Source organism: Sinorhizobium mexicanum (genome assembly GCF_013488225.1).
Classification (GTDB): Bacteria; Pseudomonadota; Alphaproteobacteria; order Rhizobiales; family Rhizobiaceae; genus Sinorhizobium; species Sinorhizobium mexicanum.
Window position 1 is genome coordinate 2858914 of record NZ_CP041238.1, and the last position, 114166, is coordinate 2973079.

Annotated in this window: 107 protein-coding genes, 2 other RNA genes and 2 pseudogenes (2 of these 111 running past the window's edge); 41 read left to right on the top strand and 70 right to left on the bottom strand. The window is 62.8% G+C overall.

Annotation, left to right across the window (positions count from 1 at the left end):
- The 3 genes from FKV68_RS13595 to FKV68_RS13605 form a co-directional block, all read right to left on the bottom strand.
- Positions 1-232, bottom strand: the beginning of a protein-coding gene (locus tag FKV68_RS13595; protein ID WP_245181299.1) for a YcaO-like family protein. 1007 nt of this gene lie to the left of the window's left edge; 232 of the gene's 1239 nt are visible here — the first part of the coding sequence; the start codon lies at positions 230-232; its stop codon lies beyond the left edge, outside the window.
- Positions 216-3311 carry an ATP-binding protein gene (locus FKV68_RS13600; RefSeq protein ID WP_180938336.1) on the bottom strand — a complete coding sequence of 1032 codons (3096 nt, stop codon included), beginning with the start codon at positions 3309-3311 and terminating at the stop codon, positions 216-218. The genes FKV68_RS13595 and FKV68_RS13600 overlap by 17 nt, the downstream gene beginning before the upstream one ends.
- A gap of 318 nt (positions 3312-3629) precedes the next feature.
- Complete coding sequence (locus FKV68_RS13605) at positions 3630-4757, bottom strand: ATP-dependent DNA helicase (RefSeq protein ID WP_180941510.1); 1128 nt, start codon at positions 4755-4757, stop codon at positions 3630-3632.
- A 314-nt stretch (positions 4758-5071) separates the two neighbouring features.
- Here FKV68_RS13605 and FKV68_RS13610 point away from each other — a divergent pair, with 314 nt between their 5' ends.
- The 4 genes from FKV68_RS13610 (at position 5072) to FKV68_RS13625 (ending at position 8092) form a co-directional block, all read left to right on the top strand.
- Positions 5072-6160 carry an AbrB family transcriptional regulator gene (locus tag FKV68_RS13610; protein WP_180938337.1) on the top strand — a complete coding sequence of 363 codons (1089 nt, stop codon included), beginning with the start codon at positions 5072-5074 and terminating at the stop codon, positions 6158-6160.
- A 210-nt stretch (positions 6161-6370) separates the two neighbouring features.
- Positions 6371-6745 (top strand): COG4315 family predicted lipoprotein, encoded by a 375-nt coding sequence (locus FKV68_RS13615; protein WP_180938338.1) that lies wholly within the window; start codon positions 6371-6373, stop codon positions 6743-6745.
- Positions 6729-7283 (top strand): RNA polymerase sigma factor, encoded by a 555-nt coding sequence (locus FKV68_RS13620; RefSeq protein WP_180938339.1) that lies wholly within the window; start codon positions 6729-6731, stop codon positions 7281-7283. The genes FKV68_RS13615 and FKV68_RS13620 overlap by 17 nt, the downstream gene beginning before the upstream one ends.
- Positions 7280-8092 carry an anti-sigma factor family protein gene (locus FKV68_RS13625; protein WP_180938340.1) on the top strand — a complete coding sequence of 271 codons (813 nt, stop codon included), beginning with the start codon at positions 7280-7282 and terminating at the stop codon, positions 8090-8092. Before FKV68_RS13620 ends, FKV68_RS13625 begins: the two co-directional genes overlap by 4 nt.
- On the opposite strand, the gene FKV68_RS13630 is transcribed toward FKV68_RS13625, so the two are convergent.
- The gene (locus FKV68_RS13630) at positions 8059-8370 is read right to left on the bottom strand and encodes a GNAT family N-acetyltransferase (protein WP_342454796.1); all 312 of its coding nucleotides are present in this window, start codon (positions 8368-8370) and stop codon (positions 8059-8061) included. The genes FKV68_RS13625 and FKV68_RS13630 overlap by 34 nt on opposite strands.
- The gene (locus FKV68_RS33645) at positions 8298-8639 is read right to left on the bottom strand and encodes a GNAT family N-acetyltransferase (protein WP_342454800.1); all 342 of its coding nucleotides are present in this window, start codon (positions 8637-8639) and stop codon (positions 8298-8300) included. The genes FKV68_RS13630 and FKV68_RS33645 overlap by 73 nt, the downstream gene beginning before the upstream one ends.
- 178 nt (positions 8640-8817) lie before the next feature.
- Between FKV68_RS33645 and FKV68_RS33750 the strand changes: the two genes are divergently transcribed.
- Both FKV68_RS33750 and FKV68_RS13640 read left to right on the top strand, forming a co-directional pair.
- Entirely contained in the window at positions 8818-9738 is a 921-nt protein-coding gene (locus FKV68_RS33750; RefSeq protein ID WP_180938341.1) for an NAD-dependent epimerase/dehydratase family protein, read from the top strand.
- Between the two features lie 284 nt (positions 9739-10022).
- Entirely contained in the window at positions 10023-10544 is a 522-nt protein-coding gene (locus FKV68_RS13640; RefSeq protein ID WP_180938342.1) for a hypothetical protein, read from the top strand.
- Between the two features lie 91 nt (positions 10545-10635).
- Here FKV68_RS13640 and FKV68_RS13645 read toward each other — a convergent pair whose 3' ends face one another.
- Positions 10636-11013, bottom strand: a complete 378-nt coding sequence (locus FKV68_RS13645; protein WP_245181300.1) for a helix-turn-helix domain-containing protein — start codon at positions 11011-11013, stop codon at positions 10636-10638.
- Between the two features lie 248 nt (positions 11014-11261).
- On the bottom strand, positions 11262-11861 hold the full coding sequence (locus FKV68_RS13650) for a LysE family translocator (protein ID WP_180938343.1): 600 nt from the start codon (positions 11859-11861) through the stop codon (positions 11262-11264).
- A 370-nt stretch (positions 11862-12231) separates the two neighbouring features.
- On the opposite strand from FKV68_RS13650, the gene FKV68_RS13655 reads away from it, so the two are divergent.
- Positions 12232-12960: a class I SAM-dependent methyltransferase gene (locus FKV68_RS13655; RefSeq protein ID WP_180938344.1), complete on the top strand. Its 729-nt coding sequence runs from the start codon at positions 12232-12234 to the stop codon at positions 12958-12960.
- Positions 12961-12985: 25 nt separating this feature from the next.
- On the opposite strand, the gene FKV68_RS13660 is transcribed toward FKV68_RS13655, so the two are convergent.
- A complete protein-coding gene (locus FKV68_RS13660; RefSeq protein ID WP_180938345.1) occupies positions 12986-13216 on the bottom strand; it encodes a hypothetical protein in 231 nt (76 codons plus the stop codon).
- Between the two features lie 257 nt (positions 13217-13473).
- Positions 13474-13683 carry a cold-shock protein gene (locus FKV68_RS13665; protein ID WP_180938346.1) on the bottom strand — a complete coding sequence of 70 codons (210 nt, stop codon included), beginning with the start codon at positions 13681-13683 and terminating at the stop codon, positions 13474-13476.
- A 394-nt stretch (positions 13684-14077) separates the two neighbouring features.
- Here FKV68_RS13665 and FKV68_RS13670 point away from each other — a divergent pair, with 394 nt between their 5' ends.
- The gene (locus FKV68_RS13670; RefSeq protein WP_180938347.1) at positions 14078-14923 is read left to right on the top strand and encodes an aldo/keto reductase; all 846 of its coding nucleotides are present in this window, start codon (positions 14078-14080) and stop codon (positions 14921-14923) included.
- A 204-nt stretch (positions 14924-15127) separates the two neighbouring features.
- Here FKV68_RS13670 and ilvN read toward each other — a convergent pair whose 3' ends face one another.
- Together ilvN and FKV68_RS13680 are read right to left on the bottom strand one after the other, a co-directional pair.
- On the bottom strand, positions 15128-15700 hold the full coding sequence (gene ilvN / locus FKV68_RS13675; RefSeq protein ID WP_180938348.1) for an acetolactate synthase small subunit: 573 nt from the start codon (positions 15698-15700) through the stop codon (positions 15128-15130).
- Between the two features lie 22 nt (positions 15701-15722).
- On the bottom strand, positions 15723-17501 hold the full coding sequence (locus FKV68_RS13680) for an acetolactate synthase 3 large subunit (RefSeq protein WP_180938349.1): 1779 nt from the start codon (positions 17499-17501) through the stop codon (positions 15723-15725).
- Between the two features lie 327 nt (positions 17502-17828).
- Here FKV68_RS13680 and FKV68_RS13685 point away from each other — a divergent pair, with 327 nt between their 5' ends.
- The 5 genes from FKV68_RS13685 to FKV68_RS13705 all read left to right on the top strand — a co-directional run bounded on the left by FKV68_RS13685 (position 17829) and on the right by FKV68_RS13705 (position 24690).
- Entirely contained in the window at positions 17829-19865 is a 2037-nt protein-coding gene (locus FKV68_RS13685) for an ATP-binding protein (protein WP_180938350.1), read from the top strand.
- A 171-nt stretch (positions 19866-20036) separates the two neighbouring features.
- Positions 20037-22172 carry a gluzincin family metallopeptidase gene (locus tag FKV68_RS13690; protein ID WP_180938351.1) on the top strand — a complete coding sequence of 712 codons (2136 nt, stop codon included), beginning with the start codon at positions 20037-20039 and terminating at the stop codon, positions 22170-22172.
- Positions 22173-22181: 9 nt separating this feature from the next.
- The gene (locus tag FKV68_RS13695) at positions 22182-23726 is read left to right on the top strand and encodes an MBL fold metallo-hydrolase (RefSeq protein WP_180938352.1); all 1545 of its coding nucleotides are present in this window, start codon (positions 22182-22184) and stop codon (positions 23724-23726) included.
- A gap of 93 nt (positions 23727-23819) precedes the next feature.
- On the top strand, positions 23820-24167 hold the full coding sequence (locus tag FKV68_RS13700; protein ID WP_180938353.1) for a hypothetical protein: 348 nt from the start codon (positions 23820-23822) through the stop codon (positions 24165-24167).
- A 91-nt stretch (positions 24168-24258) separates the two neighbouring features.
- Complete coding sequence (locus FKV68_RS13705; protein WP_180938354.1) at positions 24259-24690, top strand: nuclear transport factor 2 family protein; 432 nt, start codon at positions 24259-24261, stop codon at positions 24688-24690.
- 8 nt (positions 24691-24698) lie between these two features.
- Here the strand turns inward: FKV68_RS13705 and miaA are convergent, their stop codons facing one another.
- Entirely contained in the window at positions 24699-25610 is a 912-nt protein-coding gene (miaA, locus tag FKV68_RS13710) for a tRNA (adenosine(37)-N6)-dimethylallyltransferase MiaA (RefSeq protein WP_180938355.1), read from the bottom strand.
- On the opposite strand from miaA, the gene serB reads away from it, so the two are divergent.
- Together serB and FKV68_RS13720 are read left to right on the top strand one after the other, a co-directional pair.
- Complete coding sequence (gene serB, locus FKV68_RS13715) at positions 25609-26496, top strand: phosphoserine phosphatase SerB (RefSeq protein WP_180938356.1); 888 nt, start codon at positions 25609-25611, stop codon at positions 26494-26496. The two genes, miaA and serB, sit on opposite strands and share 2 nt — an antisense overlap.
- Entirely contained in the window at positions 26493-27065 is a 573-nt protein-coding gene (locus tag FKV68_RS13720; RefSeq protein WP_180938357.1) for a GNAT family N-acetyltransferase, read from the top strand. The genes serB and FKV68_RS13720 overlap by 4 nt, the downstream gene beginning before the upstream one ends.
- Here FKV68_RS13720 and FKV68_RS13725 read toward each other — a convergent pair.
- The 9 genes from FKV68_RS13725 to FKV68_RS13765 form a co-directional block, all read right to left on the bottom strand.
- A complete protein-coding gene (locus FKV68_RS13725) occupies positions 27062-27955 on the bottom strand; it encodes a LysR substrate-binding domain-containing protein (RefSeq protein WP_180938358.1) in 894 nt (297 codons plus the stop codon). The two genes, FKV68_RS13720 and FKV68_RS13725, sit on opposite strands and share 4 nt — an antisense overlap.
- A gap of 327 nt (positions 27956-28282) precedes the next feature.
- Entirely contained in the window at positions 28283-29785 is a 1503-nt protein-coding gene (locus FKV68_RS13730; protein WP_180938359.1) for a Do family serine endopeptidase, read from the bottom strand.
- 247 nt (positions 29786-30032) lie between these two features.
- A complete protein-coding gene (locus tag FKV68_RS13735; RefSeq protein WP_180938360.1) occupies positions 30033-30419 on the bottom strand; it encodes an ACT domain-containing protein in 387 nt (128 codons plus the stop codon).
- A 6-nt stretch (positions 30420-30425) separates the two neighbouring features.
- The gene (locus FKV68_RS13740; RefSeq protein WP_180938361.1) at positions 30426-30611 is read right to left on the bottom strand and encodes a DUF2065 domain-containing protein; all 186 of its coding nucleotides are present in this window, start codon (positions 30609-30611) and stop codon (positions 30426-30428) included.
- 7 nt (positions 30612-30618) lie between these two features.
- Complete coding sequence (gene hflC / locus FKV68_RS13745; RefSeq protein WP_180938362.1) at positions 30619-31551, bottom strand: protease modulator HflC; 933 nt, start codon at positions 31549-31551, stop codon at positions 30619-30621.
- The gene (gene hflK, locus FKV68_RS13750) at positions 31548-32636 is read right to left on the bottom strand and encodes an FtsH protease activity modulator HflK (RefSeq protein ID WP_180938363.1); all 1089 of its coding nucleotides are present in this window, start codon (positions 32634-32636) and stop codon (positions 31548-31550) included. The genes hflC and hflK overlap by 4 nt, the downstream gene beginning before the upstream one ends.
- Before the next feature lie 438 nt (positions 32637-33074).
- Positions 33075-33623, bottom strand: coding sequence for a dihydrofolate reductase (locus FKV68_RS13755; RefSeq protein WP_180938364.1), 549 nt, complete (start codon positions 33621-33623; stop codon positions 33075-33077).
- Positions 33616-34221 (bottom strand): glutathione S-transferase family protein, encoded by a 606-nt coding sequence (locus FKV68_RS13760; RefSeq protein ID WP_180938365.1) that lies wholly within the window; start codon positions 34219-34221, stop codon positions 33616-33618. Before FKV68_RS13760 ends, FKV68_RS13755 begins: the two co-directional genes overlap by 8 nt.
- Positions 34222-34409: 188 nt before the next feature.
- The gene (locus FKV68_RS13765) at positions 34410-35204 is read right to left on the bottom strand and encodes a thymidylate synthase (RefSeq protein WP_180938366.1); all 795 of its coding nucleotides are present in this window, start codon (positions 35202-35204) and stop codon (positions 34410-34412) included.
- 188 nt (positions 35205-35392) lie between these two features.
- Here FKV68_RS13765 and FKV68_RS13770 point away from each other — a divergent pair, with 188 nt between their 5' ends.
- Entirely contained in the window at positions 35393-35809 is a 417-nt protein-coding gene (locus FKV68_RS13770; protein ID WP_180938367.1) for a gamma-glutamylcyclotransferase family protein, read from the top strand.
- Between the two features lie 33 nt (positions 35810-35842).
- Here the strand turns inward: FKV68_RS13770 and FKV68_RS13775 are convergent, their stop codons facing one another.
- From FKV68_RS13775 to FKV68_RS33110, 3 genes and pseudogenes are all read right to left on the bottom strand, one after another.
- The gene (locus FKV68_RS13775; protein WP_180938368.1) at positions 35843-36061 is read right to left on the bottom strand and encodes a hypothetical protein; all 219 of its coding nucleotides are present in this window, start codon (positions 36059-36061) and stop codon (positions 35843-35845) included.
- Positions 36062-36107: 46 nt separating this feature from the next.
- Positions 36108-36350: a hypothetical protein gene (locus FKV68_RS13780; RefSeq protein WP_180938369.1), complete on the bottom strand. Its 243-nt coding sequence runs from the start codon at positions 36348-36350 to the stop codon at positions 36108-36110.
- Between the two features lie 9 nt (positions 36351-36359).
- Positions 36360-36565, bottom strand: a pseudogene (locus tag FKV68_RS33110) (hypothetical protein).
- Between the two features lie 219 nt (positions 36566-36784).
- On the opposite strand from FKV68_RS33110, the gene FKV68_RS13785 reads away from it, so the two are divergent.
- Positions 36785-37237, top strand: a complete 453-nt coding sequence (locus FKV68_RS13785; RefSeq protein ID WP_180938370.1) for a DUF2267 domain-containing protein — start codon at positions 36785-36787, stop codon at positions 37235-37237.
- A 152-nt stretch (positions 37238-37389) separates the two neighbouring features.
- On the opposite strand, the gene FKV68_RS13790 is transcribed toward FKV68_RS13785, so the two are convergent.
- The gene (locus FKV68_RS13790) at positions 37390-37698 is read right to left on the bottom strand and encodes a DUF2853 family protein (protein WP_180938371.1); all 309 of its coding nucleotides are present in this window, start codon (positions 37696-37698) and stop codon (positions 37390-37392) included.
- Between the two features lie 150 nt (positions 37699-37848).
- Here FKV68_RS13790 and ssrA point away from each other — a divergent pair.
- From ssrA to FKV68_RS13810, 4 genes are all read left to right on the top strand, one after another.
- Positions 37849-38211: a transfer-messenger RNA gene (ssrA, locus tag FKV68_RS13795) on the top strand.
- A 162-nt stretch (positions 38212-38373) separates the two neighbouring features.
- A complete protein-coding gene (locus FKV68_RS13800) occupies positions 38374-38886 on the top strand; it encodes an SspB family protein (RefSeq protein ID WP_180941512.1) in 513 nt (170 codons plus the stop codon).
- Positions 38887-38903: 17 nt separating this feature from the next.
- Complete coding sequence (locus FKV68_RS13805) at positions 38904-39131, top strand: DUF4169 family protein (protein WP_180938372.1); 228 nt, start codon at positions 38904-38906, stop codon at positions 39129-39131.
- 100 nt (positions 39132-39231) lie between these two features.
- Positions 39232-39465 (top strand): ribbon-helix-helix domain-containing protein, encoded by a 234-nt coding sequence (locus FKV68_RS13810; RefSeq protein ID WP_180938373.1) that lies wholly within the window; start codon positions 39232-39234, stop codon positions 39463-39465.
- A gap of 152 nt (positions 39466-39617) precedes the next feature.
- On the opposite strand, the gene FKV68_RS13815 is transcribed toward FKV68_RS13810, so the two are convergent.
- From FKV68_RS13815 to FKV68_RS13825, 3 genes are all read right to left on the bottom strand, one after another.
- A complete protein-coding gene (locus FKV68_RS13815; protein ID WP_180938374.1) occupies positions 39618-40493 on the bottom strand; it encodes a GGDEF domain-containing protein in 876 nt (291 codons plus the stop codon).
- A gap of 254 nt (positions 40494-40747) precedes the next feature.
- A complete protein-coding gene (locus FKV68_RS13820) occupies positions 40748-44497 on the bottom strand; it encodes an AsmA family protein (protein WP_180938375.1) in 3750 nt (1249 codons plus the stop codon).
- A 68-nt stretch (positions 44498-44565) separates the two neighbouring features.
- Positions 44566-45972, bottom strand: coding sequence for an FAD-binding oxidoreductase (locus FKV68_RS13825; RefSeq protein WP_180938376.1), 1407 nt, complete (start codon positions 45970-45972; stop codon positions 44566-44568).
- Positions 45973-46556: 584 nt separating this feature from the next.
- On the opposite strand from FKV68_RS13825, the gene FKV68_RS13830 reads away from it, so the two are divergent.
- The 5 genes from FKV68_RS13830 to arsC all read left to right on the top strand — a co-directional run bounded on the left by FKV68_RS13830 (position 46557) and on the right by arsC (position 49042).
- Positions 46557-46991: an anthrone oxygenase family protein gene (locus tag FKV68_RS13830; RefSeq protein ID WP_180938377.1), complete on the top strand. Its 435-nt coding sequence runs from the start codon at positions 46557-46559 to the stop codon at positions 46989-46991.
- 62 nt (positions 46992-47053) lie between these two features.
- Entirely contained in the window at positions 47054-47386 is a 333-nt protein-coding gene (locus FKV68_RS13835; protein WP_180938378.1) for an ArsR/SmtB family transcription factor, read from the top strand.
- An 11-nt stretch (positions 47387-47397) separates the two neighbouring features.
- The gene (locus tag FKV68_RS13840) at positions 47398-47910 is read left to right on the top strand and encodes an arsenate reductase ArsC (protein WP_180938379.1); all 513 of its coding nucleotides are present in this window, start codon (positions 47398-47400) and stop codon (positions 47908-47910) included.
- Between the two features lie 5 nt (positions 47911-47915).
- Positions 47916-48617 carry an aquaporin gene (locus FKV68_RS13845; protein ID WP_180938380.1) on the top strand — a complete coding sequence of 234 codons (702 nt, stop codon included), beginning with the start codon at positions 47916-47918 and terminating at the stop codon, positions 48615-48617.
- Positions 48614-49042, top strand: a complete 429-nt coding sequence (gene arsC, locus FKV68_RS13850) for an arsenate reductase (glutaredoxin) (RefSeq protein WP_245181302.1) — start codon at positions 48614-48616, stop codon at positions 49040-49042. Before FKV68_RS13845 ends, arsC begins: the two co-directional genes overlap by 4 nt.
- A 223-nt stretch (positions 49043-49265) precedes the next feature.
- On the opposite strand, the gene FKV68_RS13855 is transcribed toward arsC, so the two are convergent.
- Together FKV68_RS13855 and FKV68_RS13860 are read right to left on the bottom strand one after the other, a co-directional pair.
- Positions 49266-52409, bottom strand: a complete 3144-nt coding sequence (locus tag FKV68_RS13855) for an efflux RND transporter permease subunit (protein ID WP_180938381.1) — start codon at positions 52407-52409, stop codon at positions 49266-49268.
- Positions 52406-53596 carry an efflux RND transporter periplasmic adaptor subunit gene (locus tag FKV68_RS13860; protein WP_180938382.1) on the bottom strand — a complete coding sequence of 397 codons (1191 nt, stop codon included), beginning with the start codon at positions 53594-53596 and terminating at the stop codon, positions 52406-52408. The genes FKV68_RS13855 and FKV68_RS13860 overlap by 4 nt, the downstream gene beginning before the upstream one ends.
- A gap of 391 nt (positions 53597-53987) precedes the next feature.
- On the opposite strand from FKV68_RS13860, the gene FKV68_RS13865 reads away from it, so the two are divergent.
- The 3 genes from FKV68_RS13865 (at position 53988) to FKV68_RS13875 (ending at position 58144) form a co-directional block, all read left to right on the top strand.
- Positions 53988-54809: a cyclase family protein gene (locus FKV68_RS13865; protein ID WP_180938383.1), complete on the top strand. Its 822-nt coding sequence runs from the start codon at positions 53988-53990 to the stop codon at positions 54807-54809.
- 53 nt (positions 54810-54862) lie between these two features.
- Positions 54863-55276, top strand: a complete 414-nt coding sequence (locus tag FKV68_RS13870) for a carboxymuconolactone decarboxylase family protein (protein WP_180938384.1) — start codon at positions 54863-54865, stop codon at positions 55274-55276.
- A 201-nt stretch (positions 55277-55477) separates the two neighbouring features.
- Complete coding sequence (locus FKV68_RS13875; RefSeq protein WP_180938385.1) at positions 55478-58144, top strand: ATP-dependent helicase; 2667 nt, start codon at positions 55478-55480, stop codon at positions 58142-58144.
- A gap of 111 nt (positions 58145-58255) precedes the next feature.
- Here FKV68_RS13875 and FKV68_RS13880 read toward each other — a convergent pair whose 3' ends face one another.
- Positions 58256-58717, bottom strand: a complete 462-nt coding sequence (locus FKV68_RS13880; RefSeq protein ID WP_180938386.1) for a GNAT family N-acetyltransferase — start codon at positions 58715-58717, stop codon at positions 58256-58258.
- Between the two features lie 179 nt (positions 58718-58896).
- Positions 58897-59562 carry a phosphoribosyltransferase gene (locus FKV68_RS13885; protein WP_180938387.1) on the bottom strand — a complete coding sequence of 222 codons (666 nt, stop codon included), beginning with the start codon at positions 59560-59562 and terminating at the stop codon, positions 58897-58899.
- A 181-nt stretch (positions 59563-59743) separates the two neighbouring features.
- On the opposite strand from FKV68_RS13885, the gene FKV68_RS13890 reads away from it, so the two are divergent.
- Together FKV68_RS13890 and FKV68_RS13895 are read left to right on the top strand one after the other, a co-directional pair.
- Positions 59744-60988 carry a GGDEF domain-containing protein gene (locus tag FKV68_RS13890; protein ID WP_180938388.1) on the top strand — a complete coding sequence of 415 codons (1245 nt, stop codon included), beginning with the start codon at positions 59744-59746 and terminating at the stop codon, positions 60986-60988.
- A 115-nt stretch (positions 60989-61103) separates the two neighbouring features.
- Positions 61104-61598, top strand: a complete 495-nt coding sequence (locus FKV68_RS13895) for a CreA family protein (protein WP_180938389.1) — start codon at positions 61104-61106, stop codon at positions 61596-61598.
- A gap of 117 nt (positions 61599-61715) precedes the next feature.
- Here the strand turns inward: FKV68_RS13895 and FKV68_RS13900 are convergent, their stop codons facing one another.
- The 4 genes from FKV68_RS13900 to FKV68_RS13915 all read right to left on the bottom strand — a co-directional run bounded on the left by FKV68_RS13900 (position 61716) and on the right by FKV68_RS13915 (position 65475).
- Complete coding sequence (locus FKV68_RS13900) at positions 61716-62018, bottom strand: hypothetical protein (protein ID WP_180938390.1); 303 nt, start codon at positions 62016-62018, stop codon at positions 61716-61718.
- 299 nt (positions 62019-62317) lie between these two features.
- Positions 62318-62653, bottom strand: coding sequence for a hypothetical protein (locus tag FKV68_RS13905; protein ID WP_180938391.1), 336 nt, complete (start codon positions 62651-62653; stop codon positions 62318-62320).
- 255 nt (positions 62654-62908) lie between these two features.
- Positions 62909-63373 carry a chemotaxis protein CheW gene (locus FKV68_RS13910; protein WP_136509137.1) on the bottom strand — a complete coding sequence of 155 codons (465 nt, stop codon included), beginning with the start codon at positions 63371-63373 and terminating at the stop codon, positions 62909-62911.
- A gap of 2 nt (positions 63374-63375) precedes the next feature.
- On the bottom strand, positions 63376-65475 hold the full coding sequence (locus tag FKV68_RS13915) for a methyl-accepting chemotaxis protein (RefSeq protein WP_180938392.1): 2100 nt from the start codon (positions 65473-65475) through the stop codon (positions 63376-63378).
- A gap of 242 nt (positions 65476-65717) precedes the next feature.
- Here FKV68_RS13915 and FKV68_RS13920 point away from each other — a divergent pair, with 242 nt between their 5' ends.
- The 4 genes from FKV68_RS13920 (at position 65718) to FKV68_RS13935 (ending at position 70106) form a co-directional block, all read left to right on the top strand.
- Positions 65718-65876, top strand: coding sequence for a hypothetical protein (locus FKV68_RS13920; protein WP_180938393.1), 159 nt, complete (start codon positions 65718-65720; stop codon positions 65874-65876).
- Between the two features lie 142 nt (positions 65877-66018).
- The gene (locus tag FKV68_RS13925; RefSeq protein WP_180938394.1) at positions 66019-66618 is read left to right on the top strand and encodes an SCO family protein; all 600 of its coding nucleotides are present in this window, start codon (positions 66019-66021) and stop codon (positions 66616-66618) included.
- Between the two features lie 209 nt (positions 66619-66827).
- Complete coding sequence (locus tag FKV68_RS13930) at positions 66828-67703, top strand: 50S ribosomal protein L11 methyltransferase (RefSeq protein WP_180938395.1); 876 nt, start codon at positions 66828-66830, stop codon at positions 67701-67703.
- Positions 67704-68270: 567 nt separating this feature from the next.
- Entirely contained in the window at positions 68271-70106 is a 1836-nt protein-coding gene (locus tag FKV68_RS13935; RefSeq protein WP_180938396.1) for an aminopeptidase P family protein, read from the top strand.
- A 555-nt stretch (positions 70107-70661) separates the two neighbouring features.
- Here the strand turns inward: FKV68_RS13935 and FKV68_RS13940 are convergent.
- From FKV68_RS13940 to FKV68_RS13970, 7 genes and pseudogenes are all read right to left on the bottom strand, one after another.
- Complete coding sequence (locus tag FKV68_RS13940) at positions 70662-70901, bottom strand: hypothetical protein (protein ID WP_153437342.1); 240 nt, start codon at positions 70899-70901, stop codon at positions 70662-70664.
- Between the two features lie 130 nt (positions 70902-71031).
- Entirely contained in the window at positions 71032-71340 is a 309-nt protein-coding gene (locus tag FKV68_RS13945; protein WP_180938397.1) for an AzlD family protein, read from the bottom strand.
- Between the two features lie 3 nt (positions 71341-71343).
- The gene (locus FKV68_RS13950; protein ID WP_180938398.1) at positions 71344-72063 is read right to left on the bottom strand and encodes an AzlC family ABC transporter permease; all 720 of its coding nucleotides are present in this window, start codon (positions 72061-72063) and stop codon (positions 71344-71346) included.
- A 411-nt stretch (positions 72064-72474) separates the two neighbouring features.
- Positions 72475-73296: a 3-methyl-2-oxobutanoate hydroxymethyltransferase gene (gene panB, locus FKV68_RS13955; protein WP_180938399.1), complete on the bottom strand. Its 822-nt coding sequence runs from the start codon at positions 73294-73296 to the stop codon at positions 72475-72477.
- Between the two features lie 2 nt (positions 73297-73298).
- Positions 73299-74174 carry a pantoate--beta-alanine ligase gene (panC, locus tag FKV68_RS13960; protein ID WP_180938400.1) on the bottom strand — a complete coding sequence of 292 codons (876 nt, stop codon included), beginning with the start codon at positions 74172-74174 and terminating at the stop codon, positions 73299-73301.
- Positions 74175-74379: 205 nt separating this feature from the next.
- Positions 74380-74985 (bottom strand): annotated as a pseudogene (locus tag FKV68_RS13965) (NADPH-dependent F420 reductase); the annotation flags it as partial.
- 30 nt (positions 74986-75015) lie between these two features.
- Positions 75016-75762, bottom strand: a complete 747-nt coding sequence (locus FKV68_RS13970; RefSeq protein ID WP_180938402.1) for an SDR family oxidoreductase — start codon at positions 75760-75762, stop codon at positions 75016-75018.
- A gap of 105 nt (positions 75763-75867) precedes the next feature.
- On the opposite strand from FKV68_RS13970, the gene FKV68_RS13975 reads away from it, so the two are divergent.
- A complete protein-coding gene (locus FKV68_RS13975; RefSeq protein ID WP_180938403.1) occupies positions 75868-76797 on the top strand; it encodes a LysR family transcriptional regulator in 930 nt (309 codons plus the stop codon).
- Positions 76798-76916: 119 nt separating this feature from the next.
- Positions 76917-77321: a VOC family protein gene (locus FKV68_RS13980; RefSeq protein WP_180938404.1), complete on the top strand. Its 405-nt coding sequence runs from the start codon at positions 76917-76919 to the stop codon at positions 77319-77321.
- A gap of 291 nt (positions 77322-77612) precedes the next feature.
- Here FKV68_RS13980 and ligA read toward each other — a convergent pair whose 3' ends face one another.
- The 9 genes from ligA to FKV68_RS14025 form a co-directional block, all read right to left on the bottom strand.
- The gene (gene ligA / locus FKV68_RS13985; RefSeq protein ID WP_180938405.1) at positions 77613-79766 is read right to left on the bottom strand and encodes an NAD-dependent DNA ligase LigA; all 2154 of its coding nucleotides are present in this window, start codon (positions 79764-79766) and stop codon (positions 77613-77615) included.
- 119 nt (positions 79767-79885) lie between these two features.
- Positions 79886-80224, bottom strand: coding sequence for a barstar family protein (locus tag FKV68_RS13990; protein WP_180938406.1), 339 nt, complete (start codon positions 80222-80224; stop codon positions 79886-79888).
- A 74-nt stretch (positions 80225-80298) separates the two neighbouring features.
- Positions 80299-81972, bottom strand: coding sequence for a DNA repair protein RecN (gene recN / locus FKV68_RS13995; protein WP_180938407.1), 1674 nt, complete (start codon positions 81970-81972; stop codon positions 80299-80301).
- Positions 81973-82008: 36 nt separating this feature from the next.
- On the bottom strand, positions 82009-82875 hold the full coding sequence (locus FKV68_RS14000; RefSeq protein ID WP_180938408.1) for an outer membrane protein assembly factor BamD: 867 nt from the start codon (positions 82873-82875) through the stop codon (positions 82009-82011).
- A 267-nt stretch (positions 82876-83142) separates the two neighbouring features.
- Positions 83143-84096: a UDP-3-O-acyl-N-acetylglucosamine deacetylase gene (gene lpxC / locus FKV68_RS14005; RefSeq protein WP_180938409.1), complete on the bottom strand. Its 954-nt coding sequence runs from the start codon at positions 84094-84096 to the stop codon at positions 83143-83145.
- Between the two features lie 354 nt (positions 84097-84450).
- Complete coding sequence (gene ftsZ, locus FKV68_RS14010; protein WP_180938410.1) at positions 84451-86235, bottom strand: cell division protein FtsZ; 1785 nt, start codon at positions 86233-86235, stop codon at positions 84451-84453.
- Positions 86236-86337: 102 nt separating this feature from the next.
- Positions 86338-87669: a cell division protein FtsA gene (gene ftsA, locus FKV68_RS14015; RefSeq protein ID WP_180938411.1), complete on the bottom strand. Its 1332-nt coding sequence runs from the start codon at positions 87667-87669 to the stop codon at positions 86338-86340.
- Positions 87666-88595, bottom strand: coding sequence for a cell division protein FtsQ (gene ftsQ / locus FKV68_RS14020; RefSeq protein WP_180938412.1), 930 nt, complete (start codon positions 88593-88595; stop codon positions 87666-87668). Before ftsQ ends, ftsA begins: the two co-directional genes overlap by 4 nt.
- Positions 88583-89509, bottom strand: coding sequence for a D-alanine--D-alanine ligase (locus tag FKV68_RS14025; RefSeq protein ID WP_180938413.1), 927 nt, complete (start codon positions 89507-89509; stop codon positions 88583-88585). Before FKV68_RS14025 ends, ftsQ begins: the two co-directional genes overlap by 13 nt.
- 425 nt (positions 89510-89934) lie before the next feature.
- Here FKV68_RS14025 and FKV68_RS14030 point away from each other — a divergent pair, with 425 nt between their 5' ends.
- Entirely contained in the window at positions 89935-91245 is a 1311-nt protein-coding gene (locus FKV68_RS14030) for an MFS transporter (protein WP_180938414.1), read from the top strand.
- 74 nt (positions 91246-91319) lie between these two features.
- On the opposite strand, the gene murB is transcribed toward FKV68_RS14030, so the two are convergent.
- The 17 genes from murB to FKV68_RS14115 all read right to left on the bottom strand — a co-directional run bounded on the left by murB (position 91320) and on the right by FKV68_RS14115 (position 109866).
- Entirely contained in the window at positions 91320-92294 is a 975-nt protein-coding gene (gene murB, locus FKV68_RS14035) for a UDP-N-acetylmuramate dehydrogenase (protein ID WP_180938415.1), read from the bottom strand.
- Between the two features lie 2 nt (positions 92295-92296).
- On the bottom strand, positions 92297-93706 hold the full coding sequence (murC, locus tag FKV68_RS14040) for a UDP-N-acetylmuramate--L-alanine ligase (RefSeq protein ID WP_180938416.1): 1410 nt from the start codon (positions 93704-93706) through the stop codon (positions 92297-92299).
- Positions 93703-94827 (bottom strand): undecaprenyldiphospho-muramoylpentapeptide beta-N-acetylglucosaminyltransferase, encoded by a 1125-nt coding sequence (gene murG, locus FKV68_RS14045; RefSeq protein ID WP_180938417.1) that lies wholly within the window; start codon positions 94825-94827, stop codon positions 93703-93705. The genes murC and murG overlap by 4 nt, the downstream gene beginning before the upstream one ends.
- Before the next feature lie 3 nt (positions 94828-94830).
- Positions 94831-95985 (bottom strand): putative lipid II flippase FtsW, encoded by a 1155-nt coding sequence (gene ftsW / locus FKV68_RS14050; RefSeq protein ID WP_180938418.1) that lies wholly within the window; start codon positions 95983-95985, stop codon positions 94831-94833.
- A 65-nt stretch (positions 95986-96050) separates the two neighbouring features.
- Complete coding sequence (gene murD / locus FKV68_RS14055; RefSeq protein WP_180938419.1) at positions 96051-97442, bottom strand: UDP-N-acetylmuramoyl-L-alanine--D-glutamate ligase; 1392 nt, start codon at positions 97440-97442, stop codon at positions 96051-96053.
- A gap of 7 nt (positions 97443-97449) precedes the next feature.
- Positions 97450-98550: a phospho-N-acetylmuramoyl-pentapeptide-transferase gene (gene mraY, locus FKV68_RS14060; RefSeq protein WP_180938420.1), complete on the bottom strand. Its 1101-nt coding sequence runs from the start codon at positions 98548-98550 to the stop codon at positions 97450-97452.
- A 242-nt stretch (positions 98551-98792) separates the two neighbouring features.
- Positions 98793-100226 (bottom strand): UDP-N-acetylmuramoylalanyl-D-glutamyl-2,6-diaminopimelate--D-alanyl-D-alanine ligase, encoded by a 1434-nt coding sequence (locus FKV68_RS14065; RefSeq protein WP_180938421.1) that lies wholly within the window; start codon positions 100224-100226, stop codon positions 98793-98795.
- Between the two features lies 1 nt (position 100227).
- Positions 100228-101688, bottom strand: a complete 1461-nt coding sequence (locus FKV68_RS14070) for a UDP-N-acetylmuramoyl-L-alanyl-D-glutamate--2,6-diaminopimelate ligase (RefSeq protein WP_180938422.1) — start codon at positions 101686-101688, stop codon at positions 100228-100230.
- A 66-nt stretch (positions 101689-101754) separates the two neighbouring features.
- Complete coding sequence (locus FKV68_RS14075) at positions 101755-103500, bottom strand: peptidoglycan D,D-transpeptidase FtsI family protein (RefSeq protein ID WP_180938423.1); 1746 nt, start codon at positions 103498-103500, stop codon at positions 101755-101757.
- Entirely contained in the window at positions 103500-103883 is a 384-nt protein-coding gene (gene ftsL / locus FKV68_RS14080; RefSeq protein WP_180938424.1) for a cell division protein FtsL, read from the bottom strand. Before ftsL ends, FKV68_RS14075 begins: the two co-directional genes overlap by 1 nt.
- A 6-nt stretch (positions 103884-103889) precedes the next feature.
- Positions 103890-104915, bottom strand: a complete 1026-nt coding sequence (gene rsmH, locus FKV68_RS14085; protein ID WP_180938425.1) for a 16S rRNA (cytosine(1402)-N(4))-methyltransferase RsmH — start codon at positions 104913-104915, stop codon at positions 103890-103892.
- 14 nt (positions 104916-104929) lie between these two features.
- Positions 104930-105370, bottom strand: a complete 441-nt coding sequence (gene mraZ / locus FKV68_RS14090) for a division/cell wall cluster transcriptional repressor MraZ (RefSeq protein ID WP_180938426.1) — start codon at positions 105368-105370, stop codon at positions 104930-104932.
- A gap of 415 nt (positions 105371-105785) precedes the next feature.
- Positions 105786-106183: RNase P RNA component class A (rnpB, locus tag FKV68_RS14095), an RNA gene on the bottom strand.
- A 72-nt stretch (positions 106184-106255) separates the two neighbouring features.
- Positions 106256-107443 carry an NAD(P)/FAD-dependent oxidoreductase gene (locus FKV68_RS14100; RefSeq protein WP_180938427.1) on the bottom strand — a complete coding sequence of 396 codons (1188 nt, stop codon included), beginning with the start codon at positions 107441-107443 and terminating at the stop codon, positions 106256-106258.
- A 192-nt stretch (positions 107444-107635) separates the two neighbouring features.
- Positions 107636-108169, bottom strand: a complete 534-nt coding sequence (locus tag FKV68_RS14105) for a lytic transglycosylase domain-containing protein (protein WP_180938428.1) — start codon at positions 108167-108169, stop codon at positions 107636-107638.
- Between the two features lie 228 nt (positions 108170-108397).
- On the bottom strand, positions 108398-109162 hold the full coding sequence (locus FKV68_RS14110) for an N-acetylmuramoyl-L-alanine amidase (protein WP_180938429.1): 765 nt from the start codon (positions 109160-109162) through the stop codon (positions 108398-108400).
- Positions 109159-109866, bottom strand: coding sequence for a J domain-containing protein (locus FKV68_RS14115; protein WP_180938430.1), 708 nt, complete (start codon positions 109864-109866; stop codon positions 109159-109161). The genes FKV68_RS14110 and FKV68_RS14115 overlap by 4 nt, the downstream gene beginning before the upstream one ends.
- 324 nt (positions 109867-110190) lie before the next feature.
- Between FKV68_RS14115 and FKV68_RS14120 the strand changes: the two genes are divergently transcribed.
- The 3 genes from FKV68_RS14120 (at position 110191) to FKV68_RS14130 (ending at position 113388) form a co-directional block, all read left to right on the top strand.
- Positions 110191-111405 (top strand): pyrophosphate--fructose-6-phosphate 1-phosphotransferase, encoded by a 1215-nt coding sequence (locus FKV68_RS14120; RefSeq protein ID WP_180938431.1) that lies wholly within the window; start codon positions 110191-110193, stop codon positions 111403-111405.
- Positions 111406-111595: 190 nt separating this feature from the next.
- Complete coding sequence (locus FKV68_RS14125; protein WP_180938432.1) at positions 111596-112225, top strand: LysE family translocator; 630 nt, start codon at positions 111596-111598, stop codon at positions 112223-112225.
- Between the two features lie 116 nt (positions 112226-112341).
- Complete coding sequence (locus FKV68_RS14130; RefSeq protein WP_180938433.1) at positions 112342-113388, top strand: lytic transglycosylase domain-containing protein; 1047 nt, start codon at positions 112342-112344, stop codon at positions 113386-113388.
- A gap of 48 nt (positions 113389-113436) precedes the next feature.
- Here the strand turns inward: FKV68_RS14130 and FKV68_RS14135 are convergent, their stop codons facing one another.
- Positions 113437-114166 carry the 3' portion of a serine hydrolase domain-containing protein gene (locus FKV68_RS14135; protein ID WP_180938434.1) on the bottom strand. Its footprint extends 632 nt past the window's final position, so only the last 730 of its 1362 coding nucleotides appear in the window; its start codon lies off the right edge, out of view; the stop codon is at positions 113437-113439.

The following is a 114166-nucleotide window of genomic DNA, read 5'->3' on the forward strand; positions in this document are numbered from 1 at the left end:
CCGGAAGGCCGATCCGGTCGAGCCCGGTCAGATCCGCGACCCGCGTTATCCGCGCCTGGCGACAGAGTGGCAGGATCCTCCGAAGGCGCTGTTCGGCCTCTTGCGGCCCTGCGTGGGCCGCAAAAGAACTTCGCAGGTCTGCAAGGATCGCATCGCGAAATCCGGGTAGCGCGCCATCGGAGCCCTGCCGGCCCCTCACCCGCATATGTTCGGCTTCAACGCCCGATGGCAACGCCAAGCTCCCGGATCGATTGCCTGGCCCGCTCGGCAAGCGCCTCGGCGCCTTGAGCCTCCGCGATTTTCATGGCAGCGCGCAAATCCGCGGCAACAATATCGTGGGGCGCGTGGGCCTGCGCGTGGAGAACGGCTCGGCACCGGTGGAGTTCGGGAAGCCAATAGGCGTGGTGTGTTTCCTTGGCCTTCTCTATCGCTTCGTTGGCGACGTCGATCGCCGGCTCATGTTTCCCCGCCAGGCCCAGCATCGTCGCGTGCATGTAGAGATAAATCGGGAGGTCTATGACCGTGCCGAGCTGCTTCAAAAGCGAAAGGCCGCTTTGAAACGTCTCGTGTCCGCCGGCGAGATCTTGGAGATGCGCCTCGGCCCAGCCGCCGAAAAGAAGCGACAGGCCGGAAAGCGACTGCATCTCGTGCCTCCTCGCAAACTCGGCCATCCGTCCGGCAACGTCCGTGAGTCGCTGAAAGTCGTTGCGGTAAAAGGCGGACACCGCTTCCGTGTCCAGCGAGTGCGCCTTGCTCGGCGCATGCGCGATCCCGTCGACAAAGGCGATCATTTGCGAAAGCGCCGCGTCCGATGCCTTTGGTCGGCCCGTCAGCCACAACGAAAGCGCCAGTTGTCCGAGGCCGCAAACCTTGGCGTCGTGGCCGCCATAGAGCGTGCGGCTCGTCTTGGCCGATTGCTCGTCATAAAGCGCCAGACCCGCTTCGATCGCTTCCTGAGTCTCGCGATGGTGGCCGAGATTGAAATCGATGGCCCAGATGCAATGGTTGACCTGCAGCCTGACCTCCGGATCTTCCACGCCGGCCAGCATGGTCTGCACCTCCAGGGCGCGGTCGTGCATGGCAGGAAAATCCGCGCCCGTCAGCCACCAGCCCCAATAGATCGGAAACCATTTAGACTGGTCCTCCATCGGTTGCCGGCGGGTGATTGCCACGCCTTTTTCATAGAGCTGACGCGCCGGCTGCGAACTCATTCCCACCATTCCGATAAGGATCGGCCCGAGTGCGACCAGCGCAGAAAGCTGCAGCGGCTCGACCCTGTGCCCGTCACCCATCTGGTCCGCAAGCGTCAGGGCATGTTCGAGATACTGCCGCGCCTCGACCATCGCCGAGCGGCTCGATCTCTCCTTCCCCGCCGCGATGAACAGCTCGATCGCGTTTTCGAGAAGACCTGCCCGTTCCGCATGCTCGGCGAGCTCGCCGGTGTCGATCCAGGCTGCGACCTGGTGGTCCTGGCTGACGGCGCCGAAAAGGCGGCGGTGCAATGTCTGCCGCTGCTTGCGCAACAATGCGTTGTAGATCGTCTCCTGGATCAGCACATGCCGGAAGCCGTAGGCGATGCGCCCTGGCGCCCTGATCCGGATCAGAAATCCCGTCTCGCAGAGGGTATCGGCGGCACTTGCCAGCGACTTCTTGCTGAAATCCGGCAACAGCGCGTGCAGCAGCGGCAGCGTGAACTGAGAGCCCGCAATCGCGCCGGCCCGCGCCACGTCCCGGGCGGGCCCTAAATGCTGGAGGCGCGCGTCAAGAATGTTCTCGAAGGCCGAAACGTGACTGGGCTTGACGCTTTCCGGGAGGTTGATCGTGTCGGCACCCACATTCTGCGACGCCCATTGGCAGATCTCTTCGATGAACAGCGGAACGCCGCCCGATATCCTCTCCGTCACATCGAAAAGTTCGGGAAGCATGGTGAGCCTGTGCTCCGGCCATCTCGCCCTGATCGCCAGCCGCGTCTCGTCGCGATCGAGCGCGCGCAGGGAAATACGGGTCGGATTTGCCGCATCGAGCCAGTGCACCGGGCTACCAGCCGGCTGGTAGCCCGTCGCCTGCGACTGCGGGCGCGAAGAGACGACGAGGAGGATCGGAAGCTCGCGCAAGACCTGTGCGGCTTCCGCCAGCAGGTCCTGCGAGGTGGGATCGATCCAGTGCACGTCTTCTACCACGACGACGATCGGTCCGTTTTGGCAGGCCGCCTTGAGCGTGCGGAACACGGCGCGATGCGCCTTTTCGCGGACCGCCTTCGGATCGCTGCCCGACAAATACTCGTTTCCTCCCTGCGCTCCGAGCAGATAGGCGAACACCTCCGTGGCTTCTTGATCGTAGATCCCGTTTCGCTCGAAGAGGTTCGTAACCGCGGCCGCCGTCAGTTGCCCGCCGACTTCCGACATGCCGCCGGGAAAACTGTTGCGCAACGGATGCAAGGTCGAGCGGAATCCGCCGGGAAGGCACTGGAAGAAAAACAGCTTGGACCGCCGGTCGCGCGTCTTGCGGCGGACCTCCCGCAACAGCCGGGACTTGCCGATACCAGCCTCTCCCATGATCAGCAGCACCTCGCCCTGGCCGCCAAGCACGCCCTCCCAGGTCTCGGCGATCGCAGCCAGCTCGCTTTCGCGTCCGATGAACGGACCGCCGAGCCTTCCATACGCGTAAAAGCGATTGACCTCGATCTTGTGCCCGAGCGCGCGCCACACCTTTTCCGGCTCTGTGAATCCCTTGAGCGTCTTGCTGCCCTGGAACACGAAGGCATGCGACCGGCCCGCCAGGTTGCGCGTGTCCTCGGAGACCAGCACGCTGTCCGGCACGGCGATCGCCTCCAGCCGCGCCGCCATCGCGAGCGCCGCGCCGGTGACAGCTTCCTGCGTCCAGTTCTCCATCTTGGCTTCGTTGACGAGCGCGATCGACGTCGCGACACCGACTCGAACGTGCAAATCGGCGCGCCTCGCCTCCTGGCCGACGCGCCGGCAGCCCTCGATGATGTCGAGCCCGGCGCGAATGGCGAGCGAAGCCGCATCCTTGGCATCGAGCTCGATCGGAAACAGCGCCACGCCGCCATCGCCGGCCTCGTGCTGGATGATACCGGAACGAGAGGCGATCGATTGTCTCGCCGCAGCCGCAAAGGCGGACATCAGCTCCTGGTAGTCCTCGATATCCATACGTTGGAAGAGATCGGTAGAACCGACGAGATCGTAGCACAGCGCGGTTACGATGCGCCGCTCGCTGTCATGCGTGGATGAACCGCGCCGTGAGCGCTTGGTCGATCGTCGTGGCGTGTTGTTCCGGCTCTCGCGAAGCATGCACCACTCCCGCCTCTGCTGTCGCGCGGTTGTCCGGTCGCGCTAAGGTCGCTGCAACACCCTGATGGCTGCATGATCTAGTCATGAACAGCACCGCGCCCGCTCAAAACGCACAAGGTGCCGTCTTCCTCTCGCGGAAGCATAAGCAAATACTGATCTTTGGCGGTGGAATGTCAATCGGCCTGCGGCGTCAATCGGATGCGCCGAGGTCGCCGCCGCACTTCGACCACTATAGGGCTTGTCCTTGACCAGCTCCGATCGAAGGAATCATGCGGTCGAGCGTCGCGCATCCCCGCTCGCCAGCGCCGGCATCCTGCCTCACCGGACGATCGTCAGCCGCTCCGCCGCGCGGGTGATCGCCGTGTAGAGCCACCGTTCGCGCGTGTCGCGAAACGCGAAGCTCTCGTCGAAGAGCACGACATTGTTCCACTGGGAGCCCTGTGCCTTGTGCACCGTCAGCGCGTAGCCGTAGTCGAACTCGTCATAGCGCTTGCGGGTGGACCAGGGGATCTCGCCCTCGACATCCTCGAAGGCGGCCTTCAGGAGCTTGATCTTCGCAGCACCGCGATCCATGTCGTCGTCTTCCGGGCGGATCATCAGGTTGATGCCCGGCTTCACCGTTTCCTTTGAGGAACTCATCACCTGCCAGAGCGAACCGTTGAGCAGCCCCTTGGCCGGGTCGTTCCGCAGGCAGACCAGCTTGTCGCCGGATTGCGGATATTCGCTGGTGAAGCCCTTCAGCTCGCGGAGCCGCTGGTTGTAGCGCCGCCGCGTCCGGTTCGTGCCGACGAGCACCTGGTCGGCCTCCAGCACCAGGTCCTGCGTCACCTGCCCGCGGCCGATCACCTGGGCGGTGCCGTAGTCGCCATGCATGATCTCGCTGCCCTCACGCACCTGCATGGCCAGCTGGATGATCGGGTTGTCGCGGGCCTGCCGGTGGATGTCCGTCAGCAGGTAGTCCGGTTCCTGATTGGTGAAATAGCCGCCGCCCGAGACCGGCGGCAACTGTCCCGGATCGCCAAGAACGAGGATCGGCGTGCCGAAGCTCATCAAGTCCTTGCCGAGCGACTCGTCGACCATCGAGCATTCGTCGACGATGATCAGCGCTGCTTTTGCGACCGGGCTCTGCCGGTTGATCGAGAACATCGGCGCGATCGAGGTCTTGCCGGTCTCCTCGTCCTCCACCTCCTCCTCTCCACGCGGCCGGTAGATCAGCGAATGGATGGTCTTGGCATTGCTCGCCCCCTTGGAGCGCAGCACCTGCGCCGCCTTGCCGGTGAAGGCGGCAAACAGCACCTCGCCGTCCACGTGCTCGGCGAAATGGCGGGCGAGCGTTGTCTTGCCGGTTCCGGCATAGCCGAACAGCCGGAAGAGCGGCGAGCGCCCTTCCTTCAGCCAGCGTGAAACGGCCTGCAAGGCCTCATCCTGTTGCGGAGCGAACTGCATGGCCCGCAGTGTCAGGATTCGGGGGCAGTGCGCAAGTGCGGATTTCTCAATCGTGCTCTGCGAGCCCGCTTCGAGAAAAAGGACCATCCGGCTGTGGCACTTTTTTGCAGTGCACCTTGAACCATCGCCACGAATGCTTCTACGCTGCGCTGCATCCAATGCAGTGCAGAGGGCAACGGCGCCGTGAAATCGCGCAAACGCTTTTTCCGAAAATCGGTTTCCGGCTTTCCGGTTATGCGCTACCAACCGTTACACATCCTGCGCCGCCATATCGTTCGTCGTCGCACCCGCCGGAGAGTACCCGGAGAAGGCCCTTGAGACCGGAACACCCAGCAACGCCCGCCCCGCCGGAAAACGCAGGGATCGGCCGCTTGCGGCCGGCTTTGCAGTGGTGCGCGCTCGCGCCCCTTTCGGCCGTGTTCGCGGCGATCCTCGAGGCGATCGGCCTTCCGGCCGGCCTGCTGATAGGCCCGATGCTCGCCGGCGCGCTCGTCGGCATGAACGGCGGCACGATCCGCCTGCCGCGCCAGCTCTACTTCTGCGTCCAGTTCATCCTGGCGATGATGATCGCCGGCTCGATGACGCCGGGCCTGCTGGTCGCCTTTTCCGGCAACTGGCTGCTCTTCCTCGCCGTCGTTCTCGCGGTCATAGGTGTCAGCACGCTTTGCGGCTGGACCATGACGCGGATGCGCATCCTGCCTGGCACGACGGCGATCTGGGGCTCCTCGGCCGGCGCCGCTTCGACCATGCTCTTGATGGCGGACGCCTATGGCGCTGATGCAAGGTTGGTCGCCTTCATGCAATACTTGCGCGTTGTCTTCGTCGCCAGCGCGGCGACGCTGGTCGCCCACCTGTGGGTCTCCGGTGCCGAGGTCCGCGCCACGGCCGGCTGGTTCGCGCCGGTCGCCGGCCTCCCCTTCCTGGCGACGCTTGCCGTCGGCGTTGCCGGCGGCTTCCTCGGCAAGGTCCTGCGCGTACCGGCTGGCGTCTTCCTCGTGCCGTTTGCCATCGGGTCCGTTCTCAACATCACCGGGGCGCTGACGACGGAGCTGCCGCGATGGCTGATTGCCCTGTGCTCCGTCATGCTCGGCTGGAACATCGGCCTCGGGTTCACGCGTACGATCCTGGTACACGCCCGCCGGGCACTGGTGCCGACGGTCATTTCCATCCTCGCCTTGATGTCCTTTTCCGGATTGCTTGCGGTTCTACTGATCGTAGCCGCGGGCATCGATCCGCTGACGGCCTACCTCGCCACCAGCCCCGGCGGCCTCGATTCGATCGCCGTGATTGCCACCTCGAGCAATGTCGACGTGTCCTTCGTCATGGCGCTACAGACGGTGCGGGTGCTGATCATCACCATGCTCGGCCCGGCCCTCGCCCGCTTCGTCGCCGATCGGGCTTAATTCGCAGGCCTCTCGCTTAGCCGATATCGCACGCGTGAATGGTTGCTTCGACAACCATCGCCCCGCCCCGACCATCACGAGCGCATAGGGAATAAACCCTGCATCCTCCGTGTCTTATCAGCGAACCGGCCAGAACGCGGTTCCGCTTCGGCGGGAGCGGGATAAACTCCTCGCCCCGCTGCAGAAACCTATTGAGGAAGGAAGGTCCCCATGAGAACGTTTCCAATAGCCATCGCCATTTGCCTTGCTGCGAGCGCTTCCGCCTTTGCCGCGCCGCCGGTCAAGTCGGTCGAATCGAAAAAGGGCAATGTGCTGGCCGCAGCGAACGGCATGACGCTTTACACGTACAAGGATGATCACGGTGGCGTTTCCAGCTGCTACGACAACTGCGCGAAGAACTGGCCGCCCTTCATGGTCGAAGGAAAGGCCACGGCCGAGGGCGCCTACACGATCGTCGACCGCAAGGATGGCAGCAAGCAGTGGGCGAAGGATGGCATGCCGCTCTATTTCTTCGTCAAGGACAAGAAGATGGGTGACATTACCGGCGACGGCGTGAAGGGCGAATGGGATGTCGCACGGCCGTGACGGTCAAGAGGGGAGCGCGGGGACGGATCCTTCCGCTCCCGACGCCTTCGAGGAAGGGGTGCTGGCCCTGATGCCGGCGCTCCGGCGCTATTCGCGCAGCCTCACACGATCCGACCCGGACGGCGAGGATCTGTTGCAGGATTGCGTCGAGAAGGTCCTGGCGCGCCGCGCACAGTGGCGCGGGGTGAATCTGCGCGCCTGGGCCTTCACGATCATGACCAATCTCTACCGCAACACGCACCGGCACAGGGCGCAGCACCCCGAGGTCGAACTCAATGACGAACTCGGTCTCGCCGCCGCTGAAGACAATGCCGACCCGCTGGAGAAGCTGCGCCTCGAACGCGCGCTCGACAGGCTTTCGGCCGAAAACCGCTCGGTGCTGATGCTGGTCGTGATCGAAGGTTACCGCTACCAGGACGTGGCGGAGATGATGGCGATCCCGATCGGCACGGTCATGTCGCGCCTGTCGCGTGCCCGCCGCCAGCTCGCCGAAGCAATGAAGGACGGCAACGTGGTTGCCCTGCGGAGACCGAAATGACTGACGAATTCAACACTGTCTCCGAAGACGAGCTGCACGCCTATGTCGATGGCCAACTGAGCCAGCCGGAGCGAGAGCGCATCGAGGCATGGCTCGAAAGGCACCCGGCACGCGCAGAGGAAGTGCGGCAGTGGCAGGCGCAGGCCGCGGCGCTGAAATCGCATTTCGCCAGCTATGCCCGCAGTGACGACGGGGACCGCTCGCTCGTCGCCACGGGCCGGGCAACGCCGAAGGTCGGGACGAGATCCTCCCGCGGCCTGCTTGGACGCGCCGCCGCCGGTCTGCTGATCTTCGCCGCAGGCGCCCTCACCGGCCTCTATGGACCCGCGATCATGGCTCCCGACAGGCCGCTTCAGATCGCGGAAGAGCCCGACACGCTGCCCGGGCAGGCACAGTCGGCCTTCCTCATCTATGCGAGCGAGGTGCGCCACCCGGTCGAGGTGGGCGCCGACGACCAACCGCATCTGGCGACCTGGCTCGGCAAGCGGCTCGACTATGCGCTGAGGATCCCCGATCTTTCCACGCTCGGCTTCTCGCTCGTCGGCGGCCGGCTCGTTCCGGTCAACGGCAAGGCGGGCGCCATGCTGATGTACGAGGATGGCACCGGCCAGCGGCTGACCGTCCTTCTCGGTCGCAACACCGAGAACCGCGAGACGAGCTTCCGCATTGCGAGCCAAGGCGGCGTCGAAACCTTCTACTGGATCGATGGCGGGATCGGCTACGCCGTCACCGGCGAAGTGCCGCGCGAGCTTCTGCAGAAGGTCGCCGACGAATGCTACCGGCAGTTCGAGGGCTCGTCAGCGTCGTGAGTCTGAGGCGCGGGCCTGTCAAGGAATTCACGGTCGAGCAAGCCCATCATGATATCGTCGTGCCAGGTTCCGTTGACAAAGGCAGCCTCGCGCTCTCTCCCCTCCACAACAAAACCGCACTTTTGATACGCCCTGATCGCTCGTTCGTTGTAGCTGAGCACACGTATGCCAATTCGATGAAGCCCCATCGGGCCAAAGGCGTGCCTCAGAAGAAGGTGGATTGCCTCGCTGCCAAACCCACGCCCGAGCATGGCGCTGTTGAAGATTCCGATTGCCATTGAGGCGCGGCGGTCATGCTGGTCGACACGGTCCAGCCGGATCTCCCCGGCGCAAGTCCTTGAATTTCAATGACCCAGGCATGCGACTGCTCAACAAGGTTGCGCACCCAGGCTGCCGCCCTTTCTCTCGTTATCGGCCGCACGTCTTCTATACCAACGCCGAACATTTCGGCGATGTCGGGATCGCTTCCCAAGAGAAAACGAGCCTCTGTGTCCGCTTTACAAGGCGGCCGGAGCCTGATGTTCGGTCCTTCGAGAATGGGTGGCACCCTTCGTCTCCTCGCTCGTATCCTCGGCCTGAAGAAGATATCGCCGATAACGAAAACCGCCAGCCGCAGACCGTCCCGTGGGGATTTCCGCTTTGCAAAGCACGATTTAGACATTGACGTTAGCGGCAAGGTTGCAGCCGGCGCTTTCGCGCCTACCGGTTTCAGCTAAGGTCGTGCCATGAACATCCTGATTCTCGGCGCGACCGGGTTCATCGGCTCCGCCATCGCCAGAAAACTCGTCAATGATGGCCACCGGGTGACCGGGCTTGGCCGCGATCCTTCGCGCGCCGCACTGAAAATGCCCGCGCTTCACTGGATCAGCGCCGATCTTGCCGGCATGACGCGGAGCGACGACTGGCAAGATGCGCTCGAGGGCCACGACATGGTCGTCAATTGCGCCGGCGCCCTGCAGGACGGCCTTGCCGCAGCGATCACAGGCGCACACGCGCTTTTCGCTTTTCGCCGCGACTACGAGGCCAGCCAGCCTCGAATTCGCGCTGTGATGAAACAACGTGACCCCGCCAAGGATATCCGTAAATTTACCGTTACGTACTTAACCGGTGGGCTCATTTGTGGTTCGATGCTACCAGAGGGTCAGTCTAAGGAGAATTCCGTGAGAAGGATATTCGGCCTTGCGGCCATCTTTTGCTCGTTTTCTATTTCTGCTTTCGCTGCCGCGCCCAATGATATCGCCGATCTCGTCGGTTCTCGCGCGGCAGACGCCGAATCCGAGATGCGGGCGCGTGGCTACGAACACGTGGGGAGCTATAGCGCGTGGTGGAACGACGAGACCGGCACTTGCGTTAGGGTGCGCGTGTCGAATGGCCGCTACTCGCGTATCGATCGGTTGAAGCCGTCCGCATGCGGCCAAACTTCCGCCGCATCGCCGCCCCCTGATTTCAGCAACGTCCCGGCTCGCGCTCTACGGGCGTGCAGCCGACGTGCCAATCGATATCAGAGCCCTCAAGGTGGAGCGAGCGTCGTCAAAGCAGCCGAGCGAACTGGTCCCACCTGGTTACTGACGATGGCCACCCGACACTACATTCTCAAATGCACAGTTACGGGTTCCGGACGCGTAATTCGAATGGAAACGGGGTAAGGGGCCAAGGGACGCGATGAAGCGTTCGACCGGCTCACCGCTGCCTGATGTAGCCGTTGTCCTCGAGCAAGACGGCCTCGCCGCGGACCAGCACCTCGTCGCCCTTGTCGATCTTCTGCTTTGTCATCGTTCACCCCCCCAAACGCATCGATGATAGCCGATAGCGAAAGGCAAGGCAGGCCGAACTCGATATCGGCGCGATGGTGGCAACTGTACGTTGATCGGCATTCCCTTCTCTCGTTAAGTTGCCGATTGCGATTCGGGGAATTGGGGAAAGTGACTGGATGGAAATGAACGCTGAAGCGTGGATTGCTATCTACGCGGCCATCGTGGCGACTGGCGCGCTTTTTTTGGAAATCAGAAGGTGGGTCGAAAGCGGCCCGAAGCTCTACATATCCGCCAAAGCCAATATGGTGATGCTCGATGGCATCGGGAACAAGACCGAGGGATTGCTTGTCGTAAATGCCACCAACAGAGGCGACGCGCCCACGACGATTACAAACCTCTGCCTCTTGAGATATCCGAGCTGGTTTTCGCGACTTAGGAAGAAAGCGGACAAGTCGTTTGTTATCCCGCATCCACAAGCGAAGGGTAGCACCAGCTATGCGCTGCCCTACGTGCTTTCACCGGGCCAGCAGTGGATTGGAATGGCGCACGACCGGCAAGACGCGACCGGCGATATCCAAACGGGACGGTTCTGGGTCGCGCTCTATACTACGGATCGCAATGCCCCATACGTGGTGCATATTCCAAAGCGGAGCGCCAACTCGGAATTATCGGCTGCCAAACCGCTGATGCGGCATTAAGCGCTTCCCCGGCTTCGCTTGTGGCGAATGCAATGGGGATAGAGCAGCGCATAGGCGCGCGCCTTCGTCAAAAACGTAGAGGAAATCTACCTTACCGGCTCGCCCTCGGCTGGCATCCCGGCGCGAACCGTGTCGGCTTTTCCGGCTCGAACCGCGTCAGCGTTTCCGGCTCGCCCCCCGGAAAGTTTTTCCTGTGGAAGCGCTTGATCGCGGCAACCAGCCGGTAACTCGGCGCGGTCGCTATGCCGGTCGCGATCCGGGTGATCGAACTCGGCGCGACGTTCGCCCCCTCGGCAATCTGCCTACGCGTCATTCCGGCGGACTCGAGGCGGCGGATCATCTGGACGATTTCGGCAAGATCGGAGGACATGGCGGGCAATATGCGCCCGAAACGGTCGAGGGAAAAGCTCGCGCCAAGCCAGCGGGCGATGGCGACGGCTTTCGCCTTTCCAGAACCGATGACGGTCAAACGCCGTTCTTTAGCGGCTAAAGAACTGGCAACCGTCAATCAAGGTGCCCTGTCTCAGGCACGCACCGTCTACCGCGAGAACCGGCAAACGTCGCAAAGGGCGCGGGATCGGTCCAGATGCGTTCCCGCCGATGCCGCGCCCCGGCCTTATTGGGAAGGCGGCGCGAATCATACGCCGATTTCCGAGCATTTGGGTAAAACGTTGGGTAAAACGCGATTCGCGGCGATTTCCGTCGGCAGGACGCCTATTAACCACCTAATAACACATAAAAATTAGATGAAACTAATAGAAGAGCCATGGTGATGTTGAACCATTTGAGCCGCGACGGTTCGGAGAGCCATTGCCGGAGAGCCGAGCCGAAGCCAGCCCAGGTCGAAACGCTCGGCACGTTGACGAGCGCGAAGACGAGGCCGACGGCGAGTACGCTCAATAGATAGCTGTCGCCGCTCGTATAGGTGGCCATCGCCGAGACTGCCATGACCCAGGCCTTCGGATTCACCCATTGAAAGGCAGCGGCCTGCAGGAAGGTCATTGGCCGCGCGCTCGCCTTGCCCTCACCGAGCGATCGCGAGGTCCCGATCTTCCAGGCGATCCACACGAGATAGCCGCCGCCGGCAAATTTCAGCGTGGTGTAGACGAGCGGCACCGAGTGGAGCAGCGCGCCAAGCCCGAGACCGACTGCGAGCAGGAGCACGAAGAAGCCGACGCCGATGCCTAGCATATGCGGAATGGTGCGCGCGAAACCGAAGTTCACGCCTGAGGCAAACAGCATCATGTTGTTCGGCCCCGGCGTAATCGACGTCGTGAAGGCAAACAGGAACAGGGCGAGCAGCGTATCCAGTTGCATGCATTTCCTCCTGCAGCGCAGCGCCGCCGTGGCGACGCGCCCATTTGCAGCGCCGTGCGTCTCTCTTCAGACGCACAAAGGTCGCTGTAACACTCTGAATTGCTGCATGGTTTTGTCCTTCAATCGTTTCCGATTTAAGGAACCATGCAGCGGCTGATTTATCGTGGCAATCCGTCAGAACCGGAATCGGTTCCAGGTAATTTAAGTCAGCCTACCTGACCTAAAGGCAAAGACCAGCTGGTATTTGTCATGGTGATAAAACCGGAATTGATGGGCGGTCTTCCGTCAGCGAATCCGGCATTCGACAGTTGCCTTGACAACATCCCGAACGCGTGGAAATTGGCCGCGTTCGCGATGAGGAAACGCTCAGATGGCACAAAATATCTACGACAAACGCGAATTCTTCGCAGGCTACAGCCAGCTCCCGCGATCTGTGCACGGGCTCGATGGCGCCCCCGAATGGCCGGCGATCCGGGCCATGTTGCCGGACCTCAAGGGCCTGCGTGTGGTCGATCTCGGCTGCGGCTTCGGCTGGTTTGCCCGTTGGGCACACCAGAACGGTGCGGCCCATGTGCTCGGACTGGACGTCTCCGAGAACATGATCGCGCGTGCGAGGAAGGATACCGGCGACATGGCGATCGAATATCGGATTGCAGATCTCGATCATCTCGTGCTGCCGGAAGCGAGCTTCGATTTCGCCTATAGCTCGCTCGCCCTTCATTATATCGAGGATTTCGACCGGCTGGTGCGGACCGTCCATGCCAGCCTTGTGCCCGGCGCGCATTTCGTCTTCACGATCGAGCATCCGATCTACATGGCGCCGACCAAACCGGGCTGGTCCAGCGATGCGGACGGCGGCAGGATCTGGCCGCTCGATCGTTATTCGGTCGAGGGGAAACGTATCACCGATTGGCTGGCCAAGGGCGTCGTCAAATATCACCGCACGATCGGCACGACATTGAACGCGCTCATCAAGGCTGGCTTCTCGATCCGCCACGTCGAGGAGTGGAGCCCGACGGCGGAACAGATCGCCGCCACTCCCGATCTCGCGGAAGAGGTGGACCGCCCAATGATGCTTCTGGTCGCCGCCCAGCGTTAGGAATGAACATCCAGAAAGCGGATACCTATTTCCGTTTTTGTGCCTTTCGCTTCTCTTTCGGCGCAGCGCCCGGATTTGCCGCCTCCTCGGCGGCTTCCTTTTCCAGCCGCAATTGCCGGAGGCGGGCCGTCTTCTTCTCGCGGGCAATCTTCTCCTGTTCCATGATGGCGCGTGAAGCGACCGTCGCCTGGTCGGCGCGGTCGGATGGAGTTTTCTTGGCCGGCTTGAACACGCCGTTGCCCTGATTTTCCTTCATTAATCTTCCTCCTTTCCTACTGCATGTTTCCTTAAATCGTAGGCGACTCAAGGACAAAAACATGCAGCAATTCAAAGTACTACAGCGGCCTTTGCCCGTCCGATAAGAGGCGGCGCTGTAGGACAAATAAAAAAGGCCGGGCGAACCCGACCTTCCCTCATCATCTCAACCTGCCAGTGCCAGTACATCCGTGGTCAAAGGCAGGGAGATGATAATCTCGTCCGATGCGATCATGGAGCACAATCGCGTGCGCAACCTCAAAGGGCGCGCAGGTTTTCCGCGGAGGACTTGCCCGTGCGCCGATCCTGGGTAAGTTCGAAGCTCACCTTCTGACCATCCTTGAGGGTGGACAGGCCGGCGCGCTCGACAGCCGAGATGTGCACGAACACGTCAGGCGTGCCGTCATCCGGCTGGATGAAACCAAAGCCCTTGGTGCTATTGAACCACTTTACTGTTCCGGAAGCCACGTCGATATCCTTTCAATCGCTCATGAAAAACACCATCACGTTTCCGCGACGTATTGAAACCGATTTTGTCAGGATCTTCGTGACGATGCGCCAAGGCGCAGAAACAAATATCGTCGATCAACATCGATTTAATCTAGGTAGGTCACAATTGTGTCTCTTGCAAGGCGCGGTTTGTTTTTATTTCTCGATGACTTAGCGGCACCGCCTCACCATTTCGTTGTTGCGCCTGTACGAGCGCCGGGTGCGCCGCACCGATTAGCGACGCTTGTCCTTATGGACTTTCTTCGATCGCATCTTAATCTTGGATCGTCTACAGCGCCGCGCGTCCTATCAGCCGCGCCAAGGACGCTGCAGCACTTTGACTTGCGTAGCCAAACCCCCGGGGCGATTTCCGATGCACGATATTATCCCGACCACCACTTTTCCCGATGGGCGAAAGGTTCCTGTACTGGGCCAGGGCACCTGGCGCATGGGCGAGAACCGCGCAAGGGCGGCGGAGGAAATCCGCAGCCTGCAAGCCGGGCTCGAACTCGGCATGACGCTGATCGACACAGCGGAAATGTACGGTGATGGCGGCGCGGAACGCATCGTCGGCGAGGCGATCAAAGGCCGGCGCGACGAAGTCTTTCTCGTCAGCAAGGTGCTGCCCTCCAATGCCAGCCGTTCCGGCACCGTTGCCGCCTGCGAGCGCAGCCTGAAATATCTCGGTACCGACCGGATCGATCTCTATCTTCTGCATTGGCGGGGCGGATACCCGCTTGCCGAAACCGTCGCCGCCTTCGAGATGCTGAAGAAGGCCGGCAAGATCGGTGCCTGGGGCGTCTCGAATTTCGATGTCGACGATATGGAGGAGTTGGAATCGGTGCCGGACGGCCTGAATGTCGCGGCCAACCAGGTCCTCTACAACCTCGCCCGCCGCGGCATCGAATACGATCTCGTGCCCTGGTGTCGCGACCGCAGCGTGCCGGTCATGGCCTATTCGCCGCTCGACGAGGGGCGGCTGCTTCACAACGCCGACCTGATCCACATCGCCAAGGCACATCAGGCGACGCCTGCGCAGGTGGCGCTCGCCTTCCTCAAGAGCCGCCCGGACGTGATCTCGATCCCGAAGACCGGCTCGGCCGACCGCGCCCGCGAAAACCGCGACGCGATGGACATTCATTTCACGGCGGAAAACCTCGCCGAGCTGGATCAACTCTTCCCACCGCCAAGGAGGAAGATGCGGCTGGAGGTTATATAGCGCCGGACATCATTATTCGTTTGAATTTGCCCCTCATCCGCCTGCCGGCACCTTCTCCCCGCACGCGGGCCGAAGGAAACAGGTGGCGCCGCCTCGATCCAGTCCCCTCTCCGCGCGGGCCGCGCGCGGGGAAAGGGCTAGTCCTCGGGTTAAACCCGAGGAGAGGGGCAACTGCTATTCAGCGACGCCACTTTCAGGCAGCCATCACATCCCCTGCGCGCCCCGGTTCATCGCGGCGATGCCGGTGCGGCAGACCTCGATCAGGCCGAGCGGCTTCATGATGGCGATGAACTGCTCGATCTTCGACGGCTTGCCGGTGATCTCGAAGACGAAGTGCTCGATATTGGCGTCGATGACCGAAGCACGGAACGCATCCGCGAGCCTGAGCGCCTCCACGCGGTGGTCACCGGAGCCGTGCACCTTGACGAGCGCCAGTTCGCGCTCGATCGGCCGATCGTGACCGAGGCTGGAGGCGCGAACCGTGAGGTCGACGACCCGATGCACGGGCACCAGCCGTTCGAGCTGGTTCTTGATCTGCTCCAGCACGTGCGGCGTACCGCGCGTGACGATGGTGATGCGCGACAGATGCGCCTCATGTTCGGTCTCGGAAACCGTCAGGCTTTCGATGTTGTAGCCGCGGCCGGAAAAGAGGCCGATGACGCGGGCGAGCACGCCCGGCTCGTTGTCTACGAGAACGGAGAGCGTATGCGTTTCGGCAAGTTCCGTCTCCTTGGCGATGAAATAGGCAGAGCCCGTCGGCTGAAGATGTGCACTCATTTTGTTCTTTCCTACCTTTTCATCAGACGAGCTGGCGGCCCTTGGCGTCGATCGCATTGGCGACCGCTTCGTCCGTCGCCTCGTCGGGCAACAGCATTTCGTTGTGCGCCTTGCCCGACGGGATCATCGGGAAGCAGTTGGCGAGGTTAGCGACGCGGCAGTCGAAGATGACCGGCTGCGGCGTGTCGATCATCTGGCGGATCGCCTCGTCCAGTTCGCCCGGCTTTTCGCAGCGGATGCCGACGCCGCCATAGGCCTCCGCCAGCTTGACGAAGTCCGGCATCGCTTCCGTATAGGAGTGCGACAGGCGGTTGCCGTGGAGCAGCTGCTGCCACTGCCGGACCATGCCCATGTACTGGTTGTTGAGGATGAAGATCTTGACCGGCAGCCCATATTGGACCGCGCAGGACATTTCCTGGATGCACATCTGGATCGACGCATCGCCGGCGATATCGATGACGAGGCTCTCCGGATGCGCCACCTGGACGCCGACGGCGGCCGGGAAGCCGTAGCCCATGGTGCCGAGGCCGCCCGAGGTCATCCAGCGGTTCGGCTGTTCGAAGCCGAAGAACTGCGCCGCCCACATCTGGTGCTGGCCGACTTCGGTGGTGATGTAGGTGTCGCGGTCCTTGGTGAGTTCATAGAGCCGCTGGATCGCATATTGCGGCATGATGACGTCGTCGTTCGGCGTGTAGGCCAGCGAATTGCGCGCCCGCCACTTGGCGATACCGGTCCACCAGTTTTCGAGCCGCGCTTTGTCGACAGTCTTCGCCGCAGCGCGCCACAGGCGGACCATGTCCTCGAGTACCGTCGCGACATCGCCGAGGATCGGAATGTCGACGCGGACGTTCTTGTTGATCGACGACGGGTCGATGTCGATGTGGATCTTCTTCGAGTTCGGCGAAAACGCATTGAGGCGGCCGGTGATGCGGTCGTCGAAGCGCGCCCCGATGCAGACCATGACGTCGCAGTCGTGCATGGCCATGTTGGCTTCGTAGGTGCCGTGCATGCCGAGCATGCCGAGCCAGTTCTTGCCGGAATGCGGATAGGCGCCGAGGCCCATCAGCGTCGAGGTGATCGGGAAGTCGGTGAGTTCGACCAGCTCGCGCAGGAAATGCGATGCCTGTGGGCCGGAATTGATGACCCCGCCGCCGGAATAGATGATCGGCCGGCGCGCCGTCTTCATCAGCTCGACCGCTTCCTCGATCTTCTTCAGATCGCCCTGCGTCTTCGGCTGGTAGCTCTTCTGGGTCGGAACGGCGGACGGCGGCGTGTAGGTGCCGGTCGCGAACTGGACGTCCTTCGGAATGTCGACGACGACCGGCCCGGGACGGCCGGACTGCGCGACGCGGAAGGCCTCGTGGATGATGCGGGCGAGATCGTTGACGTCTTTTACCAGCCAGTTGTGCTTGGTGCAGGGCCGCGTGATGCCCACGGTGTCGCACTCCTGGAAGGCGTCCGAGCCGATCAGCGGGGTCGGGACCTGGCCGGAGATGCAGACGAGCGGGATCGAATCCATCAGCGCGTCCTGGAGCGGCGTGACCGCATTGGTCGCGCCGGGGCCGGAGGTGACCAGCATGACGCCGACCTTGCCGGTGGAGCGGGCATAGCCCTCGGCCATATGGCCGGCGCCCTGCTCGTGGCGAACAAGAATGTGTTCGATCTCTTCCTGCTGGAAGATCTCGTCATAGATCGGAAGCACGGCACCGCCGGGGTAGCCGAAGATATGCTTGACGCCATTGTCCTTCAGTGCCTGGAGAACGATCTCCGCGCCGGTCATCTGGTTTTCTGTTCCGCTCATTGGCCTGCTTCCGTCCCTTTTCAAGGTTTGGGGTGTGATTAGCTTTTCTCAGGGCATAAAAAAAGGCCCCTTCAGGAGCCTCGTTCAGCGCATGGGTGGCTACCGCCGGATGGTTACACCATCCCGCCCATGCGCCGTCCCACCACAAGAATAACCGCGAAATTTTTCATGGGGCGATTTGATAAACAGAAAAATCCTGCCCGTCAACGCCTTTTCCGACTGCGCGCAAAGGGCGAAAGAAACAGGGATATTTCGATAAAAGCGCGAAACCACTTATTAAATCCCCTCCGCTAATCTATCGAGCTATTCGTCGCGTGAGGTGCTGAATTGCTTGACAGTGATCGTCATTCCTCGGTCCCTGCCGGAGAGCAGGATCGCCGTGACAACCTTAAGCCCGGCAATCGCTTTCTCGGTCGTGTCGTTGGCTGCAGCGGCTCGCGCGCAACGATCGCCGCAGTTGCCGAAGACGGCGAAACCTCGCTGACGGAACTGTGGTCCGTCGGTCGCCTGATTTCCATTTCCGTCGGCGCCAACCGCGTCGTGGCGCTCGTCTACGCCATGCAGACCGTCGCCAGCGAATGGGGCGAGCAGACAAACAACACCTTCCGCATCGAGGTCGAACTGATGGGCGAGGTCCATGTTGATCCGGATGGACGCGAGTCGTTCTCCACCGGCATCAGCCAATATCCCTATCTCGGCGCCATCGCCCACCGCATCCGCGCCACCGACCTCGCCCGCATCTACGAGACGGGCCAGACGGACAGCTGCGTCATCGGCAAGCTGACCCAGGACGAGAGCCTCGACGCCACGATCCACGTGCCGTCGATGCTCGCCAAGCACTTTGCCATCGTCGGAACGACCGGCGTCGGCAAATCGACCGCCGTCACGCTGCTGTTGAACAAGGCGATCGCCGCCGATCCGAAGCTGCGCGTGCTGATCCTCGATCCGCACAACGAGTTCGCCGCCGCCTTCCCGGAGCATGCGGTCGTCATCGACACGGACACGCTCGACCTCCCCTTCTGGCTTTTCCGGCTGGAAGAGTTCGCGGAAGTCGTCTTTCGTGGACGCCCGCCCGTGCCGGAAGAGCTCGACATCCTGCGCGACATCATTCCCGATGCGAAGAAGGCCTTCAAGGGCGGCGAATCCGGGCTGATGCGCCGTCAGAACGAGAAGAGTTCAATCACCGTCGATACCCCGGTGCCCTACCGGATCGCCGATCTGCTGGCGATGATCGATGAGCGCATCGGCCGTCTGGAGGGCAGGACGGACAAGCCGCACCTGCGCTCGCTCAAGATCAAGATCATCTCGGCGATCAACGATCCGCGCTACCATTTCATGTTCTCGTCGAACACGATCCAGGACACGATCCAGGACACGATCGCCAAGATCTTCCGCATTCCGGGCGAAGGCAAGCCGATCGCCACCTTTGAGCTCGCTGGGATTCCTTCGGAAGTCGTCAACTCGGTCGCCTCGGTGCTCTGCCGCATGGCCTTCGAAATCGGGCTCTGGAGCGACGGCGGCATCCACATGCTGGTCGTTTGCGAAGAGGCGCACCGCTACGTGCCGGCCGATGCCTCGCTCGGCTTCCTGCCGACCCGCCAGGCGATCGCGCGCATCGCCAAGGAAGGCCGCAAATACGGCGTCTCGCTCGGCATCATCACGCAACGCCCGGGCGAGCTCGACCCAACAATCCTGTCTCAATGCTCGACCGTCTTCGCCATGCGGCTTGCCAATGATCGCGACCAGGAGATCATCCGCTCGGCGATCTCGAATTCGTCGATCTCCACCACCAGTTTCATCTCCTCGATCGGCAATGGCGAAGCGATCGCCTTCGGCGAGGCGGTCGCCGTCCCGATGCGCATGCGCTTCACCCGCGTCGACGACCGGCGCCTGCCGCGTGCCCACGGCATCACCGACAACGTGGACGACGACGACGCGCCTAGCGTCGACTTGCGATCGATCGTCAGCCGGATGCGGGCGGTCGCCGGGCCGGACATTTCAAACTTCCAGCAGAGCTATCTGGCAGCGCAGACCGTCAAGGCGTCGACCTTTGAGGACGACGAACCCATTGAGGACGCCGCCCGCGGCGCCGATCTGCCATCTGAGGCTGAAGCCTGGCACGAGCCGGAGTTCGAGCCTTACCGGCCGGACATGCTTCCACGCCCGGACCCGGTCAACCCGCAGCTCGAGCGTTTCAACCAGATCCGTGAGCAGATCCTCTCCGGCCAGGCCGAAAGGGAAGGCAGTCCCAGACCACAGGCACCGGATCCGCGCCTCGCGCACCCCACCACCGAGCCGCGCCGCGAGGGCTCGCTGCGCGAAAGCCTGCTCAAGCGCCCGCTCGGCAGCCTCATCCGCAAATAGAGTCGCGAACGCAACGCGGCTCTTCGGCAAATCGTCCATCCGTGTTTGCAATCGTGAGTTGACATTCCTGTCACGCGGACGAATCCTTCCTGCTGCAATATCGAGGCGACCGAACTTCAAGGAATGCAGAGACTGGACAGGAAGTAGCGACGGCAATTTCGGGAGGAGCAGATGTCCGTTTTGTCGACCATGCCTCCGCGCAAGCTCCGAATCTTCGCCTTCGATCCGAGCATGGGGCGGCGACACGAAACGCTGCCGCTCAACGAGGTCATCGTTTCGATCCCTTGGGAAATGGACAAGCTCGACCCCGGCGTGCCGTTCGTCGGTCCTGTCGGGGAATATGTCGAGGTGATCGACTTCGACCCGTCGCTCGATCTCGTCTACGCGCCGGTCAACCTGCATGATCCGAGCCTGCTTGCCGACAATGGCCTCAGGCCCGCGGAATGGAACCCGCAATTCCACCAGCAGATGACCTATGCGGTAGCGATGAACACCATCGTCAATTTCGAGATTGCCCTCGGCCGGGTCGCGCTCTGGGCGCCGCGCGACCGCGACGAGCAAGGCCGGTGGATCAATCCGCAATATGTCCAGCGCCTGCGCATCTATCCGCACGCGCTTCGTGACGCCAACGCCTATTACAGCCCCGAAAAGAAGGCGCTCCTCTTCGGCTATTTCGCGGCCGGCGAAGGCCAGTCGGGCGCACCCGCCGGAACGATCATATTCACCTGCCTCTCCCACGACATCATCGGCCATGAGACCTCCCACGCGCTGCTCGACGGCATGCATCCGCGCTTCAGCGAGGCAACCAATCCGGACGTGCTCGCTCTGCACGAGGCTTTCGCGGACATCGTCGCGATCTTCCAGCATTTCTCCCATCCGGACGTGTTGAAGGACCAGATCGCCCGCACGCGCGGCGACCTCGAGAGCCAGAACCTCCTCGGCCAGCTCGCCCAGGAATTCGGCCAGGTCCTCGGCCGCGGAACGGCGCTGCGCGACGCGCTCGGCGGCTGGAAGGACGGGGTCTGGCGGGCGCACGAGCCCAATCCGAGGCTTCTGCGCGAGACGGAGGAAGTGCATGACCGCGGCGCCATTCTGGTTGCCGCCGTATTCCGGGCGTTCCTGTCGATTTATCGCGCGCGCATATCCGACCTGCTGCGCATCGCGTCGAGCGGCACGGGAATCCTGCCGGCGGGTGCGCTGCATCCCGATCTCGTCAACCGGCTGGCGCAGGACGCGTCGAAATCGGCCCGGCACATCCTGCAGATGTGCATTCGCGCGCTCGACTATTGCCCGCCCGTCGACGTCACCTTCGGCGACTACCTGCGCGCGATCATGACCGCCGACCGCGATCTCTACCCCGAGGACGAGCACAACTATCGCGTCGCGGTGATGGAGGCCTTCCTGGCCTGGGGCATCGTTCCGCGCGATATGCCGATCGTCTCCGTCCAGACGCTGCTCTGGCCGACGATGGCCGAAGCAGCAGCCGATTACAAAGCCGTCTTTCCCAGACTGAGCGATCTCAAAGGTGATGTCGCCTATCTGCTTTCACGCCCGCTCGAAATGATCGACGAGCTCAAGAGCCGGAGCGACTTCCACGACAGCGAGGGCCAGACGTTCCTGGACGGCCTGGACCGCACCGCCCAGGAGATCTTCAACGAGTTGAACAAGGCGATGGGCAACCGCCTGCCGGAGACCGCCAAGCGGTCGAAATCGTCGCTCCGGGAAATTCTCGGACGCAATCTCCTCGAGCTCGGGCTCGAGGCCGACCGGAAGGTCGAATGGTTGGCGCGCGACCTCTACGGACGGCTGTTCTGGGGGCTCATCACCGAGGCCAAGAATGCGCCGCTTCGCGACATCATCCGCATCCGCACGGATGCCGACGCGCCGGCGACGATCCGGCGCAGCAAGATCGTCAACGGCCCGGCGATCGAAGTGCACAGCGTCCGCATGGCCGCGCGCCGCGGCAACCGCGACCAGATGGAGCGCGAATATGTCGTCGAACTGACGCAGACCCGCCACGGTTACCTCGACCCGAAGAAGCAGGAGGCGGCGGACAAGGGCAAGCCGCCGAAAGGTCCCCACGATTTCTATTTTCGCCGCGGCTGCACGCTGCTTATCGATGCCGAGACCTTCGAGATCCGGCGGGTCATCCGCACGCCCGGCGACATCTGCGACGACGCGGAGCTCGAAAGAATGCGCGCATACCTGACCAGGCAGGCGCGGAGCCGGGAAAACGCCTTCACCGCCCGCGGGAGCAAACCCGTTCGACCGGAGATTTTCGCCCATCTTCACCGACAGGGGAGCTAGGAGGAGCCGATGCCCAGAATGGAGGCGCCCGAGTCCGGTGTCACGGTGCGCATGTATCGGCAGGGGCATGGCGACTGCTTTCTGCTGGCGACGCGCAAGGTAGACGGCAGCGCCTTTTACATGCTGATCGACTGCGGCCTGTGGACGAACTCCGAGATCAAGCCCGAACAGACGATCGACAAGGTGGTCGCCGACATCGGCGAAGCGACCGGAAACCGGCTGGATGTCGTGCTGGTGACCCATGAGCATATGGATCATGTCAATGGTTTCGCGGCGAAGGACCCCACGACGAGAAAGCCATGCTTCGATCCGATCGCGATCGGCGAGCTCTGGCTGGCATGGACGGAGGACGATGATGATGCGTTTGCCAACAGTCTGCGCGAACGCTTCCACGACACGCTGCTCGCCCTGATGGGCGCCGACGAACGGCTCGATCGTGCCGGCTTCGGTGTCCATTCTCCGAACCGCACGATGCTGCGCGATCTCCTGTCCTTCGAGACAGGGGAGGATGCCGCCGACGGGCTCCGGGAACGCTTCAGGGAAATCAAGCGGCGCCACCCGGCTCTGTCGGCGCGAAAGCAGGGCGCGCTCGCCATCGAAGGGATCACCAACAAGCGCGCCATCAAATATCTGCGCGACCGGATCGCCGGCGACCCGGTTGTCCTTCGGCCCGATCACGATCCTTACGGATTGCCGGGCGTCGATGGGGTGCGCGTCTACGCGCTTGGGCCGCCACGCGATGTCGAGCTGCTGCTGTCACTGGAACCACAAGGCGAGGAAGAGTTCAGGCTGTCAGCCGATGGCGCGACATTGAGCCTGCTCGCGGCGACGCTCGACGGCGGCCCGGAAAACGCCAGCCGCACGTTCGACCCGCGCTTCGGCATTTCGCGCAAGGACGTCGAGCGGAGCCACGATGCGTTCCTGAAAGCGTTCTTCGTCGACCACTATGGCGTCAAGGGCAAGCGCGCTGCCGAGGCCTGGCGGCAGATCGACAACGACTGGCTCGATAGCGCGGAAACGCTGGCGCTCAGGCTGAACGACGAAGTGAACAACACGAGCCTCGTCATCGCGATCGAACTCCCGAGCACCGGCAAGGTGCTGCTCTTCACCGGCGACGCCCAGCGCGGCAACTGGATCTCCTGGGCGCCGCTCAAATGGAGCGTCGACGGCCGAACCGTCACGGCGCGCGACCTCCTCGGCCGGACGGTCCTTTACAAGGTCGGCCATCACGGCAGCCACAATGCCACGCTCGACGGAAGCGTGGGGGCGGCCTATGCCAACCTTTCCTGGCTGGCAAGCAACGCCTTCCAGGACGAATTCGTGGCGATGATCCCCGCCAATACACCCTGGGCGGCGCACAAGGATAAGCCGTGGGAGCATCCGCTCCGCTTCATCGAGGAGAGGCTCATGCAGAAGGCCCGCGGTCGCGTCTTCCGCAGCGATGTCGACCATGTCGCTAAGCCCGGTGACATCGGCGCCGACGAGTGGCAAAAATTCAAGCGGATCGAGACCGACCTCTTCTTTGAATACACCGTCACCGACAGTCCGACGTGAGCGTTTGTGGGAACCCGCGGTAGGGCCTCCTGGATCCTTGCGCCTGCTCGAGCGTTCGTAGCGTAGCCCGGACGGAATTCGACGGAGGTTGTCATGGACGACGCCCACGCTTGGGAAACGGAACAGAGGCTTTGGCTCGAAGGCCCGGACAGCTATCGGAAGCTGGTCGACAAGCAATGCATCATGGCGTTTCCTGCTCCGGTAGGCCTCATGCAGGGCGCCTCGATCATCGACAGCCTGGAGGGCGCGCCGCGATGGGATCGTGTGGTCATCACCGACAGAACGATCGGCCGCCCGGCGCATGGCTGCGTGGTTCTAGGATATCGTGCCGAAGGTCATCGCGCGGATAGAAAGCCCTACGCCGCCTACTGCACCTCGACCTATTGCGATACCGGAGTGGGTTGGAAACTCGTGCAGCACCAGCAGACGGCAATCGAGTGATGGGCCAGCACTGCCGGCACGTCCTAGGAACCGCATGGCACGGGCGTGCGTTTTCATCCAAGCTGTTTGAACAAAATTCAGGACCGGTATCATGGAAGAGATCCTCCGGCGCTTCTTCGAGCGATACGAAACCATGGCCAATCGTGTGCTTGCCGCCGAAATGGATGTCGGCGAGACGACCTTCGCTTTCGCCTCCGAGTTCATCGCCGCTTCGCCCGCAGGCGTGCTTGCCGGCAAGAACGACGACAGCCTGAAGGTCTCGATGGCGAGGGGCTATGCCCGTTATCGCGCGATCGGCACCAAGGATTTGAAGATCCGCAACACCACCATCACGCCGATCGATAACCAGCATTTCCTCGTCAGGATCGACTGGCGCTCCACCTACGACGTGCCGGACGGACCTGACATCACCATCGATTTCGAGGTCCACTATCTGGTCCAGGTCCGCAACGACGAGCCGAAGATCTTCGGGTGGATCAGCGGCGACGAGGAAGCCGTGTTGAAGGAACACGGCATCGGCTGATCACCAATTTACAGTAGGCGCTCCGGCCCTTCGATTCGCTGCCAGCTGTCGTCCAGTTGGTTGCGGAACCAGGTCATCTGGCGTTTGGCGTACTGCCTCGTAGCGGCGGCCCCGGTCGCGATCACCTCGGCCTCGCCGATCTCGCCCCTGAGCATTGCGGCGATCTGCTGGACGCCGATCGCCTTCATCACCGGCATGTCGGGCGAGAGGTCGAGCGCAAGCAGAGCACGCACCTCGTCGACTGCCCCGCGCTCCAGCATGGCCTCGAAGCGGCGGTCGATCCGGCTGTGCAGAAGGGCACGATCCGGCAACACGACGATTTTTTGCGCCCTGTCGGGATCGACGATCATCGGGCCGCGATTCCGCTGGAAGAGGTGGATCGGCTTGCCGGCCGCTTGGATCACCTCGAGCGCGCGAACGATCCGCTGTCCGTCGCCCGGCCGCAATTCAGCGGCGGTTTTCGGGTCTCGTGCGGCAAGTTCCGCATGGAGCGCCTCCGCCCCCTCCTCCTTCAGCCGCGCGCGCAATGCATCACGGATCGTCGCCGGTATCTCCGGCATATCGGAAAGCCCGCCCGTCAGCGCCTTGAAATAAAGCCCGGTGCCGCCGACGAAGACCAGCACCCGGCCCTCTTCGCGCAACCGGGCGACAAGGGCCTCCGCCTCGCGCAGCCAGGCGCCGGTCGAGTAGGCCGCTCCAGCAGGCACATGGCCGTAGAGAAAATGCTCTACCCCGCCCATCTCCGCCTCGTCCGGCCGGGCAGTCAGGATCTTCAACGTGTCGTAGACCTGCATGCTGTCGGCGTTGATCACCGCGCCGCCGTGCCGGCGGGCGAGTTCCACCGCAAGCGCGGACTTGCCGCTGGCGGTTGGCCCGGTTATCAGGATCGCGTCCGTGTCTCTTTCAAGGTTCTTGATCATGGCTCTCGTTGCCACGCTTATCGCCAATCCGTCAAATCCTGTTCTGACGCCTGCGCTGGCGGAAGCGGCGGCGAGCGCCGTAAACGCATCCGGGGTCTACTGGCTGGCGGACGGCGTCGCCTGCGACATCGCGCTTACGGACGGCACCGATCCGGACGCCGCCGAGGTGCGGTTGCGCGCCGAGGTGAACGGCTTTCCGATCGACGTCGCGGTGCAGGATGCCGAAAGCCGTCGCAAGAAGTTCCTGATCGCCGACATGGATTCGACCATGATCGGCCAGGAATGCATCGACGAGCTTGCCGCCGAAGTGGGTCTCAAGGAAAAAGTTGCGGGGATCACCGCCCGCGCCATGAACGGCGAGATCGCCTTCGAGCCAGCGCTAATCGAGCGCGTGGCACTCTTGAAGGGCCTGCCCGGCAGCGTCATCGACGAGGTGATCGCCAAGCGGATCACGCTGACGCCGGGCGGCAAAGAGCTGATCGCGACCATGAAAGCCAAAGGCCACTACGCCGCCCTCGTTTCCGGTGGCTTCACCGTCTTCACCGGCCCGATCGCCGCAAAGCTCGGCTTTGACGAGAACCGCGCCAACGTGCTGATCGAGAAGGATGGCACGCTCACCGGCGAGGTCGCCCATCCGATCCTCGGCAAGCAGGCCAAGGTCGACGCGCTCATCGACATCTCCGGCAGGCTCGGAATTTCGACCGCCGAGGTGATTGCCGTCGGTGACGGCGCCAACGACCTCGGCATGCTGCAGCTTGCCGGCACCGGCGTCGCGCTGCATGCAAAACCCGTGGTCGCCGAACAGGCGAAGATCCGCATCGACCACGGCGACCTGACGGCCCTTCTCTATCTCCAGGGCTATCGCAAGACGGATTTCGTGGCGTGATCATCCGCCAGACCAGCAGGCTGTGCATTCGCGGTTGGAAGGAGAGCGATCGCGACCTCTTTGCCGAGATCAACAGCGATGCGAAGGTCATGAAGTTCTTCCCCTTCCGCCGCAACCGCGCGGAATCGGACGCGCTGTTCGATCGGATCGGCCGCGGCATCAGCGAAACCGGCTTCGGCTTCTTTGCGCTCGCATTGCGCGACAGTGACCTCCCGATCGGTTTCTGCGGCCTGGCACTCACCGATCTGGAGCCGCATCTGCCGAACGGTACGATCGAAATCGGCTGGCGGCTCGCCCTGCCCTTCTGGGGCAAGGGCTATGTGACAGAGGCGGCGGCAGCGCTCCTCGACTACGGCTTCACCGAACGACGCCTCGGCGAAATCGTCTCCTTCGCCGTGCCCGCGAACACCCGCTCCACTGCGGTGATGAAGCGGCTCGGCATGCGGCCGGACCCCAACCGCGACTTCGACCACCCGTGCGTGCCCGATACGCATGCGCATCTGAAGCGCCACCTGCTTTACGCGATCACGGCGGATGATTGGGCGCGCGGCGTTTCGGCGCAGGGTTAGGCGCCTTTCCGACCGGGATAACAGCGCTCGATCCACGCGACGAAACGTCTGGCGGGTTCGGAGAGCGCATCGAACCGCCGCACAACCAGCCAAAAGGCACCATAGCGAATGGAAAAGTCAAATGCCTGGACGAGACGCCCGGCGTTGAGATCGTCGCGCACATGATCGCGATCCATGAGCGCGACACCGTGACCGCGGAGCGCCGCTTGAAGCACAAGTGCCCCGTCGGCGAAAATGGCGCCGCGCTCGACCCGCACTTGTCCCGCCCCGGCAGCAGCGAACCATTGCTCCCAGAGCCCCCTGGTGTCCTCGTGCAGAAGGCCGTACCGCAAGAGATCCAGCGGTTCGCGCAGCGGCCGAGGCGCGAGCGCCGGCGCCATCACCGCGATCATCTCGACATCACCAAGATGCCTGGCCTCGACACGAGGCCATGAGGTGACCTTGGCACTGTGCCGAATGGCAACGTCGACATCGTGGCCGCGAAGTTCAACGAGCCGGGGATCAGCGTCTATGACGAGGTCGATTTCGGGATTTTCCGCCTGAAACTGCGCGAGATGCGGCACGAGCCAGCAGCCGGCGAAGGAGGGCTCGGCACTCACAATCAGCGTTCCGGCCCGCTTCGCGCCGCAAAGCGCATCGAGGCTTTCGCCGATCCGGTCGAAGGAATGCGTCAGTACCGTCAGCAGCGCCTCGCCATCCGCGGTCAGGCTGACGCTGCGATGATGCCGCTCGAACAGTGGCTTGCCGATCAGGGCTTCGAGGTCGCGGATCTGACGGCTGATCGCGGCCTGCGAGACGAAGAGCTCCGCCGCAGCCTCGGTGAAGCTGCCGAGCCGCCCAGCCGCCTCGAAGCTTCGCAACGCCGTGAGGGGCAGCCGGCCGCGTTTCATGCATAACCTCAAGTCATCCAAGACCGACTGTAAACTCGTTTGAGGAGGGGCGGCAAGTGCGCTGAAATCAACCGCAGCAACGGACACATGCGAAGCCTGTTCCGGCTCTCAACCCACGTCCTTGGAAGGAGGACAAGACGATGCAGGAGGTCTTCGATACGATCCTCGCCGCCATCCGCCTGCTGACCTTCCAGCCCGCACAGCGGTCATGCAAGGGCAGGTATCGGCTGATGTGACCAAGAAGGGTGCGGCAGGCGCGTCGCAGTCGCCGGCCGCTCACATCGGCCTGTCGGCGCTTCGGCCTGAAGCGCCGCGGGCCTGCTTCCGCTATTCCACCCGCACGGTGACGAAGCGCAATTCGCCGGTCTTGTTGGCGATCATCAGAAGCGCGTTGCGGCGTCCATCGCTCTTCAGTTCCTCGACCCGCGCCGAAACATCCTCCGGCGTGTCCATTGCCTCCTGGCCGACCTCGACGATCACGTCGCCGACCGCGACCCGACGCTCGGCCGCGGCAGAATTCGGCTGGACCTCTGTCACAACCACGCCGTCGACATCATCGGCAATGCCGAAGCTCTTGCGGCGATCGGCGTCGAGTACTGCGAGCTTCATGCCAAGTACGACGTCGGTCGCCGGCAGTTGGGCGGCGGGCGGCTCGTTCGGCTTTGCACCCTCGCCGTTCGGCTTCGTTTGTACGTCTGCAAGGTGCTCGCCATCCTCCAGCCGGCCGAGCGTGACGTGAACCGTCTGCTCCTTGCCGTCGCGAATGATGACGACGTCGACCTTCTTACCGACGGCGCTCTCGCCGACCGCGCGCATCAGGTCGCGGATCTCCGCGACATCCGTCCCATCGAAACGGGTGATGATATCGCCTGCCTTGATCTCGCCCTTGGCGATCGGCCCACCTTCGATAATGCCGGAGACCAGCGCACCATGGGGCCTCTCCATCTTCAGGCTTTCGGCGATGTCGTCGGTGACCGGCTGAATGCGCACGCCGAGCCAGCCGCGCCGGGTCTCGCCGAATTCCTTGAGCTGATTGACGACGTTCATCGCCAGTTCCGTCGGCACGGCAAAGCCGATGCCCACCGACATGCCGGTCTGAGAGAGGATCGCGGTATTGATGCCGATCACCTCGCCCTGCATGTTGAACAGCGGACCGCCCGAATTGCCGCGGTTTATCGCCGCGTCGGTTTGGATGAAGCTGTCATAGGGGCCGGCATTGATGTTGCGCCCGCGCGCCGAAACAACACCGACCGAAACGGACACGCCGAGGCCGAACGGATTGCCGACCACCATCACCCAGTCGCCGATACGGATCTTGCGCGAGTCGCCGAATGAAACAGCCTTGAGCGGCTTCTTCGGCTCGACCTTCAGCAGCGCCAGGTCGGTCTTGGTGTCCGTGCCGACCAGCTTCGCCTTCAGCTTGGAGCCGTCCGAGAAATTGATCTCGATGTCGTCTGCGTCCTGGATCACATGGTTGTTGGTGACGATGAAGCCGGCAGGGTCGATAATGAAACCGGAACCGAGTGAGTTGACCGTTCGCGGCCGGTTACTCTCCCCGCCCTGCCCCTTGAAGAACTCGTCGAAGAATTCCTGATGCGGCGACCCTTCCGGCACCTGCGGCATGGGTGCGTCGTCATCATCGCTCTTGACGTTCTGGGAAATGGAAATATTGACCACGGCGTCGAGCAGTCCCTCGGCAAGGTCGGCGACGGATGGCGGCCCGGCCGCCGGTCGTGATGTTGCCGTCTCGGCGAGCGCCGTGTTGTTTAGAAGCAGTGCCGTCGCGGCCGCAAGCACCAGGCCGCGGAAGAATTCTGGTCGTGTCGACAAGTCGCTAGGCTCCTATTATTCCTCTTGGATCACACCGGCCATGGAACGAGGCAATTCATGGATTGTCGCAATCCGGGACCGCCGCGTGATCGATTCCCTTCAACTGCACGATACGCCGCTGGCGCGGGTCCGCACACAGATCTTCACTTGAAGATACGGCGGAATTCCGGAGCGTCCAAACACGATTTCCTGATCCGCTCCGCGAAGGCAGGGGCCGGCATCTCGGGTCAGCGCCGCGTTCGTGCGGTCAGCCGGTGATCTCGTGCCCGTGATCCTTCAACGCCTGCACCGCCTTTTCAAGGTTGGAGCCCGCGACGAAGACGTAATCAGTGCTGAAGGTCGAATTGGCGAATACGCCGACGCCGGCTGCGGAAAGCGGCCGCAGCACCGAGGACAGGACGCCCGGCACGTCGAAGCTGAAATGCTGCTCGATGCGGAAGCAGCGCCATCCAAGCGAGCTCTGCACGCTCGACGGTACGCGGGCGGCGCGACAGACCAGCGTCATTTCTTCGCGAGAGCTGGACACCGTCCAGAAACCCGGCCCCGGCAGCCACTCCGGTATCGCGGACCCGACGTTCAGACGGGTAATGGCATATTCGGCATCGACCAGCCGGATCAGCAGTTTATGTGGCATTTCGCATTATCCTCGAACCAACCATACAAGTCCGACGCCAGCCGCCACCGAAACGAGCCCAGCCAGTCGGAGCTGATCTTCCGGGACATACGGCAAACGCTTCGCCAATTCCACCAAAACCAAAGGGGCCAGTGCGTACACCAGCCCCTCTATGATCAGGAAGAAACCAAACCCAATCAGGAAATCGGACATCGCCCCCTCAATCTGCGGTCGCAGGCGGCGGGGGCGCGGTCGGCGGCTGTGATGACGCTGCACCGTCCGCACTGTTGAAATAGCGGAAGAATTCCGAATGCGGCGACAGCACTACGGTTGTGTCCGGATTGCCGATGGATTGGGAATAGGCCGCCATCGAGCGGTAGAAGTCGAAGAAGCCGGGATCGCGCGTGAAGGCGTCGGCAAAGATCCCCGCCCGCTCGGCTTCGCCCTGGCCGCGCAGGATTTCCGAATCACGCTGGGCTTCCGCGACGATTTCGACCACCTGGCGATCGGCGATCGCACGGCGGCGCTGACCTTCCTCGTTACCGCGTGCGCGGATCAGCTCGGCTTCGGCCAGACGCTCCGCCTTCATCCTCTCGAAGGTTTGCTGCGAGACCTCCTGCGTCAGGTCCGTCCGGCGGATGCGCACGTCCTCGATGTTGAGGCCGAGCGATTCGGCATCGGCCCGGAGATCCGTCCGGACTTCGCGCATCATCGACGCGCGTTCATCCGAAAGGGCCGCCTCGAACCCCCTCAGGCCGTAGACACGGCGCAGCGATGCGTCGAGACGGGTCCTGAGCCGCGCCTCGGCCGACTCCCGGTCGCCCGAAACGGTCTCGCGGAAACGCCGGGCGTCGGCGATCCTGTAAACCACGAAAGCGTCAACCTCGTAGAACTTGCCGCCGGAGACCTGCACGCGGATATTGTCGAGATCGAAGCGAAGCGCCTGATCCTCGACAAATTGCACGCGGTCGGCATCCATGAAGGCGAAGGGAAGCTTGAAGTAAAGGCCGGGCTCGGTCTTGACCGCTCGGATCTCGCCGAAGCGCACGACGATCGCCTGCTGGCGCTCGGTGACCACGAAAACCGACGAATAGATCACCACGAGCACCGCCGCGAGGACGATCAGGATGATTGAACTGCGATTGTTTATCATTGGGTACCTCCCGACTGCGCGGGTCGGCCGATTTCGTTGAGCGGCAGATAGGGCAGTACGCCCTGACCGTTTTTCTCATCGAGAATGACCTTCTTCGACTTCCGGAAAACATCCTGCATGGTTTCGAGATAAAGCCGCCTGCGCGTGACGTCCGGAGCCTTGGAATAGGCGTCATGGACCGAGATGAAGCGCTGTGCCTCACCCTGCGCTTCCTTGACGACGCGGTCCTTGTAGGCGGCCGCCTCTTCGCGGATCTGCGCGCCCTGGCCGCGCGCCTTGCCGAGCACCTGGTTGGCGTACTGGTTGGCTTCCTCGACGAAGCGGTCCTCGTCCTGCTCGGCGCGCTGCACCTCGTCGAAGGCATCGGCGACTTCACGCGGAGGCGCGGCATCCTCGATTGCGACCGTATTCACCGAAACGCCGGCACCGTAACTGTCCATCGTCGCCTGAATCGTGTTCTTCACGTCGGCGGCGATTGCCTGGCGGTTGTCGCGGAAGATGTCCTGAGCCGGACGCCGGCCGACGACCTCGCGCATGGCGCTTTCAGCCACCTGCTGCAGCGTGTCGGACGGGTTCTCGACGTTGAACAGATAGGCCTTCGGGTCGGTTACCGAGAACAGCACCGAGAACTGCACGTTGACGATGTTCTGGTCGCCCGTCAGCATCAGCCCGGCACTGGATTGGCCGGCGGAGCGTCCGCCGATATTCTGCTGCTGTTCCGTGACCTTGACGAACTCGACCGTTTCGAGCGGCCAGAAGTGGTAATGCAGGCCCGGCATCGAAATTTCTTCCTTCGGCCTGCCGAAGCGCATCTCGACGCCGCGTTCGTCCGGCTGAACCGTGTAGATCGAGTTGAGCAGGATGAAACCGACGATCAAAAGGCCGACGATGACGAAGACACCGCCGTTGAAGCCCCCCGGAACCACATTCTTCAATTGGTCCTGACCGCGCCGGATGATCTCCTCGAGATCTGGCGGGCCACCTCTCCCGCCTCGCGGCCGATTGGGCCCCTGGCCCCACGGCCCTTGATTGCCGCCGCCGCCCCATGGGCCGCCGCCGCCACCATTCTGATTGCTCCAGGGCATCAAAACCTCTCTTCAAGAAAACTCTCTCGCCGACCACCCGCAGGCACGAGCAAGCGGTCGCGATGTGAAACCGTTATAGGTATCACATGCATTGCTTTCAACGCGATACGGCCGACTTCACCGTAAATGGGTTAAAATAGTTGGGAGACTCGCTACACGAACAGGTGAGCGCCACATGCGGGCGGAAAACCGCTTCGCACTTTTCCTCATTCCGGCGTCTTGGCTGGCGCGGAATGCGGGCGGAAAACCGCTTCGCACTTTTCCTCATTCCGGCGTCTTGGCTGGCGCGGAACGCGGGCGGAAAACCGCTTCGCACTTTTCCTCATTCCGGCTTCTTGGCTGGCGCGGAATGCGGGCGGAAAACCGCTTCGCACTTTTCCTCATTCCAGCTTCTTGGCTGGCGCGAAATGCGGGCGGAAAACCGCTTCGCACTTTTCCTCATTCCGCTGTCTCCCGCCGCCGCCAGGTCACAAAATGCATCGCATGGCTGTCCTTCTCGCCGCGCGGCAACTCCTCCTCGAACACCCGCTCGAAGACCGCCGGATCGATCGCCGGAAAACGCGTATCGCCATCGACCTCGGCCTGCACCTCCGTCACGTGCAGCACGTCCGCGACGGCGATCGATTGGCGATAGATCTCTCCGCCACCGATGATGCAGATCTCGCCTGCGCCGACCGCGGCGGCATGTTTGCGCGCCAGTTCGAGCGCCGCCTCCAGCGAGGGAACGACCTCGGCGCCCTGCGCCTCGAAATCGCGGTTGCGGCTGATGACGATGTTCGCTCGCCCCGGCAGCGGGCGCCCGAGCGAGGCCCAGGTCTTCCGCCCCATCACGACAGGCTTGCCGATCGTCAGCGCCTTGAAGCGCTTGAGATCGGTCGAGAGCCGCCACGGCAGATCGCCCTCGCGTCCGATCACTCCGTTGGTCGCGACCGCGACGACGATCACGATCTTCGGTTCAGCGCCCGTTTCAGTCTTTGCTTCAGTCATGGAAACCACTCGGCTTGCTATCGATCTCGCGCGCTCGCTGCAGGGCCGCGCGGTCGGTCACGACGCGAATGTAGCGGTCGATCACCTCGCTTTCCGGCAGGATCTTGCGCATCCATTGAAGCGCGCTCGCCAGCAGGAGATCGGCCGCACTCATGGTCTCGCCGAGGAGATAGGTCTGGCGGCTCAATACGCCGATCACGTGGGCGCACATTTCAGTGTAGAGCCTTGCGAGCGCCGGGTTGTTGACGGTCACGCCGGAAATATGGGCAAGCGCCGTCGGCTCGATGACGCCGGCATAATAGGCGAGCCAGGAAAGATAGGCGCCGCGGTCGGGATGACCCGGCGGCCGGCCGAGACTGCAGTTCGGGTGGAGGTCTGTCAGATACTGCACGACGGCGGCCGACTCCCAGATCACAGCGCCGTTGTGCAGAAGTGCCGGCACCTGCTTGTGCGGATGTGGATTGTTCTCGTCCGGTCCGCCCGAGCCATCCCACCGGCGGATGTTGACATAGCGGATCTCGTATTCGGCGCCGATTTCCTCGAGCAGCCAGATAATGCGCGACGAGCGCGACAGCGGCGCATGAATGAGCGTCAGCATCGAACCCTCCCTGTTGCGCCGGCTCGCGGCGCTTTTTCCGGAAGCGTCGCCCCGCATCCGCAGGAACGCGGGAGGAAGCTCCCTTTCTCGTTTCGGCACGTATAGGCCGCTTCAGGCAAGTCACTTGAAGCTGGCTCCGCGCCGATCGATCTCTGACGCGACCGGAAGCGGCTACCATCCCGCCCAATCTAGACGGCGACCGGCGCCTTGATATGTGAATCCGCTTCGTAGCCGACGAGCGTGAAGTCCTCGAATTTAAAGGAAAATATGTCTTTGACCGCCGGATTGATGCGCATTTCCGGCAACCGCTTCGGCGTTCGCGTCAGTTGCAGCCGCGCCTGGTCGAAGTGGTTGTGATAGATGTGCGCGTCGCCAAGCGTATGGACGAAATCGCCGGGCTTCAGTCCCGTCACCTGCGCAACCATCAAAGTCAGCAGCGCATAGGAGGCGATGTTGAAAGGCACGCCAAGGAAGATGTCGGCCGAGCGCTGGTAAAGCTGGCAGGAGAGCTTGCCGTCCGCCACGTAGAACTGGAACAGGCAATGGCAGGGCGGCAGCGCCATCTCGTCGACCAGCGCCGGATTCCACGCCGAAACAATATGGCGGCGGGAATTCGGATTGGTCTTCAAGCCTTCGATAAGTGCTGCGATCTGGTCGATGTGGCCGCCCTCGGGCGTTGGCCAGGAGCGCCACTGGTAGCCGTAGACCGGACCGAGTTCACCCTTCTCGTCCGCCCACTCGTCCCAGATGCTGACGCCGTGCTCCTTGAGATAAGCGATATTCGTCTCGCCTTTGAGGAACCACAGGAGTTCGTGGATGATCGAGCGCAGGTGCAGCTTCTTGGTGGTCAGGACCGGGAAGCCTTGCGACAGGTCGAAGCGCATCTGGTAGCCGAAAACCGAACGCGTGCCGGTGCCGGTCCGATCGCCGCGGTCGGTTCCGCTTGTCATCACATGTTCGAGGAGATCGAGATATTGCCGCATGCTTCTTCGCCGACGATTCGTTCGCTTCGTCCAAAATAGGACGAAGCCTCCGGCGAACCAATGGCTGAGACGAGTTTTCCCGCAAATTGATGCCGCGATGGGCCCCCGCGCTAAGCGACTGCTGTCAAGGAACGCGGCAGACATTCTAAGCGTTCTCCGGGACGCCCTTGCAAGTATTCAACCACGTCATGTCCGAAACCATACTCGTCTTTGTGTTCGGCACCCTGAAGAAAGGCTTTCCACTACATCGACGGGGCCTCGCTCGGGCACGTTTTCTGGGGTCTTATCGGACAGCCCGGAAATATCCGATGCTCATTGCCGGCCCGTGGTTTGCTCCAATGATGCTGGATGAACCGGGCCACGGTCTTCACGTCACGGGCGAGCTTTATCTGGTCGATTCCGTCATACTCGCGCGGCTTGATCGGTTGGAGGCGGTGGGCCGGCCAGGAAACCTTCGAAGGCTGATCCGCATCACGCCCGAAAGATTTGGACCGAGTTGCGACGCGTTCGCCTATCTCAAATCCAGGTTTTTGGCTTCCCCAGCCCACACGGGATATCTCGCGTCCTATGACGACAGGCGCTTCGTGCCGCCGTGGCGGCGCTAAGGACTATCCAGCGTTCCCCCATCCCCCGCCCGCTCATTTGGCAGGGCGACGGTTTGCGGCGTGGTCCTGGTACTGCTCGTTTCTCACGGCTCTTTCATCAAGGCCGCGCGTATCCGAATGCTGCTTCTTGTCCCGGTTGGACAGAACATCGTTCTCACCAAGAGCACCACTCTTGACTTCGCTCTGTGCTCCGCTGCCCGAACCTTTGCCTTTGTCCGGCTTTCCGACATGCTTGCGACTGGCGTGAGCCATGGTTCGTCTCCTTTCGTTGTCTTGGAGGGGCGCGAAGAGGCTTCGCTCAGCTCTCTGCACCCTTGTGGCGCCGGCCTTCCTGGTTCTTTCCGCGTGCCATGCTGCGGTCGTCTTCGTCGCGCGCATCGCCATGCTCAGTGTCGAGGGTGTCGCCCTTTCGATAGGCTTTTCTCAGGGCCTCCGAGCGCTGCAGCTTCTCTTCAGCGTCGAAGTCCTTGCTTGCGTTGGACGTATCCTCGCGGCCCTGAAGCACGCGCTGTTGCTGTTCGTGCGTCTTCTTGCCGACCATTGCTTCCTCCTATTTGTTCGTTCGGCCGCGCTGACGCGGATTCGCACCACCTGAGTGGTCGTGTCGTTCGCCACGTCGCCTTCGATGGTATTGCCGCGCTTTAGCATCTCGTAGTCGGATGGTCCCTGGATACCCTTGGTCCGGCCGATCCCGGGGTCCTGCTTCAGATCCTTGTCGCTGGGGCGGCGCGTTTTCGGATGTTTGGAAGACGTCATGAGGCTTCCTTCCGTATTCTGGTCGCTGCGAGCGCCCGGATCGCACGCGTTTGCGTTTCACCCCGGGCCATATTGGCTAACCCCCACGGCCTCGCGAAGGTTCCGAGATTGTCGAGCACGCCGGCGAGGTTTTCTCGGTCTGCGACGAAACAAACTTGGCCGAGTGGGGTTAGGCCTTTGAGATTGATGGAACGTTCGACCTGCGAGAGAGGTGTGACTATGAGTGCGACAGGCCTCGATGTCTTCGACAAAACCCTGCAAACCACCAATATCTGGCTCGGCGAGATCATGGAACACCATGGGCCGGATCGGAAAGTGGCGTGGCACATCTTGAATGTAGTGTTGAGGGTGCTGCGCGACAGGCTTCCTCCCGAGGTGGCCGCTCACCTTGGTGCGGAACTGCCGCTGCTCGTGCGGGGCGCCTACTACGACCAATACCGTCCCAACCATCGGCCGGAAAAGGCGATGCGGTCGCTCGACGAATTTCTCGAGTGCGTCACTGAGGGGATGAAGCCCGGCCGCCCGGTTAATCCCGCTGAAGCCACGAAATCAGTGTTTCAGGTGCTTGCACGGCACGTCGATCTCGGCCAGTCGGCCAAGGTGCGCGACACCTTGCCAAAGGAAATCCGTGCTCTCTGGCCGGACAGCGTCGGTACCAAGGAGCAGGCATAGCGCCCAAGGGCCGCGGGCTTTGCTTGATCACTCCGGATACATGAAATCAGTACGATCGTGATCCTGGATCGCTCTGCCAGGATCACGAAAAGGCGCAGCAACGTTGCGCGTCTGAAAGGCCGCGCGGCGCTGCGGCGCGAAACCCCTTCTGATCAGAGCGCCTGAAGCTTGCCGAGGTTCTTGGCCACCAGATAGTAGAAGGTCACGCGCGACTTGGAGCGATCGTCCGCCATCGCATTGGCCGTGGCCGCTATTGCCGCATCGGCGTCCGCTCCGCCGACGCCGAGCTTTTTCTCGCACCACTTTTCCTTCACGCGCTCGAGCTCCTTCGGGTCCGTCGCCGAAACAAGGGCGGAATCCTTATTGCGAAGAGCGATGCCGAGATGGCGCACGATCTTGTTTACAACTGCTTCGTCGGCGCCGCTGTCGTATTTCTGCACGTCTGCGAGATAATCGGTCATGATGCCTCCAATTTGCACTTGCTCTCAAGCTGCCGCCCTTTTCGCGAGCTGCGTGCAGCAGGCGGAGTTTTTCACGCTCATCGGGTATGTCAAGGCGTTTCCGTGCCAGCCGCATCGGGGATAATATATCCGTCACATTCGCCTTCATGGCCCCTTTTCTTGGGCAGCGGAAAGACCTATATGAGGTGTGCCGTCTTCGGGCGGCTATGGCAATAAACGGGCGATGAAATAAACCCATTGGACCCGGGGGCGGTACCCGGCGCCTCCACCAAAAACCGGCCTGGAAATCCGGACCGGCTTTTGATGGGGGCGAAATAGGATCGACAAGGGCGTAAAGATCGACTTTTTGCTCGGCATTGTACCACCGTTATCGGGCTAAACTTATAGTTGCAAACGACAACTATGCTGAAGCACGTCTCGCTGCCTAACGGCGGTGCGGCACTTCAAATCAAGCCCTTCCGGGTAGCACCGTAAGGCGGGGTCCGAAGGCACCTGGCAACAGAAGCCTTCACCTTCTCCCCTGTCGCGAAATGGTCTATAGATGCTTGATAATTGACTCGTCATAAGCGGACGGGGCAAAGGAGTGTCGCACAGTGCTGCACACCGGCTTTGGTGCGCAAGACGCTGCGGCGCTTTAACATGCAGCAGTTGAGTTCGAAGGAAGACGGGGATCATATGGGCCAGGACCACATACGCTACGACATTCTGGCGCAGGACGCGCTTCGCGGCGTCATTCGCAAGGTGCTGGCCGAAGTCGCAGCCACGGGTCATTTGCCCGGCGACCACCACTTCTTCATCACGTTTCTGACGGGCGCCCCCGGCGTGCGCATCTCGCAGCACCTGAAGGCGAAATATCCCGAGCAGATGACGATCGTCGTGCAGCATCAGTTCTGGGACCTGAAGGTCACCGAAGCGGGTTTCGAGATCGGTCTCTCCTTCTCCGACACACCAGAGAAGCTCGTGATCCCGTTCAATGCCGTCCGCGGCTTCTACGATCCGTCGGTCAATTTCGAGCTCGAATTCGACGTCGCCGCCAGCGAGGATGAAGAGGAGTCGGCGGAGATCACCGCGTATCCGGCCGGCGAAGACGGCAACGAACCTGCCGAGAAGAGCCCGGAAAAACCGGGCGAGCCGAAAAATGGTGGAGGCTCGGTCGTCTCGCTCGACTCCTTCCGCAAGAAGAACTGATCGATACGGAGGCGGCGATGGCCGGCGACATCGTCAACCTGCGCCAGTTCCGCAAGAAACAGGGTCGCACCGAAAAAGAGAAACAGGCCGAGCAGAACCGTATCGCTTTCGGACGCACCAAGGCCGACAAGACGCTTACCCGCGCCCTGAACGAGAAAGCATCAAAGGCGCTCGAGCAGGGTCGGCTGGAGACACCGGCCACCACGCATTCAACCGACGGCACCCGGGACGGTGACAAGGCGTGACAAGCCGCACGGTCCGCAATCCCGAAAAACGATTCTGCCGCAAAGGCTTGAGCCAGCCTCCCGAATCGGAATGCCAACGCCTTGAATCGGTTTGTGAGCGATGACGATCGTCAAGCATTCTGCCACTCTGCACGGCCACCGCACGAGTATTACCCTCGAAGAACCGTTTTGGCAGGAACTGAGATCGATCGCGCAAAGCCGCGGCATGCCGCTTGCCCGACTGATCGCCGAAGTCGACGACGGACGCAACCCCGACGGCAATCTCTCCTCGGCGCTCCGTATGTACGTTCTCGCCTGGGTAAAATCACACGCCAGCGCGACAGAAAAGTCCTGAGGCCGCACTTACGGCGCCGTGCGTCAGGCGCACAAAGGTCGCTGTAGCACCTTGATCTGCTGCATGTTTTCGTCCTTACGTCGGATGCGATTCAAGGAAACGTGCGTGCCTCTCAGGCGCGCAAAGATGAGAGTGCGCCTGAGCCCCGCAAATCAGCCTCCTGCGAGCCGCGACGCCTGACCGTCGCCCCCCGTGTCGACCGGATGTGCGTCAAGCTCCGGAAAACCGCGGCGCAATTGCTCAGCCATGGCGCGTATGCCGCCCGACATCGGCGAGTGCTCCATTATGCATACGCAGTTCCGCCCTGCCCCCTTGGCAAGATAAAGCTGGTCGTCTGCAATCCTGAAAATGTCCTCGTAGACGGCCGGATAGGTGAAGAGGGCAATCCCGATGCTGACGGTGACCGCATAGGCACAGTCGCCTTCCGGCACCCTGTCCTCGGCGACACCGAGGCGGATGCGCTCCGCCAATGCACCGATCGCAGTCGCATCGGTCGATCGCACGAAAGCGCCGAACTCTTCACCACCAAGCCGTCCAACCACGCCCGCTTCGCCCACCGCGTCGCGCAGTACCGTCGCGATCCCGACGAGCGCCGCATCTCCGGCAAGGTGCCCATGGCAATCATTGATCTTCTTGAAATGATCGGCATCCAAGATCAGGAGCGCCGATGTGGGCGGAAAGGGCGTGAGGTCCTGTTTCGCGAAGAAATCGGTGACGTCGGCCGTGAAGGCGCCCCTGTTCAGACAGCCCGTCAACCCATCATAGCGGCTCGCCTGCATAAGGAGGCGATTGGCCAGCGCCAGTTGCTGCATCTTCACCCCGATGAAGGCAAAGAGCGGCACGGCAAGAAGCACGGGAATACAGAAGGCGAGGCCGAGCGTGGTGGCCATGACCTCAGCGCCGAAACCGGCCGTGCAATAATACGTGATGAGCATTGCAATCGCCGTGCAGCCGACGGTGCCACCGAGGGTACAGTTCACGATCCAGATGACTGCGCGGCGATCAAGCCGCGGCTTAGGCGATTTCATCTCGCAACCCCAATTATGGGCGCATTGTGCCTGAGGGGATGCTAATACGGCTTCAAATGGACCACTAAAATTCTAGGGTTTAGGCGATTTCGGCGCCGAGAAGAGGAAAAACCGCTTCGCACTTTTCCTCATCCCGACTCATTCACTCGACGCGGGATGCGGGCGGAAAACCGCTTCGCACTTTTCCTCATCCCGACTCATTCATTCGACGCGGGATGCGGGCGGAAAACCGCTTCGCACTTTTCCTCATCCCGCTATTGCACCGTGATGTCTGGCAGCATGTCGAAGTTCAGCGGCGGGCCGGCATTTTCCCCGGCCGCGTTGCCGCCGGACGGTGGCTGCTGGTTGCCGCGTTGGACGTTTTGCGGGGCCTGTGGTGGCTCCAGCGCGCTGCGCGGCGGGAGTTGCCGCAGGCGCAGGCGCAGTTCCTCGGCCGCGCGCCGTTCGGCCGCTGCGCGCGCCTCCGCCTCGGCCTTCATCCGCGCCGCCTCCGCGGCCGCGGCCTGGCGGTGGCGCTCCTCGGCGATCGCCCTCAGGCGCGCCACCTCGCGTTCGGCCGCGCGTGCCCTGTAAAGCGCCGCTTCGCGGCGAAGCCGCTGCTTCTCAAGCACATTCGATTGCAGCGTTTCCACGCGCCGCCGCTCGCGCTCGAAGGCCCTGAGCGACAGGAAATTAGAGAGGTCGGTGACGTCCATCGAAACATCAGGCGCGTTCAGAGGCCCGTCAAAGCCGAAGCGGACGCGCGGTTCGGCGCCGGCGAGCGCCTCTTCTCCCGGCCGGAACGCCAGGTCGATCACGCCATTCATGCGTTGTTCTGCGAGGTCGAATGCCGCTTCGCCGGTGAATGCGGCATTGCCGTCACCCGCCGTGACGCTCTGCGCCCTGACCGTGCCGCCGGCGACGCTGAAAGGTACCTTGATGGCACCGACGACCGATTGACCGGTAAAGAGCACTTGCTCTGCCGCCTTGCGGACCGCGTCAGGCGAAATCTCGGTCGTCATGGCATCGGCGGCGGTCATCAGCGGCGCCAGCGCCGCCGTGTTTAGGCCGTTGAGCGTGACGCCGTTGAACGTCGCCGTCCCCGACCCGCTCGCCGAATGGGCCATTGCCCGCGGGGTCGCGCCCGAAGCTTCCATGGCAACGGCCAGATCGAACCGACCCGTTGCCACCGGACCGCTTTCGCGCGTCCATCCGGCGGCGGCAAGATCGCCGCCCTTGAGGTCGAAGCGCGAGCGCAGGAAGCCCGAGCCATTGGCGTTGCCGACTTGCAGCCGCCCCTCGAGCTTGCCCCCAAGCCATTCGCCGGCGGCGTCGCTCAGCGCCAGCTCGTCGCCCTTCCATTCGAGCTTCCCGGCAAAGCCGGTAACCGGACCGTAGATGCCCGGCCAGAAGCGCTTCGCCGTGACGTTCAACGCAACGTCGAGCCCTGTCCAGGCTGGCTGCGCGACCGGGGCCATCGACAATCCGCCGATCGACGCGTCCTCGAATTGCCCGAGAATGCCCTCGCCGAGCCAGCCGAGGTCGAGCGTGTCCACCGCAAGCTCGCCGACCGCCTTGCCTGCGGTCTTTCGGTCGATCGCCAGCGCGCCGGAAAAGACATTCTGGTCGACCTTGCCTTCAATCGTCGAGAGGGCAATTCTTTCTGCATCGGTGGTGATGTCGGTCGACAGCGTCACCGGTAGCCCGCTGCCCATTTGCGGCAATCCGATCCCCTGGAGGAGCAGGAACGGCTCCAGATCTTCGGTCTGCAGCGTCAGCTTCGCCTGCCCTTCGAGATAGTGGTCACGGGCAAGATCGAAGTCACCCTTGGCGGCGAGCGACGTTTTCTCGGTCGTGAAGGTCAGCGTGCCGTTCGCCTTGGAACCCTCCGTGCTCTGCAGCTTGACCGCCAGGATGCCGTTGGCATCCGCATCGAACGGCAGCGGATCGAAGCCCGCCTGTCCGACGAGGACGACCGACTGCGGATTTTCGAGTGTCGCCTCCAGCAGCATTCCCTTGCCGGTAAGCGCCTGGGCGACGTCGGGCGCCTGGTAGCTTGCGGCGATCTTGCTGCCGTTGGCAGTACCGATCACACCGAAGGTGACCAGCGCACTGCCCTCGTTGCTGCCGGCCGTCAACGTCACGTCCAAAGCGGCATCGGAATAATAGGGGCCGGCCTTGATGAGCTGCTGCAACGCCGGATGGGCGACCGCGTGTCGGCCGACCATCTCGAGGAAGGGCGTCAGATCCTTGGCGGCGAGCTTCATCTTCGCCGAAAGCACCGGCTGGTCGAGGCCGCCGCTCATCCGGCCGGAAAAGGCAAGCTGGGCGCCCGATAGCGAGCCGATCGCCACCCGCTCGGCCTGCAATTGCCCGTTCTTGAGCGTCAGGACCGCCTGCACATCACGCGCCTCCTCACCGAAGGCGGAAAATGCGTCGGCGGAGAGATCAGCGGCGATCGCATGCTGCAGCAGCGTTCCGTTCGAAGCATCGCCGGCGACGAGACCGGCCAGCGCCTGCAGCGCCTCCAGGTCGATACGGTTGCCCTTGAGCTGCAGCGACAGGCTCGGCTGCTGCTCCGCGAAGGACTGGCGTTCGATCCGGCCCCGAAGCGTCGCAGGGCCCGCCGCCAGCTCGAGGCCCTCGAACTGCTGCAGCGTGTCCGTCAGGTTGACGGTCGCGGCAAAGCCGGCCGTCTTCAGCTTGCGGATCGCCGGGTCCACGGACCCGGCCAGCCAGTTCGCCAGCCCTGAAGGCTGGTTGGAGGCGACCAGGATGTCGCCGCGGAAGGCGCGCTGTTCCTTGAGGTTCAGCCGCCCGCTGGCCTCCATTTGCGTCCGGCCGGGCAGCAGGGCCACGGCATTCTCGACGATCCAGCCGGCGCCATCCGGCCTGACGTCGAGCCGCACGTCCCGAACCGTCGTATCGCCGATCACGATCGCCGGCAGCTTCAGGCTGGCTCGGCCCGGCACCTGCGGGATAGGAATGTCGGCGGCGATCGCCAGCATTGCCTCGATCCGCTGGCGCAGCGAAATGGCAGGATCGCGGCCGGTCTTGCCACTGCGGCCGGAATTGCCGATGCGGCTGACGTCGATCTGCTGCCCATCGGCGATCAGCAGGAATTTCTGGTCCTTGCCGGTGTCGAGCGTCGCCTCGCCCGTGACGACGTAGGGATCGTCCGGCGGGCCAGCCTCGAAGCGGAATTCCGGGACACGGATACTTTCGTTCGTGAGCTGGAAATCGCCGTTGATGCGTAGCGCGCCACTTTCCTTGGCCTCGTCGGCCGGCCGGTTTTCGGTCAGCGTGAAGCGGCCGGCATAGACCGGTCTGAAGTCGACGACCTTGAGATCACCGTCGAGCTCGACACCGAACGGCCGCTTGTCCGGCGTCAGCCGCGCCCTGAGGCTCAGCGCCCCTTCTTCGTTCACCTCGTTGCTGGAAAGGGAAAAGCTGCCGGCTTCGCCATCGAGCGCCGCGCGGCCCTCCACCTTCCACGGGCCGGCAAGAGAGCGTGCCGACAGATCGGCAGAGAGATCGCTGACGCGGCGGGTCCGCCCCGTCTGCTCGTCGACGAACTCGATTTCACCGTCGACGATCTCGACCTTTTCGAGAACGACCGCGCTCGCCGGGATCGACGCGCGGCTCCCACGCGCCCAGTCCAGCGTGCCATCCGGGAGCAGGCGGATCCTCGCCTTCGGTCGATCGAGCCGCATGTCGAAGATCAGCGCCTCGCCGCTCAAGAACGGTGCAAGCTCGGCGCTCATGGAGAATTGCGCGATTTGGACGATCGGCTGGTCGCCCTCGGTGGGACCGACGCGCACGTCGTTGAGGGTTACCGTCGGGAACGGGAGGATGCGGGCATCGACACTGCCATGAACCACGACCGGCTTGCCCATGATGCGGCTCGCCTCGCGCTCGAAATCGTTGCGGAAGTTGGTCCAGTCGATGAACAATGGTGCGATCAACGCCGCAAAAAGGGCGACGACGATGAGCCCGCCGATGGTAACCAGAATTCGCGCCAGCACCGTGTCACATTCCCGTCTGTCTCATTCGCGCCCCTACCCGCATCCTTGAGCCGCTGATCCCCATAGTGTCAGGCAAAAATCTTGCCTGGGTTGAAAATATTGTCCGGATCGAGCGCGCGCTTGATCTGCCGCATCAGATCCAGCGCGTCGCCGAGTTCCGCCTCGAGAAACGGCATCTTGCCCTGCCCGATTCCATGTTCTCCCGTGCAGGTACCGTCCATCGACAGAGCCCGTGCGTTAAGCCGTTCCACGAAGGCTTCCGCCCGCGCAACATCGGCTGGATCCTTGTCGTCGAAAAGCAGCCCGACGTGAAAGTTGCCGTCGCCCGCATGGCCGACGATGGGGGCGACCAGCCCGTGTGCTGCGCTATCCTCATGCGTCGCCGCGACGCAATCGGCAAGCCGCGAGATCGGCACGCAGACATCTGTCGAAAGGATCGCGGCCCCGGGCACCAGCCCCTTTTGCGCCCAATAGGCATTGTGCCGCGCCTTCCAGAGTCGCGAGCGCTCTTCCGGATTGGTCGTCCAGATAAAACCAGTAGACCCCAATTCCGACGCTATTTCGGCGAACTGGCGCGATTGCAGCTCGACGCTCTCGGCGCTGCCATGAAACTCGACGAAAAGCGTCGGCGTCTCCGCGTAGCCGAGGTTCGAATAGCCGTTGCACGCCTTCATCTGCAGCGCGTCGAGCAGTTCGATGCGCGCCACCGGAATGCCCGACTGGATCGTCAGAATTACCGCATTGCAGGCATCCGCAATGGTCGGGAACGGGCAGACGCCGCCGGAGATGACCTCCGGTATTCCTTGCAGGCGCAGCGTGATCGACGTGACGATGCCGAGCGTACCCTCCGCGCCGACGAAGAGCCGTGTCAGGTCGTAGCCGGCCGAGGACTTGCGCGCCCGGTGGCCGGTCGAGATCTCGCGACCGCCGGCAACGACCGCCGTCACCGCCAGCACGTTTTCCTTCATCGTGCCGTAGCGCACCGCGTTGGTGCCGGAGGCGCGTGTCGAAGCCATGCCGCCGATCGAGGCGTTCGCCCCAGGATCGATCGGGAAGAAAAGACCGGTATCGCGCAGATAGGTATTCAGGTCCTCGCGGGTGACGCCGGGCTCGACCGTGCAATCGAGATCCTCGGCGTTGACGGCGAGAACGCGGTTCATGCGCATCATGTCGACCGATATGCCGCCGTTCGGCGCGTTGACGTGCCCCTCCAGAGACGATCCGGTGCCGAATGGGATCAGCGGCACGCGGTGCGCGCTCGCGATCTCGACGATCTCGCGCACTTCGGCGCCGTTCTCCGGAAAGACCACGGCATCCGGCAATTGCGCCGGAATATAGGTCGTCGTGTGGGTGTGCTGGGCGCGGACCGTCTCACCAGCCTGGAAGCGCTCGCCGAATCGCGCGGCAAGCAGCTCCTTCGCCGCAACGATACCGCTTTCGTTTCTCGTTCCCGCTTTGATTGCCTTCAACGCCACGAAAAACGCCCCTTCCCTGCAGTGCCTCGCGTCCCGGCCAGCCGCGCAAGGTCACTGTAACATTCCGAATTTCCGCCCGATTTTATTCCCAATTCGACACCGAATTAAGGAATTACGTGGCGACTGCCTCCACCCTGGCCCGGCGCGCAAGCCAGTGGACAGAGGTTGCCATGACCCCGGGCTCAAGCGCACGCTCGTCTTTCCGTGATGCACATCGGGACGAGACGTCCGAGGCCAGATCGGAAGCGCTGACATTTCAAGGCGCTACTGTGCAAATCGGAATCAATTTGTCCAGAAGTTCACGCAGGTTCGAAGCTTCGCAACGCACAAAATCACATTTGGTGGTACCCGCTTGTCACAAATGCCCCGTTTGAGCGACGACCTCTTCTGTCGGTCGACTGCCCTGCTGCTTCCTCGCTTGGCAGCAAGCAGTGCTATGATACGTCTACCGATGTCCGCGCCTGCACCCTACAGCGCCGCGCGTCTCATGCGATGCACAAAGGACGCTGTAGCACTTTGATTTGCGGCATATTTTGTCCTTAAGCGCTCCGATTTAAGGGGACCATGCCGGAGGAGAAGGTCGAATGCTTGGATTGCTCGCCCTGCTCACAGCGTCCGTCTTCTTCGGCGCTGCCATCTATATCAACGTGGCCGAGCAACCGGCGCGGCTCAGTCTCGATGACCGCTCCGCGCTTGCCGAGTGGGGCCCGGCCTATCGGCGGGGCTTCGAGATGCAGGCTTCCCTCGCCGCCGTTTCCGGGCTCCTCGGCGCCGCGGCATGGTGGCAGACCGGCGATCCGCTCTGGGGCCTCGGGGCAGCGGTGATCATCCTCAACTGGCCCTATACCCTGCTCGTCATCATGCCCGTCAACCGCCGCCTGGAGGCGACCCGGCCGGAAGAGGCGAGCAATGAAACCCGCGCGCTGCTCACGCGCTGGGGCAAGCTCCATGCCGGCCGAAGCGCACTCGGCGCGATTGCGGCGGCGATTTACCTGCTCGCCGCTCTGAGGGGATTCTAGCCTGTCATTACACTGTCACGAACAGCGGCTATTGAGATCAATAAATCTGGATCTATAGATATATGGAAAAGAAAACGGCCCTTGCCGCCCTTGCCGCCCTTGGCCAAGATACCCGCCTCGAAGTCTTCCGCCTTCTGGTGCGCGCCGGACCGGATGGCGTGCCGGCGGGCGAGATTGCCACGCGGCTCGGCACCATCCAAAACACGACATCGGCGCACCTGAAGGTGCTCGACCACGCCGGCCTCATCCATGCCGAACGCGACGGGCGCATCGTGCGTTACGTGGCCGATATGGCCGGCTTCTGCGACCTGCTCGCTTATCTCATGGAAGACTGCTGCAACGGCAATCCCGAACTTTGCCGCCCGGTCATCCGGGCCGTGACCTGCAATTGTTGAGGAGGTTAATCGTGAACGATCATAGACTATTCAACGTTCTCTTTCTTTGCACCGCCAATTCCGCGCGCTCGATCATGGCCGAGGCGATCCTCAATCGACTTGGCCGGGGCAAGTTCAAGGCGTTCTCGGCCGGATCGCAGCCCAAGGGGAAGGTTCATCCTCTCGCCCTGGAGCTGCTGCAGAGCCTCGACTACAACACATCTTTCGCGCGCTCCAAGAGCTGGGACGAGTTCGCCGGCCCTGACGCGCCGAAGATGGATTTCGTCTTCACCGTCTGCGACGATGCCGCCAACGAGGCCTGCCCCGTCTGGCCGGGGGAGCCGGTGTCAGCGCATTGGGGCGTGCCGGACCCAGCCGTGGCCGAAGGCAGCGAACCCGAAAAACACTTTGCCTTTTCCGAAGCCTATCGGATGATGAATAATCGGATATTGGCCTTCATCAGCCTGCCGATGCCCACGCTCGACAAGCTCGCCCTGCAGCAGCGCCTCGACGAGATCGGCCGCGATAGGCCGAACGGGGGCTGATAGCGATGACATTCGATCTCCGCCGCCGTCTCGCGGCCGAAGCGCTTGGGACCGCTATACTCGTCGCCACCGTTGTCGGCTCCGGCATTATGGCGGAGAAGCTAACGGACGACGTCGCGCTTTCGCTGCTCGGCAACACGCTTCCGACGGGGGCGATCCTCGTCGTGCTGATCACGGTCCTTGGGCCGCTTTCCGGTGCGCATTTCAACCCAGCCGTGACGATGATCTTCGCACTCCGGCGCGAGATCGAGGCAAACGCGGCGCTCTTCTATGTCGTCGCACAGATCGCCGGCGGCATCGCCGGCTCGCTTGTCGCGCACGCCATGTTCGAGCTTCCGCTCATCCAGATTTCAGCGACGGCGCGCACCGGCACCGGCCAGTGGATCGCGGAAGCGGTCGCCGCCTGCGGCCTCGTTTTCACCATCCTCGCCGGACTCCGCTTCCGGCCGGATGCGATCGCCTGGCTGGTCGGACTCTATATCACCGCTGCCTATTGGTTCACCGCCTCGACCTCATTCGCCAATCCGGCGGTCGCGATCGCGCGCGCCCTGTCGAATACCTTTGCGGGCATCCGCCCGGTCGATCTGCCCGGCTTCATCCTCGCCGAGATTTTCGGTGCATTGCTGGCGATGGCGCTTGCCGGCTGGATACTGGCGGAGGAGAAGGTAGCGGTTCACGCGCTCAACGAGCTAAAAGGTGCTGAATGACCATGGACGTCAAGATCTATCACAACCCCGCCTGCGGCACCTCCCGCAATACGCTGGCAATGATCCGCAATGCCGGGATCGAGCCGACGGTCATCGAGTATCTGAAGACGCCGCCATCGCGCGACGAACTCGTCCGCATGATCGCCGACGCGGGCCTGACCGTGCGCGAAGCCATCCGCGAGAAAGGCACGCCCTATGCCGAACTCGGACTCGACGATCCTGCGCTGACGGACGACCAGCTTTTGGACGCCATGCTCGAACACCCGATCCTGATCAACCGGCCGTTCGTCGTAACGCCGCTCGGAACAAGGCTTTCGCGTCCGTCCGAACTCGTGCTCGATATCCTGCCGGAAACGCACAAGGGACCGTTCAGCAAGGAAGACGGCGAGAAGGTGCTCGACAGCGAAGGCAAGCGCGTCCGCTAGACCGGGATGAATGTGCGCGGTTTTCCGTTCGCATCCGCTCTAACTCATTAGGATCGATCACGTCTATGACCTTACTGCATGTCGCCTCTAATCGTAGCCGATTAAAGGACAAGAACATGCAGCAATTCAAAGTGCTACAGCGTCCTTTGCGCGTCTGAAAAGACGCGCGGCGCTGTAGGTCGATCCGGCCCAAGGTCATCGTCATCTAGCGGTGCGATATGTCCTATCGTATCTCGACCATCGCTGAAGCAGCGTCCATCTCCTCGTGCAGCTTGCGCTCCTCGTCGGCATGCGGCTTCGTGAAGCGCGCGATGACGAGATAGGCAACCGGAGTGAGGTAGAGCGTCACGATCACCGCGAGGCCCAGCCCGCCGACCAGCACCCAGCCGAGTGCGATGCGCGCCTCGGCCCCTGCCCCGCTCGCCAGAACCAACGGCACAGCGCCGACGACGGTCGCGATCATCGTCATCATTACGGGCCTCAGGCGGATATTGGCGGCGTTCTCGATGGCGCCGCGTACATCCTGACCGCGATCGCGCAACTGATTGGCGAACTCGACGATCAGGATGCCGTTCTTCGCCATGATGCCGACCAGCATGACCAGCCCGATCTGGCTGTAGATGTTCAGCGTATTGCCCGTCAGGATCATCGCGAAGACGGCGCAGGCAAGTCCGAGCGGCACGGTCGACATGATGATGAGACCGCTGACGAAGCTCTCGAACTGTGCTGCCAGCACCAGGAAGATGATAATGATCGCGAAGCCGAAGGTGATGAAAAGGCCATTGGCGTTTTCGTTGAGCGTCGCCGCTTCCGCAAGCGGCATCACCCGCGAACCCGGCGGCAACAGCGGTTCCGCCATCTCCTCCACCATCGACAGCGCATCGCCGAGCGCGAGGTCCGACTTGAGGCCCGCGGAAAGCGAAACGGCGCGAAGCTGCGACTCGCGCGCAAGCTGCGGTGCCACGGCCTTTTCCTCGATCGTCGCGATTGTCGACATCGGCACGATGCGGCCATCGCCAGCCTTGACGAAGATGTTCTGCAGATCCGTCGGGTCGTTGAGCGGCGTCGTCGAGGAGAGCAGCTTGACGGGATAGGCATCGCCCTCGACGAAGATATCGACGACGCTGCTGCCGTCGAGCATCGCCTGGAGCGCCCAGGAGAGACCGCTGATATCCACGCCGAGGTCGGACGCGCGCTCGCGGTCAATGGTGATCGAGAGCTGCGCCTGATTGGCCTCATAGTTGAGCCGCACATTCTCGAAACGGCCGGTGTCCTCGATCGCGCGGACGAGCTTGGCCGCCGCGTCGCCGAGCTTTGTGTAGTCGTTGCCGACCAGGGCCACCTGCAGGCCATTACCGGCACCGCGAATGCCAAGACTGTTGGACTGGATGGCGAAGGAGCGGACGGAGGGAACTTTCGCGGTCACCTTGTTGATGTCGGCGACGATCTGCTGCTGCGTGCGCTCCCGCTCTTCCCACGGGGCAAGCGTCAGCACCATGAAGCCGCTGTTGGCATTGCTGCCCTGTCCCGAGATTGAAAAGACGTTGGCGATCTCGCCCGATTTGACCAGCGGCTCAAGGCCTTCCTCGATGCGACGCATCTGCGCCTGCGTATATTCGAGCGAGACGCCCTGCGGCGCGTTGATCCGGAGCATGACCTGCGAACGGTCCTCGTTGGGGGTCAGTTCGGACTTCAGCGTCAGGAAGCCGGCGGCGCCTGCCACGGTGAAGAAGGCTGCGACGACGAAGACGACGAGCGGCGCATTGAGGCATGCGCGAAGCGTCACCCGATAGAACGCCGCGGCCCGAGCCCCGAGCCGGCTCATCACCCCCTGATGGGCGTGCGCATCGGTCGTCAGCAGACGCGAGGCGAGCATCGGGCAGAGCGTGAGCGAAACGAAGGACGAGAGCAGGATCGAGAAGGCGAGTACGAAGCCGAACTCGCGGAAGAGCCCGCCTGTCTGCCCCGGCAGGAAGGAGAGCGGCACGAAGACCGCCGCAAGCGTAGCCGTCGTCGCCAGCACAGCGAAGAAGACCTCGAGCGTGCCATGCACGGCGGCCGCCCGCGGTCCGAGCCCTTCCGCCCTGCGGCGCACGATGTTTTCGAGCACCACGATCGCGTCGTCGACAACGAGACCGGTTGCAAGCACGATCGCAAGCAGCGTCAGGATGTTGATCGAGAAACCGGCGAGATAGATCGCCGCGAGCGTGCCGATCAACGCGATCGGCATCGAGATTGCCGGGATCAACGTCGCCCGCCAGTCGAGCAGGAAGAGATAAATGACGAAGGTGACGATGAATACCGCGACGAGGAGCGCGATCTCCACTTCGTGAATCGCGCCGTTGATGAAGACGGCGTCGTCGCTGGTGATCTTGAGTTCCGTTCCCTCAGGCAGGATGTCCGAGGAGATCGTGTCCACCACCTTATGCACGCCCTCGGAGATATTCACGGTGTTCGACTGGGCCTGCCGGACGATGCCGAGGCCGATGCCCTGTCGACCGTTGGAGCGCAGCGCCGACGTGCCCGTGTCAGGGCCGAGCGTCACCGTCGCGACGTCGCGCAGCCGCACATTGTCCCCGATGATGAGGTTTTCGAACTGTTCGGGCGTCTGGAGGTCCGCCGTCGCCCGGACGGTAATGTCCTGGCTGGCGCTGGTCAGCGAGCCCGCCGGAACGTCGTAGGACGCGTTGGAGAGCGCTTCGCGAAGATTGGCCACAGTGACCCCACGCCCGGCGAGTTTCGCCTGGTCCAGGTCGATGCGGAAGATCTTCTCCTGGTCGCCGTAGACCGTCACATCGGCGACGCCCTCGACCGCCGCAAGCCGGTCGCTGATCTCGTTTTCGACCAGTAGCGTCATGTCTTCCATGGTCATCGTGTCGGAGGTCAGCGCCAGCCGTATGATCGGCTGGCTGTCCGCATCCGCCTTGACGATGATCGGCTCGTCGGCATCGTCCGGCAACTGGCCGGCAACGCGGCCAAGCGCATCGCGGATGTCATTGGCCGCCTGGCCGATATCAGTCGTGTCGGAGAATTCGAGCGTCACGCGGCTGCGCCCGAAGGAAGAACTCGAGGAAATGCTCTTGAGGCCCTGGACGCGCGACACGGCGCCTTCGACGACCGAGGTCACCTCGCGGTCGATCGTTTCCGGCGAAGCGCCTTCGAACCATGTCGTCACGGAGACGACCGGCTGGTCGACCTGCGGCAGTTCGCGCATTTCGATGCCGTTCCAGGCGGCGAGACCGGCAACGACGATCAAAGTATTCAGCACCAGCGCGAAGATCGGCCGGCGGATGAAGAGCGCGGTAAAACCGCCCTTTCCCCCCTGGCCTCCGCCCTTGCCATGATGGCCGCCGAACCCGATGTTCATTGTGCCTCTCCCGCGACCTTCTGCCCGGCCTCGGGTTGGCTTTCGCCGACAACGCGCACTGCACCGCCGTCGCGCAGGCGCTGCACGCCCTCGGTCACGACACGATCGCCCTCCGCAAGAGCGGCCTCGACAAGCACCTTGTCCGGATTGCGCTGGATGATCTTGACCGACACTCGCTCGCTGCGGTCGCCTTTGACACGCCAGATATAGGATCCATCCGAACTCCACTGGATCGCCAGCGGATCGACCGTCGGATAACGGTCGCCGTCGAAGGCCATGGTGACCGAGAAGGACATGCCCGCCCGCAGCATGTCGTCGGGATTTTCAAGGCGCGCGCGGACACGGAGTGTCCGGCTCGCCTGATCGAGGCGGTTGTCGATCGCGTGGATGACGCCTTCGAGTTGCCGCCCGGGCTGCGCGATCGCATTCGCCGTCACCGGCTGGTCGACGAAAATCTTGCTGGCGAAGCGTTCCGGCACCCAGAAATCGACAAGAATTTGCGAGCGGTCGTCCACCACCGCGATCGGCGTCGAGGTCGTGACATAGTCGCCGACGTTGACGGTGATGATGCCGACGACGCCCTTCGAGGGCGCGACGATGTCGCGGCGCTTGAGATCGAGTTCTGCCGTTTTCAGCGCCAGTTCGGCCGCCTGCAGCGCGATTTCCGCATCGCGTACCTCGACCGCCGTCACCGCACGAGCGCTGCTGAGATTGCGATAGCGCTGCACCTTTTCCGCAGCACTGTCGCGTGTCAGCTTCGCCTGGTCCGCCGCAACCTTCTGGTCGTCGCTGTCGAGCCGCGCGATCACCTGCCCCTCGGCGATCCTGTCGCCGGACTTTACCAGGATTTCGGTGAGGTTGCCTGTCGCGGTCGGCGTCACCGTGACCGAGTGAATCGCTTCGCCATTGCCGATGGCATTGAGCCTGTCGTTGACGATCGCGCTCGCCGAAGGCCTGACGACGACCAGCGTCGCATCGCCGAAGCCGCCCTGGCCACCCTGCCCGCGTCCGTTGCGCTGCCCGCCTTGACGTTCGCCGCCCTGCGACTTCGACAGTTTATCGATCAGGGGATGCGAAACGCCGATCGCCGCCAGCGTTTCACCGGCGCCCGGCGCAAAACGCACCCAGGCAGCCGCCCCCACCACGAGCACAACGACGCTGACCGCCAGTTGCTTCCAAAGCCGCATTCACATCTCCAAATGAAAAGCGCGCTCCAGCGGCCCCCGTGCCGGCGGAGCGCTCCGATTTGCCCCGAGTATCATTATTTGCGTGCCTTCGGGCAATCTCGGAATGCCATCATTACGCAATTGTAATAAAAGCGAAATTGTTGGCGGCATGATGGCGCCCATCGCGGTGCGCCGATTGCGCAGCATTTTACTGGACAACCGGTGTTTACAGCCTCAACCGCTGGGCTATTCTCATTGCCGACAGCGCCGCGCGTCTCAGACGCGCAAAGGACGCTGTCGCGCTTTGAATCGCTGCATGTTCTTACCCTTAAATCGGCTACGATTTAAGGAAACATGCAGAGCACCACTTCCGATCGGTTTCGATGTTCAACGCATATTGGGGAGAAGGACGATGTGCGACGCCTGCATCATGGAATCGGTAAAGCAGCGAATGCTGTCGCGACGCGGCTTTTTCCGCGCGGCCGCGGTCGGCACCGCAAGTATTGCCGCCACGAGCATGGGCATGGCGCCGCCGGCACTCGCCGCCGGCCATACCAGCGTCACCGACCTCACCCACGAACTCTACGAGGAGTTTCCGACCTACTTCGGCCAACAGCAGTTCTTCCGCGAGCAGAAGTTCAGCTACGCCAAGGAAAAGTTCAACCTGTTCGAACTTCGGGTGAGCGAACACACAGGTACGCATGTCGATGCGCCGCTGCATTTCTCCGCCGACGGTCTGTCGGTCGCAGAACTGCCGGTCGAGAAGCTCGTCGTGCCGCTCTGCGTCGTCGATATCCGCGAGAAGGCGACGGGCGACGCCGACGCGCAGGTAACGCCGGACGACATCAAGGCGTGGATCGGCGCCAATGGCGACATTCCGGAGAACGCCTGTGTCGCCATGCTTTCCGGCTGGGCCGGCCATCTCGGCACCGACAAGTTCCGCAACGCCGACGCCGAGGGCAAGCTCCATTTCCCGGGTTTCCACGTCGAGGCCGCCAAGTTTTTGCTCGAAGAAACGCAGGCCGCCGGCATCGCCGTCGATACGCTTTCGCTCGACTTCGGCGCCTCGCCGGATTTCGCCACCCATTATGCCTGGCTGCCGCAGGGCCGTTGGGGGCTGGAGGCCGCGGCCAATCTCGACAAGTTGCCCGCCAAGGGCGCGACCCTGGTGCTCGGCGCACCGAAACACCGCGGCGGCACCGGCGGCCCGGCCCGCGTCTTCGCGCTTGTCTGAACAACCGACCGCGTAAATTCCGCGCAAAATCAATGTGAGTCCAAGGAGAAAGCATGAGCACTGTCGTCCCGCCGCCCGATCCGGAAGCCGACCCGCGCGTCAAAGCGGTTTTCGACGACATCCGTGCCACACGGAAATCGGACTTCGTCAACAACATGTGGTTCTGGCTCGCCTTCGACGCGGACCTCCTGGAACGGACCTGGGCTGAAGTGAAAGCGGTGATGGCGACGCCCTCCGCCCTCGACCCCTTGGTGAAGGAAATGCTCTATATCGCTGTTTCCGTCACCAACGGCTGCGGTTATTGCATTCACTCCCACACGGCTTCGGCCAAGGCCAAGGGCATGACGGCGGCGGAGCATGCCGACCTTCTGCGCGTCATCTCGCTTGCCGCCAAGATCAATCAACTGGCCACTGCGCTGCAGGTCCCGGTCGATCCGGCTTTCGAGGCGACGGGCGAAAATCGATGACTTCGAAATACCACCCGCATGCGTCCTCTTGGGGACAAAAACATGCAGCAATTCAAAGTGCTACAGCGACTTTTGTGCGCCAGAAAAAAGACGCACGGCGCGGTCGTCTTTCCACAGGCTTGTCTTCGCGCTTGAAGAATCCGGAATAAAAGAAGAACATCCTTTCTGGCCTTTCGGTCCCGAATCACTACATTGGGCCGCATGAGCAAAGGTTTTGACGACATTCCCTTCTTCGACGAGGAGCCGGCGCCGCGCAAACCCGCGCCCGCCGCCGGTGGTATCGCTGCGCGCGCCATGGCCGCCCGCGACAAGGCCAAGCGCCCGGATTATCTGTCCGGCCTCAATCCCGAGCAGACGGAAGCCGTCGAAACGCTCGAAGGACCGGTGCTCGTGCTCGCCGGCGCCGGCACCGGCAAGACCCGCGTCCTGACGACCCGCATCGCCCATATCCTTTCAACCGGCCGCGCCTTCCCCTCGCAGATCCTCGCCGTCACCTTCACCAACAAGGCCGCGCGCGAGATGAAGGAGCGCATCGGCGTGCTGGTCGGCCATGCGGTTGAGGGCATGCCCTGGCTCGGCACCTTCCACTCGATCGGCGTCAAGCTGCTGCGCCGCCATGCGGAGTTGGTCGGCTTGAGGTCGGATTTCACCATTCTCGATACCGACGACGTCGTGCGGCTGATCAAACAGTTGATCCAGGCCGAAGGGCTCGACGACAAGCGCTGGCCGGCAAAGCAATTCGCCGGCATGATCGACACCTGGAAGAACAAGGGCCTCGACCCCTCGCAGATTCCGGAGGGCGACGCCCGCGCCTTCGCCAACGGCAAGGGCCGAGAGCTCTACGCCGCCTACCAGAACCGGCTCCTTACGCTCAACGCCTGCGATTTCGGCGACCTGCTGCTGCACCCGATCCGGATGTTCCGCGCCAATCCGGACGTGCTCCGGGAATATCACGACAAGTTCCGCTACATCCTCGTCGACGAGTATCAGGACACCAACACCGCGCAATATATGTGGCTGCGGCTTTTGGCGCAGCGGCCGCGGGCTAAGACAGAAGCCAAAGCGGCCGCACCGGGCGAAGCCCGAGCCAGCCGAAGCTGGCCGGACGACGTTTCGTCCGCCCCCGCGGAGCGCAGCCGCGCCAGCGGCGACAGCGTGAGCGCTAATCACCGGGCCGAAGCCCGGCGAGGCCAAGCGGCCGTCGCGCCTGATGGCGCGCCCCCGCGGAGCGAGCCGCGCAGCGGCGACAGCGTGAGCGCAAATAGACACCAGCAGATAAACATCTGCTGCGTCGGCGACGACGACCAGTCGATCTATGGCTGGCGCGGTGCTGAAGTGGACAACATCCTCCGCTTCGAGAAGGATTTTCCCGGCGCCAAGGTCATCAAGCTCGAACGCAACTACCGCTCGACCGAGCATATCCTCGGCGCCGCCGCGCACCTGATCGCCCACAACGAAGGCCGCCTCGGCAAGACGCTCTTCACCGAACGCACCAATCCCGACGATGAAAAGGTGCATGTGCACGCCGCCTGGGATTCGGAGGAGGAAGCCCGCGCTATCGGCGAGGAGATCGAGCAGCTCCAGCGGCAGAAGCATAATCTGAACGATATCGCGATCCTGGTGCGTGCCTCGTTCCAGATGCGTGAGTTCGAAGACCGCTTCGTCACCCTCGGCCTCAACTATCGCGTCATCGGCGGCCCGCGCTTCTACGAGCGGCTCGAAATCCGCGACGCCATGGCCTATTTCCGCCTTGTCTGCCAGCCGGCCGACGACCTCGCCTTCGAGCGCATCGTCAACACCCCGAAGCGCGGCCTGGGCGACACCACCGTACGCACGCTCCACGACTATGCCCGCGCCCGCGACATCCCCATGTTCGCCGCCGCAAGCGACATCATCGAGACGGACGAGTTGAAGCCGAAGGCGCGCAAGGCCCTCTTCGACGTCGTCACCGATTTTCGCCGCTGGCAGACGCTGCTCGAAACGACGCCGCACACCGAACTTGCCGAGCAGATCCTCGACGAGAGCGGCTACACCGCCATGTGGCAGGCCGACAAATCGGCGGAAGCCCCGGGGCGGCTCGAAAACCTGAGGGAACTCATCCGCTCGATGGAGGCCTTCGAATCGTTGCGCGGCTTTCTGGAGCATGTCGCGCTCGTCATGGACGCCGAGCAGAACGAGGACATGGATGCCGTCTCGATCATGACGCTGCATTCGGCCAAGGGCCTGGAATTCGACACGGTGTTCCTGCCGGGCTGGGAGGAAGGCCTCTTCCCCCACCAGCGCGCACTCGACGAGGGCGGCCGCGCCGGCCTCGAGGAAGAACGCCGCCTCGCCTATGTCGGCATTACCCGCGCCAAGCGCCGCTGCCACATCTGGTTCGTCTCGAACCGCCGCATCCACGGCCTCTGGCAATCCACGATGCCCTCACGCTTCCTGGACGAACTGCCGATCGACCATGTGGAAGTGGCCGAACAGGACGTCTCCTATGGCGGCTACGGTCGCGGCGGCTATGGCCAGTCGCGTTTCGACAAGGCCGATCCCTTTGAGAACTCCTACCAGACCCCCGGCTGGAAGCGCGCCCAGCAGCACCGCTCGGAGGCCACCCGCGACAATTGGGGCACGCGCTCCGGCCACGCCGTCGAGCGCATCGGCTACGGCGAATCCGGCCCGCGCACCCGCATGATCGAGGGCGAACTGGTCGCCAAGTCGACGACCTCGGAACCGTCCCGATTCAACATCGGCGACCGCGTCTTCCACCTCAAATTCGGCAACGGCAACATCGCCGCGATCGAGGGCAACAAGCTGACGATCGATTTCGATCGCGCCGGGCAGAAGCGCGTGCTGGACGGGTTTGTGGAGCGGGTGTGATCAAGCCGAACATTGGCCGCCGCGCCTTGCTCAGTCACCGCAGCGGCTCTTTCCTGTGCTCGTCGAGGAATGAAGTCGTGCCGCGTCGACGCCGCCAATTCGTCGCGGCACTCAGATCACCATCTTGTACATCACGAAACCGGACTTCACCGCCACTTGGTCATAGAGCCGCATCGCCTTGACGTTGCTCTCGTGCGTCAGCCAGTAGACGCGCGGTGATCCCGCCCGGCGCGCTGCCTCGAAGACGCCGTTGATCAGCGCCTGGCCGACGCCCTTGCCGCGTGCGGCTTCGTTGATGAAGAGATCCTGGAGGTAGCAATTCGGCTGGATCGAGATGGTGCTGCGATGGAAGAGGTAATGTGTTAGTCCGATCAGCCGACCCTTGCTTTCGGCAACCAATGCATACATCGGCTCATAGGCATCGAAGAAACGCGACCAGGTCATGAGCGTGATGTCCGGCGTAAGCGCGGCCTCGCCCGCACGGCCGTAGAAGGCGTTGTAGCCTTCCCAGAGCGGCAGCCATCGTTCGTAGTCATTGCGCACGACAGGCCGGATCGAGAGGTCTTCGGTCATTTTTCGAACCCACCAGTAAAGACCTTGAAGAGCGCGAGAGGATAAACCCTGACATCAATCCGGTCCATGCGGCTGTGGCACGCTAACTCATCGCGCGACAATCGCTCAAAGGACATGCGGCAGACGTTCGAAAATTCAATGCCGCACGAAAGCGGAATGTCGTCGCGGTCGCTGATTGCTCACCCTCGATCGCCCATCGCCTCCTTCAGGAGCGCAACGACCTCCGCATCGGTGGTCTGGTCGAAATCGTTATAATAAATGCTGACCGCATGGAACGGGTTGGGGCTCGCGAGGCAGACCATCCGATCGACCTCCCGGCTGAGGCTGGTAACGGCGCTCGGCGGCGCTACCGGGACAGCGAGCATAAGGGCGGCCGCGCCTTCCTTCCGCAGTGCCTGGATCGCCGCTTTGGCCGTGCCGCCGGTGGCAATGCCGTCATCAACCACGATGACATTCCGCCCCTTCGGCGAAACGCGCGGTCGGTCGCCGACGTAAAGCGCCCGGCGGCGCGTAAGTTCGAGCCGCTGGCGTTCGGTCTCCGCGTGCACATAAACCTCGGTCGGATGGACGAGGCGCATCGCTTCGTCGTTCAACACAAGTTGCGGCTCTTCGCCGTCGACGAGTGCACCGAGGCCGAATTCGGCATGCCCGGGCGCACCGATCTTGCGGACGATCAGGAGTTCGAGCGGCGCGCCAAGATGGGCGGCGACTTCGAACGCCACGGGCACGCCACCGCGCGGCAGCGCCATCACCACGGGATCGGCGAAATCTTCGCGCTCAATCGCGCGCGCGAGCTTTCGGCCCGCATCGACCCTGTCCGCAAAAGGTAGGCTTTCACCGGGCATCGCATCCGCTCCCGCCGGCCTTCGCCGCGTCGCCACGCACAACCGCATTGCGGCAGGCCAATCGCTAAAATTGCATCAAATTTTGCCGGCTTTCGTTAATGCGCCACAGGTACCAATTGATGTCGCATATTGGCTGGAACGCAAGCCGCCTTTCTATTTTAGCACGACAGGCCGTTTCGAAATGAGCTTTCTCCCTGCCATATCGCTGTTGGCGCTTTTGATGATGCTGCCGGTCCTATTGTCGCTGCGGCAGACGGCCGTCGCCGGCGTGCAGTCTTTTTGCCTTGGCTGCGCGCTTTCGGCGGTCGCAATCGCCTCGGTGATGGTTGCGGATATAGTGTCTGCCTTTTTTCCCGTTATGCTGGGCTACGCCGCGCTGATATCCGCATCCCTCTTCATCCTTCTGGGGTTCCGCGGTCTCCTCGCGCTATCCGCTCCCGCTTTCCTGTTCCCGGCACTGGCGCTCACCGCCGGCATTGTCGGCCTGGTCGTCTCGTTGAACGGTTATAGCAGTTTCGGCGGTCGGCTGCTGATCGCGGGCGGTCTTGCCTCCGCCCTTCTTCTCGTCGCCGGCCTCGCCGCACTTGATCGCTGGCCGAAGGCGCGACGCGTGTGCCGCGCGGTTATCATCATTTCGGCCGCCATCGGCTGCGCTGCGCTGGTTTATGCGCTGAGCCCCCTCCATCAGGCCTCCGCTTCCCACACGGCTGTCGCCTTCGAGTTCGCCCTTGCGGCAATGCGGGTTGCCTTTCTGCCGCTCCTGTTCCTCGCCGTGATATTCACCGTCCAGGGCCGCGTCATCGCCGGTCTCAAGACCACGATTGCCCGCGACGGACTGACCGGCGCCTTGTCGCGCGCAGCGCTGATCGAGGCCGGAGAACGGATTTTCGCGACCTGCCTCGCCCGAGAACGACCACTTGCCTTCCTGCTCCTCGACCTCGATTATTTCAAGCAGATCAATGACCATTACGGCCACGCCTGCGGCGACATCGCGCTCAAGCATTTCGCCGAGACCGTGTCCGCCTTCCTCGACGGCCGTGGTGCTTTTGGCCGGATCGGCGGCGAGGAATTCGGCCTGATCCTGCCGGACCACACCGAGGAGCAGGCGACCACGCTCGCCGAGGCAATCTGCCGGACCGTGCGCGAAACGCCCGTCGCCCGCGTCCATCAACGCATCCGGCTAACTGTCAGCATCGGCATCGCCGCCGCAGTGCCGGGCGACGCGATTGCCGACGTGATGATCCGCGCCGATCTGGCACTTTACGATTCCAAAGCGGATGGCCGCGATCGCTGCACGATCGCCAGGCAGCGCCAGATCGACTCGAGCGCCCGCGCGCTCGCGGCGGCAGCGGCGCAGTTGCGCCAATCCGATCGCCCGGACCCGGAAAAGGCTGCTCCGCGTCATGGGACGCGCCGTCGGGCTTGACATTCAGGCGCTATGGCACCGCTGCATGCCTTGGCAAACCAGCCACGCAGTCGCTCGCCTTGCATTGCCGCGTCCGCCACCTATCTCAACGCTGCAATCCATCGGAGAGTATTTCATGTTCCGCCCCATCCGCATGCTGCTCCTTGCGAGCCTGGCCTGTGCCGCAGCGTCCCTCCCCACGCGCGCCGAAACGGTTGGCCAAGTGGGTGTCGACTGGCTCGGCAACGACATCAAGATCGACGCCGTTCGCGACCCCAAGGTCAACGGCGTCACCTGCCACGTGACCTATTTCGATCGCAGCGTGATCGACCGTCTGAAGAACGGCAACTGGTTCGAGGATCCGTCCAACAATTCGATCGCCTGCCGGCAGACGGGGCCAATCAGTATCGGCGACATCGATCTGTCGAAGGAAGGGGAAGAGGTTTTCCGCTCCGGCCTGTCGCTGATCTGGAAAGATCTTCTGGTAACCCGCATCTACGACAAGGCCAATGACACGCTGATTTACCTCGCGCATTCGCGCCAGCTGACGGATGGATCGGCCAAGATGTCGATTACCACCGTGCCGCTCTTTGGCCAGACCGTCACCTGGGAGAAAGGGCGCCCGCAATAGCGCCCGCAAAAATCAAGGCGACCCAAAAGTCAAGGTGGCCAAAAATCAAGGCGGCCAAAAATCAAGGCGGGTTGTCCCACCCCGCCTTGAGAGAAGATCGTTCACATTATCCGAATGTCATCTCGGGGCAACGATACCGGGGTAATAGTCACCTTCACCGGGGTCATAGCGTTGCTGAAGGGGCGATCCGCTATTCGGATATATGACCCGGCGGTTTTCGATGCTGCCTGTCGGCATCTCGTCAACAGTGGCCGGAGCGCGCCGGCTCTGCATCATAGGGGATCGTACCTGGTTCTGCGTGCCCGGAGGGTTGTTCGGGTCGATGCCCTGGTAATAAGAGTCCGCAAAAGCTGGCGCCGCGGCGCCGAGTACGGAGGACAGGGCAAATGCAACAACTGATGTTTTCAGCGAAACTTTCATGACATTGGCTCCTATGTTCATTCAGCATCCGGCCTCCAACGGATACCGAAAGGATAACATGTTTTGGGAGCAGTTGTTCCTTGCAAGCGGTGACGTTTTGTCACGAATGACTCATGCAACCGTGATGGAAGATTACGCAACTGTAACTTGACGCCGCTGTCGTCGGCCCTGCCAAAGTAGCGTGTGGCAGGTCGAAGACCGGAGTGTCGATCGAGAACAGGCCGCTCCCCGCTAACGGCGACGCTGATCGCCGTCCAGCATCCAACAATATATAGGTAAGATCGAGACTATGCTGTCACTCAGGGAACCGGTGCCGGGGGCATGATACCCTGGTAGTAGTCGCCTTGACCTCCACCCTGGTATTCATTCCGATAGTGTTCCCGCACGCGACCGGGGGCTCCGCTGACGCTACCCGTCGCCATGGGGTCGACGTAGATGCTGCCCGTCGGCATTTCATCGACGTAGTACGGGCGTCTTGGCATCGGTACTAACATCGTTCCTCTGTTCTGAGTCCCAGGAGGATTATGCGGATCGATGCCCTGATAGTAGCTGTCGGCAAGGGCCGAACCCGCAACGCCTGCAAGGGCAGACGAAAGCACGAACGCGGCCAAAGATGTTTTCATGAAAACTCTCATGGCATTGCTCCTGTGTCTGTAGCAGCACCCCGCCTCCCGAGGGATGCCGTGGTTTTTCAGCATAGGGCCCTCCCATGCTGTCATGGGATAACGCCTGCGCCGCGCTCGTGTTCCTGGAAGGGACCGACTATCGGGGCAGCTTTGCCCCTCGAACTTTGAAGCGCCTGGGCGGAAACCGCGGGCGATCTGCATCGTCGTCATAAGAAAAGGCCCGCCGAAGCGGGCCTTTTGCAGAAGGTCAGGCCTGCGTTCAGGCTATGCCGCCTGGGCCAGTTCGTCGGCGATGACGGTATCGAGATTGAGGAAGCAGACCATCGTCTTTTCGAGCGCAACGATGCCCCGGCAGAAGGCGCGCTGTGCCTCCGGAATGATCTCCGGTGCCGGCTGCAGGTCTTCGCTGCGGATCGTCATCATGTCGGAAACCTGCTCGACCAAGAGGCCGACGAGCTTGCCGTTGATGTCGGTGACGATGATCGCCGAGCGTTCGGACGGCTCGGTCATCTTCATGCCGAGGCGGCAGGCCATGTCGATCACCGGGATCACGGCGCCGCGCAGGTTGATGAGGCCAAGCACATAGGGCGGAGTATGCGGCATCGGCGTGACCGGCGCCCAGCCGCGAATTTCGCGGATCGCCATGATATCGATGCAGAACTCCTGATCCCCAAGGTGGAAGGAGACGATTTCGAGATAGGCGCCGGACTGCTTGATAGCGTTGCTCATGATCAGAATTCTTCCCAATTGTCGCCGGAGGCCGTAACGGACGGTACGGAGCCAGGCTTGTTGCCGAAAGCGCCCGCCAGCTTGCCCATCAGGGCCTTGGCGGGGGATGGAGCTGGACGGGTGGATGCCTGTGCGGCCGCGGGTTTGCGCAGCGGCACAGGCCTTGCGGAGGCCGCGTTGCCGGCCCGGACCGGAATGTTCGCCGTGGTCGGAGCGCTTGACCTCGCGGGCGTGCTGACCTTCGACGAAGCCTGCGCCGGAGCGGGTGCGGCCTTCCGAAACGCTGCCTCGCTCACCTGCCCATGGCGGAACTGGCCGACGAGCTCGCTGAGCTTCTCGGCGTCCTGCGCGAGCGTGTGGCTCGAAGCGTTGGTCTGCTCCACCATCGCAGCGTTCTGCTGCGTCATCTGGTCGAGTTGGCCGACCGCGGTGCTGATTTCATTAAGCCCCGTCGACTGTTCCCGCGCCGCCATTACGATCGAGCTCATATGTTCGTTGATGCGCGCGACGTCGGCGCCGATGCGGCCGAGCGCCTCGCCGGTCGCCTGCACCAGCTTCACGCCCGTGCCGACCTCGTTCCCGGATCGCGTGACGAGCGCCTTGATGTCCTTCGCCGCGCCCGCGGCCCGCTGGGCCAGTTCCCGGACCTCCTGGGCAACGACGGCAAAGCCCTTGCCCGCCTCGCCCGCCCGCGCCGCCTCGACGCCGGCATTGAGCGCCAGAAGGTTCGTCTGGAAGGCGATCTCGTCGATGACGTTGATGATCTTGCCGATTTCGTTGGAGGCGCCCTCGATGCGCGCCATCGCGGAGATGGCTTCGCCGACGATGCGTCCGGACTCTTCCGCATTGGTGCGCGTCTCGCCGACCATGCGGCTCGCCTCTTCGGCGCGCTCGGTCGCGGTCTTCACGGTAACGGTGATTTCCTCCAGAGCGGCCGAGGTCTGCTCGAGCGACGCCGCCTGCCGTTCCGTCCGCCGGGCGAGATCGTCAGCGGCACTGCGCATCTGTCGGCCGTTCGCTTCGATCGAAACAGCGTTCTCCTTGACGCTCGATAGAACGTGACTGAGCCGTTCGACGGTGTTGTTGAAATCGCGGCGCAGTACGTCGAGACCGTCTTCGAAAGGTTCGTGGATCGCGACCGCCAGATTGCCCTCGGCAAGCTGGTTGAGCGCCGGTCCCAGCGTATCGACAGCGGTCTTGATGCGGGCAACAGCCCGGTCGCGCTCGGCTTCCTGGCGCTGACGCTCCTCCTCGATTTCCCTGCGGCTCGCCATCGCGTTCTGCTCCAGCGAGCGTTTTTCGATCGCCGACGCCCGGAAGAGCTCTACCGACCGAGCCATCTCGCCGATTTCGTCACCGCGCCCGAGTCCGGCCACGCTGGCGTTCAGGTCGCCGGAATGGATCCGCTGCATGCCGTCGCGCAAGCCGAGGATACCTCGGCGCAAGCTATTGCCGTGGAACCAGATCAGCGCCAGCAAGCTCGCCATCGCCAGCAGCCCGGCGGCTGCCTGCAGGATGAGTGCATTCGTTGATGCAGCCTCGGTCTCGGCGATGCGCGCCGACGCAAGGCCGGCGGCCGCTTCGCTCAACTCAGCGAGTGCGGTGCCGACACGCTCTCCGCCACCGTCGATCGCATCGTCGATGCGGGCGAATTCGTCCGCTTGTGCTCCGGCGTCCACCAGCGCCTTCAGATCCACCTCGATCGCCTTGCGCAGTTCGGCAAGATCGGCATCGAAATTGGAGATGACTTCCGGTTTGCCAAGGAGACGCGCCAGCGCCTCGACATCGGCTTTCCCTGTATCGAGCGCGGCAAGCGAAGCTTTGATTTGGGCCGCGCGCTCGGGCAGGATCTTGCCCTCGTCGCGATCGACGATCGTATCCATTGCAGCGAGCACCAGCTCAAGACCGGCAAGCCGCATTTCCTCGGCCATCCTCATGCCGCGCTGGGCGGCAATCGCCTTTTCAAGGGTCTCTTCCGATTGCCGCTCCTGGTACAAGCCGACGGCGAGCACCGAGCCAAAGCCAAGGAAGGCGGCGGCTGCCAGCGTCGCCAGTCTCTGGCTGACCGAGAGGGTGCGTCCGACGGATGGAGAGGTGTTCATTGACTGGCAGTCCATGGCAATGGACCCGCCGCGGCAGGCGAGGTCCTCCGTTGCGATCGATGCGGAAGGCCGGGCTCGATCAACCGGATGACCTCATGTCATATCGAAGTGTGCACTTCTCCGCTTTCGGCGACACTGGCAAAGAGACCTTAACCATTCGCTAAAACATGGCTACCAGCTTTGCCGATCAACGGCTTGTCCTCGGCTCTTTCCTTGTCGCTTTCGAGTGTTATGATCGTCCTATGCACACGGACACGAAGAAATCGCTATCGCCCCTCGTCTTCGCCCTCGTCGCGGGTGTCTTCGCGCTCGTCGCACTCCTGGCTTTCCGGGGCTGGATCGAGCATGGCGCCGACATCTTCCTGTCGCTTGCCCAGGCCGGCATTTCCTGGTGCTTCTGACGCCCTGGTCGGAGCGGTTTGCGCAAGCTGCCGCATGAAGCGCCTGCGGCAATTCTCCCTTTGCGCCGGTGGTGGTGACGCGGTATCACAACGCCACGTTCACTGACGGCCCTCACGAAGGCCAAGCAAATCGGTAGGAGTGATGAAAACCATTCGCATCGTCCTTTGGGCGGCCATCCTCGTCATGGTGGCGATCCTCGGCTGGCTCACCTACGACATGACGCAATCGCGGCAACAGGCATCCTCGGGCCCCTTCGGCGTGCCGTTCACGCTTGTCGCACAGGACGGCAAGCCGATCACCGAACAGGCGTTCACCGGCAAGCCGACCGCGCTTTTCTTCGGCTTCACCCATTGCCCGGAAGTCTGCCCGACCACGCTTTTCGAGCTGAACGGCTGGCTCGAAAAGGTCGATCCCGACGGCAGCAAGCTGCAGGCCTATTTCATCACCGTCGACCCGGAGCGCGATACCCCGGACCTTCTCGGCCAGTACGTCTCCAACGTCTCGAAGCGCATCACCGGTATTTCCGGACCGCCGGACAAGGTTCTGGAAATGGTCAAGGGCTACCGCGTCTACTACAAGAAGGTGCCGGTCGACGAAAAGAATCCGAATGGCGACTACACCATGGACCACACGGCCTCGGTGTTCCTGCTCGACGCGAACGGCCACTTCAGCGGCACGATCGCCTATGGCGAGAACCCGGACACCGCCGTTCAGAAGCTCGAGAACCTGACCAAGGGTTGAGCCCCACTTCATCTTACGTTCCTCGAAGCGCCGGCCTACAGCGCCGCGCGTCTCTTCAGACGCGCAAAGGACGCTGTAGCACTCTGAATCGCTGCATGTTTTTACCCTCAAGTCGGCTACGACTTAAGGAAACATGCAGTAGCCGGCGCTTTGCGTTTCGGCCGGATACGTGATAGCCGCGAGGCCGACCACAGCCGAAGGACAGACCGTTGAGCGAGATAAGACTTTTCGTCACCAGCAGCGAGAAACAGGTCGAGGCCGTGCTCGATGTCATGAGCACGATCTTCGAGGACGAAGACTTTGCCATCGCGACGATGGAGATCGACGAGAAGCGCGACGTCTGGGAAGCCTCGGTCTACATGATGGCGGACGAGGAGGAGAGCGTCAGGGTGCGGCTCGTCGAAGCGCTCGCCGCGGATTTCTCCCATCTTCCGATCGAACGGGAAGTCCTGCCCGATATCGACTGGATCGCCAAATCGCTGGAAGGGCTCGCCCCCGTGCGTGCCGGACGCTTCGTCATCCACGGCTCGCATGACCGCGAGAAGGTAAGGACCGGCGAGATCGCGATCGAGATCGACGCCGGCCAGGCCTTCGGCACCGGCCACCACGGCACGACGGCCGGGTGCCTTGAAGTCCTCGCTTCCGTCGCGCATACGCGGCCGGTCCGCAACGTCCTCGACCTCGGGACCGGCAGCGGCGTGCTTGCGATCGCAGCGTGGAAGCTCCTGCATGTCCCGGTGCTCGCCACCGACATCGATGCGATTGCGACCCGCGTCGCGAGCGAAAACGCCCGCCGCAACGGCGTCGTCACCGGCATGACTTTCGCCACCGCCCCCGGTTTCCACTCGACGGCGTTCAGCGCCAACGGCCCCTTCGACCTGATCATCGCCAACATCCTGGCGCGGCCGTTGATGAAGATGGCGCCGCAACTTGTGGCCAATCTCACCCCCGGTGGTTCGGTCATCCTGTCCGGCATCCTCGCCGAACAGCGTTGGAAGGTGCTCGCCGCCTATAACGGCCAGCGCCTCAAACACGAGCGCACCATCTGGCGCAACGGCTGGGTCACCATTCATCTGACAAAATAGTTCGCGCCATTCGATTTGAAGCGAGACGATGCAGCACAAGGAAATTTCGAAGAGCGCCGTCACCGCGGCGTTTTCGTCCACCGCTGCGTCGTCAATATGTGAGAAGGACGGAAAACGAAAAGGGCCGCCCAGTCCATCATGACGGGCGGCCCTTTTCGAAACAAAGGCGATGCCAGAGGCATCGCCTGTGCCCGCGAGCTTGAGGAGGAGGAGCGCTCGAGCGGGCTTCTACCGTTCTGAAATTGGCCACCCTTGAGGGAGGAGGAGAACAGAATGACCAACTATTCTCAGAACCGCAGCTTTTTGAACCACCGGATGTTCATCCGTGTTCGTTGAGCGCGCTTATAAACCATTATTCCGATAGAGATAGATGCGTTGCAGCATGGGTGCCATGCATGTCACGCATATGTCCGCGGGATGGGCAAATGCTCTGGCTGACGGGCGCATATCCGCCACCCCATCCGCCTGTTCACGGCCGGATATCGCCTCTTTCCTCTGAAGCGCCCTTTCCGCTAACATGACGATCATCCCAGTCGCGGTTCTCCGCCAAATTGCCGGAAATAATCCATGTTTCAGTCCTTCGAAGTCACCTCCACGCCTCAGTTCGGCAAGGAGCGCACCGCCGCTCTGCGCGCCGCTTTCTCGGCCCTCGGCATTGACGGCTTCCTCGTCCCGCGCGCCGACGAATTCCAGGGCGAGTATGTGCCGGCTTCATCCGAGCGTCTTTCCTGGCTGACGGGCTTCACCGGCTCAGCCGGCGTCGCGCTTATCACGCAGCGTGAAGCGATCGTCTTCGTCGATGGACGTTACGTGACCCAACTCAAGGAGCAGGTCGACGGCAGCGTCTTCACAGGCGGCGACCTGATCGGCGAGCCGCCGCATGTCTGGCTGGAGGGCCATGCGCCCAAAGGGTTCCGACTCGGCATCGACCCGTGGCTGCATACCGGCGCCGAGGTCCTCAAGCTGCAGAAGGCGCTTGCGGCAATCGGCGGTACCCTCGTCTTCCTCGACCATAACCCGCTCGACAAGATTTGGACCGGCAGGCCCGCCGCTCCCCTCGGCCGGGTGACGATCCAGCCGATCGAGCACGCCGGCCAACTGGCGAAGGACAAGATTGCCGCGATTGCCGCTGGCCTCGAAAAAGCGAAGGCCGCCGCCGTCGTCCTTACCGACCCCTCCTCGGTCGCATGGACCTTCAACATTCGCGGCAGCGACGTGCCCCACACGCCGCATCCGCTCGCCCGTGCGATCATCCCTGCAGACGGCCGCGCCGAGATCTTCCTCGACAAGCGCAAGACCGGCATCGAACAGGAAGCCTACCTGACCCAGCTTGCCGAGATCGCCGCGCCAGCAAGTTTCGAGGACCGGCTGGCGGCGCTGGCAGCGACCGGCGCCGCGATCATGATCGACCCCGACCTTGCGCCCTTCGCCATCGGCGAACTGATCCGCGCCAAGGGCGGCTCGGTCGTCGGCGCAGTCGATCCGACCCGCCTCCCCCGCGCCCGGAAGAACGACGCGGAGATCCAGGGTTCGCTCCGCGCGCATCTGCAGGATGGCGCCGCGATGGTGGAATTCCTCGCCTGGCTTGACCAGACCGAACCCGGCAGCGTGACCGAAATCGCCGCGACGGAAAGGCTGGAGGCCGTGCGCGCGACCGTCGGCGAGCGCATGCAGAATCCGCTGAAGGACATCTCCTTTGATACGATTGCAGGCGCCGGCTCGCACGCGGCGATCATGCACTACCGCGTGACAACGGATACGGACCGGACGATCGAGCCGGGAACCATGTTCCTGATCGATTCCGGTGCGCAATACATCAACGGTACCACCGACATCACCCGCACGGTCGCGATCGGTGCCGTTCCGGAGGAGCAGAAGCGCTTCTTTACGCTGGTGCTGAAAGGCATGATCGCGATCAGCACGGCGCGCTTCCCCAAGGGTTCGCGCGGCGTCGATCTCGATCCGCTTGCCCGCATCGCGCTCTGGAAGGCGGGCGCCGACTATGCCCACGGCACCGGGCACGGCGTCGGTTCCTATCTTTCCGTGCACGAGGGGCCGCAGCGTATCGCCCGGCTCTCGACGCAGGAACTGCTGCCGGGCATGATCCTTTCCAACGAGCCCGGATACTATCGTCCGGGCGCCTTCGGCATCCGCATCGAGAATCTCGTCGTCATCCGCGAAGCCTCGGAGATCGAAGGCGGAGACCTGCCGATGCTCGGCTTCGACACGCTGACCTACTGCCCGATCGACCGGCGCCTCGTCCTGCCTTCGCTGTTGACCGACGAGGAGCTTGCCTGGCTGAACGCCTATCATGCGGAAACGCGTGACAAACTCATGCCGCTCATCGCGAGCGACGACACGCGCCGCTGGCTGGAGGCCGCCACGGAAGCGGTCACACGCTAAAACTCGTGTCGCGTCAAACGGTTAGATCGCTTCATAAGTTTATTGGAACGGTGAAGCGATCTAACGAACAGCCCGTCGAACCAAGAGCGTCTTTCCACACCACCGACCTACAGCGCCGCGCGTCTTGTCAGCCGCGCAAAGGTCGCTGCAGCACTTTGAATTGCTGCATGTTTTTGTCCTTAAATCCGGCTTCGATTGAAGAAAACATGCAGCAGCGCGCGATCTCCGTCGCCGATGGAAGGGTGGGAGGGAGGCCCGGCGGCGTAGGTTGGGGGCTACAGGGGGGCGGCCGGGCCTCAGTTGGGAGGTACGTATCTCTACCAACGACAATGTTATATTTCCCGCGCTGCTCCGGTGTAACCCGGAAATTTTACGGGATTGCACGTTTGATTTGAAAATCGTCAGCCGGCTACTTAGGAGGCGCCGCGCTGTAGGCCTGAAAGTTGCCGCCGCGCCGCAATCCTATGGCGGCCGCCGTCCAGATTTCCGGCTCGCGGCGGATTGACCCGCTCCGGATTATGAACCGAAAGGTCGGGGCGACCCGGGCTCTTCCGTTCAGATTCCCAACATTTTCTTTGCTTCGCCGAGCGCTGCCTCAGAGCCGGCGTGATCGCCCGACTGGTGCAGTTGTTCGCCCTGCTGGCGCAACTGTTTGACCTTGGCCATGTCGGCTTCGGAAAGGGAGGCGTTGGGCAGAGCCGCGTCTATCGCCGCCATCATGGTGGGGCACTGGTTGGCAAAGGCAGTCACAGGTGCGAGCGCCAACAAGAGGGCAATCGAAATCCTGATAATCATGAGGTCAATCCTCCAAGTCCGGAGGGCTGATGTGCCTCTCCGGCAACCAAGGGATGATAATCCAGTATTGGTTCAGCGCCAATGGCGGGCGCCCGACCCGTACCCGCCGGTAGCGGGAAGGACGAGAGAGCTACAGGATCACGTGCCGGATCACCATCACCGCGACCCAGCCGACAACGAGCATCCGGAGCGTCGAGAAACGCATGCCAATCGCGAAGGCGACGAGCATCGACACCGCGACGTCGAAGCCGCCATAGACGAAGGCCGGCGCAACCAGCGTCGTCAGGACTGCCGCCGGGACGGCGTTCAGCGCCGCTTCGAGCCGCGGCGGAATGCGCTTCAGCTGCGTGATCAGCACATAGCCGCCGAACCGAGTCGCGAAAGTGGCGAGTGCGGCGGCGACGATCAGGTAGATGAGGTTGAGGTGCTGTGCATCCACGGCTCAGGCCTCCTTTTCCACGGTCGCCGACTCTCGCCGCAGGCGATGCTCCGGCGGCAGGACGGCCGCGAGCAGGATGCCGGCAAGCGCACCGATGCTGACATGCCACGGCGAGCCGACGAAATGCATGGCAGCAACGGAGGCGACGGCGCTGGTCGCGACCACGGGAAGGAAGCGATCGCGCTTGCGGAAGCCGAGCACGAGGCCGAGGAAATAGATTGGCAGCAGGACATCGAGGCCGATCGACTTCGGATCGCCGATCAATTGACCGAAGATAGCCCCCACCAACGTATTGATGATCCAGGGTACGTAGATCACCAGCCCGAAGCCGAGGTACCACGCGAATGTAACGGGCAATCCACGCTCGCCGCGCTGCTCCGTCTCGGCATATTGCGGATCCACGAGCAAGAAGAAAGCGAGAAGCTTCTGCCCGAAACTGAAATGGGAGATGTACTTGGCGATCGAGGCAGAATAGAGCACGTGGCGGAAATTGACCGCGAAGACCGAGAGCACGACCAGCCAGGGCTGGACGTTGTTGCCGAAGAGTTCGATACCCACCATCTGGCTGGCGCCGGCATAGACGGTGGCGCTCATGAACACCGCGTCGGCGATCGTAAAGCCGTTGTCGACTGCCAGCGCCCCGAACAGCGCGCCGAAAGGCGAAGCCGCCAGCATGATGGGAAAGCCGCTCCGCAGCCCCGCTCGGAAATCGTCTCTGTTCATGAACTTCTCCCGCCGAAACCGGAGGCATGTCCGCGAACCGGCATGGGGGGACAGATAGGCGCTGCCGCACGCGGCGACAATTCAATTGCGCTGATACAGTGATTGAATTTTCTGATGTTTGGCGTGCTACTGCATGTCTTCTTAAATCGACCTCGATTTAAGAACAAAGGCATGTAGCAATTCAAAGTGCTACAGCGTCCTTTGCGCGCCTGATAAGACGCGCGGCGCTGTAGGGACTGACCGAATCCGCGCGGCGCCGACGGCGCCGCTGGATCGCAAAGACCAAACGGAGCGGAGGCCCGTGCCCCTTACAGCGCCGTGCGTCCATCAGGACGCACAAAGGACGCTGTAAGTCTTTGAATCTACGCATCGTGCCTTCCGAAAATCGATTCCGATTTTCGGGCCGATGCGCTAGCGCTTCAACTGGAACGTATGCTCGATAGCCGGGAAAGTCCGTGCCTTCACCTCATTGGCATATTCCTCGACGGCCTTCGAGATTGCCGGGGCGAGTTCGGCGAAGTGCTTGACGAAGCGCGGCTTGAAATCGTTGAAAATGCCAAGCATGTCGTCAGAGACGAGAATCTGGCCGTCGCAGGCGGGCGACGCGCCAATGCCGATCGTCGGCGAACGCAGGGTAGCGGTAATCTCGCGCGCGACCGGTTCGATCGTACCTTCGACGACGATCGCGAAAGCGCCGGCGTCATCGATCGCCTTGGCGTCACGGCGGATCTTCGCCACTTCCTTTTCGTTGCGGCCGACCGAGCGGTAGCCGCCGGTGGTGTTGACGAGTTGCGGCATCAGGCCGACATGGCCGAGCACCGGAATGCCACGGCTGACGAGAAAATCGACGGTCTCGGCCATTTCCGCCCCACCCTCCAGCTTCACCGCGCTGCAGCCGGTTTCCTTCAGGATGCGCGCGGCGCTGCGGAAGGCCTGTTCCTTCGATTCCTGATAGGAGCCGAAGGGAAGATCGACGACGACGCAGGAGCGTTCAGAGCCGCGCATCACCGCCTGGCCATGCGCGATCATCATGTCGAGCGTGACGCCGACCGTGGTGTCGAGGCCGTAGAGCACCATGCCCAGCGAATCGCCGACGAGCAGGAAATCGACATGGGGATCGAGCAGGCGCGCGATCGGCGTCGTATAGGCAGTGAGGCTGACGATCGGGCGTTCGCCCTTCAGGGCTTCGATACTGGCGGGGCTGAGCCGCCGCTTCGCGGTGTGTACGCTCATTCTCAGGCTACCTTTGCAAAATGGGCAGATTTCGGTGCGATAACACGGTTATCGAGCAGCTTCGTGCTGCCGAAGCGAACGAAAAGCAACAGCAGAACCGGCTTCTCGCCGACTTCGAGGATCGGCTCCAGCGTTTCCGGATCACGCAGCGCAACGACCTCCGGCCGAGCCAGCGGTTCTGCCGACAGGAAGTCGATGACGCCCCTCTCGACCGCGCCAGGTTCGGTAAGGCCGCCAGCGATCAACCGTTCGGCCTCGTCCAGCGCCTTCGGCACGATCGCCGCGGCGCGGCGCTCGTCGGAGGTGAGATAGACGTTGCGCGATGAACAGGCGAGGCCGTCGGCCTCGCGCACCGTCGACACGCCGATCACCGAGACGGGCTGCGCCAGATCCTCGACCATGCGGCGGATGATCTGCAGTTGCTGGAAATCCTTCTCGCCGAAATAGGCACGGTCCGGCTGGACGATGTTGAAGAGCTTGGTGACGACCGTCGCGACGCCAGCAAAATGGCCGGGCCGGACCGAACCCTCGAGCTCAGAGCCGAGCTTCGGCACGTCGACCACGGTTTCCATCGGACGCGGATACATGTCGGAAACGCCGGGCGCGAAGAGAAAATCGACGCCGCCCTCGGCAAGCATCGCCTGGTCGCGGGCAAGATCACGCGGATATTTGGCAAGGTCTTCGTTCGGCCCGAACTGCAGGGGATTAACGAAGATGCTGGCAACGACCACGTCGTTCTCGCTGCGCGCGCGGCGCACCAGTTCCATGTGGCCGACATGAAGATAGCCCATGGTGGGGACCAGACCGATGCCCTTTCCCGCTCGCCGATGCTCGGCGAGAGCCGCGCGCAGTTCGGCGATGGTGGTGATCGTTTTCATCTCGGACCCTCCAATCCGCCGGGGCACCGGCACGGCGCGCCCGGTTTCGCTGATATGGCCCATGGCGAGCCCCGCGAAAAGGCAATTGCACAAATTTTGGCTGCACAGCTCTATCTTGTGCAGCGCAAAAAGACAAATGGAAATGGTGCATGAGACGGGGGGCGCCGCGTTCAAGAAGCAGTCCGGATCGCCGGCCTGCCTGATGTTAATCAAACTTGACGAGATTGAGCGCAGGCAGCGGACCACCGGGAAACTGGGCGAGCTTTCCGCCGACCGAGAGCGGGCCGAGATCGATGCCGAAGAAGCCGAGCCGGTCGATCAGGCCACCGACCTCCGCCTTGGCAGCTGCGTCATCACCGGAGAAGAAGAGCACGCGGCGGCCACCTTCTGCCTTCGGATCGCCGGAGACGAGGTGCGGCTGCAGATGGTTGAAGGCTTTGACGACGCGTGCGCCGGGGACGAGGTCGGTGAAAATCTCGCTTGAAAGCCGCCCGCCGAGTTCGGCGGGCTTGAAGAGCGGCGCCTCGATCGGGTTGTTCGCGTCGATGACGACCCGGCCCTCCCAATCCGGCAGACCGGAAAGCGCCTTGGGCAGCTTCGACCAATTGACGGCGACAAACACGAGATCGGCGCTTGCGGCCTCTTCGCGCGTCCCGGCGGTGATGTAGGGAGTGAGTTCGCCGACAAGCTCTTTTAGGCTCTCCGGCCCGCGGCTGTTGGAAATGACGGCCGGGATCCCCGCCCGGGCGAGGGCCCGGGCAAAGGCCGATCCGATGTTGCCGGATCCGATAATACCGATGGACATGGCGGTTTCCTTTCGATGTTGCGAGTCGCTGCGACCTCAGGCCGTGAAGCCGCCGTCGGCGACGATGTCGGCGCCAGTAACGAAGGCGGCTTCGGGGCTCGACAGGTAGGCGACGACGCTCGCGATCTCCTCCGGCTTGCCATAACGGCCGATCGCCATGCCCGGGCCGACGATCTTGGAGACCGGCCCGCCATCAGGGTTCATGTCGGTGTCCGTCGGACCGGGATGCACCGTGTTGACGGTAATGCCACGCGGCCCCAGATCGCGCACAAGACTGCGGTTGAAGCCGGCGACCGCACCCTTGGTCAACGTGTAAAGCGAGGCGGTCGGAAATGCGGCGTAGCGCACCATCGAGCTGCCGATGTGGATAACGCGCCCGCCCGCCTTCATGTTGCGTACCGCCTCCTGCGTGGCAACGAAGACGCCGGTGACATTGACCGCGATCATTCGATTGTAGTCCGCCTCGGTGATCTCGTCGATCGGACCGCCGAGCGCGATGCCGGCATTGTTGACGAGGATGTCGATGCCACCGAACGTCTTGACCGTTTCGACGACGGCGGCGCGCACCGCCGCAGCGTCACCGGCATCGGCCCTGATGGCAACGGCGCGGCCACCCTCGGCCTTGATCGCGGCAACCACGGCGGCGGCCTTCTCGGGCGAGCCGTGATAGGTGATGGCGACGGCGGCACCGTCGGTTGCAAGGCGCTTGGCGATAGCAGCGCCGATCGAGCGGGACCCGCCGGTGACGAGGGCGACTTTTCCCTGAAGGTTCTGGCTGGACATTGTCTTCACTCCATTGAGGTTTCGATGGAGTGGATATTGCCATTTCATTCCGCTAAGATTAGTCAGAAATCGCTTTCATCATTTTCAACGATTACTTGAGATTTCATGGAAACGCTGGCCAATCTCGAATCCTTCGTCCGTAGCGCCGAACAAGGGGGCTTTTCCGGTGCCGCCCGGCGACTCGGTCTGACGCCGGCGGCCATAAGCCGCAATGTCGCGATGCTCGAGAGAAACCTCGGCATTCGCCTTTTCCATCGCTCAACCCGCAAGCTGACCCTGACGGAGGACGGTGAACGCTTCCTGACGGCAATCCGCGATAATCTCGAAGGACTGCAGGCTGCAATCGCCGAGGCGGGCGGCGAACGGCGGGAACCTGCGGGCGTGCTCAAGGTCAGCCTTAGCCCGACCTTTGGCACTGACCACATACTGCCGCTTCTGCCGGATTTTTTGAAGAGTTACCCGGGGATCCAGATCGACTGGCAGTTCGACAACCGGCAGGTCGATCTGGTCGCCGAGGGTTTCGACGCGGCAATCGGCGGCGGCTTCGAGCTCTCGCCCGGTATCGTCTCGCGCGTGCTGGCGCCCGCCCATATCATCGCCGTCGCCTCACCCGCTTATGTGGCCGGCCGAACCCTGCCGCTCGATCCCGCCGGCCTCGGCGAGCTTGACGGCATCGTCATGCGCTCGGACCGCACCGGCCGCATCCGTCAGTGGATGATGCGTAACGCCGCGGGCGAGGAGATGGCGGCAGCGCCGAAGGAGACGATCGTCGTCAATGATCCGGCCGCCATGTGCCGCGCCGCCCTTCTCGGTCTCGGCGTGACTTTGATCGCGGTACCGGACGTGTTGCCCCATCTGGAATCCGGCGCGCTTATCCGGCTCGTTCCCAAGTGGTACGCCGATGCCGGCCCGATATCGGTCTATTACGCTAGCCGCACGCTGCTGCCCGCAAAGACGCGCGTCTTCATCGATTTTGTCGCCGATCACTTCAAACGGCAGCGACTCGCAGAGCGTTTTGCCGGAAGCCTCGGCTGAACTGCGGTTGAAAGCCGCCACGCGAGCACCAGTTAAAATTCGTCTCCGCCTGTCGGCTGAGGAAGCCGCGGGGCGTCCTTGTCACGTTAGAGGCAAACATCCTTCACGAGGAAAATCCCATGCGCATGATTTTCGTAAACCTACCCGTCAAAAACCTGGAAGCCTCCCGAACTTTCTTTTCAGCCCTCGGCTTCACCTTCAACGAACAGTTCTCGGACGACACGGCCGCCTGCATGGTCATCGACGACAATATCTTCGCCATGTTGCTGACCGAGCCGAAATTTCGCGATTTCATCACCGGGGAGATCAGCGACACGGCCAAGGGAACGGAGGTCATCACCGCCCTCTCCGCCACTAGCCGCGCCGAGTGCGACGACATGCTCGCCAAGGCCCTCGCCGCCGGCGCCAAACCGTGGAAGCCGGCAATCGACTACGGCTCGATGTACGGCATCAGCTTCCAGGACCTCGACGGCCATGCCTGGGAGTTCATGTGGATGGACATGTCGGCCGAGCAGGCGGCGTGATCAGCCGCGCCGGAGCGGAGAACGGTGAAGGCGTACCGCTTTCCCTATTGTTTTCGACTGGGCTCTCCCTTTGCTCCGTCATCCTCGGGCTTGACCCGAGGATCCAGTCTCAAGCGGCCTTCCGGCTCGCCAGGCGCTGTCGGGCACTTTGTACTTGGATCCTCGGGTCAAGCCCGAGGATGACGGAAGGGTAGTGGCCCGTGATCCTGTACCGACAGAAGCCGGTGGCGACGTCATTACCGTCTGTGCTGCGAGAGACTCAATCACGCCCCGGCGCACTGCTGCACCTCCCTACCCCCCGATCAGCGCCAGCCACTCGTCCTCGTCCATAGTCTGAATGCCGAGCTCGCGGGCCTTGTCGAGCTTCGAGCCGGCGCCCGGACCGGCGACGACGATGTCGGTCTTCTTCGAGACCGAACCCGCCACCTTGGCACCGAGGCTTTCGGCCTTGGCCTTCGCCTCGTCGCGCGTCATCTTTTCGAGCGAGCCGGTGAAGACGACCGTTTTGCCGGCGACCGGGCTGTCGGCCACGACCGGCATCTCCGCATTTTCCGGCGTCACCTCTTCCAGAAGCCGCGAGACCACCTCGACATTGCGGGGCTCCTTGTAGAACTCGACGATGGCGCGGGCGACGACCTCACCGATGCCGTCGATGCTGTTGAGCTCGTTCCATGCGTCGCCGGCAAAGCTGCCCGCCTCGACCATCGCCGCGCCAAAGTGGTCGTAGCTGCCATAGGAGCGCGCGAGCAGCTTCGCCGTCGTCTCGCCGACATGGCGGATGCCGAGCGCGTAGATGAAGCGGTGGAGCGCGATCGAGCGCCGGTTCGTGATCGCCTCGAAAAGCTTTCGGACGCTGACCTTTCCGAAGCCCTCGATATTTTCGAGCTTGGTAAGCGAGGCTTCCTGCCGCCGCTCCAGCGTGAAGATCTCCGGTGCCGTGCGGATCCTCAGGTTGTCGTCTTCGCTTTCGAAGAAGAATTCGATCTGCTTGGAGCCAAGCCCTTCGATATCGAAGGCGTTGCGCGAGACGAAGTGCTTCAGGTGTTCGACCGCTTGCGCGCGGCAGACGAAGCCGCCGGTGCAGCGGCGGACGGCATCGACCTTGCCGGATTTCTCGTTGATGTCGCGCACCGCGTGACTGCCGCAGACAGGGCACGTGGTCGGGAATTTGTAGGGCTCGGCGCCCTCGGCACGTTCGTCCATCACCACGTCGACGATCTGCGGGATAACGTCCCCTGCCCGCTGGACGATGACCATGTCGCCGATGCGGATGTCGCGCCCTTCGCGAATCGGTTCGCCGCTATTGCCGACACCGCGGATGTAGTCCTCGTTGTGCAGGGTCGCGTTGGTCACCACCACGCCGCCGACGGTGATCGGCTCCAGCCGCGCGACCGGCGTCAGCGCGCCGGTGCGGCCGACCTGGATGTCGATGCCCTTGAGCCGCGTGAAGGCCTGCTCGGCCGGAAACTTGTGCGCCGTCGCCCAGCGCGGCGAGCGCGAGCGGAAGCCGAGGCGCGCCTGCAGGTCGAGCCGGTCGACCTTGTAGACGACGCCGTCGATATCATAGTCGAGGTCGGGCCGCTCGCGCTCGATATGATGATAGTGCTCCAGCAGTTCGTCCGCGGAAGAGAAACGCTGCATCAGCGGATTGACCGGGAAACCCCAGGCCTTGAATGTCTCGACCATCCCGAGTTGGGTGTCGGCCGGCATTCCCGACATCTCGCCCCAGGCATAGGCGAAGAACCGTAGCTTGCGGTTCGCCGTCACCTTGGCGTCGAGCTGTCGCAGCGAGCCGGAAGCGGTGTTGCGCGGGTTCACATAGAGCGGCCTGCCCTGCGCCGCCATTTCGGCGTTGAGTGCAGCGAAATCCGACTTCGCCATGTAGATCTCACCGCGCACTTCGACGACATCCGGGGCGTCGGCGGGAAGCCTCTGTGGAATCATGCCGATCGTGCGGACATTGGCGGTAACATTCTCACCGGTCGTGCCGTCGCCGCGCGTCGCGGCCGTCACCAGCCGCCGGTTTTCGTAACGCAGCGACATGGAAAGCCCGTCGATCTTCGGCTCGGCGGTAAAGGCGATCGAATGATCCGGGAGCCGCCCGAGGAAGCGATAGACGCCGGCGACGAAATCGCGGGCGTCCTCGTCCGAGAACGTGTTGTCGAGCGACAGCATCGGCCGCGCATGGACCACCGGCTGGAAGGTCAGCGAGGGGGCCGCGCCGACCTTGCGCGAAGGGCTGTCCTCGCGGATGAGCGCGGGAAACCCCGCCTCGATCAGGTCGTTGCGACGCTTCAGCGCGTCATAGTCCGCATCCGAGATTTCGGGCGCGTCCTGTCCATGATAAAGCGCATCGTGACGGGCGAGCTCCGCCGCAAGAAAGGCGAGCTCTTCGGCCGCTTCCGATTCGGTCAACTGCTCGACGGGTTTTCTTTCACTCAACATGGGCGACGACTCCGGATTGGCGAGTCGTTTTTTAGAGCAACTGTTGGGAAAGAAAAGCCGCTTTCAGGCACCGCTTGCAGCCTGAAGCCCTCAAGGATAACCAAGATCACTATCGCTTTCTAACCGACGAGCATCAACGTCAGAATCGGCTCGCCACCAGCAGTAACGCGCCGATTGTTCACGAAGGCTGCGCACTCAATCAGCGCTTCATATTGCTCCGGACACCGGCGCATAAAGGATGCTGCATCGTCGATCCGAAGTACGGCGAATTCACCTGCCGCAACGAACGAGGTTGTCATCCCGCTCGGGGGGTCGTCAAGATAAGACATGCAGTCAATCCACGCATCCATGTTGCAGCCATAAAACGCAGGAAATCCGAGTATCGAACGGAATACGGAATGAAAAGTCTGCCAATCGACGATTTCATTGGTGGGGATCGTGAAGATTTTGGTTTTCATGCGCGAATGCGTCTCATGCAGCAAAGGTAGGGTCGGTGTTTTCTAGAACGCGCAATCCACGGGAAAGCCGCAAACTAGCCGTTGCCGGCGAGCAGCCGCGCTGCTGCCGCCCTCGCCTCCTCGGTGATCGAGGCGCCGGCAAGCATGCGGGCGATTTCTTCCGTACGCGCCCTGTCGTCCATGCGGGCGACGCGGGTGGCGATCATTTCAGATTTTTCCGCCGACGGGCCCTTGGAGATCAGAAGATGCGTCGCCGCGCGCGCGGCCACTTGCGGCGCGTGGGTAACGGACAGCACCTGGACATTCTTGGAAAGCCGCTTCAGCCGCTGGCCGATGGCATCCGCAACCGCCCCACCGACGCCGGTGTCGATTTCGTCGAAGACGAGCGTCGGTGCCGAGCCGCGATCGGCAAGCGCCACCTTCAGCGCCAGCAGGAAGCGCGAGAGTTCGCCGCCGGAGGCGACCTTCATGATCGGTCCCGGCCGGGTGCCCGGGTTTGTCTGCACATGGAATTCGACGAGATCAATGCCGTCAGCGGTCGGCGAGGTTGGATCGCTCGCGACCTCGACCATGAAACGCGCCCGTTCGAGCTTCAGCGCCGGCAGCTCCGCCATCACGGCGGCCGAAAGTGCCTCCGCCGTGTGGTGGCGTTTCTCGGAAAGCGACCGGGCCGCCCCGTCGAACGCTGCCCTCGCCTCGCCCACCTGCACTTCCAGCTGCTTCAGCTTCTCCTCGCCGGCGTCCAAATCGGCAAGGTCGGCAATCATCCGCACGGCAAGCGCCGGCAGTTCGGTGACCGGAACCGAGTATTTGCGGCTTGCAGCGCGCAGGGCGAAGAGACGCTCCTCGGTGCGTTCCAGTTCCTTCGGATCGAATTCGGTATCGCGGAGCGCCCGCTCTACCGCCATCTGGGCATCCGAAAGCTGGTTGAGCGCGCCGTCCAGAAGCTCCACCGTCTCTTCGAGCAGACCCGGGGCTTCATGACTCTTGCGCTCGAGCCGGCGGACCAGCGAGGCGATCAGTGGTACCGGTGAGCTATTGCCGTTCAGAAATTCGGATGCCTCGCTGATATCGCCGGCGATCCGCTCGGCCTTCATCATCCGCGCCCGGCCCTCGGCCAGTTCCTCCTCTTCGCCGTCGCGTGGCGAAAGCGTCTCCAGCTCTTCGACCGAGGAGCGCAGATAGTCGGCTTCGCGTGCCGCTGCCTCGACGCGCTCGCGGTGTTTCTTGAGATTGCGTTCCGCATCCCGCCAGCCGCGGTAGAGCGCTCCAACCTCCTCTGCCGCCTCCGACGTGCCGCCGAAAGCGTCGAGCAGCGCACGGTGCGCATCGGTATCGACCAGCGCCCGGTCGTCGTGCTGGCCGTGGATTTCGACGAGCGTCTGGCCGAGCTGGCGCATCAGCTGCACGCTAACCGGCTGGTCATTGACGAAGGCTTTGGTGCGACCGTCGGTCGACTGCACGCGGCGGAAAATCAGGTCGCCATCGTCGTCGATGCCGTTTTCGCGCAGCATTAGCCGCGCCGGGTGGCCGGTCGGGACATCGAAGACCGCAGTCACCTGCCCCCTGTCCTCGCCGTGGCGCACGAGCGAGCCATCGCCGCGGCCGCCGAGCGCCAACGAGAGGCTGTCGAGAAGGATGGATTTACCCGCGCCGGTTTCGCCGGTCAGCACGGAGAGCCCGGCATCGAAGGTGAGGTCAAGCCGTTCGATCAGGACGATATCGCGGATCGAGAGCTGCGCGAGCATCCGGTTTCGTATCTTCCTTGTCGAGCGCTGAGCAGGTCAGGCGCCGATGAGCCTCTTGCCTGCGCGCGCAATCCAGGACGTACCGCTTTCGCGCGGCTCAAGTCCGCCCGATTGCAGCAGTTTGAAGGAATCGGCATACCACTGGCTGTCCGGATAATTGTGCCCGAGCACCGCCGCCGCAGTCTGCGCTTCCGTGGTTACACCCATGGCGTAATAGGCCTCGACGAGTCGGGCAAGCGCTTCTTCGACCTGGTTCGTGTTCGGATACTGCTCGACAACGACGCGGAACCGGGAAACGGCGGCAAGATATTCCTTGCGCTCGAGATAGTAGCGACCGACCTGCATTTCCTTGCCGGCGAGCTGGTCGCGGGCGAAACGGATCTTCGCCTGGGCATCCTCGACATAGTCGGAGTCCGGATATTTGTCGAGGACCGTCTGCATCGCCTCGATCGCCTTGCCGGCCGCCTTCTGGTCCTGCGTTACCGAAGGGATCTGCTTGGTATAGGCGAGACCCTGAATATATTGCGCATAGGCCGCATCTTCCGATTGCGGGTAGAGGTTAAGGTAGCGGCTGGTGGCGTTGATCGCGTCCTGATACTGGCCGTTGCGGTAGGCAACGAAGGCGTTCATCACCAGCGCCTTGCGGGCGTATTCGGAGAACGGATGCTGCTTGTCGAGCGCTTCGAACTTGCGCGCCGCTTCCGTCGTCTTGCCGGCATTGAGGTTGGCAAGGCCCTGGTTGTAGAGAACCTCCGGCGGATCGGTTTCCGCCGCGAGCTTGGTGATGTCGATATCCGGGTCGTTCTGGCAGGCTGTGATCAGGCTGCTGCCAACCACAGCCGCAACAACGACCGCGGCGACGCGCACCGATTTTCTTATGTCGAGCGAAACTGCAAGAACCATCGAATATTCCCGTTTCATTCGGCGGACCGCGTCCCGCCAGACCTGCGCGTTTTAGAGCAAATTGCCTCAAGATCGCAACGTCATGATCAGCAATTCATGCAAATTTGTGGCGGTATGCAGTGCTTTGCACGTTTTCCACGGATGAAAGCCGTCCAATACTTGGCGCGGAAGCATGTTCCTGGCCGCAATTCGGCTTCCGGGAATCATCCCGCACAATGAAAATGCCGGCCTTTCGGCCGGCGACTGGAGAAGAACTGACGTTTATTGTTATGCGGACCAGGGCGCAAAACCCGGAGCTGCGACGGCGACCATATCGCGTGAGCGGGTGCGCTGACGCGGCGTGGCCGTTTCGACGACCTCGTAGGCGGTGGGGTCGCTGAGCAGCGCCTTCAGCGCGTTCGCGTTCATCTTGTGGCCGCCGCGATAGGAGCGGTAGCAACCGATGAAGGGAGCACCGGCGAGAGAAAGATCGCCGACAGCATCAAGGGTCTTGTGGCGGACGAACTCGTCCGCATAGCGCAGCCCCTCGACATTGACGACCGTGTTGTCGTCCGAGATGACGACCGAGTTTTCGAGCGACGAGCCGAGCGCAAAGCCACCGGCCCACAGCCGTTCGACGTCGCGCATGAAGCCGAAGGTGCGTGCGCGCGACAGTTCGCGCTTGAAGACCGACGGCGTCATATCGCCCTTCCAGGCCTGACGGCCGATCAGCGGGCAGTCGAAGTCGATCTCGACCTCGAAGCGCATGCCGTCATAGGGCGTGAACTCCGACCAGGAAGCGCCCGAGTCGATGCGCACCGGCTTGATGATGCGGATATAGCGGCGCTTCACGGCCAGCGCCCTCAGGCCGACCTGTTCGATCGCGTCGATGAAGGGCTCGGAGCTGCCGTCCATGATCGGCATTTCGGCGCCGTGAACCTCGACGAGCAGGTTGTCGAGGCCGAGCGCGTAGATTGCTGCCATCACGTGTTCGACCGTGGCGATCGACGTCGCAGGCGAGAAGCCGAGAACTGTGCAGAGGTCGGTGTTGCCAACCTGCGACGAGACGGCCCTGAACTCGGCGACGCGGCCGCCAGCGAGAACGCGCTGAAACACGATGCCAGCGTCGGCCTCGGCCGGATGGAAGGTGATCGACACTTCCACGCCGGAATGGACGCCAATTCCCTTCAGCGTAACCGGGTTCGCAATCGTCGTCTGAAACCCGAGGAGTTCAATTCCCATTCTCGTCTTCACTTTCACTCAATGAGGTCCTGGCACTCGATACGGCGCCGGCCAAATGCACCAAGGATGCACCGATGTTCAAGGCGCAAGTCAGAACCTCGAGGATCCGCACCTATTGGCCAAACCCTCGGCTCTTCGAACTAACAGCGCCCGATCGAATCGTATGCGTCCCCAATTCCGATGCTGAAAATAAGATTTTGGAGGCACCATTCCAAATCACTGTTCGTTTCGCATTGTTACGCAATTGTCATGTGCGCAACACAAATTACAAGCCATTGAAATAATGAAGAAAATCGAAAAATGCCCGGGCGGCTGCCCGGGCATTCGGCAAGGTGAAGGAACAGTCCTTCAAGATCAGTTCGACTGGCGGCGAAGGAATGCCGGGATTTCGAGCTGATCATCTTCGTGCGAGCGCGCCTGCGGCGAGACGCGGCCGTGATCGTCAAGCTGACCGCGACGCGGTGCATAAAGGCTCGCTTCCGGCGACAGCGGGCGGCGCTGCTGCGACGCTGCGCTCGGTGCTGCCGCCGTCATGTCGGCCGAGACGCCGTGATCGTCGTCATCGCGACGGGAAAGCGAATTGGTGATTCGCTTCAGGAGCCCCATCGGTCCACGCTCTTCCTGGTGCGCGGGAGCGGCTTGCGCGCGATGATCGATCTCAGCCTTCACGACCGGCGGGAAGTCCTCGACCTTCGGCATGCGCACCGGTTCGGCCTGCTGGCGCATGACCGGAGCCGGCTCGTGGCGGACCGGCTGCGGCTGCACTTGCGGCTGGACGTGTGCCTGGACCGGCATCTCGACCGGACGCTGCACCGGCGGGGCCTGACGCACTACGGGAGCGGCCTCCACCGGCGCGGCGCCGGCGAAAAGCTTGCTTTGGGGCCGAAAGGCTTCCTCTTGCATCTGTTGGACGTGTTGTACCTGTTGAACCGGCGCAGCGACCTGGGCGCGGGCGGCGATATCGAGTTCGCGCTCCATCTCGGCTTCGCGGATTGCGAGTGCGATCTGGTCGACCGTGTTCTGCTGCTGCACGGGCTGAGCGACCGGCTGCGGTGCCGGCTGCTGATGCTGGGCGACTGGCTGCGGCTGGGCCGGGATTGCGGCGGACGGGCGAACGATCGGCTTCGGCGCTACCGGACGAAAGTCAACAGTACGACCGGCCACCTCCGCGGCCGTGCGATCGATACCGGTTGCAACGACGGAAACGCGGATCAGGCCTTCGAGTTCTTCATCGAAGGTGGCGCCAAGGATGATGTTGGCGTCGGGATCCACTTCCTCGCGGATACGCGTTGCAGCCTCGTCGACCTCGAAGAGCGTGAGGTCGCGACCGCCGGTGATGGAGATGAGCAGGCCCTGAGCGCCCTTCATCGAGGTTTCGTCGAGCAGCGGGTTGGCGATTGCGGCCTCGGCGGCAGCCATTGCACGGCCTTCGCCCGATGCTTCGCCGGTGCCCATCATGGCGCGGCCCATCTCGCGCATCACCGAGCGGACGTCGGCGAAGTCGAGGTTGATAAGGCCTTCCTTGACCATGAGGTCCGTGATGCAGGCAACGCCCGAATAGAGGACCTGGTCGGCCATGGCGAAGGCGTCCGCGAAGGTCGTCTTGTCATTGGCGATGCGGAAAAGGTTCTGGTTCGGGATGACGATCAGCGTGTCGACCGACTTTTGCAGTTCGGTAATGCCCTGATCGGCAAGGCGCATGCGGCGCTGGCCTTCGAAGTGGAAGGGTTTGGTGACGACGCCGACGGTGAGGATGCCCTTGTTGCGAGCGGCCTGGGCGACGATCGGAGCCGCGCCCGTACCGGTGCCGCCGCCCATGCCGGCGGTGACGAAGCACATGTGCGTGCCGTTCAGGTGATCGATGATCTCGTCGATGCACTCTTCGGCGGCTGCGCGGCCGACTTCCGGCTGCGAGCCGGCGCCGAGACCTTCGGTGACGGCGACACCCATCTGGATGATGCGTTCAGCCTTGGTCATGGTGAGCGCCTGCGCATCGGTATTGGCGACGACGAAGTCGACGCCCTGCAGGCCCGCGGTGATCATGTTGTTGACGGCGTTGCCGCCGCCGCCACCGACGCCGAAGACCGTGATGCGGGGCTTCAGCTCGGTAATATCCGGCTTTTGCAAGTTGATGGTCATTTCACTGTTCCTTCTCGTTTTCTGGCCGCCTTGCCGAGCCGGCCAAATCCTTCAAAACTCAAACACCTGTTACCTCCGACGCCCCTGCGGCATCGGCGAAACTCAGAAACTCTCTTTCAGCCACTGCCCCATGCGCGCGATACGGCTGTTGCCGCCGCCGAAGGTGGCGAACATGCCGCCGTGAGCAGCATGGGTCTCGAGATCGGCGACCTGCGGATAGATCATCAGTCCGACGGCCGTGGAGAACGCCGGCCCCTTGGCGGCGGCCGGCAGCCCGGACACACCGAGCGGGCGACCGATGCGGACATTGCGGGCGAGGATGCGCCGCGCCGCTTCCGGCAGGCCGGTCAACTGGCTGGCGCCGCCCGTCAGCACGATGCGCTTGCCGACGATCGGGCTGAAACCGGAGCGCTGGATGCGGTCGCGGATGAGCTCCAGGGTCTCCTCGATGCGGGCGCGAACGATGCGCGAAACCAGCGCCCGCGGCACATGGGTCGGCTGGTCGCGGTCGTCCTCGCCGATCGGCGGGACGGAGACGATGTCGCGCTCGTCGGCGCTGTTCGGGAGCGCGGATCCGTGCACGACCTTCAGCCGCTCGGCATCCTCGATGCGCGTCGAAAGTCCGCGAGCGAGATCGGTAGTGACATGGTGACCGCCGAGGCTGACGGCATCGGCATGAACCAGCTTGCCTTCGGCGAAGACGGAAATCGTCGTCGTGCCGCCGCCCATGTCGATCGCCGCGCAGCCAAGCTCCACCTCGTCGTCGACGAGTGCGGCAAGACCGCTGGCATAGGGCGTCGCAACAATGCCCTCGACCGAGAGATGGGCGCGGTTGACGCAGAGCTCGAGATTCTTGAGAGCGGCCCGCTCGACTGTCAGCACGTGCATGTCGACGCCAAGGACGTCGCCGAACATCGCCAGCGGATCGCGGATGCCACGCTCGCCGTCGAGCGAGAAGCCCGTCGGCAGCGAATGCAGGATCGCCCGGTCGGAGCGCAGCGACTGCTGGCCGGCAGCGGCGAGCACCTTCTTGAGATCGCTGGCATCGACCTCCTGTCCGCCGAGATCGATCGTCGCGGTATAGACGTCACTCTGCAGGCGGCCGGCGGAAACATTGACGATCAGGCTGTCGATCGTCAGCCCCGCCATCCGCTCCGCGGCGTCGACCGCAAGCCGGACGACGCCTTCGGCCGCGTCGAGATCGGCGATGACGCCGTTCTTCACCCCGCGCGACTTCTGATGGCCAATGCCGATGATTTCGATGTTGTGGGTGCGCCCCGGCAAGATCTGGCTTTCGGCGCGCGGCGTCAGCCGGCCGATCATGCAGACGATCTTGGTCGAGCCGATATCGAGCACCGAAACGACATGCGACCGCTTGGAAGACAGCGGCTTCAGACGCGGAAGACCTAAATTGGAAGAACCGAACAAACTCATATCCGCTTCTCCTGGGCTTTCAGCATCTTCTCCCTCGCCTTCAACGCGACTTCCCGCCGGGCAACGGCTTCCGGCGTCAATTGTACTGTGGTGCGGTCTTCAAGCCTCAGATCGACAGCGGCGATGTCGCGCTCGAGAAGCTGGTGCTTCTCCTCCATCTCGGCGAGAACCTTCATCGCCCGCGCGACGTCGTCCTCCGGAAGCTTGACGATGATGCCGTTGTCGAGGCGCAGGTCCCACCGCCTGCTGGAAACCCGCACGAAAGCCTTCACGCGCGAGCGGAACTCCGGCCAGCGGGAGAACTCGTCGTAGAAACCGGCGGCCGCCGTCTCGGCGTCGCGGCCGACGAACAGCGGCAGGGCGGCGAACTTGTTGTCGCGAAGCGGCGCGATGACGCTGCCGCTACGCTCTATCAGCGACAGGTCGGAACCGTGCTGCCAGATGCCGAAAGCCTTGCGCTCCTCGAGATTCACCTCGATCGTGCCCGGATAGACCTTGCGCACGGTGACGTTCTGCACCCAGGGCAGTTCGCTGATCAGCCTGCGCGCCTCGGCGATATCGAGAGCCACGAGCGACGTCGTGCCGTCCAGTCCGAGTTGCTGAAGAATATCGATCTCGGATGTCTGCTCGTTGCCGGAAACCCGCACGTCCTCGATTGCAAAGCCTGCGGCGGTCGTCGAGGCCTGAGCGAAATTCTGCGTGTGGCCGCCGAGCGACATGCCGTAAAGGCCCGTCGCCGCCAGGAAGGCAGCGGCCGAAAGCGTGCCGGTATGCGCCGGAAAGCGGATGCGGCCGGTACCGAGGCTCACCAGGAAACGGGCGACCTTGCGCAATGGACGCGGCAGGACGAACGTCTCATCCGCCTCGGCGGCGACGCCGAGCGGGTGACGCACCCTTTTGCCCCTTCTGCCCCTCAACGCAAACACGATGCGTCCTCCACCATCCACCTGAGAAACTCACCAAACTGAAGGCCCGCATGCTGCGCCATCTCGGGCACCAGGGAGGTCGGGGTCATGCCGGGCTGGGTGTTGATTTCCAGCCAGATCAACTCGCCTTCGCCGGTACCGCGATCATCGAAGCGGAAGTCGGATCGGCTGACGCCGCGGCAACCGATTGCCTGATGCGCCTTCAAAGCGAGTGTTTGTATTTTTTGGTAAATATTTGGTGAAATCTGCGCCGGAATGACGTGGCTTGAACCACCTTTTACGTATTTTGAATCATAATCGTAGAAGGCATGCCCCTGCGGAATGATCTCGGTGACGCCAAGTGCGACGTCGCCCATGACACCGCAGGTCAGCTCGCGGCCAGCGATGTAGCGCTCGACCATGACACGATCGCCGTAGCGCCATTCGCTCGACGTGATCACCTGCGGCGGATGCGACTGATCCTCCTTGACGATCACGACGCCGAAGCTCGAGCCTTCGCGAACCGGCTTCACCACGTAGGGCGGCTTCATCGGGTGCTCGTTGCCGAATGTCCGCCGATCCATGATCAGCGCCTCTGCAACCGGAATGCCGGAGGCCTTGGCGACATGCTTGGCCTGCGCCTTGTCCATCGCGAGCGCCGAGGCAAGCACGCCGGAATGCGTGTAGGGAATCTCGAGATATTCCAGGATGCCCTGGATCGTGCCATCTTCGCCGAACGGACCATGCAGGGCGTTGAAAGCGACATCCGGGCGGAGATCGCCGAGAACGGCAGCCACATCGCGGCCGACATCCACGCGCGTGACGCGATAGCCTTCGGCCTCGAGGGCATCGGCGCAAGCAGCCCCGGAAGACAGGCTCACCGGCCTCTCCGAGGAAAATCCGCCCATCAGGACAGCAACATGCCTGCCGCTCATCAAAACCCCCAAACAATGCGCCACTATCACAATGCTTGCTTGCGCCTGGCTGATTCCGGCTGCCGAGTCACCGGTGATAGAACAGGACCACTAGAACGGCATTATGGTTAATGAAGTGTTTACTTTGGTTAACTCTTCTCACGAAACGCATCAGGTTTGGCACCGGAAAACGCCTGCCGAAACAGTGCAATTAGGCAGAAAATCAGTGCCTTGTGCGGCCGCGTTTAGAAACGAGTGCAGAAGTCGGAAAAATAATGGCGTCGGGCCTCCCCCAAAGGCGACTGCGCCTACCGCAATAATGCTGCTCCGGCCGCCAATTTAGTTCGCATTTCTTACTATTTCCGGCTTTCTCCGGATCGAAACATGCGCTAAGAACCGGGGACCGCCTCCCAAGACGGCAAGACAATCATATCAGGAACAAGACAATGACAGACGCGACAACCTCGCTGTCGCCGAAGGATAGTGCGTTGCATCGGCCGGCAGTGAACTCTCCCGGCCGGGTGCTGTTCGCCAGCCTCGTCGGCACGACGATCGAATTCTTCGACTTCTATGTTTATGCGACCGCGGCGGTGATCATCTTCCCGCACCTCTTCTTTCCGTCGGCGGATCCGACCTCGGCAATGCTGCAATCCTTCGCCACCTTCTCGATTGCGTTTTTCGCTCGCCCCTTCGGCGCCGTGGTCTTCGGCCATTTCGGCGACAAGGTCGGCCGCAAGGCGACGCTGGTCGCCGCGCTGATGACCATGGGTATTTCCACCGTCGTCATCGGTCTCCTGCCGACCTACGCGACGATCGGCATCGCCGCGCCGCTCCTGCTTGCGCTGTGCCGCTTCGGTCAGGGCCTCGGGCTTGGCGGTGAATGGGGCGGCGCCGTGCTGCTCGCGACAGAGAACGCGCCGGAAGGCAAGCGGAGCTGGTATGCGATGTTCCCGCAGCTCGGCGCGCCGATCGGCTTCATCCTTTCCGCCGGCACCTTCCTCGTGCTCGGAGAAGTGATGAGCGAAGAAGACTTCCTCGCCTGGGGCTGGCGTGTGCCCTTCATCGCCAGCGTGCTCCTCGTCATCGTCGGCCTTTATGTCCGCCTGAAGATCACCGAGACGCCGGAATTCCAGAAGGCGATCGACAAGCATGAGCGCGTTCAGGTTCCGGTCGCCGCGATCTTCCGTTCCCACAAGCGCAGCCTCGTGCTTGGCACTTTCGTAGCGCTCGCGACCTTCGTTCTGTTCTATCTGATGACCGTCTTCTCGCTCTCCTGGGGCACGGCGAAACTCGGTTATTCCCGCGAGCAGTTCCTGGTCGTCCAGATGGCGGGCGTCGTCTTCTTCGGTCTGATGATCCCGGTTTCGGGCATTCTTTCGGATCGCTTCGGCCGGCGCCTGGTTCTGGTGCTGACCACCATCGGCATCGGCCTCTTCGGTCTCGTCATGGCTCCGCTGATGGCGAGCGGCCTTGGCGGCGCCTTTGTCTTTTCGATCATCGGCCTCGGCCTGATGGGGCTTACCTACGGGCCGATCGGCGCGGCGCTCGCCGCCCCCTTCCCGACGGCGGTGCGCTATACCGGCGCGTCGATGACCTTCAACCTCGCCGGTATCTTCGGCGCGTCGCTGGCGCCCTACATCGCCACCTGGCTTGCGACCAACTACAGCCTTGGCCATGTCGGCTATTACCTGCTCGCAGCCGCGCTGATCACGCTCGTCTGCCTGCTGCTATCAAAGGAAGAAGAAGTCTCCGCCTGAGGCAGCTCCAGGCAAAAAGCAAAAAGGGCCGCGACGGTAAGCCGTCGCGGCCCTTTTCCATAACTGCTCCCGGCTCAGGCGATGCCGCGGCCGAGGAATTCCTTGATCTCGTAACCCGGCATGAAGTTGCCGATACGCTTGATTTCCCATTCGAGGCGAATGCCGGAATGTTCCAGCACACGGGAGCGCACGGTTTCACCGAGATATTCGAGCTCGTAGCCGGTCGCCTGCCCCGTATTGATCATGAAGTTGCAGTGGAGCGGCGACATCTGGGCGCTGCCGATCATCATGCCGCGGCAACCCGCCTCATCGATGAGCTTCCAGGCGGAATGGCCTTCCGGGTTCTTGAAGGTCGAGCCGCCGGTCTTCTCGCGGATCGGCTGCACCGTCTCGCGATGCTGGCGCACGGCGTCCATGTCGGTGCGGATCTTGTTCTTCTCTTCCGGATAGCCTTCGAAAATCGCATGCGTGAAGATCAGATCCTTCCCCGCCGCGGTGTGGCGATAGCTATAGCCCATGTCGGCATTGCTCAGCACATGCTTGTTGCCCTTGCGGTCGACTGCATGCACCTCCACGACCCGCTCGCGCGTTTCGCCGCCATTGGCGCCGGCGTTCATCCGCAGCGCCCCGCCGATAGAGCCTGGAATGCCGTAGTAGAAATAGAAGCCGCCAATGCCGTGATCGAGCGCCATGGCAGCGATATTCTTGTCCGGGCAGATGGCACCCGCCTTGATGCGGTTTTCACCGACGAGTTCGAGATCGCCAAAGCCCTTGGCCGAAAGCCGGATGACGACGCCGGGTATACCGCCGTCGCGCACGAGCAGGTTGGAACCGACGCCGATCACCATCACCGGCACATCCTCCGGCACAAGCTTCAGGAAGGTGACGAGATCGTCCGTGTCGTGTGGCTGGAACATGAGCTCGGCAAGCCCGCCGGCGCGAAACCAGGTCACGCGGTCCATCGGGGCATCGGGGGTGATGCGTCCGCGGACTGTGCTGACGCCGCTTCCGAGCGCTTCGAGAAGTTTCTGACCGTTAACCTGTTTCATGCTCAAATTCCTGAAATATTCGCGAGTTCCTTGGGAAGGGCCGCAGCCCAATAAGTAATACTGCCAGCGCCCAAGAGAACCACAAAATCGCCCGGCTGCGCAATCTTCGAGACGATCGGCGCGATCGTCTCCTGCCCACCGACGTAACGCGCGTCGCGATGCCCCGCCGCCTTGATGCGGTTGACCAGCACTTCCGAATCCACTCCGTCGATCGCGTCCTCACCCGCCGCGTAGACCGGCGCGATCAGGATCGTGTCGGCATCGTTGAAGCAGGAGGCGAAGTCCTCGAAGAGGCTCGAAAGACGGCTGTAGCGATGCGGCTGGTGCACGGCGATGATCCGGCCCTGGCAAGCCTCGCGCGCCGCCCTCAACACCGCCTTGATCTCGACCGGGTGATGGCCGTAATCGTCGAAGATGCGGGCACCGTTCCACTCGCCGGTGAGCGTGAAGCGCCTCTTGACGCCACCGAAGGCGGCGAGCCCCTTCGCGATATCCTCCGTCTTGATGCCGAGGCGCTGGGCGACGGCGATGGCGGCCGTGGCATTGGAAACGTTGTGGCGGCCCGGCATCGGCAACCGCAGGTCCTTCATCGTGATCACCTGGCCGGTGCGGCGGCGGCGGATCTCGATATCGAAGACCGAGGTCGCGCCGTCCATGCGTATATTGTGGTAGCGCACGTCTGCCTGCGGGTTCTCGCCATAGGTGACGACCTTGCGGTCCTCGATCTTGGCGACCATCGCCTGGACCTCGGGGTGGTCGAGGCAGAGCACGCCGAAGCCATAGAAGGGCACGTTCTCGACGAACTGCCGGAAGGCAGCACGCACCGCGTCGAAATTGCCGTAGTGGTCGAGATGTTCGGGGTCGATATTGGTGACGACCGCGATGTCGGCGGGCAGCTTCAGGAATGTGCCGTCCGACTCGTCCGCCTCGACCACCATCCACTCGCCGGCACCCATGCGAGCATTCGTGCCGTAGGCATTGATGATGCCGCCATTGATGACCGTCGGATCGAGCCCGCCCGCATCGAGCAGCGCCGCGATCATCGAGGTCGTCGTGGTCTTGCCGTGCGTGCCGCCGATGGCGATTGCGTTGCGGAAGCGCATGAGCTCGGCCAGCATCTCGGCGCGCCGCACCACCGGCAGGAACTTTTCACGCGCCGCGATCAGTTCGGGGTTGTCCTTCTTGATCGCAGTCGAGACGACGACGACTTCGGCATCGCCGAGGTTTTCAGCCTTATGGCCGACGGAGATCTTGATGCCCTTCTCGCGAAGGCGCTGCACGTTGGCGCTGTCCGACTGATCCGACCCCTGCACCCGGTGCCCGAGATTGTGCAGCACCTCTGCGATGCCGCTCATGCCGATGCCGCCGATACCGATGAAATGTACGAGCCCGATCGTCTTCGGCATTTTCATGAGCGTGTTTCCTTGAATTTCTCGACTGTCAAACCGCTGGCAATAGCCTCTACGAGAGACGCAAGCAAGCGCGCGGCGTCCGGTTTGCCGGTTTCGCGGGCACTGGCGGCCATCTGCGCCAGGGACTGTGGATTGTTCATGGCATCGGCGAGAATGCCCGAAAGCCGCTCGGCGCTGAGCTCGGCCTGCGCAATCACCCGGGCACCGCCCTTTGCCGCGAGTGCGGCCGCATTCGCCGCCTGATCGTGATCGAGCGCATAGGGATAGGGCACGAGGATCGCCGGCCTGCCGATCACCGCGAGCTCGGACACGGTCGATGCGCCCGAGCGGCAGATGATGAGTTGGGCGGCTGCTATCCGCGCGGCCATGTCGTTGAAGAAGGGAGAGACCTCCGCGGGAACGCCGAGTTTGTCATAGGCCGCGCTAACGCCTTCCCGGTCCTCGGGACGCGCCTGCTGCGTGACCCGCAGCCGCTGGCGCGCACTGTCCTCGAGACGGCAGATCGCCTGCGGGATCGCCTGCGAGAAATATTGCGCGCCCTGGCTGCCGCCGAAGACGACCAGATGGAACGGTGCGTCGTTCGAGGAAACCGCATAGGGCATGCCCGCCGCCTCGAGCACGGCCGGACGAACAGGATTGCCGGTCGTCACCGTTTTCGTCGCGAACGCCCCGGCGCCCTCCGGAAGAAAGCCGCCGGCGATCGCCTGCACCCGCGAGGCCAGCATTTTGTTGGCCCGCCCCATCACCGCGTTCTGCTCGTGGATCATCGAGGGGATGCCCATGCCGGTGGCAGCGAGCAGCGGCGGCACCGTCGGGTAGCCCCCGAAACCGATCACCGCCTGGGGCTTCAGGTGTGCGATCAGCCGCCGCGCAGCGCGCAGGCCGGTCCAGAGTTTCCAGACCGATCGCGCCAGCTTGATCGGGTTCTTCGAGCCGATCGTCGCGGAAGGCACAACGTGGATCTCGTCGGCGGGAAACCGTCCGGCAAAGCGCTCGGCGCGGCTGTCCGTCGCCAGATGCACGTCGTAGCCGGACGCCCTCAGCTCATGCGCCAGCGCTTCCGCGGGAAAGAGGTGACCGCCGGTGCCCCCGGCGGCAAGAAGAATGATGCCTTTGCTCATGACTTACTCCGCCGGCATTCCGACGCCGGATCGAAAGAGGCTGCGCTCCACGGCGCGCTTCTCCGGCCGGTGCCGGGTCAATGCCAGGACGAAACCGGCCGTCACGCAGATCGCCACCATCGAGGAGCCGCCATAGGAAATCAGCGGCAGGGTCATGCCCTTGGCCGGCAGCAGTTCGAGGTTCACGCCGATATTGATCATCGACTGGATGCCAATTTGCAGCACCAGGCCGGCAACGGCAAAGCGGTTGAAATCGTTCCGCTCGCGGAAGGCATGGCTGAGACCACGCATGACGAGGAAGGAAAAGATCAGCACGATGACCATGCAGAAGACAATGCCGAATTCTTCCGCCGCGACCGAGAACACGAAGTCGGTGTGGCTGTCGGGGATGATGCGCTTGACGACGCCCTCACCCGGGCCGCGACCGAACCAGTCGCCGCGAATGATCGCTTCGCGTGCCGTGTCCACCTGGAAGGTATCGCCCTCGCCGGTCAGGAACCGGTCGATACGGCCGGCGACGTGCGGCAACATCGTATAGGCGACGAAGAAACCGCCGACCGCGGCGCCCGCAAGCACGATGATCCAGAGCCACGGCATGCCGGCCATGAAGAACATGCCACCCCAGACGGCAGTGGTCAGGATGGTCTGGCCAAGGTCCGGCTGGGCGACAAGAAGCGCGCCGACGATGCCGAAAAGCAGGATGGCGAAAAGATTGCCTGGGATTTCCGGCTGCCTCGCGTGCTCGGAGAAAAGCCAGGCGCAGACGACCACGAAGGCCGGCTTCATGAATTCCGAGGGCTGAATCGAAATGCCGGCGATCGATATCCAGCGTAGCGAGCCCTTGACCTCCTGACCGACGAAGAGAACCAGCACCATCATCCCGAGCGAGACACCGAGCAGGATGATCGCTGCGCGCCTGACCTGGCGCGGCGACAGGAAGGAGATGCCGACCATCACAGCGAGCGATGGCAGAAGGAAGAGCGCGTGACGCTTGACGAAGTGGAAGCTGTCGAGGCCGAGCCGCTCGGCAACCGGCGGGCTCGCCGCAAAAGAGAGCATAAAGCCGACGCCCATCAGGAGGATGAAGGTCGCCAGAAAAAACCTGTCGATCGTCCAGAACCAGTCGGCCACAGGGCCACGTTCGGCTCGGCTTACCATCTGTCTGTCCCCTTTTCCGGCGCAGGTCCGCGCCAACGTCAATCGTTCAGGCCCGACTCCGCTCGTCAGACGAGCATGGTCACGCCTTCGAGTGCCGCCACATGCCCGACAAAGGCATCACCACGCACCTCGAAATTCTTGTACTGGTCGAAGCTTGCGCAAGCCGGGGAGAGCATCACGGCCGAGGGCCCGCCCTCGTCCCGTGCCGCATCCGCCGCCGCATGGGCGACCGCCTTCTCCAGCGTTCCGGAAATCTCATAGGGCACGGCCTCGCCGAGCGTCGCCGCAAAGGCCGGCGCGGCCTCGCCGATCAGATAAGCCTTGACGATCTTCGGGAAGAATGGCGCAAGCGAGGTGATGCCGCCCTCCTTCGGGAGACCGCCGGCGATCCAGTAGATCCGATCGTAGCTCGACAGCGCCGGCGCCGCGGCGTCCGCATTGGTCGCCTTGCTGTCGTTGACGAAGACGACGTCGCCCTTCTTTCCGACCGGCTGCATCCGGTGCTTGAGACCCGGGAAGCTGCGAAGCCCGGCGACGATGTCCTTCTCGTCGACGCCGACCGCAAGGCAGGCCGCAATCGCGGCGGCGGCATTCTGGGCGTTATGCCCGCCGCGCAGCGTCTGGATGCCGTCAAGATCGGTGAAGAGCGAAGATGTGCCGCCGCGGGCGCGCATCAGCCGCGAGCCTTCGGCATAAAACCCGTCGGCAAGCACATTCCGGCGCGAAATGCGCACGACCCTCGTTCCGGCGCGCTCCACCCGGTCGGCGATCAGGCTCGAGAAGCTGTCGTCGATGCCGACGATCGCCGTGCCGCTTCCGGCCACCAGCCGTTCCTTGATATTGGCATAGTGCTGCATCGTGCCGTGCCGGTCCAAGTGGTCCGGCGTCAGGTTGAGCAGCACCCCGGCCGTGGACTCGAGCGTCGGCGCAAGATCGATCTGATAGGAGGAGCATTCCACCACGTAGAAACGCCCGGCCTTCGGCGGATCGAGCGTCAGCACCGCGGTGCCGATATTGCCGCCAAGCTGGGTGTCGCGCCCGCTTTCCCTGAGGATATGGGCGATCAGCGCCGTCGTGGTCGACTTGCCGTTGGTGCCGGTGATGGCGATGAAGGGGCAATCTGAGGCATGCACCCGGCGCTCACGCACGAAGAGCTCCACGTCGCCGATGATCTCGACGCCGGCCTGGTGGGCCAGATCGACCGTCCAATGCGGCTTCGGATGCGTCAGCGGCACGCCCGGAGAAAGCACGAAAGCGGCAACGGCAGACCAGTCGAGGCCACGCAGGTCGGCCGTTGAAATCCCCGCTGCCGCGGCCTTGGCGACGCTGTCGGGATTATCGTCCCAGGCGACGACCTCCGCCCCGCCCGCGACCAGCGCTTGCGCCGTCGCGAGGCCGGAACCGCCGAGCCCGAAGAGTGCAACCTTCTTGTCCTTGAATGTGGTGACCGGGATCATCGCGCACTCACCTGAGCTTCAGCGTCGAAAGGCCGATCATCGCGAGGATGACGGCGATGATCCAGAAGCGGATCACCACCTGGCTTTCCGTCCAGCCCATCTTCTCGAAGTGATGGTGGATCGGCGCCATGAGGAACACGCGGCGGCCGGTGCGCTTGAACCAGAACACCTGGATGATCACCGATAGCGTCTCCATGACGAAGAGACCGCCGATGATGATCATCACGACTTCATGCTTCGTGGCGACGGCAACCGTGCCGATGAGGCCGCCGAGCGCCAGCGAGCCGGTATCACCCATGAAGATTGCGGCGGGTGGCGCGTTGAACCAGAGAAATCCGAGGCCCGCGCCGATAACGGCGCCGAGGATCACGGCGAGTTCGCCGGTGCCCGGCACGAAATGGATCTGCAGATAGTTGGCGAAAACGGCGTTGCCCGCGAGATAGGCGATGAGGCCGAAGGCGGCGGACGCTATCATGACCGGCACGATGGCAAGGCCGTCGAGACCATCGGTCAGGTTCACGGCATTGCCCGCACCGACGATAACGAAACCGCCGAAAAGCACGAAGAAATAGCCGAGATTGAGCATCAGGTCCTTGAAGAACGGGAAAGTCACCGAGGAACCAAAGGTGGAGCCGGCGGTCCCCGCCGAAACCGCTGCCTGCATCATGAAGAAGACGGCGATCGCCGCGATCACGAATTCGATACCGAGACGCGCCTTGCCGGAAAAGCCCTTGTCCGACTGCTTGGTCACCTTGAGATAGTCGTCATAGAAGCCGATCGCGCCGAAGCCGAGCGTCACCAGCAGGGTCGAAACCACATAGACGCTGGAAAGGTCGGCCCACAGCAACGACGAAACGACGATACCCGCGAGGATCATCAGGCCGCCCATTGTGGGTGTACCAGCCTTCTTGAAGTGGGTCTGCGGACCGTCGGCGCGGATCGGCTGGCCCTTGCCCTGGCGGATGCGAAGCGATGCAATCATCGCCGGGCCGAACAGGAAGACGATCAGGGCGGAAGTGAAGAGAGCTGCACCCGTGCGGAAAGTGATGTAGCGAAAGAGATTGAAAAATTGAAAGTGGTCCGCCAGTTCCACGAGCCAGATCAGCATAAGGGACCTTTCCCCAAAGGTTTAGAATCGGACATCGTCCAACAGAATCATCTGAAAGACGTTACCCGCTTGTGGTCGACTATGTTAAGGCCATATCCCCTGGCCGAGGGCGGTATCCACCAGCACTGCAGCGCCGTACGTCATTTCAGGCGCACAAAGATTGCTGCAGCACTTCCAATCACCGCATGTCTTTTCCTTGGATCGGTTCGGACTAAGGAGACATGCAGTGGTGGCAACGCCCGCTATACTTCCCCGCCCCTCGCCGCCTCTTCCGGATAGGCGTTGAGAAGCGCCTGAACGATTCTCGCGCAGCCGGTTCCCTTGGACGACTTGACCATCACCACATCGCCGGCAGCAACCGCCGCGAGTGCGTAGTCGGTGAGATCGTCGACGGCCTCGCGATAAACGACAGAAACCTCCGGCGGCAGAGCGTCGCGCAGATGCGCCATCTCGGGCCCGGCGATCCAGACGTCGGCAATGCCGGCCTCGACGATCGGCTCGGCAAGAGCGGCATGGACCTCGGCGGCGTGCTCGCCCATCTCCAGCATGTCGCCGAGGATCGCGATCCGGCGTCCGCCGACGGGTGGCTCGGCGTCGCGCAGCAGCGAGATCGCCGCGCGCATCGAGGCCGGATTGGCATTGTAACTCTCGTCGATGAGCGTCAGCCGACTCGCGCCGACCTTCAGACGGTGCTGCAGTCCCCGACCCTTTTCCGGCCGCATCGTCGCAAGCGACGCCAAGACCTGATCGAGATCGGCGCCTGCGAGCTTCGCCGCCGCGACCACGGCCAGCGCGTTCTCGGCGATATGGCGCCCCGGAGCGCCGATCGCGACCTCCAGCGTCCTGCCGCCAATCCCGGCCCAGAGCACCGATCCTTCCGACCGACCAGTGAATTCGACCAGCCGGAACTCGGCCTTCGGATTGGAACCGAAGGAATGGATGTAGCTCACGCCGGCAGCACCGGCGGCACGCTCCAGCAGATTATATTGCGGGCTGTCAATGTTGAGGACGGCGTGCCCGCCTTTGACGACACCCTCGAAGATCTCGGCCTTCGCCGCGGCGATCTCGTCGAGGCTTTCGAAGTTGCCGAGATGGGCGGGAGCGATGCTGGTGACGACCGCCACGTGCGGGCGAACCATCTTCGTCAGTGGCCGGATTTCGCCCGGGTGATTCATGCCGACCTCGAAAATGCCGAAGTCGGTCGCCTCGGGCATCCGCGCAAGGGTCAGCGGCACACCCCAGTGATTGTTGAAGGAGGCAACGGAGGCATGCACCCGGCCGAGCGGGGACAGCACGTGTCTCAGCATTTCCTTCGTCGTGGTCTTTCCGACCGATCCGGTGACGGCGATCACCTTTGCCGCACTGCGATCGCGCGCGGCGCAACCGAGCCGGATCAGCGCCTCGAGCACGTCATCGACGACGATCATCGGCGCGATCAACCGGCCGAGGGCGGGAATCTTGCCTTCGCTGACGACAAGAAGGGAAGCGCCGTTGGCAAGCGCGATCCCGGCATAGTCATGGCCGTCGACGCGATCGCCCTTGATCGCGAAAAACGCCTCGCCCTTGCTGATCGTTCGGCTGTCGATCGAGATGCCGTCAATGCCCTCTGGCAGATTTCCGACCGGACGGCCGTTCATCGCAGCCAGAAGATCGCTGCTTGTCCAGAGCCAGTTCAAGTCACAGCCCTCCCAATGCCTTGCGTACTTCCTCGTGGTCCGAGAACGGCAGCGTCACGGAACCGATCGTCTGCCCTTCCTCATGTCCCTTGCCGGCGACGATCAGCGTGTCACCGCTTTTCAGCATCCCGACCGCAGTTCGGATCGCTTCGGCGCGGTCGCCGATTTCGGTCGCGCCCTTGGCCGCGGCCATGATCTCGGCGCGGATGACTTCGGGTACTTCCGAGCGCGGGTTGTCGTCGGTGACGATGACCACATCGGCAAGCCGCGTGGCGATCTCGCCCATAATCGGCCGCTTGCCCTTGTCGCGGTCGCCGCCGCAACCGAAAACGATAATGATCCGGCCGGTGGTGAAAGGCCGAACCGAGGTCAACACGTTCTCCAGCGCATCCGGCTTGTGCGCATAATCGACATAGGCGAGCGCGCCATCCTTCGTGTGCCCGACGAGTTCCAGGCGCCCGGACGCGCCCTGCAACTTCTCGAGCGCCGAAAAGGCGGCCTTGGCGCTGATGCCCGTGGACATGGCAAGGCCGGCGGCAACCAGCGCGTTGGCGATCTGGAAATCGCCGGCAAGCGGCACGTGGATTTCAAAGATATCGTCGCCGACATGCACCTCCGCCGACTGCTTGTGGCGGAAATGCTCGACGCGCTTCAATGTGATGAATTCGCCCTTGCGTCCGACGGTGCGCACGTCCCGGCCCGCCTTGCGGGCGGCGGCGATCGCCTGGTCCGACCATTGGTCGTCGGCGAAGATCACCGCCGGCGCGCCCTTGGGCAGGAGGTTGGAGAAGAGGCGCATCTTCGAGGCCATGTAGTGTTCGACCGTCGGATGATAGTCCATGTGGTCGCGGCCGAGATTGGTGAAGGCGGCGGCGGCAAGCCGAACGCCGTCGAGCCGGCTCTGGTCGAGACCGTGGCTGGACGCTTCCATCGCCGCGTGCGTCACGCCGGCATCAGCGAGTTCCTTAAGCAGCTTGTGCAGTGAAACCGGGTCCGGTGTGGTCAGCGATCCATAGTCGTTGCGGCCAGGCGCCACGACGCCGGTCGTTCCGATCATCGCGGCAGAAAGGCCCGAATGGGCCCAGATCTGCCGGGTAAAGGAAGCGACGGAGGTCTTGCCGGCCGTGCCGGTCACCGCCACCATGGTTTCCGGCTGTCGACCGTAGAATGCGGCGGCAGCCTTCGCCAGGAAACGACGCGGCTCCGACATTCCGAACACCGGCACACCGGCCTCGGCAACCGCACCAGCCACCGTGACCACGGCCGCAGCGCCGCGCGAAAGGGCATCGGCGATATAAGCGGCACCATTCGCCTTCGTCCCGGCGACGGCGACGAAAAGGTCGCCTGGCTTGACCTGCCGGCTATCGGCCGTAATCCCGGCGATCTCGATATCCGAGGAAACGCCCTTCAGTTGCGCCGAAAGTTCCGGGAAAGCGGCTCCCGCCAGGTCCTTGATCTTCATGAACTGCATGTCCCGCATCGATATCGATCCGCCGGATCGCGAATCGTTCGCATTCTCATTTCACGGTCAATAAGACACAAGCAAGGCAGAACCGTCTTCTCCAAATTTCGGTTCGACGCCGAGAAGCGGCGCGGAGCGGCTGATGATGTCGCGCACCATCGGCGCTGCGTTGGAGCCCGCGGTACGCCCGCCACCCTCGCCGGTCTTCGGCGCATCGATGAAGGTCAGCACGATGTATTTGGGATTGTCGATCGGGAATGCGGCGAGGAAGGCGTTGAAGTTCAGATCATGGGCGTAACGGCCGTTAACCACCTTGTCGGCCGTGCCGGTTTTGCCGCCGACGTTGAAACCGGGAACGAGCGCCCGCTTGCCCGAGCCGGCAATGCCGTTCCAGCGAAGCAGGAAGCGCATGTCGTCACTTGTGCTCTTCTTGACGACCGCCGTCGCGAGGTCGTTTGCTTGCTCCTCCGTGCGCGGCAGGAAGGTCGGCGGAATGAGCTTGCCGCCATTGACCAGCGCAGCCCCGGCAACCGCCGTCTGCAATGGCGTCGTGGAGACGCCGTGGCCGAAGGAGATGGTGATCGAGTTGATCTTCTTCCATTCGCGCGGCTGGGACGGTGTCTTGACCTCTGGAAGTTCCGTCGGCAGCTTCGAGAGAAGCCCGATGCGCGTAAGGAATTCCTTGTGTCCGGGAATGCCGATGAGGTCGGCGATCTTGGCCGTGCCGATGTTCGACGAGTACTGGAAGATCTCCGGCACCGTCAGCACGCGGCGCTTGCCGTGAAAATCCTTGATGGTGAAGCCGCCGATGCGGATCGGCGCCGACGCATCGAAGCTGTCGTTGAGCGTCACCTTGCCGGAGTCGAGCCCCATCGCGATCGTGAAGGTCTTGAAGGTGGACCCCATCTCGAACGTGCCGTTCGACATGCGGTTCATCCAGCCTTCCTCGGCGCCTTCCGCCGGCTTGTTCGGGTCGTAGTCGGGGACCGAGGCCATTGCCAGCACTTCGCCGGTGTGGACGTCGAGCACGACGGCGCCGGCGGCGATCGCCTTGAAATTCGTCATGCCGGCCTCGATCACGTCGCGCACGATATTCTGGACGCGCACATCGATCGAAAGCTTGACCGGCTCGAGTTTGGCATCGCTGGTCATGCCGATCGCAGCGAGGTCGGCAAGACCCTGGTTGTCGATGTAGCGCTCCATGCCGGCAACGCCGCGGTTGTCGATATTGACATGGCCGAGGATATGGGCGGCGGTCGGGCCGCCGGGGTAGAAGCGCCGCTTTTCCGGACGGAAGCCGACGCCGGGAATGCCGAGCGCCAGGATTTCGCTCTGCTGCTTCGGCGTCAGCTGCCGGCGCAGCCATTGGAAACGCGACTTCGACTTGAGTTTGTTGTAGATCTCGCGAGCATTAAGATCGGGCAGAACCGTCGCCAGGCGCTCCACCGCTTCGTCGGCATCGACGATCTTGTGCGGCTCAGCATAGAGCGACACGGTGCGGATGTCGGTTGCGAGGATTTCGCCGTTGCGATCGAGGATGTCGGGACGCGAAGCCATCAGATTGTCGGCGCGCCCGATCGACGAAACGGTCTCCGGCTGCGCCATGCCGTACTGCACCAGTCGCCCGCCGATTACCGCATAGACGATGCCGAAGCTGGCAATGACGATCGCCACCCGGTTCTTGGCCTGGCTGGCGCTCTTCTTGCGCGCTCCCTGGATCGTGACGTTGACCCCATCGGATGGCCGGTTGTTGCCGCCCGCCGAGAAATGCGCCTTGCTCTTCAGCACCATGATACGGGAGAGAAACGACATCAGCGCGCCACCGATCCTGTTGCGATACCATCTGTCTTGATGACGGCGGCAACGCCGTCGTCAGCCGCCTTATCGCCTTCCGGTTGCGGCAGATCCGCTCTCAGCATCGGCAGTTCCTCGGGCCGCGCGAGTTGTGTCGAAGGGGTCGGCGCGAGTTGCAGGTCGGCGGCGAAGGCGCCCACGAGGCGCTCGAGCCGGTTCGGCTGCGTCAGCAGCGCCCAATCCGCCCTCAAGAGATCGATGGTGTCTTCCTCGAGCTTGATGGCAGCGTCCAGCCGGCGAACTTCTTCGCGCTTGTTCTCGGCCTGATGCTTGATTGTGTATGTGACGGTAGCAGCTGCCGTCATGACGACGATCAGGACAATGTCGAGCGTTCGCAGCATCTTCTCTTAGCCCCCCAGTTTCGCAAGGCTCGCCAGTTCCGGCAGATTGAAAATGGACAGATCGTTTCCCGGCGACGGGGCCTCCGTGCGGATGCCGGCCCTGAGCTTGGCAGACCGGGCGCGCGGATTGCGGGACGCTTCTTCCTCGCCGGCTGCAATCATAGGCTTGCCAACTGGCGTGAAGGTTGCGGCGCGTGCAGCAACCATCGGCAGATGGCGGGATCCCGCCGCCTTGCCGGACCGGTCCTGGAAGAACGTCTTGACGATCCTGTCTTCGAGAGAATGGAAAGTGACGACCACAAGGCGCCCGCCGGGCTTCAGCACCCGCTCGGCAGCAAAAAGCGCATTGGCGAGCTCCCCGAGTTCTTCGTTGACGAAGATGCGCAGCGCCTGAAAGACGCGGGTTGCGGGATGGATCTTGTCCTTGGCCTTGCGTGGCGTCACGGTCTCGATGAGGCCCGCGAGGTCGCGCGTCGTTTCGAACGGCGCCTCAGTGCGGCGCTTCTCAATGGCGCGGGCGATGCGGCCCGCCTGCTTCTCCTCGCCGAGGAAGCCGAAGATGCGGATGAGATCCGAGACCTTGGCGCGGTTGACGACATCGGCAGCAGAGACACCGGAGGCCGACATGCGCATGTCGAGAGGCCCTTTCTTCTGGAAAGAGAAGCCCCGCTCGGCCTCGTCGATCTGCATCGAGGAAACCCCGATATCGAGCACGACGCCATCGAGGCCCTCTGCCGGCGCATTTTCGGCGAGTTCCGAAAAACGGGAATGAACAAGCTTAAGCCGCCCATCGGAGGCAGCGACAAGAGGTTGACCTGCGGCAATCGCCGTCGGATCGCGGTCGAGCGCGATCACGTCGGCGCCCGCCGTCAGGATGGCGGACGTATAACCGCCGGCCCCAAACGTGCCATCGAGAATGATCTTGCCAGGCGCAGGTTCGAGGGCAGCGAGCACCTCGGTCAACAGGACGGGAATGTGACGAACCGGTCCGCCGCCGGCTTCAGAATCTCCGCCGCCTTGATCCGTCACCATTCCGCCTCTCCATTCTATTCCGGACGCAACCCCCGTTGCTTGCGCCCTTCCCGGGCCTCCGCCTGCGCCCTCGCAAACGCCTGCGGCTCCCAGAGCTGAAAATGATCGCCCCGTCCGACGAAAGTCACGTCGGTCGAGATGCCGGTGAAGTCGCGAATAAAATCCGTCACCATCAACCGGCCCTCCGGGTCGAGCTTCACAAAGACGCCGCCCCCATGAACGAGGAGCGACATCTGGTTGGCGGCATCCGAGAACGGATCCTCTGCCGCCATCTGCTTCTCGAACCGATCCAGAAGCTCCGGCCCACCGACGCTGATCGCCGGAAAGACGAAGTCCTGAAAGCAGTATAGCTCCCGGATGCCCCCATCCGAAAGCACGGCGCGGAACGCCGAAGGCACGGACACCCGCCCCTTTGCATCGATCCGGTTCGTAGCATGTGACAAGAAGCGGTTCATGACGCGAAACGGCCGCCTCCGACTGACGGGCCACGATCATTGGCCCGCGCGAACACCTGCCTGCGCGCGCAAAAGACCCCCGCCGGACACAAGCGTGCCCGCCCGACCCTTCCGAGGAAGGAACCTTGGAATTTTGCGATGATGGGCCACGACGCGGCCCTTGCGCAGTACCATTATGGGATAACATGGGACCATATGGGCGTCAATGGGAGAAGCTCGCAATAAGCCTCGCGAATGATCAAATATTGATAGGTTGTTAAGTTTAACAAAGGGTTACGATCGGGGATCCTAATCCCTTGGAATCTCGCGTGAAACCGCACGGCAGCAGCAATGGACGCGGGAGGCATTCGACTGCTGATTCGATCGAGAAATAGCGTCCCGCTTGAAATGCGGCTGCGAGCAGTGCGGGAAGAAAAAAGCCAGTTGGCCTGTAAGCCGGGTTCTGTATGGCCCCGCCCCCGGAGGAACGGAACGTGGCAGCCATTCATCTGGGACTGCGCTTGCGCGCAGCCTCTTGCAACCCACCCGGATGACGCGCCTGGAAACCGGCTGGGCGCTCGCGCACCCGTGTCATCCCTATTCGGTCTTGCTCCCGGTGGGGTTTGCCGTGCCGTCCATGTTGCCATGTCCGCGGTGGGCTCTTACCCCACCCTTTCACCCTTACTCCGCAAGCGGAGCGGTTTGCTTTCTGTGGCACTTTCCCTAGGGTCGCCCCCGCCGGACGTTATCCGGCACCGTGTTTCCGTGGAGCCCGGACTTTCCTCCCCCCGCGGCCTTTCGGCACTTGCGGGGCGCGGCTGCCCGGCCAACTGGCAGAGGGGTCATTAGCCGACCGAAGCGGCAAGCGCCAGAAAAATCGACGCTTTCAGCCTACGCTTGCGCGGATCAACGGTACGAAACCGCAAAGTCGGTTTCATATTCGGGGGCATCAAGATGCCCTTCCATGACGAGCGCGGCACCGAGCCGCCCGATCTCGTCGGAACTCTTCGCTGCCTGTCCATTGCCACCAGTCACCACGGCGACGCGATGGCTCGCGAAGCCTATATAGGGATAGCCATGCCGCGTGAACGACGTGACGCAAGGCGCAAAATGCGTCGCAACAGGCTGAAGGTCCGGCATCACCTCGGCGAGCAGTCCCCGCATATGATCGGCCGCGGGCCCGCTGCCGCCGTTGCGGAACCATTCCCTGACCGCCGGTTCGCTCGCAAGCACCCGGTCGATCGGATCGCCGCCGATCTTGATGTATTGTTTGCCGTCCGCATAGGCGACCGGCGGCAGCAGGTAATAGCTGCGCTCCTGCCGCGGCGCCGCGCCGATCAGCGACGGCATGCCCGCGAAGCGGGCGAGGTCCTCGGCACCGACCTCGGCGAACAGCACCGTGCGCGCTTTCACACTTAGATCGATCGGCCGCGGCAGCAGCGTCTTCGACAGCGAGAAGCCGCCGGCCGCGACAAGGACACGCCTCGCACGAACCGTTTGGCCGTCGACAGTCGCAACAGCGACTTGATCGGAATGTTCATCGACGGAAGCCACCTCGGAACGGATGACCCGCGCGCCCGCTCTTTCCGCAAGCAGCGTCTGCGCCCGCACCAGCGCCCGGGGGTTGATGTGGCCCGCGCCGCGCGCCTCATGGATACCGCCATAGCCTTGCGGAAAACGGAACCAGGGAAAGCGCTGAGCGAGAGCATCGCCGGAAATCAGCGGCGCCTCGACGCCGAGCCTGTCCCGAGCGTGCGCGACCTTATCCAGATAGTCGAATTCACCGCCAGGCGCCGGTGCTGCGATCAGGCAGCCAACCTCCGCATAGAAGTCGATGCCGCTCTCGGCGGCGATCACCCCGTAGCGGTCGATCGAACGGCGGGCAAGACGGGCCCAGACCGGATCTTCGTCGATCGTGCGGGTAATGCGGGCATTGTCGTAGTGGCTGGCGAAAACACCGCCGTGGTTGGCCCAATCTTCCGGCTCGTCCGGGCCGATGAGCACGACACTTGCGCCGGCGATGCTCAAATACCGCGCGGCCGCAGCGCCCATCATTCCCTTGCCGACGACGGCGAAATCAACGCTTTCCGACATGCCCATCCCCGACGGTTCACTTCGCCGGGAATAACATGCCGCAAAAGCAATCGCACCGAATTCCTTCGGGAATTAACGCTGTGCCGGAACGCAAGACCTTTCCGGCCACGTCCTTGGACCGGGATCGATCCAAGGCAAGTTATGGGTCAGTTCGGGGACGGAACCGCCCCCACGGAACCGACGATTCAGCCCTTAGTTCAGGATGCTCTGAACCTTGCCGCAATAGCGCTTCGATACCGGGTTCATGCGCGTGGCGGCGTGGCCGGCATTGTATTTCAGGATGGTGCCGCAGGTTGAGCCGTCCGAAAGCTCCTGCGCCTTCGCCAGATACATCATGCCGAACTTGATGTTGGTTTCCGGATCGTAGAGGCCCTTGGCGGAACCGGAATAGCCCATCATGCGGGCAGTGGCGGGCTTGATCTGCATCAGCCCGATCTCGCCGGAGGTGCCACGCGCATCCGGGTCGAAGTTGCTTTCGATTTGAACGACGGCGTGAGCGAGGCCGGCGGGGACGCCAAATTGCTTGGCGTAGGACTGGATGAGGATCGTATATTGCGAGCCCGTCGACAGGGATAGGTCGGGCTTCGGATACCCTGTTGTTCTGGTCACTGACTGAAGCGAAGAGGTCTTGATGGTTTTGTCGACATCCCCTGCATACGACATACCCATCCCGGCGAAGGACATGCCAAAGCATGCCGCCACCGCAGCAACAGACGATATTCTCATTTAGTTTGAAGTCTCCGGTCTGGGGAACCGCTCGCAGCAGCGCACCCCGCCGCCACGACCGAATTTCCCGATCGTTTTTATTGACAAAAGAGCGGCGCGGTCGCGCTGCATCCCCTGCAGTTGATGCAGGGAAAATGAAGGGGCCATCATGGTAAACATGTGGCAACACAAAAAAATCGCGCAAGAAAGTGGTGAGCGCGCTAAATTAGCGCCCCCAAAAATCGTCGCCTAAAGGCTGAGATTCGGGAGGGCGGAAAGTAGACGATGAAGCGTGTCGATGGTCGAAACATCGGCGATTCCGTCCACCCTCGCCTGACGAAAATGTCGCTGGAATGCGGCCACCGCGCCTTCTGTCTTCTCACAGAAATCGCCTGTTACTTCAATCCCATAGCCGTAGAGGGACAACAGCGACTGAATCGCCTCGACCGGCTGCCCGCGGTCGCCGCGCTGGAAAAACCGGCCGCCGCCGACGGGCGCCGGTTCCACCCAGTGGCCGACCCCCTTGGCGTGCAGCGCATGCCAGGGAAATTTTTCTCCCGGATCGACCTTGCGAATCGGTGCAACATCGCTGTGCGCAAGGACCCTTTCCGGGGCGATGGACCAGCGCTCGCCACAGTCCCGACACAATTCGGCGACCGCTTCGATCTGTGCTTCAGGGAAGTCCGGCAGCCCGCCCGGATGGCCGGCATTGGCGATCTCGATGCCGATCGAACAGGAGTTGATGTCCGTCTCGCCCTTCCAGAAGCTCTTGCCCGCGTGCCAGGCACGCCGCTCCTCCGCGACAAGCTGGTCGATCCGGCCATCCTCATGAACGAAATAATGGCTGGAGACCTGGCTTTCCTCGCGGCAAAGCCAGTCGAGGGCCGAAGCGGCGGTCTCCATGCCGGTATAGTGCAGCAGGATCATATCCGGGCTGCGCCCGCCCGCCCGCTCACCGTGATTGGGCGACGGCAGCAGGCGTGCACCGGGAAAATCGCACGTCTTCGCTGTCATGCCGCGCGGCGTTCTTTTTCGATTGCCTCATAGGCTGCGTTGAGCGCCGCCATGCGATCGTTGGCGATCGCATGAAACTCTTCCGGTACGCCCTGCGCCACCAGCATGTCCGGATGGTTCTCGGACACCAGCACGCGATAGCGCCTGCGGATCTTGGCGAAATCGTCCTTCGGCGACACGCCCAGCACCTCATACGGATCGCGTCCCGTGAGATGGACATGGCGCGTCATGATGCGCTGGAAATGCTCTTCGTCCATCTTGAAGATCTCCGCGACCCGCATGAGGAACGCGAGTTCCTTATCATGCACGGCGCCATCGGATTTCGCGATATGGAAGAGCCCGTCGATGATGTCCTCGAGGATCGGGCAGTTCTTTTCGCAGGACGAGCACAGCGACGCCATCTTTTCGGCATAGGCCTCATAGCCCGCAACGTCCTGACGCGCGAGGTTGTAGAGACGCGCAACGTTCTGCGCCTGATCCGCGGGAAATTTGAAGATATCGCGGAAGGCGGCAACCTCGGTCTCGCTGACGATACCGTCCGCCTTCGCCATCTTCGCCGAAAGCGCGATCATCGCGACCGAGAACGCGACCTTGCGCCGTGTTTCCGGGTCCCCTTCAAAAAGGGTGCGAACGGCCTCGACCACGCCCGCGAGCGCATTGCCTGTGGCCGTGACGATTTTCAGCAGGCTGTCCCAGAATGACATATGTGCGATTTTTCCCTGTCCACCACGCAGCATGACCCGATGTGGTGGCGAAATGCAAGCGGCCGATCGCCGGAAACACCACGGATGACGTACTTGTGATGGCCCCTCAATAAATCATATAGCCGTAAATCTCAACCTATTTCGAAGTATAGTCGCGTCGACGAGTCGACATCAGACGGCACGGACTTTTTGAAGCATCCACAGGCCTGTCATTTAACTTCCATCGGATTTGCGCTAGACCACGATGTCCTTGAATGAGCAAGGACCATGAACATGACCGGCTCCGCTGAGCCGTTGCCAGTGCCGAATCGCCGAGGAGGAACCATGGCCAAGAAGAAAGTCGCAATGCTGACGGCGGGCGGGCTTGCGCCCTGCCTTTCATCCGCTGTCGGCGGCCTGATCGAACGGTACACCGACATCGCGCCCGACTACGAACTCGTTGCCTACCGTTCCGGCTATCAGGGTCTGCTTCTTGCCGACCGTATCGAGATCACCAGGGACATGCGCGAGAAAGCGCATCTCCTCCATCGCCACGGTGGTTCGCCGATCGGCAACAGCCGCGTGAAGCTTACCAACACAGCCGACTGCGTGAAGCGCGGTCTCGTCAAGGAAGGCCAGAACCCTCTTCGGGTCGCCGCCGAAAGGCTGGCGTCGGACGGCATCACGATCCTGCATACGATCGGCGGTGACGACACCAATACGACTGCCGCCGATCTTGCCGCCTATCTCGGCGCGAACGGTTATGACCTGACTGTGGTCGGCCTGCCGAAGACGGTCGACAACGACGTGGTGCCAATCCGCCAGACGCTCGGCGCCTGGACGGCGGCCGAATACGGCGCGCGCTTCTTCGACAATGTCAGCAACGAGCAGAGCGCGGCGCCGCGCACCCTCGTCGTCCACGAAGTGATGGGCCGCCACTGCGGCTGGCTAACGGCAGCAACCGCGCGCGCCTACATCCAGATGGCCGAAGACAAGGAATATGTCGACGGCTTCATGATGAACGCGCAGATGAAGAACATCGACGGCCTTTACCTGCCGGAGATGAAGTTCGATCTCGAGGCCGAGGCCGAGCGCCTGCGCAAAGTCATGGACCGCGCCGGTTTCGTCACTCTGTTCGTCAGCGAAGGCGCCTGCCTCGACGCGATCGTCGCCGAACGCGAGGCGGCCGGCGAAACGGTCAAGCGCGATGCTTTCGGCCACGTTAAGATCGACACGATCAACGTCGGAAACTGGTTCTCGAAGCAGTTCGCTGCCCTTCTCGGTGCCGAACGCTCGATGGTGCAGAAGTCCGGCTATTATGCCCGCTCTGCGCCCGCCAATGGCGACGACCTGCGCCTGATCCAGAGCATGGTCGACCTTGCGGTCGAGAGCGCGCTCAACAAGGTCTCCGGCGTCACCGGCCATGACGAGGACCAGGGCGGCAAGCTACGCACGATCGAGTTCCCGCGCATCAAGGGAGGCAAGCATTTCGACCCGTCGACCAAATGGTTCGGCGACGTGATGGACGTCATCGGCCAGAAGTGGCAGGCGGCGGACTAGCATGATTCCTCAAATCGGAATCGATTTGAGGATAAGATCATGCACAATTCAAAGTACTGCAGCGACTTTTGCGTGTCCCGAAGGACGCGCGGCGCTGTGAGCAGCGCCGCTAATTACAGTTGACGGCTCCGCGCTTGCGTGGCTCCCTCCCGGTTCTTCCCAGGAAGCCATTCAAGCGCGGAGCCTTTTCATGTCCTTCGAACACTGGTTTGCCTTTGCGGCCGCGTCGGCGGTGCTACTCGCCATCCCCGGCCCGACCATTCTTCTCGTGATCTCCTACTCCCTCGGCCACGGCCGCAAGACCGCGGGCGCGACCGTCGCCGGCGTCGCTCTCGGCGACTTCACCGCCATGACCGCCTCGATGCTTGGCCTTGGCGCCCTGCTCGCCACGTCGGCCACCATCTTCACCGTCTTGAAATGGGTCGGCGCCGCTTACCTCGTCTGGCTCGGCATCAAACTCTGGAAGGCACCGGTCGGCGGCGAAGAAGCCGATGGCGCGGCTTCGGCGGAAAGGCCGCGGCGCATCTTCCTGCACGCCTATGCCGTCACCGCTCTCAATCCGAAGAGCATCATCTTCTTCGTCGCCTTCCTGCCGCAGTTCCTCGATTTGTCGCGGCCGCTCTTTGCTCAGATGGCAATCTTCGAGGCGACGTTCCTTATGCTCGCGACACTCAATGCAGCGCTTTATGCCTTTCTCGCCGCGGCCGCGCGAAACACGATCCGCAAGCCGAATATCCGTCGCGTGGTCAACCGCACCGGCGGTTCGCTGCTGATCGGCGCCGGGTTGCTGACGGCCGGTCTGAGACGGGCCGCATCGTGAAAATCTCCCACGCGCTTGCCGCAACTGACGGCATAGGTTAATGGAGATTCAAGCGCGGTGGTTGGCATCCACTGATTTGCGGGGGCTACGGGGCCCAGAAGCACGAAAGTGACACGATGGCTATATTCCGTATCTCCCTTACAAAACAGGCATTTACCGCCGCTGCCCTGGCATCGGTGGCCATTGCCTCGGGGTGCTCCACGGTCGAGCATACGTCGCTTGAAGAACTCACCGCCGTGCAGACAGTCACCCCCATCGCGAAGCCCGGGACAGAATTGTCGGCCTATGCCCTGCCGACACCGGACGGGGCGGCGACCGTAGCTTCGACAGCCCTTACTCAAACGACCGCCGGTGAGACGACACCGGGCGCGAGCGCTGCAGCCGTAACGGACGTCGCGGCATCGACGACAACCGCGGTGGCAACCGCAGCGACGGAGACCTCTCCGATAGCGGCGACCGCGACAATGCCGGCCAGCGATGCAACGCTGGCCTATGCCGCTCCCCAGAGGGTTGCGATTCCGACCGCCAAGCCGGGTCAGGCATTCGAAGTGGCGATGGCAGGGCCGGCCACATCGGCCGAGCTTGCAGAAAAGCCCGCCGCCGCGCCCGCAGCCGTGCCCTTCCTGGGGGTTGCCGCGGCCATGGAATCGGATTTCGACACGGGCGAGCCGGTCGGCCTCGAAACGCTGGTCGCCAACCGGATGATCGTTCCGACGGCGCGGCCGAACACCGGCGTGATCGGCTCTGCCGTCGGCGCCGTCGCAAGCGTCATCCCGGACTCGCTGAAGTTCTCAAAGACGCCGACCAGCTCGCGTCCGGAACTCGACCGGCTGATCAAATATTATGCGGAGCTGAACGGCATTCCGGTGGAGCTCGTGCACCGGGTCGTCAAGCGCGAGAGCAACTACAATCCCCGCGCCTACAGCAAGGGCAACTTCGGCCTGATGCAGATCCGCTATAACACCGCCAAGGGGCTTGGTTATGAAGGCCCGGCCGAGGGTCTGTTCGACGCGGAAACCAATCTCAAATACGCGACCAAGTACCTGCGCGGCGCCTGGATGGTTGCCGACAATCAGCATGACGGTGCCGTGAAGCTTTACGCCAGCGGCTACTATTATCACGCCAAGCGCAAGGGCCTGCTCGACGACCTCGACATGCGGTAAGCGCCCAAGAGTCCTCGGCAAACAGCGTGAAATTGATATCCGAGGCGCTCAATCGAGCGCCTCTATTATTTTGGCATTCAGCTTCTGCACGTCGTAGCCGGTGCGCGACGGTGTGAGACCGAGGCGGACGACAGCCAGCCGCAGAGAGGGAACAAGCATGATCGCTTGTCCGTCGTGCCCGAGCATCCAGAACGTATCCGGCGGGAAGTTGCCTGTGCCGGCGCGGATGCCGTTTTCCTGCAGCCACACCTGTGCGGAGCCATAATCGCCGCCGGACGCCGCCGATGGCGTGCGCATGAAGGAAACATAACCCTCCGGCAAAATCCGCCTGCCCTTCCAGCTTCCGTCATCCAATAGAAACTGCGCGAAGCGCGCCCAGTCCTGCGCCGTCGCATACATGTAGGAGGAACCGACGAAGGTGCCGCTCGCATCCGTTTCCATCACGGCGCTCGTCATGCCGAGCGGGGCGAAGAGCGCTTTGCGCGGATAAGCGAGCGCTTCGGCCGGATCGTCGAACGTTCGCATCCATAGCTGGGACAGAAGATTGCTGGTGCCGCTCGAATAGCGGAATTTCTTACCCGGCTGCATTTCCAGCTGCTTGGACGCCACGAAGCCGGCCATGTCGCCTTCGAGATAGAGCATGCGCGTGACGTCGGTGACGTCGCCATAGTCCTCGTTGAATGCGAGCCCGCTCTGCATCGCCATGAGATCGGCGAGCTTGATCCGCGACCGATCATCGCCGCTCCAGGCTGGCAGAAGATCGCTGCGGGCAACGTCC

Excerpts from the sequence above, each read along its gene's own strand:
- FKV68_RS13600 (WP_180938336.1), bottom strand. The coding sequence starts at position 3,311 with ATGCTTCGCGAGAGCCGGAACAACACGCCACGACGATCGACCAAGCGC.
- FKV68_RS13605 (WP_180941510.1), bottom strand. The coding sequence starts at position 4,757 with ATGCAGTTCGCTCCGCAACAGGATGAGGCCTTGCAGGCCGTTTCACGC.
- FKV68_RS13615 (WP_180938338.1), top strand. The coding sequence starts at position 6,371 with ATGAGAACGTTTCCAATAGCCATCGCCATTTGCCTTGCTGCGAGCGCT.
- FKV68_RS13620 (WP_180938339.1), top strand. The coding sequence starts at position 6,729 with ATGTCGCACGGCCGTGACGGTCAAGAGGGGAGCGCGGGGACGGATCCT.
- FKV68_RS13625 (WP_180938340.1), top strand. The coding sequence starts at position 7,280 with ATGACTGACGAATTCAACACTGTCTCCGAAGACGAGCTGCACGCCTAT.
- FKV68_RS13630 (WP_342454796.1), bottom strand. The coding sequence starts at position 8,370 with ATGGCAATCGGAATCTTCAACAGCGCCATGCTCGGGCGTGGGTTTGGC.
- FKV68_RS33750 (WP_180938341.1), top strand. The coding sequence starts at position 8,818 with ATGAACATCCTGATTCTCGGCGCGACCGGGTTCATCGGCTCCGCCATC.
- FKV68_RS13640 (WP_180938342.1), top strand. The coding sequence starts at position 10,023 with ATGGAAATGAACGCTGAAGCGTGGATTGCTATCTACGCGGCCATCGTG.
- FKV68_RS13650 (WP_180938343.1), bottom strand. The coding sequence starts at position 11,861 with ATGCAACTGGATACGCTGCTCGCCCTGTTCCTGTTTGCCTTCACGACG.
- FKV68_RS13655 (WP_180938344.1), top strand. The coding sequence starts at position 12,232 with ATGGCACAAAATATCTACGACAAACGCGAATTCTTCGCAGGCTACAGC.
- FKV68_RS13660 (WP_180938345.1), bottom strand. The coding sequence starts at position 13,216 with ATGAAGGAAAATCAGGGCAACGGCGTGTTCAAGCCGGCCAAGAAAACT.
- FKV68_RS13670 (WP_180938347.1), top strand. The coding sequence starts at position 14,078 with ATGCACGATATTATCCCGACCACCACTTTTCCCGATGGGCGAAAGGTT.
- ilvN (WP_180938348.1), bottom strand. The coding sequence starts at position 15,700 with ATGAGTGCACATCTTCAGCCGACGGGCTCTGCCTATTTCATCGCCAAG.
- FKV68_RS13680 (WP_180938349.1), bottom strand. The coding sequence starts at position 17,501 with ATGAGCGGAACAGAAAACCAGATGACCGGCGCGGAGATCGTTCTCCAG.
- FKV68_RS13690 (WP_180938351.1), top strand. The coding sequence starts at position 20,037 with ATGTCCGTTTTGTCGACCATGCCTCCGCGCAAGCTCCGAATCTTCGCC.
- FKV68_RS13695 (WP_180938352.1), top strand. The coding sequence starts at position 22,182 with ATGCCCAGAATGGAGGCGCCCGAGTCCGGTGTCACGGTGCGCATGTAT.
- FKV68_RS13700 (WP_180938353.1), top strand. The coding sequence starts at position 23,820 with ATGGACGACGCCCACGCTTGGGAAACGGAACAGAGGCTTTGGCTCGAA.
- FKV68_RS13705 (WP_180938354.1), top strand. The coding sequence starts at position 24,259 with ATGGAAGAGATCCTCCGGCGCTTCTTCGAGCGATACGAAACCATGGCC.
- serB (WP_180938356.1), top strand. The coding sequence starts at position 25,609 with ATGGCTCTCGTTGCCACGCTTATCGCCAATCCGTCAAATCCTGTTCTG.
- miaA (WP_180938355.1), bottom strand. The coding sequence starts at position 25,610 with ATGATCAAGAACCTTGAAAGAGACACGGACGCGATCCTGATAACCGGG.
- FKV68_RS13725 (WP_180938358.1), bottom strand. The coding sequence starts at position 27,955 with ATGAAACGCGGCCGGCTGCCCCTCACGGCGTTGCGAAGCTTCGAGGCG.
- FKV68_RS13735 (WP_180938360.1), bottom strand. The coding sequence starts at position 30,419 with ATGCCACATAAACTGCTGATCCGGCTGGTCGATGCCGAATATGCCATT.
- FKV68_RS13740 (WP_180938361.1), bottom strand. The coding sequence starts at position 30,611 with ATGTCCGATTTCCTGATTGGGTTTGGTTTCTTCCTGATCATAGAGGGG.
- hflC (WP_180938362.1), bottom strand. The coding sequence starts at position 31,551 with ATGATAAACAATCGCAGTTCAATCATCCTGATCGTCCTCGCGGCGGTG.
- hflK (WP_180938363.1), bottom strand. The coding sequence starts at position 32,636 with ATGCCCTGGAGCAATCAGAATGGTGGCGGCGGCGGCCCATGGGGCGGC.
- FKV68_RS13755 (WP_180938364.1), bottom strand. The coding sequence starts at position 33,623 with ATGACTGAAGCAAAGACTGAAACGGGCGCTGAACCGAAGATCGTGATC.
- FKV68_RS13760 (WP_180938365.1), bottom strand. The coding sequence starts at position 34,221 with ATGCTGACGCTCATTCATGCGCCGCTGTCGCGCTCGTCGCGCATTATC.
- FKV68_RS13765 (WP_180938366.1), bottom strand. The coding sequence starts at position 35,204 with ATGCGGCAATATCTCGATCTCCTCGAACATGTGATGACAAGCGGAACC.
- FKV68_RS13770 (WP_180938367.1), top strand. The coding sequence starts at position 35,393 with ATGTCCGAAACCATACTCGTCTTTGTGTTCGGCACCCTGAAGAAAGGC.
- FKV68_RS13775 (WP_180938368.1), bottom strand. The coding sequence starts at position 36,061 with ATGGCTCACGCCAGTCGCAAGCATGTCGGAAAGCCGGACAAAGGCAAA.
- FKV68_RS13780 (WP_180938369.1), bottom strand. The coding sequence starts at position 36,350 with ATGGTCGGCAAGAAGACGCACGAACAGCAACAGCGCGTGCTTCAGGGC.
- FKV68_RS13785 (WP_180938370.1), top strand. The coding sequence starts at position 36,785 with ATGAGTGCGACAGGCCTCGATGTCTTCGACAAAACCCTGCAAACCACC.
- FKV68_RS13790 (WP_180938371.1), bottom strand. The coding sequence starts at position 37,698 with ATGACCGATTATCTCGCAGACGTGCAGAAATACGACAGCGGCGCCGAC.
- FKV68_RS13800 (WP_180941512.1), top strand. The coding sequence starts at position 38,374 with ATGGGCCAGGACCACATACGCTACGACATTCTGGCGCAGGACGCGCTT.
- FKV68_RS13805 (WP_180938372.1), top strand. The coding sequence starts at position 38,904 with ATGGCCGGCGACATCGTCAACCTGCGCCAGTTCCGCAAGAAACAGGGT.
- FKV68_RS13810 (WP_180938373.1), top strand. The coding sequence starts at position 39,232 with ATGACGATCGTCAAGCATTCTGCCACTCTGCACGGCCACCGCACGAGT.
- FKV68_RS13815 (WP_180938374.1), bottom strand. The coding sequence starts at position 40,493 with ATGAAATCGCCTAAGCCGCGGCTTGATCGCCGCGCAGTCATCTGGATC.
- FKV68_RS13830 (WP_180938377.1), top strand. The coding sequence starts at position 46,557 with ATGCTTGGATTGCTCGCCCTGCTCACAGCGTCCGTCTTCTTCGGCGCT.
- FKV68_RS13835 (WP_180938378.1), top strand. The coding sequence starts at position 47,054 with ATGGAAAAGAAAACGGCCCTTGCCGCCCTTGCCGCCCTTGGCCAAGAT.
- FKV68_RS13845 (WP_180938380.1), top strand. The coding sequence starts at position 47,916 with ATGACATTCGATCTCCGCCGCCGTCTCGCGGCCGAAGCGCTTGGGACC.
- arsC (WP_245181302.1), top strand. The coding sequence starts at position 48,614 with ATGACCATGGACGTCAAGATCTATCACAACCCCGCCTGCGGCACCTCC.
- FKV68_RS13855 (WP_180938381.1), bottom strand. The coding sequence starts at position 52,409 with ATGAACATCGGGTTCGGCGGCCATCATGGCAAGGGCGGAGGCCAGGGG.
- FKV68_RS13860 (WP_180938382.1), bottom strand. The coding sequence starts at position 53,596 with ATGCGGCTTTGGAAGCAACTGGCGGTCAGCGTCGTTGTGCTCGTGGTG.
- FKV68_RS13865 (WP_180938383.1), top strand. The coding sequence starts at position 53,988 with ATGTGCGACGCCTGCATCATGGAATCGGTAAAGCAGCGAATGCTGTCG.
- FKV68_RS13870 (WP_180938384.1), top strand. The coding sequence starts at position 54,863 with ATGAGCACTGTCGTCCCGCCGCCCGATCCGGAAGCCGACCCGCGCGTC.
- FKV68_RS13875 (WP_180938385.1), top strand. The coding sequence starts at position 55,478 with ATGAGCAAAGGTTTTGACGACATTCCCTTCTTCGACGAGGAGCCGGCG.
- FKV68_RS13880 (WP_180938386.1), bottom strand. The coding sequence starts at position 58,717 with ATGACCGAAGACCTCTCGATCCGGCCTGTCGTGCGCAATGACTACGAA.
- FKV68_RS13885 (WP_180938387.1), bottom strand. The coding sequence starts at position 59,562 with ATGCCCGGTGAAAGCCTACCTTTTGCGGACAGGGTCGATGCGGGCCGA.
- FKV68_RS13890 (WP_180938388.1), top strand. The coding sequence starts at position 59,744 with ATGAGCTTTCTCCCTGCCATATCGCTGTTGGCGCTTTTGATGATGCTG.
- FKV68_RS13895 (WP_180938389.1), top strand. The coding sequence starts at position 61,104 with ATGTTCCGCCCCATCCGCATGCTGCTCCTTGCGAGCCTGGCCTGTGCC.
- FKV68_RS13900 (WP_180938390.1), bottom strand. The coding sequence starts at position 62,018 with ATGAAAGTTTCGCTGAAAACATCAGTTGTTGCATTTGCCCTGTCCTCC.
- FKV68_RS13905 (WP_180938391.1), bottom strand. The coding sequence starts at position 62,653 with ATGAGAGTTTTCATGAAAACATCTTTGGCCGCGTTCGTGCTTTCGTCT.
- FKV68_RS13910 (WP_136509137.1), bottom strand. The coding sequence starts at position 63,373 with ATGAGCAACGCTATCAAGCAGTCCGGCGCCTATCTCGAAATCGTCTCC.
- FKV68_RS13915 (WP_180938392.1), bottom strand. The coding sequence starts at position 65,475 with ATGAACACCTCTCCATCCGTCGGACGCACCCTCTCGGTCAGCCAGAGA.
- FKV68_RS13920 (WP_180938393.1), top strand. The coding sequence starts at position 65,718 with ATGCACACGGACACGAAGAAATCGCTATCGCCCCTCGTCTTCGCCCTC.
- FKV68_RS13925 (WP_180938394.1), top strand. The coding sequence starts at position 66,019 with ATGAAAACCATTCGCATCGTCCTTTGGGCGGCCATCCTCGTCATGGTG.
- FKV68_RS13935 (WP_180938396.1), top strand. The coding sequence starts at position 68,271 with ATGTTTCAGTCCTTCGAAGTCACCTCCACGCCTCAGTTCGGCAAGGAG.
- FKV68_RS13940 (WP_153437342.1), bottom strand. The coding sequence starts at position 70,901 with ATGATTATCAGGATTTCGATTGCCCTCTTGTTGGCGCTCGCACCTGTG.
- FKV68_RS13950 (WP_180938398.1), bottom strand. The coding sequence starts at position 72,063 with ATGAACAGAGACGATTTCCGAGCGGGGCTGCGGAGCGGCTTTCCCATC.
- panB (WP_180938399.1), bottom strand. The coding sequence starts at position 73,296 with ATGAGCGTACACACCGCGAAGCGGCGGCTCAGCCCCGCCAGTATCGAA.
- panC (WP_180938400.1), bottom strand. The coding sequence starts at position 74,174 with ATGAAAACGATCACCACCATCGCCGAACTGCGCGCGGCTCTCGCCGAG.
- FKV68_RS13970 (WP_180938402.1), bottom strand. The coding sequence starts at position 75,762 with ATGTCCAGCCAGAACCTTCAGGGAAAAGTCGCCCTCGTCACCGGCGGG.
- FKV68_RS13975 (WP_180938403.1), top strand. The coding sequence starts at position 75,868 with ATGGAAACGCTGGCCAATCTCGAATCCTTCGTCCGTAGCGCCGAACAA.
- FKV68_RS13980 (WP_180938404.1), top strand. The coding sequence starts at position 76,917 with ATGCGCATGATTTTCGTAAACCTACCCGTCAAAAACCTGGAAGCCTCC.
- ligA (WP_180938405.1), bottom strand. The coding sequence starts at position 79,766 with ATGTTGAGTGAAAGAAAACCCGTCGAGCAGTTGACCGAATCGGAAGCG.
- FKV68_RS13990 (WP_180938406.1), bottom strand. The coding sequence starts at position 80,224 with ATGAAAACCAAAATCTTCACGATCCCCACCAATGAAATCGTCGATTGG.
- recN (WP_180938407.1), bottom strand. The coding sequence starts at position 81,972 with ATGCTCGCGCAGCTCTCGATCCGCGATATCGTCCTGATCGAACGGCTT.
- FKV68_RS14000 (WP_180938408.1), bottom strand. The coding sequence starts at position 82,875 with ATGGTTCTTGCAGTTTCGCTCGACATAAGAAAATCGGTGCGCGTCGCC.
- lpxC (WP_180938409.1), bottom strand. The coding sequence starts at position 84,096 with ATGGGAATTGAACTCCTCGGGTTTCAGACGACGATTGCGAACCCGGTT.
- ftsZ (WP_180938410.1), bottom strand. The coding sequence starts at position 86,235 with ATGACCATCAACTTGCAAAAGCCGGATATTACCGAGCTGAAGCCCCGC.
- ftsA (WP_180938411.1), bottom strand. The coding sequence starts at position 87,669 with ATGAGTTTGTTCGGTTCTTCCAATTTAGGTCTTCCGCGTCTGAAGCCG.
- FKV68_RS14025 (WP_180938413.1), bottom strand. The coding sequence starts at position 89,509 with ATGAGCGGCAGGCATGTTGCTGTCCTGATGGGCGGATTTTCCTCGGAG.
- FKV68_RS14030 (WP_180938414.1), top strand. The coding sequence starts at position 89,935 with ATGACAGACGCGACAACCTCGCTGTCGCCGAAGGATAGTGCGTTGCAT.
- murB (WP_180938415.1), bottom strand. The coding sequence starts at position 92,294 with ATGAAACAGGTTAACGGTCAGAAACTTCTCGAAGCGCTCGGAAGCGGC.
- murC (WP_180938416.1), bottom strand. The coding sequence starts at position 93,706 with ATGAAAATGCCGAAGACGATCGGGCTCGTACATTTCATCGGTATCGGC.
- murG (WP_180938417.1), bottom strand. The coding sequence starts at position 94,827 with ATGAGCAAAGGCATCATTCTTCTTGCCGCCGGGGGCACCGGCGGTCAC.
- ftsW (WP_180938418.1), bottom strand. The coding sequence starts at position 95,985 with ATGGTAAGCCGAGCCGAACGTGGCCCTGTGGCCGACTGGTTCTGGACG.
- murD (WP_180938419.1), bottom strand. The coding sequence starts at position 97,442 with ATGATCCCGGTCACCACATTCAAGGACAAGAAGGTTGCACTCTTCGGG.
- mraY (WP_180938420.1), bottom strand. The coding sequence starts at position 98,550 with ATGCTGATCTGGCTCGTGGAACTGGCGGACCACTTTCAATTTTTCAAT.
- FKV68_RS14070 (WP_180938422.1), bottom strand. The coding sequence starts at position 101,688 with ATGAAGATCAAGGACCTGGCGGGAGCCGCTTTCCCGGAACTTTCGGCG.
- FKV68_RS14075 (WP_180938423.1), bottom strand. The coding sequence starts at position 103,500 with ATGTCGTTTCTCTCCCGTATCATGGTGCTGAAGAGCAAGGCGCATTTC.
- ftsL (WP_180938424.1), bottom strand. The coding sequence starts at position 103,883 with ATGCTGCGAACGCTCGACATTGTCCTGATCGTCGTCATGACGGCAGCT.
- rsmH (WP_180938425.1), bottom strand. The coding sequence starts at position 104,915 with ATGGTGACGGATCAAGGCGGCGGAGATTCTGAAGCCGGCGGCGGACCG.
- mraZ (WP_180938426.1), bottom strand. The coding sequence starts at position 105,370 with ATGAACCGCTTCTTGTCACATGCTACGAACCGGATCGATGCAAAGGGG.
- FKV68_RS14100 (WP_180938427.1), bottom strand. The coding sequence starts at position 107,443 with ATGTCGGAAAGCGTTGATTTCGCCGTCGTCGGCAAGGGAATGATGGGC.
- FKV68_RS14105 (WP_180938428.1), bottom strand. The coding sequence starts at position 108,169 with ATGAGAATATCGTCTGTTGCTGCGGTGGCGGCATGCTTTGGCATGTCC.
- FKV68_RS14110 (WP_180938429.1), bottom strand. The coding sequence starts at position 109,162 with ATGACAGCGAAGACGTGCGATTTTCCCGGTGCACGCCTGCTGCCGTCG.
- FKV68_RS14115 (WP_180938430.1), bottom strand. The coding sequence starts at position 109,866 with ATGTCATTCTGGGACAGCCTGCTGAAAATCGTCACGGCCACAGGCAAT.
- FKV68_RS14120 (WP_180938431.1), top strand. The coding sequence starts at position 110,191 with ATGGCCAAGAAGAAAGTCGCAATGCTGACGGCGGGCGGGCTTGCGCCC.
- FKV68_RS14125 (WP_180938432.1), top strand. The coding sequence starts at position 111,596 with ATGTCCTTCGAACACTGGTTTGCCTTTGCGGCCGCGTCGGCGGTGCTA.
- FKV68_RS14130 (WP_180938433.1), top strand. The coding sequence starts at position 112,342 with ATGGCTATATTCCGTATCTCCCTTACAAAACAGGCATTTACCGCCGCT.